This is a genomic window from Rhizobium sp. CC-YZS058, from assembly GCF_034720595.1.
Taxonomy (GTDB): domain Bacteria; phylum Pseudomonadota; class Alphaproteobacteria; order Rhizobiales; family Rhizobiaceae; genus Ferranicluibacter.
In genome coordinates this window covers 1,842,724-1,954,104 of sequence record NZ_JAYESJ010000001.1, presented here as the reverse complement: position 1 = coordinate 1,954,104, position 111,381 = coordinate 1,842,724, and the positions used below count along the sequence as shown (strand labels likewise).

The following is a 111,381-nucleotide window of genomic DNA, read 5'->3' as shown; positions in this document are numbered from 1 at the left end:
AGGCTGACGGGCTTCGTTTACATGATGAGCGACAGGCCACGCGGCGTCATCTATACCGGCGTCACGTCCGATCTTGTTCAGCGCATTATCGAACACAAGACGCACGCCAGACCGGGTTTTACATCGAGGTATCACGTGAGGAACCTCGTCTGGTTCGAGCGTCACCCGAACATCGTGCTGGCGATCCGACGGGAGAAGTCGCTGAAGCGCTACCTTCGGGAGTGGAAGATGGAGTTGATCGAAGGGTTCAACCCGACGTGGAGCGACCTCTCAGAAGAGATTTATGACTTGGACAACCCGTTTCGTCCTCCGCCTGGGTCTCCAAAATGGGACGACTATGAGTGAGAGACGACTTGTTGATCGTACCGGTCTTCGTTCGGCGGGGAGCGATGCGGGAACAAACTTTGAATAGCGGCCATGGCGCGAATGCGCATCGTCGCCTAAGGACATAGGAGCGATCCGGCCCGGCCGGTGACGCATTGAACAGGAAAACCACCATGCTTGAAATCAGAAACCTTCATGCCCGGATCGCCGAAGACGGGACCGAGATCATTCGCGGCCTGAACCTGACGGTGAAGGCGGGGGAAGTCGCGGCGATCATGGGGCCGAACGGGTCGGGCAAGTCGACGCTGTCCTATATCCTCTCGGGCCGCGAGGACTACGAGGTTACCGAAGGCGATATCCTCTACAACGGCGAAAGCATTCTCGAGCTGGACGCAGCCGAGCGGGCGGCCAAGGGCATTTTCCTCGCCTTCCAATATCCGGTCGAAATTCCGGGCGTGGCCACCATGCAGTTCCTGAAGGTGGCGATGAACGAGCAGCGCAAGTATCGCGGCGAGGAGGAGTTGAAGACGCCGGACTTCATGCGTCGCGTCAAGGAGGCCGCCGCCGAGCTCAAGATCAACCCGGACATGCTGAAGCGTCCGCTCAATGTCGGTTTCTCCGGCGGCGAGAAGAAGCGGGCCGAAATCCTGCAGATGGCGCTGCTCGAGCCGAAGCTCTGCGTGCTCGACGAGACCGATTCCGGCCTCGATATCGACGCGCTCAAGATCGTCGCCGACGGTGTCAACGCGCTGCGGTCGCCCGATCGCGCCGTGATCGTCATCACCCACTACCAGCGCCTGCTCGATTACATCGTGCCGGACACCGTGCATGTCCTCTACAAGGGTCAGGTCATCAAGACCGGCGACAAGTCGCTGGCGTTGGACCTCGAGGCCAATGGCTATGCCGACATCATCGGCACGGCGGCCTGAGCGGAGCATCTCATGACCATTCAGAACCCCATCACCATGACGGCGGCCGAAACGGCGCTGGTCGAGGCCTATGGCGCGATGATCGGCGATCTGCCGGGCGATGGCGCCGTGCTTTCGGCGCGCGATCGGCTGCTGTCCGATCTGCGCCAGGCCGGTCTGCCGACGCGGCGGCTCGAAAGCTGGCATTATACGGACCTGCGCGCCCTGCTGCGAAACGTCCCGCCGGTGGAGCTCGAGCGCCATGGAGAGCCGGTGGCGCCGCTCGTGGTCGGCGCGGCGGTGCTCACCGTCATCAACGGCCAGGCGGATGCCGCCGGCGCGCCCGAGGGCGTGCGCGTCAAGCGCTATGCGGAGAGCCTCGTTGAAGGCGACGCGGCGGGCGACCTCGCCGAACTCGGCCCCGAGGATGCGATCGGCCGCATCAACGGCACCTTCGTGCGCGACGGGTTGGAGATCGAAATCGCCGCTGAGACCGCGCTTGCCCAGCCGCTCGAACTGCAGATCCTGCAGAGCGGAGGCCAGAGCCACAGCCGCTTTCCCGTCACCTTCGGACCGCGGTCCAAGGCGGTGGTGATCGAGCGGCACCTGTCGACCGGCGAGGCGCAAAGCTTCGTGTCGAGCGTGACCGATCTGATCGTCGAGGACGGGGCCGATGTTACCTGGATCCTGCTGCAGGAACAGGGCGCCGCCGATACGCATCTCGGCCAGATCCAGTTCGAGCTCGGCGCCGAGGCGCAGCTGCGCATCTTCGTCATCAATGCCGGCGGCAAGCTGGTGCGCCAGGAAATCCACGGCGTCGTGACCGGCGAAGGCTCGGACTTCAAGCTGCGCGGCATCAATCTGATGGGCGGCGAAACCCATACGGACATGACCTTCACGCTCGGCCACGACGTGCCGAACACCACGTCCACGGAGATCATCCGCAACGTGCTGTTCGACCGGGCGCGCGGCGTCTTCCAGGGGCAGATCCGCGTGGCGCAGGATGCGCAGAAGACCGACGCGAAAATGGCCTGCAACACGCTGCTGCTCTCCGATGACGCGGATTTTGCCGCCAAGCCGGAGCTGGAAATCTTCGCCGACGACGTGCAGTGCGGCCATGGGGCAACGGTTATCGACCTTAACCCGACGCATCTCTACTACCTCAACGCCCGCGGCATTCCCGAAAGCCGTGCCCGCGCCATGCTCGTCAACGCGTTTGTCGACGAGATCGTCGAGGAGCTGGAAGACGAGGCGCTGATCGAGCCGCTGGAACTCATCATCGAGGCCTGGCTGGCGCGCCACGCCTGAAGCTTGGCCTCTGAAGCTTGGCCCCTTAAGCTTGAAATGGCATGAGACCCTGAAAAGGGAAAGGACAGGTCATGGACCAGACGGTTTCTTCGCCGGCTTATGATGTCGAACGCATTCGGCGGGATTTCCCGATCCTGTCGAAGACCGTATACGGCAAGCCGCTCGTCTATCTCGACAACGGCGCCTCGGCGCAGAAACCGCAGGCGGTGATCGACGCTGTCTCGAAGGCCTATGCCAACGACTATGCCAATGTGCATCGCGGCCTGCACTTCCTGTCCAATGCCGCCACAGACGCGTTCGAGGCGGCACGCGAAACGGTGCGTCGGTTTCTCAATGCAGGCTCGGTGGACGAGATCGTCTTCACCAAATCCTCGACCGAAGCGATCAACACGGTCGCCTATGGTTACGGCATGCCGGAACTCGAAGCCGATGACGAGATCGTCCTGTCGATCATGGAGCACCACTCCAACATCGTGCCCTGGCACTTCATCCGCGAGCGGCAGGGGGCCAAGCTTGTCTGGGCGCCGGTCGACGATGAGGGCGTCTTCCATATCGACGATTTCGTGAAATGCCTGACGCCGAAGACCAAGCTCGTGGCGATCACCCATATGTCGAACGCGCTCGGCACGGTGGTGGACGTCAAGGAGATCTGCCGGATCGCGCATGAGCGCGGCATTCCGGTTCTGGTCGATGGCAGCCAGGGTGCCGTCCACATGCCGGTGGACGTGCAGGATATCGACTGCGACTGGTATGTCATGACCGGCCACAAGCTTTATGGCCCGTCGGGCATCGGCGTGCTCTACGGCAAGAAGGAGCGGCTTGCCGCGATGCGCCCCTTCATGGGCGGCGGCGAAATGATCGTCGAGGTGACCGAGGACCTGGTGACCTATAACGAGCCGCCGCACCGCTTCGAAGCCGGCACGCCGCCGATCGTTCAGGCGATCGGGCTTGGCGCGGCGCTCGACTACATGGACGGCATCGGCCGCGCCCGCATCGCCGCGCATGAAGCGGATCTGGCAGCCTATGCCGCGGAGCGGCTGTCGGGCGTCAATTCGCTGCGGATCATCGGCAATGCGCCGGGCAAGGGCGGCATCTTCTCCTTTGAACTTCAGGGCATTCATGCCCATGATGTCTCGACGGTGATCGACCGCGCGGGCGTGGCGGTTCGGGCCGGAACGCATTGCGCGATGCCGCTCTTGAAACGGTTCGGCGTGACCTCCACCTGCCGGGCATCGTTCGGGCTCTACAACACGCGTGCGGAAGTGGATGTTCTGGTCGATGCGCTGGAACAGGCGCGCAAATTCTTTGCTTGAAGGAGTGCCAGGATGACGGCGCACACGACGACGACCACCGAGACCGCGGCCCCCGCAGCAAGCGGCGATGCGCGCGAAGGGCTCGTCCATTCGGCCATTCCGGCAGACGAACTGGCCCGGCTCTCCGACGATATCATTGCCGCGCTGAAGACGGTCTATGACCCGGAAATCCCGGCCGATATCTTCGAACTCGGGCTGATCTACAAGATCGACATCGAAGACGACCGGATGGTGAAGATCGCCATGACGCTCACGGCGCCCGGTTGCCCGGTGGCAGGCGAAATGCCGGGCTGGGTGGAGAACGCCGTCGGCGCGGTGGAAGGCGTCTCTGGCGTCGAGGTGAGCATGACTTTCGATCCGCCATGGACGCCGGACCGCATGTCGGAAGAGGCGCAGGTGGCGATCGGCTGGTATTGATCGCGCAAGGTTGCGCGCTTACATCAATCATGGAACGGCGGGATCTTGACCCCCGCGCGGGACAGGGAGACGAGCCGATGGGCTTTGCAGTCATGAGCCTCACCGAGGCAGCCGCAGACCGGGTGAAGGCGATCGTGGACAATGCCGGCGGCGACGCCAAGGGCATTCGCCTGTCGATCAAGAAGGGCGGCTGCGCCGGCATGGAATATGCCATCGACATGGTGACCGAGCCGAACGCCAAGGACGACCTGATCGAGCTCGGCGGTGCCCGCGTCTGGGTCGCGCCGGAGGCGGTGCTCTATCTGCTCGGCACGCGGATGGATTATGAAGTCACGACGCTGCGCGCCGGTTTCACCTTTACCAATCCGAACCAGACCTCGGCCTGCGGCTGCGGCGAGTCGGTGGAACTGAAGCCCGCGGATCTCGCGGCGCTGGCCGCCCGTGGCGATGCGGTTGTGAGAACAGCCGGGTGAGCTTTTCGGCACTCGCGTCCGTTTCTGACGTACGCAATCGCGAAGCTCCGAGTTCCCTTTTGTCGGTACTGCGTTAAATTAGAAGCCCTGCCCAACGCTTCATCAGGCGCTTTTCATGCCGACAGCCGACAAGCATGTTCTCCTGGCGATCTATGACAGCCTGCCCGATCCGGTGATCATCCTGGACGAGGCAGACAGCATCCTCTCCGTCAACAGCGCCGCCGTCTCGGCCTTCGGCTATGCGCGGGAGGAGATGATCGGCCGAAGCCGCGAGATCCTGCTGGCGACGGCCGCGATCGAAGCGGAGGACGGGATCACCCTGTTCCGCCGCAAGAACGACAGCCTCTTCCCCGGCCGTACGGCGAGCCGTGTGGTCGAAGCGCATGATGCGACGCCGCTCCGGCGGATCGACTTCATCCATGATATCAGCGATGTCGCCAACCTGCAGGCCGCGCAGCGCGAGGCCGGGCGAATTTTCGCGACCGCGCTCGACGCCATCCACGAAGGCATCGCAATTTTCGACGCCAAGGAGCGGCTGATCCTCTTCAACAAGACCTATCGGACGCTTTACGGCAGCAATGCCCAGCGTCTTTCGCTGGGCATGAGCATGGATGAGGTCGCCGAACTGGCGATCGGCGCGGTCGATTCCGCCCCGAGCGCCGTCGGCTCGAAGGACACGCGCGATTGGGTCGAGCGCCTGACGACGATGATCCGCGAGGCGAGCGGCGAGACCTCGATCATTCGCTATGGCCGCGGCCGCTGGATGCGGGTGCAGAACAGCCGCGCCAGCGATGGAAACATCGTTGCGCTGCGTGTCGATGTCACCGATCTGCAGGAAACGCAGCTGGCGCTGGAACGCCAGCGGCTGGACTATGCGGCGCTTGTCGAAAACATGCCGGATTTCATTACCCGTGCCTCGCCCGACCTCACCTTCACCTTCGTCAATCGCAGCTATGCCGCCTTCGTCGGACTGCCTCCGGAGGCGCTGATCGGCCAGCCGATGCTCGACTTCGTGCCGAAGGCCGATCGCGAAATCGTCGAGGAGACGCTGCGTTCGCTGACGGCCGACCATCCCGTGACGCCGCGCGAGCAGCGCCGGACCTTGAGCGACGGCACACATCGCTGGATCCTGTGGTCCAACATTGCCGTCTTTGAAAAGAACCGGCTGGTGGAATATGTCACGGTCGGCCGGGATATCACGGAGATCAAGGCGCAGCAGGCGCGCATTGCCGACCAGAGCGCCGAGCTCGAGCGCAAGAATGCCGCGCTCAGCCAGTTCACCGCCACCGTCTCGCACGACCTGAAGGCGCCGATCCGCCACATGTCGATGTTCGCCCAGATGATGGCGGAGGATGTGGCCAGCAAGGATTATTCCGAAATCGGCCTCTATGCCGAACATCTGCGTGAAAGCGCCCGGCGCATGGAGCAACTGATCAACAGCCTTCTCGATTACGCGCAGATCGCCGACCGGATCGTCACCTGGCACCGCGTCTCCGCGCGCAAGGTGGTGGACGATGTGCTCTACGATCTGGAGAGCCTGGTGGAGGAAACCGCAGCGCGCATTACCATCGGTCCACTTCCCGACGTGCGGGGCGATCCCGAACTGCTCAAGCGCCTCGTGCAGAACCTGATCGGCAATGCCATCAAATATCGCCGCAAGGACGAGGCGCCGGTCATCCGCATCTTCGGGGAAGAGCGGGACGGGAGAGTGGTTCTGACCTTCGAGGACAACGGCATCGGCGTCGATCCGCGTCATGCGGAAAAGATCTTCGACGTCTTCCAGCGCCTGCACCGCGACGAGGCCGTCTATCCTGGCACCGGCATCGGCCTTGCACTGGCGCGGCGCATCGCCACCAGCCATGAAGGCACGATTGCCCTCGACAAGACCTACGAAAACGGCGCCCGCTTCCTCGTCACCCTGCCGCCGGCGCTGTAGCGTCTCGCAGCGGTTCCCGCACTGCCCCACGCTGAGCGGGAGCACCCCGGCGCGCGAGGCGCCGGGGTCTCGGTCCGGGCCTACTCCGCCGCCTCCGCATACTCCTCAAGCGGCGGGCAGGTGCAGATGAGGTTGCGGTCGCCGTAGACATTGTCGACGCGGTTGACCGGGGACCAGTATTTGTCGACGCGGAAGGCGCCGGGGGGGAAGCAGGCCTGTTCGCGCGAATAGGGGCGGTCCCATTCGCCGACAAGATCCTCCACCGTATGCGGCGCGTTCTTGAGCGGGTTGTTGGTCCGGTCGAGACGGCCTTCCTCGATGGCGCGGGCCTCCTCGCGGATCGCCAGCATCGCATCGCAGAAGCGGTCGATCTCCGCCTTGGTCTCCGATTCCGTCGGCTCGACCATCAGCGTGCCGGCCACCGGCCAGCTCATGGTCGGCGCATGGAAGCCGCAATCGATCAGGCGCTTGGCGACGTCGTCGACGCTGACCCCGGCGCTCTCCATCAGCGGGCGCGTGTCGATGATGCATTCATGCGCCACGCGGCCGGTCTTGGAGGTGTAGAGCACGTCATAGGCGCCCTTCAGACGGGCGGCGATGTAGTTGGCGTTGAGGATCGCCACCTTGGTCGCCTGCGTCAGCCCTTCCCCGCCCATCATCAGGCAGTAGCTCCAGGAGATCGGCAGGATGGAGGCCGAGCCGAAGGGGGCGGCCGAGACCGCGCCCGTGCCTTCGCTCATCTCGTCGGCCGGGTTGCGCGGCAGATAGGGGGCGAGATGCGCCTTGACGCCGATCGGCCCCATGCCCGGCCCGCCGCCGCCATGCGGAATGCAGAAGGTCTTGTGCAGGTTGAGGTGGCTGACGTCCGAGCCGATATCGCCCGGACGCGAGAGGCCGACCATGGCGTTCATGTTGGCGCCGTCGAGATAGACCTGGCCCCCGTGCCGGTGGGTGATCTCGCAGATCTCCCGTACCGTTTCCTCGAATACGCCGTGGGTCGAGGGATAGGTGATCATGCAGCAGGAAAGATTATCGGCATGTGCTTCCGCCTTGGCGCGGAAATCGTCCATGTCGATATCGCCGTTGGGGCTGACCTTGACGACCACCACCTTCATGCCGGCCATCTGCGCGGAAGCCGGGTTCGTCCCATGGGCCGAGGTCGGAATCAGGCAGATGTCGCGATGTGCGTCGCCGTTCGCGAGGTGATAGGCGCGGATCGTCAAGAGTCCGGCATATTCCCCTTGCGCGCCGGAGTTCGGCTGCATGGAGATCGCGTCATAGCCGGTGACCGCGCAGAGCTTGTCGGAGAGATCGTCGATCATCCGCTTGTAGCCGCGCGCCTGGTCGGCCGGCACGAAGGGATGAATCTCGGCGAATTCCGGCCAGGTGATCGGCAGCATCTCGGCGGTGGCGTTCAGCTTCATCGTGCAGGAGCCGAGCGGGATCATCGCCCGGTCGAGCGCGAGGTCGCGATCCGACAGCCGGCGGATATAGCGGGTCATCTCGCTTTCCGCCCGGTTCATGTGGAAGATCGGATGGGTCAGGAAGGCCGAGCGGCGGAGCAGCGGCTTCGGCAGGCGATAGGCCGGCTCGAAATCCGCGACCTTGAAATCGCCGCCGAAGGCACGCCACACGGCTTCCAGCGTCACCGGGCGCGAGCGCTCGTCGAGGCTGATGCCGATACGGTCGGACCCGATCTTGCGCAGGTTGACGCCTTCGGCGACGGCCGCCTTCAAAATGACGGCCTGCAGGCGGCCGACATTGACAGTGATCGTGTCGAAGAACACCTCTGGCTCGACGGTATAGCCGAGCTTTTCGAGACCCATGGCAAGCCGCACGGTCTTCTGGTGAATGTTCTGCGCGATTGCCTTGATGCCTTCCGGCCCGTGGAAGACCGCATACATGGAGGCCATGACCGCCAGGAGAACCTGGGCGGTGCAGATGTTCGAGGTCGCCTTTTCACGGCGAATATGCTGCTCGCGCGTCTGCAGCGACAGGCGATAGGCGCGGTTTCCGCGGCTGTCGACCGAGACGCCGACCAGGCGGCCAGGCATGGAGCGCTTGTGGGCGTCCTTGACGGCCATATAGGCCGCATGCGGACCGCCATAGCCGACCGGCACGCCGAAGCGCTGGGTGTTGCCGATGGCGATATCGGCGCCCATTTCGCCCGGTGCCTTCAAGAGCGCCAGCGCCATCGGGTCGGCCGCCACGACGGCAATGGCGCCCGCGGCGTGGAGCGCCGAGATTGCGGCGGTCAGGTCGCGCACATGGCCATAGGTGCCGGGATACTGGAAGATCGCGCCGAAGACATTGGAAGCCTCAAGCGCGCTCTCCGGATCGCCGATGACGATCTCCCAGCCGAGCGGCTCGGCGCGGGTCTTGAGCAGCGCAATGACCTGCGGATGGCAATTCTCGTCGACGAAGAAGGCCTTCGCCTTGGACTTCGAGACGCGCTCGGCCATGGCCATGGCCTCGGCCGCCGCCGTGGCTTCGTCAAGAAGCGAGGCATTGGCGACGTCGAGGCCGGTCAGGTCGCAGACCATGGTCTGGTAGTTGAGCAGCGCTTCGAGGCGGCCTTGGCTGATCTCCGGCTGGTAGGGCGTATAGGCCGTGTACCAGGCCGGGTTTTCCAAGATGTTGCGCTGGACGACCGGCGGCGTGATCGTGCCGTAATAGCCCTGGCCGATCAGCGAGACGAGCGCCGTGTTCATGTTGGCCGTCTCGCGCAGCGTGTCGAGCGCCTCGCGCTCGGTCATCGGCGCGCCCCAGGCAAGCGGGGTCTGCTGGCGGATGGACGGCGGAACGGTGTCGTCGATCAGCGCATCGAGGCTGTCCGCCCCGATCACCTTCAGCATCGCCTCCATTTCGGACGGCGAAGGGCCGATATGGCGGCGGTTGGCGAAGTCGTAGGGCTGGTAGTCGGTAAAGGTGAAATCGGCGTCGGTCATTACGCGATCAGCTCCTTATAGGCATCCTCGTCGAGCAGGGCATTGGCGGCAGAGGGGTCGGAGAGCTTCAGCTTGAAGAACCAGCCATTGCCCTGCGGGTCGCTGTTGACGAGCGCCGGATCGGCGACGATCGCCTCGTTGACCGCGACGATCTCGCCATCGAGAGGCGTGTAGACATCGGAGGCAGCCTTGACGGATTCGACGGTTGCCGCCGTGGCGCCCTTGGTCAGCGCCGTGCCTGCATCCGGCAGTTCGACGAAGACGAGATCGCCGAGCTGGTCGGCGGCATGGCGGGTAATGCCCACGGTTGCAACGTCGCCTTCGATCTGCAGCCACTCATGTTCGTCGGTGAATTTCAGCATGGTCGTTCCTCTCGGGGATTGTGATGTGTGGGATCCGGCGCCGTCGTTTAGCGCTTGTAGGTGGGGGAGATGAAGGGCAGGGCCGCAACGGTGACCGGCAGATATTTGCCGCGCACTTCCGCGAAAAGAAGCGTGCCGGGCGCCGCGTGCTCGGTCGCCACATAGCCCATGGCGACGGGACCTTCGACGCTGGGGCCGAAGCTGCCCGAGGTGACTTCGCCAACCGGCGTGCCGCCTTGCGCATCCGCAAAGAGCGCGGCATGGGCGCGGACGGGCGCCTTGCCGTCCGGCTTCAGGCCGACGCGACGGCGGCTGGCGCCCGCCTCGAACTGGCGCAGGATGACGGCGCTGCCAGGGAAGCCGCCGACCCGCGCGCCGCCGCTGCGGCGCACCTTCTGCATCGCCCATTCGAGCGCCGCTTCGACAGGGGTGGTTTCGACATCCAGATCATTGCCGTAGAGGCAGAGGCCGGCTTCGAGCCGGAGCGAATCGCGCGCGCCGAGGCCGATCGGCAGGACATCGGGATGGTCGAGCAGGCGACGGGCGACATCGGCGGCGCGGTCGGCGGGGATGGAGATCTCGAAGCCGTCCTCGCCGCTATAGCCGGAGCGGGAGATGATGCAGGGCACGTCGTGGATCTCGGCCTCCACCACATCCATGAATCGCATCGAGGCGACATCCGCCCAGAGTTCGGCGAGCACACCCTCGGCGCGCGGCCCCTGGAGCGCCAGCAGCGCCCGATCCTCCAGCCGATCGATCTCGCACAGCGAACCGAGATGGGAGGAGAGATGGGCGAAATCCTCGTCCTTGCGCGAGGCATTGACGACGATGAAGAAGCGATCGCCGAGCCTTGCGATCATCAGATCGTCGAGCACGCCGCCCTCGTCATTGGTAAAGACCGCATAGCGCTGGCGACCATCGGCCAGGCCCAGCACATCGACCGGAACAAGCGTTTCCAGCGCGAGTGCCGCATCCTCGATCCGGCCGGTCTTCGCCTTCAGCGAGATCTGGCCCATATGCGAGACATCGAAGAGACCGGCAGCCGCGCGGGTGTGGAGATGCTCCTTCATCACGCCTGCGGCATACTGCACCGGCATGTCATAGCCGGCGAAGGGCACCATGCGTGCGCCGCGCTCCAGATGAAGGTCGTGAAGCGGCGTGCGCTTCAGGGAAGTCTGTTGATCCACGTCCGGTCTCCAGGTTGGCGCACAAGCGCCGGCTCAGAACGGCGGACGCAGTGCGACCGCCTTATGTGAGCCCCCTCTGTTCCTGTGCCTGAGATTGTTATCCCTTCGGCGAGCGGAATGCTTCTCTCCAGAGTCCTGCCGGCATCCTGCTGGTCCTTTGGCCTGAGAGTTTCCGGGGCGGTTGCTCCTTCGGCACCGGCGCGACGGCCGGATTCTCCCAACAAGATCGGGCTCAGATAAGAAGGATAGGGCGGGCTTGGCAAGGAGAAAATGTCGCGCCGGGAAAGATTTCCGTCGCTTGTCGCATCCTGCCGCTCCACCCTCGGACGTGCGACCTTTGCCAGGCGCCGCTAATCGGCTAGGGAGGTCGTCAGAGCAGGGCTGATGCGACAGCCCTGACGAGGAGAGGACGATGGCAAGACCAAATTTCGCGACGGCGGGCCTGCTGGCGCTGCTCGTTTCACTCGCAGCACCGGCTTTGGCGGCGGATGGGGGACGCGTGGCGAACGGCGCGATCACGCTGACCGACGCGACCCTCAAGGCCATGGTGCCGGGTGCCAAGGTGGGCGGCGGCGCAATCACGATCGCCAACAAGGGCAGCGAACCCGACCGGCTCCTCTCCGTTTCGAGCCCCGCCGCCGGCATGGTGGAGCTGCATGAGATGACGATGGAGGGGGAGGTGATGCGCATGCGCCGGATCGAAGGCGGCATCGCGATTCCCCCCGGCGGCAGCGTGACCCTGAATGGCGCGCAGCACCTGATGTTCATGAAGGTCGCGAAGCCGTTCGAAACCGGCGAGCGCGTGCCCGTGACGCTGACCTTCGAAAAGGCCGGTCCGATCGAGACGATGTTCACCGTCGGCAGCGCCTCCGGCCGGTAGGGCGCCTCTACAGCCGCTTCTAGCGGGCCATGGCGGCTGCCCGCGGCGCCTGCCGCGCGTCCTGCCCGTCTCGCAGCTCGGCACGCAGACGGGGCAGGGCGGCGGGATAGGCCTCGGCGACATAGGCGACGAGCTTCTCCCGCATCTCGCAGCGCAGGTCGAAGGCGCGGCCGGCATTCGACGCCGAACAGAGAACCCGGATCTCGACCGTCTCGGGCTTGAGATCCGTCACGGCGACATTGATCACCTGGCCATCCCAGAGCGGCGAGGCGCGGGCGATCTCTTCGGCCTTGGCGCGGATCCGGTCCACCGGCACGCTGTAATCGAGATAGATCATGACCGTGCCGATGAGCGATGCCGTTTCGCGCGTCCAGTTCTGGAACGGCGTTTCGATGAAATAGGAGAGCGGCAGGACCATGCGCCGCCAGTCCCACAGCTTGACCACGACATAGGTGGCGGTGATCTCTTCCACATTGCCCCACTCGCCTTCCACCAGCAGCGCATCGTCGAGCCGGATCGGCTGGGTGATGGCGAGCTGGATGCCGGCGACGAGGTTCTTGAGGATCGGCTGAAGGGCGAGACCGAGGACGATGCCCGCGACGCCGGCGGAGGCGAGCAGGCTGACGCCATATTGCTGCACGGCCGGAAAGGTCATCAGGCAGGCGGAGGCGGCGAGGAGGATGATCAGGAGACCGGCGATGCGCTCCATGATCCGCGACTGCGTGACATGCTTGCGCGCCAAAAGGTTGTCTTCCGCATCCAGCTTGAAGCGACGCAGATAGACCGTCATCCAGATATGGAGCGTCGTCTTGGCGATCCAGGCCGTGACGAGGATGAAGGCGATCAGCAGCACATGGCGGATCAGCTCCGCCTGGTCGCCGGTCAAGGGCGCGATTGTGGCACCGAAGGAGAGGGCGAGGCAAAGGATGAGCAGCCGCAGCGGGCGGCGCGAGCGCGCCACCAGCGAACGCCAGAAAAGATCCCGCTCCGCGACGATCCGCGTCGCCGCCGTGAAGACAAGGCGATGCAGGCCGAGGCCGATCAGGAACAGCATCGTCAGGATGATCAGGCTCGCCGCCCAATCCGGTAACCAGCGCAAGGCGCCGTCGATCGTCATCGCCAATTCGCTCATGCGAAAAGGGTAGAGTGCGCTGCAGCATTGGGAAGGGCCGCTCGGCGTTTTTCCGACTACGCGCCGGGCAGGTCTCCCCAGGCGGAATCCCAGCGGAGCCCTTCCGAAAGCTCGACGAAGATCGGCGCGGTCGCGCGCGCATGGGTCCGGGCCAAGGTGAAGGCGGCGTCGGGCTCCATCTCTTCGCCGGGAAAGATCACGTCATCGCCGGGCGCCTCTGCGGCGGTGCGAACATAGCCGCGGATCTGATCGCCGGAATGGTAGAGCCGGACGATGATATCGCCGGGGCGGGTACTGCTGGGGGTGAAACGGACGAAGGGTGGCATAAAACGGTCTCCAGGTTCGCCGGCAAAACTGGCTTGGGCGAGGAGGGTTCCGACCGGCGGCCCCGATCATGGCAATGGGCGCACGCTTAGCGAAAGATTAACCCTGTAGCGCGAAGGCTGGGGCGGGGCGTCCGTGCGTGCGACGACTCCTCGCCATTGGACACAACTTCGTCGCGATCCCACTGCATGGAGGCCGCATGCCATCTTCGCTTTCCCCAGCCTCCCGCCCCGGCCGCGGGATCCGCGCCATGGTCTCGCGCCTCTCCGCCGTTCTCCTTGTCGGCGCAGCCTTGAGCGCCTGCACGACGCTGGACGACCTTGCCGATGCACCGCCGACGCTCACCAACAAGATGGTGGCGCAGATGCGCGCCAAGGGCATGAAGCCGGAAAGCCCAGTGCTCGTGCGCATCTTCAAACAGGAGAGCGAGCTGGAAATCTGGAAGGTCGACCGCGGCGGCAGCTATGCGCTGCTGAAAACCTATCCGATCTGCCGCTGGTCCGGCCAGCTCGGCCCGAAGCGCAAGAGCGGCGACCGGCACGCGCCCGAAGGCTTCTACCAGGTAGGCAAGGGCGCGCTGAACCCGAAATCGCAATATTACGTCTCGTTCAATCTCGGCTATCCGAACCGGTTGGAGCGCGCGCTCGGCTATACCGGCGAAGCGCTGATGGTGCATGGCGCCTGCTCCTCCTCCGGCTGCTACGCGATGACCGACCAGGGCATCGGCGAGATCTACGCGATCGTCGCCAAGGCGCTCGAAAGCGGCCAGCCGAGCTTCCAGGTCCAGGCCTACCCCTTCCGCATGACGGCGGCGAACATGGCGGCCCATCGGGGCGAGGAGGACATGGGTTTCTGGACCGATCTGAAGACCGGCTACGATGCTTTCCAGATGACGAAGCGCGAGCCGAAGGTCTCCGCCTGCGGCGGCCGCTATGTCTTCAACCGCGATTTCGGCGGCGCCGAGCCTGCTGATCCGCTGGCTGCCTGCCCGCCCTCGACCAGCACGCTGGACGGCGCACTGACGGCGAAGCTCGAAGCCGAACAGGCCAAGACCGCAGCCCTTTCGAGCGGCGAGATCACCGGCAGCCTGCCGACCACGAGTGCGGCCAGCGCCTATCTCGACGGCGGCATGCATCCAAGCTTCCGCGCGCTCCTGCGCCAGAAGGGGCCGCAGAAACTCGCCGCCAGCATTTCCGGCACCAAATATCCGATCAGCCGTCCGGAAGCGGCGCTTGCCGATCCCTTCGCCGGCCAGTGACGGCGCTCAGGCGGGGCGGGCGAAGAACCGCTCGGTCTTGCGAACGATGTCCGGGATCTCCCGAAAGGGCGGGCAGGGCACGAAGCCTGCCGCCTCATAGAGCCGGATCGCGCCCTCCATATAGACCGTGGTCTGCACCAGCACCGTCGGCCGCGCGGTCGCGGCCGCGAAGTCGACCACGGCCCGAATCAGCGCCGTGCCGACCCCGAGGCCGCGGGCTGACGGATCGACATAGAAGGAATGCAGCTCCATCCGCGTCTCATCGAAAGGCGTGATGCCGAGGCAGCCGATCGGGCGGTCGTTTTGCCGAGCGAGGATCAACTGCGTGTCGGGCGCTCCGAACTTGCGCGCGAGGCTTTCCGCGGTGTCTCCATGGAAGAGCGAGATGACCGTATCGGGCGAGAGACCGACCGCGGCACCTTGGGCGGCATCCCACGCGGCGAAGGCGGAGAGGAGGGTTTCGGCGGCGGCGAAATCGGCGGGGGTGGTGGCGGGGCTAAGCTTAAAGGCAGGCATCGGCGCATCCTGTAGCGGGAGCGCGCGACATAGCATGGGGACAAGTGTGGCTCCAACCGTATCACTGTGGCAGCTGCGAAGTGCTAACGCACGTCGCAGCTGCGAATTTCTACGGCAAACTATTGGACAATCGATGCTGTCAACTTCTCAATCACATTCTCGGACTGAGCCTAGATTGCGGGACGGGGCTTGGGTTCGTCTAGGTCCGGCGATGCAGGGAGACCCAGTTCTACCCTCGCGGTCGCGAATTGCATGTCCAGCAATTTGAGGAGGCGCTCCCCCAAGGCCCTTGTGTCGCGATCGGCTTCAGACCATCGGTAGAGCGTTCGGTTTCTGAGCGAGAGGACTGCAAAGTCATCCGGTCTGATGTCAACCGGGTAACGGGCAGCGACGGTACTCAGCATAGCTCGCACCAGTCGGCCGTCGAGCGGGTGTTTAGTGTTCCAGAGATGAACCGCAGTTCGGCGACCGTCAATCTCGATCATGAAATCTGGCTTGAACTCTACCTTGTAAAACCCGCCAGGGCTGAGGAAGGTAATGGGCGCATTCTGCTCGAATGTACCGCGGTACTCGTCTTTCCAGGCGAAAAACTGCTGAAGAGCTTGTGCTGCAGAATTTCGTTCTGGCAAACGCTTGATGCTAAGCGTCGATTCTAGAGCCTCTTCCCTGGACATTCCATCGAACGAGACTTGTCGGACTCGATGTCGCAGGCTTCTATGAAAATCATATCCTCCGGAGCTGGGACCGCAGCGTTCCCTAACGCTGCTTCGCTGAGGGCGAGGGTTGGCGTTTATGATCTTCAGAAACGCCGAGAAACCAAACTTGGGAACAGACATACCAGGACCTTCTAATGATGAAGCGGAAGCTGCCGACCTTGCGTAGAAAACTGGCAGAGAGATAAGTCGATGCCGCAATTCCACATTTGGAGGCTGTGAGGAGGGGACGCCAATGATGGCGCCCCCCCATTCACTTGCGACGGCTTGGCTGGCCCTTGGTGTCCCCATAGCCGGACTTCGGAACTCGCTCGACGGTTGTCGAAGCAGGGCGGCGAGTTGCTTCCTTTACGGTAATGAACTGACCCGATTTTGAGTCACGTCCGACATCGAATGTTTTCCTATCACCCATTTTGCATACCCTTTCGGCATGTATAATGACTGGTCACCTCGACACCGAATTCCGAATCCTCCATAGTGCCTTTGCAAAGTGGCAGAGGATTTCGGTCCGCGTGCCCTGCGAATACCAGACTGTTGTTCGCAAGATGTCGTAGCCGAGCTCGAACTCGGCTACGACACTCTGGAGGATATTGACCTCCGGAGCCCTAGTATCTGTTTGCGACCCAAACGAATCGCAGAGATGATTCGAAAGTATTCCCCCGCTCTATTAAAGTAAAGCATGACAAATAGTCGGCTTCGTAGCTGACCGATTGGTAATTGAAGCGAGATCGGTAATCCATGGTGCCGAATTCGCCTCGCTTCAATTGTCCTTGCTCATCTTCTCCCCAGGCGGATCGTGCCTGGGGTTTTGCTGTGACGGCATGGAGGACTCTACCCTCCATCTCTCAGCTGCACCCGCTCGTCGCGCCACATGTGTCGCACTTCTCGCAGGTGCCGTTGCGCACCATGGTGAAGTTCTGGCACTCGGAGCACATGTTGCCGGTATAGCCTTGCGCGATCGAGCGGGCGCGGCGTTCGGCTTCGAGCTTCTTGGCGTCCGCCTTGGCGGCGGCGGCTTCGGCGGCGGCCTTGTCGGAGAAGAGGGCGGTCACGTCCTGCGCCTCTTCGGTCGCCACCTCCTCGATCGCTTCGATCCGCTCGGCAGCCCGTTCCTCATAGTCGCGCTTGAAGGCGACGATCTCCGAGGTGGAGATGGCAACCGTCGGCTCGAGCTTGCGGGCTGCGGCACCCGCAAACGGCGTGACGGAGCCGCCGGCCGAGGCGCGGGCCGGGGCGGCTGTGGCCGAGCCCTTGGGCTCGCCGGCCGCCCGGTCGTTGCCGGACACGAGCGTCGGCTTGTGGCCGCGGGTCCAGCCGGTCGAGATCAGGTTGGTCTTGCCTTCCTGGATGCCCTTGCCAAGCGCGGTGTTGCCGAAGTCGGAGGTGTCGACATGGGCGAGGTCGTGGCGGTTCAGGTAGGAGACGGCAAGTTCGCGGAACACATAGTCGAGGATCGACGTGGCGTTCTTGATCGCATCATTGCCCTGGACCATGCCGGCTGGCTCGAACTTGGTGAAGGTGAAGGCGTCGACATATTCCTCGAGCGGCACGCCATATTGCAGGCCGATCGAGATGGCGATGGCGAAGTTGTTCATCATCGCCCCGAAGGCGGCCCCTTCCTTGTGCATGTCGATGAAAATCTCGCCAAGCCGGCCATCGCCGAACTCGCCGGTGCGCAGATAGACCTTGTGTCCGCCGACGATCGCCTTCTGGGTGTAGCCCTGGCGCCGGTTCGGCAGCTTTTCCCGCTCGCGGGTGATGCGCTCGATGACGCGCTCGACGATCTTCTCGGTGACGGTCACGGCCTGGGCGGCCGCAGGCGCCTGGATCAGTTCCTCGACGGCATCCTCCTCGTCCTCGTCCTCGATCAGCGAGGCATTGAGCGGCTGGGAGAGCTTCGAGCCATCGCGATAAAGCGCGTTGGCCTTCAGCGCCAGCTTCCAGGACAGCATATAGGCGCTCTTGCAATCCTCGACGGTCGCTTCGTTCGGCATGTTGATCGTCTTGGAAATCGCGCCGGAGATGAAGGGCTGGGCAGCCGCCATCATGCGGATATGGCTTTCGACCGAGAGGTAGCGCTTGCCGATCTTGCCGCAGGGATTGGCGCAGTCGAATACCGGCAGGTGCTCGGCCTTGAGGAAGGGCGCGCCTTCCAGCGTCATCGCGCCGCAGACATGGATGTTGGCAGCCTCGATCTCCTTGCGGCTGAAGCCCAGATGGTCGAGCAGGTTGAAGCTGATATCGGCGAGCTGCTCGTCGGAAACCTTCAGCGTCTCCTTGAGGAAGTCGGCGCCGAGCGTCCACTGGTTGAAGACGAACTTGATGTCGAAGGCAGCCTTGGTGGCGGCGTTGACGGCTTCGATCTTCTCGTCCGTGAAGCCCTTGGCGCGCAGCGTGCCCGGGTTGATCGACGGGGCCTGGTTGATGTTGCCATGGCCGACGGCATAGGCCTCGATCTCGGCGATCTGGCTTTCCGAATAGCCGAGCGTGCGCAGCGCTTCCGGCACGGCGCGGTTGATGATCTTGAAATAGCCGCCGCCGGCAAGCTTCTTGAACTTCACCAGCGCGAAGTCGGGCTCGATGCCGGTCGTGTCGCAATCCATGACGAGGCCGATCGTGCCGGTCGGCGCGATGACAGAGACCTGGGCGTTGCGATAGCCATGCGCCTCGCCGAGCGAAAGCGCCTTGTCCCAGGCGGCGACGGCATGGGTGATCAGCGCCTGATCCGGGCATTCGCCGTGCTGCAGCGGCACGGGATCGACCGACAGGCCTTCATAGCCCTGGGTTTCGCCGCGGGCGGCGCGGGCATGGTTGCGGATGACGCGCAGCATGTTCTCCCGGTTCGGCTTGAAGCCGGGGAAGGGGCCGAGCTTGGCGGCGATTTCGGCCGAGGTCGCATAGGAGACGCCGGTCATGATCGCGGTGAGCGCGCCGGCAATGGCACGGCCTTCCTTGGAATCATAGGGAATGCCGGACGACATCAAGAGGCCGCCGATATTGGCATAGCCGAGGCCGAGCGTGCGGTATTCATAGGAGAGTTCGGCGATCTGGCGCGAGGGGAACTGCGCCATCATGACCGAAATCTCGAGCACCAGCGTCCACAGGCGCACGGCATGTTCGTAATCGGCGATGTCGATGTTCTTAGTCGCCGCATCCTTGAACTGCAGCAGGTTCAGCGAGGCAAGATTGCAGGCGGTGTCGTCGAGGAACATATATTCCGAGCACGGATTGGAGGCGCGGATCGGGCCGGCCGCCGGGCAGGTGTGCCAGTCGTTCATCGTCGTGTTGAAATGCAGGCCCGGATCGGCGGATGCCCAGGCGGCGTAGGAGATCTGTTCCCAGAGCTCGCGCGCCTTCAGCGTCTTCATCACCTTGCCGTCCTTGCGGGCGGTCAGGTTCCACGGGCCATCGGCTTCGACAGCGCGCAGGAAGTCGTCCTTCAGCGAAACGGAATTGTTGGAGTTCTGGCCGGAAACGGTCAGATAGGCTTCCGAATCCCAGTCGGTGTCATAGGTCTTGAACTCGATGTCCTTGTAGCCCTGGCGGGCGAACTGGATGACGCGGCCGATATAGTTTTCCGGAACCTGGTCCTTCTTGGCGGCCTTGATCTCGCGCTTGAGCGCCGGGTTCTCGTTCGGGTCGAAGCAGGCGCCGTCCGGGCCGTCGCAATTGACGCAGGCCTTCATGATGGCCTTGAGATGCCGGGCGACGATCTTCGAGCCGGTCACGAGGGCTGCGACCTTCTGCTCTTCCTTCACCTTCCAGTTGATGTAGTCCTCGATATCCGGATGGTCGATATCGACGACGACCATCTTGGCGGCGCGGCGGGTCGTGCCGCCCGACTTGATGGCGCCGGCGGCGCGGTCGCCGATCTTCAGGAAGCTCATCAGGCCGGAGGACTTGCCGCCGCCGGAGAGCTTCTCGCCTTCGCCGCGCAGATAGGAGAAATTGGAGCCGGTGCCGGAGCCATATTTGAACAGGCGCGCCTCGCGCACCCAGAGGTCCATGATGCCGCCTTCGTTGACGAGATCGTCGCCGACCGACTGGATGAAGCAGGCATGCGGCTGGGGATGCTCATAGGCCGACTTCGACTTCACCAGCTTGCCGGTGAAGGGGTCGACATAGAAATGGCCCTGGCCGGGGCCATCAATCCCATAGGCCCAGTGCAGGCCGGTGTTGAACCACTGCGGCGAATTGGGCGCCACGCGCTGGGTGGCGAGCATGTAGGCAAGCTCGTCACGGAAGGCCGCCGCATCCTCTTCCGATGCAAAGTAGTTGCCCTTCCAGCCCCAATAGGTCCAGGTGCCAGCCAGGCGATCGAAAACCTGGCGGGCATCGGTTTCGGAGCCGTAGCGTTCTTCGGCGGGAAGGCTGGCGAGCGCGGCCTCGTCGGCAACCGAGCGCCACAGCCAGGAGGGGACGGAATTCTCCTCGACGCGCTTCAGCCGCGCCGGCACGCCGGCCTTGCGGAAATATTTCTGGGCGAGAATATCGGCGGCAACCTGGCTGAACTGGGCGGGAACATCGATATCGGCCAGCCGGAAGACGATCGAGCCATCCGGGTTCTTGATCTCGCTCACCGCCTTGCGGAAGGCGATATCGGCATAGGCGGACTGCCCGGCTTTGGTGAAACGACGCTCGATCTTCATCTGTCCCGATCCTTGTTCTCGCATGGCAGGCTCGGCCTGGCACGCACTGTCCCTGTCCGACAGGAAACCTGCCGGCTCGCATGATGGAAGCGCAGCAATAATGCGCTCTATTTAGTTAATTTTTCAGAGCGGACCACTATATGTAGTGGCAACTGTGCCTTTGGCCAATGGTTCCATGGGCGGTGAAGTTTTTTTGTCTCTCATGCTCACCCATGCGGCGCACCGTCGCTCCGGTGCCTGGTCCATCAGTTCTCAAGGCTTGGCAAGCGGTCGCCGCGGTGGCGATCCCTGTCGCGCCCGTCGTCATGCGAGCGTGGAAAAGATTAATCGCGAGTCTGACCGGAGCGTCAAGACCTTGTTATCCATCCGTCCACCGTCGCTAGATGTTGTGGATAAAGGTCAGAATCTAGGTGACTCAAGGAAATCAAAACCTTGGCGGGGTCGCAGCCAGACCCGGCTCTTTGTTCCCCAATTTCTTGTGGAGAAGAAATTGGTAGGAGCAAGGCCCTCCACCCACAAGATGTGGGAAACGAAGACGGCCGCCCTTTGAAAGAGGCGGCCGCGGGAGGAGGGAGGGGAGGGGGACAGCCTTAGCCGCGGGAGCCCTTGGCGATCGGCTCCTGATAGGTGAATCCCATGTCCCAGGGGAAGTAGATCCAGGTATCCTGGCTGACCTCGGTGACGAAGGTATCGACCAGCGGCCGGCCCTTGGGCTTGGCATAGACGGCGGCGAAATGCGCCTTCGGCAGCATGGCGCGCACGATGGCGGCGGTCTTGCCGGTGTCGGTCAGGTCGTCGACGATCAGAATGCCTTCGCCGTCATTCTCCTTCAGCTCGTCGGTGATCCCCTTGATCACGTGCATTTCGCCCTGCGACGAATAGTCGTGATAGGAGGCGACGCAGACGGTTTCGATCATTCGGATGTTGAGTTCGCGCGAGATGATGGCCGCGGGGACAAGGCCGCCGCGGGTGATGCAGACCATGCCCTTCCAATCGGTGTTCGCATCCGCCAGCCGCCAGGCCAGCGCACGGGCATCGCGGTGGAACTGGTCCCAGGAAACGGGAAAGGCTTTATCGGGGAGGGACATCGGCATGGGCTCCGGCTGGCGTTCGACGGGCTCTGGTTCTGATCCAACTGCAAAGGAATTTCAAGCGCCCGGCGCCGGCCCCGATTCTGCCAGGCATGGGCCCGGCATGGTGCGGGCGGCGGGGATCGAACCCGCATGACATAAGCCGAGGGATTTTAAGTCCCTTGCGTCTACCAGTTTCGCCACGCCCGCAGCGCCTCTTCGCTGTAGCCCGGCCGGAAAGCGAGGGGAAGGGTGGGGCGTGCAAAAACCTGGCCCATTCCCCGGACAGCCAAGAGCGAAGTACAAACAATTCGAGCGAAATTCGAGCGAGTTGGTAACCTTAAGCAGCAAGCTTAACAGAGGGTTACACTTGAATCGCGACGAAACAACGGGCTTACTGTTTTTGCCGGCGCCGACCGCCGCGGCTTTTCATTACGTAAAAATCTACCCCCCTTGCTGTTAGGCAAGGGGGGCCCAAAATTTTCAACTTCCGTTTTCACTGACGCAGGCTGTGCAGTTTTCGCACGGCATCAGGAGGCGTGCGGCTCGTCCACGACAACTTCGGGACGGTCGCCGCCTTCTGCATGTTCATAGTGCCAGTTTCCCTTTTCATCCTGGAAACTGATCTCCTCGTCCTCGCCGCCGACCTGCTGCTCGGCCGCCGCGGTCTTTGCGGCCTTCAGCGCCAGCTCGCTCGTGGCGAACGGCTCGGAATAAACGTCGCCGAGCTTGTAGGCCCAGCCGCCGTCATGTTCGACGATGTGGTAGGTGAGCTTGACCATGGTGTTTCCCTCTCCTCAAACGATGGGTTCACGCCGGCAGGACGGGTCTTATGCCGCCAGCCTGTCGAAACGTCGCGCGCCGCTCTTTCGTTCCTTTTCGCGTCGCTGCGCTTCTCCGCATGGTCGGAAGAGGCTACCCTTCTTCCTCAGCGGGAACGGAGTGGGGAGCGAGCGGGGATGGCGAGCGTAAAGAGCGGGATTCTGGTATGCCTGGCTTTGGCGGGGCTGGCGCAGGCGGCGCGGGCGGACGAGGCCGTGACCTTCCTCTTCGCGACCGATGTGCATGCCTGCCGCATGGCGGAAGGACTGTCCCCCGACTGCGCGCAGGAGGGCAAGACGGATGAAAACCTGCTCCGCCACATTCGCGCGCTGAACAGCCTCCCGAACGTCTCCTGGCCGAACGATCTCGCCGGCGTCTCCTTCTCGCAGGCCGGGCGCCCGATCGGGGTGCCGCGTGGTCTGGTCATGGGTGGCGACCTTACCGATGATGGCGGCGGGCAGGTCGTGCTGCCGGGCGAGGGGTGGCAGCTTCGCCAGTTCAGCCAGCGCTACGTGCAGGGCACGGACGAGGCGCATGTGCACATGCCGGTCTATGTCGGCCTCGGCAATCACGATCTCGACCAGGATGGGCCACCGTCGCATCCCGACTGGTACCGCCGCGAACTGCGCGACTATGTCGAGGTCAATCATCGGCCAAGCGTCTTCTTCACACCATCGCTGCCGGCCGACAATTATGATGTGGAATCGGACAATTACTCCTGGAACTGGGGCCGGCTGCATCTCGTCCAGCTGCAGCGCTTCGGCGGCGATACCCGCAAGGGCGCGGTCAGCGGGCTCGACTGGTTGAAGCAGGATCTGGAGGCCAACGCCGCCGATGGTCGTCCGGTCATCCTCTTCCAGCATTACGGCTGGGACAGCTTCTCGATCGAACGGTGGGACGCCGGCCATACGACCTTCGACGACAGCGGCACGGGCGAGCCGCATTGGTGGAGCGAGAGCGAGCGGGAGAGCCTGCTGGCGGTCCTGAAGGACTACAATGTGATCGGTCTGTTCCACGGACACGAGCATGATACGCCCATGGCCTACCGGGTGGAGGGAGTTGACGTCTTCAAGCCCAAGGCCGCCTTCAAGGGCGGCTTCGCGCTGGTGCGGGTGTCGCAGACGCTGCTGGAAGTGGCCCTTGGCGAGGCGTCCGACGCCAACGGCCATGTCCGCTTCACCACCGGCTTTACCAAGGCCCTCCCGGTCAGGTGATATCGCCACATAAAAAAAGCCGCCCCGGCGAGGGCGGCTTCGTGTTTCCGACGGTCGCGTCGCGACAATCAGGCCATCTTGGCCGTGATCTTGGCGACGTGGCCGCCCTGGAAGCGGGCACCGGCCAGTTCGGTTTCCGACGGCATGCGCGAGCCGTCGCCGCCGGTGATCGTTGCCGCGCCATAGGGCGAGGAACCGAGGATTTCGTCGAGGCCCATCTGCGCCTGGAAGGAATAGGGCAGGCCGACGACGACCATGCCGTGATGGAGCAGGGTCGGGATGAAGGAGAGGATGGTCGATTCCTGGCCGCCATGCTGGGTCGCGGTGGAGGTGAAGACCGAGCCGACCTTGCCGATCAGCGCACCCTTGGCCCAGAGGCCGCCGGTCTGGTCGATGAAGTTGCGCATTTGCGAGGCGACCGTGCCGAAGCGCGTGCCGCAGCCGAAGATGATCGCGTCGTAGTCGGCCAGCTCGTCCGGCGTTGCAATCGGGGCGGCCTGATCCATCTTGTAGTGCGAGGCCTTGGCGACATCCTCGGGCACGAGTTCGGGCACGCGCTTGACCGTCACCTCGGCACCTTCCGCGCGGGCGCCTTCGGCCACGGCATTGGCCATGGCTTCGATATGGCCATAAGCCGAATAGTAAAGGACCAGAACTTTTGCCATCGTCTTCTCCTGTGGGCAGCACGCGTCGGCGCTGGGTTGCATATGGGTGATGTAGCAGCTCGCCATCGCCCTGTCAGAAGGGCGCGCGGCGACAGACTGTTTAGGAAAGTTTGACAATCAACGTAAGTGCGGATCGACGATTTGAGTTCGATCCGCCGAACGAGACGAGGAGTGACGCATGGACAGTGTAGAGGCGGGCGCAGAGACCCAGTCGGAGCCCGTGACGGCGGCAATGCTCGCGATCGGTGACGAACTGCTCTCCGGCCGCACGAAGGACAAGAACATCGGCCATCTCGCCGATCTGATGACGCTCTCCGGGATTGACCTCAAGGAGGTGCGGATCGTGGCGGACGAGGAGGAGGCGATCGTCGAGGCGGTGAATGCGCTGCGTGGCCGCTACACCTATGTCTTCACCTCTGGCGGCATCGGCCCGACCCATGACGACATCACCGCCGACGCGATCTCCCGTGCTTTCGGCGTGGAATGCGTGCACGACCCGGAGGCGATGACCCTGCTCGGCGACATGTATGCCCGACGCGGACTCGAATTTACCGAGGCGCGCCGCCGCATGGCCCGCATGCCGAACGGCTCCACCCATATTCCGAACGCCGTGTCCACGGCGCCGGGGTTCATCATCGGCAATGTCCATGTCATGGCTGGGGTGCCGCAGGTCTTCCAGGCGATGATGGAGGCCGTGCTGCCGTCGCTCACCAAGGGTGCCAGGATCCTTTCCGCCTCGGTTCGCTCCCCCTTCGGCGAGGGCGATATTGGCGGGCCGCTCGGCGCCGTCCAGAAGGCCCATCCGGACACCAGCATCGGCTCCTATCCGAAGTTCGACGGCCAGTCCTTCTCCACCGAACTCGTGATACGCGCCCGCAAGCAGGAGGCGCTCGACGCGGCGGAAGCCGCGGTCCGCTCCATGCTGCAGGAGGTTGCGGCCGCGAAGGGGCTAGCCGCACCCGACCTCGGCTGAGCCGGACGGCCTTCCGAGATTTGGGACTCAGCACAGATGAAAACGCCGGATGGGATCTCCATCCGGCGTTGCCTCAAGACGAGAAAGACTGAAGTCAGTGCCCGGCATCCTCGGCATTGCGCGAGGCCTCATACAGGAACCAAGTGCGCTTCTCCGACTGGTCGATCCACTCTTCCAGCATGCTGGTGGTGGTAACGTCCTTGGCGTCGCTGGTCTTTTCGTGCAGGGCGCGCATGTTGGCGGTCAGCGCCTTGTTGTCGTCGCGCAGCTCGGCCAGCATGTCGCGGGCGCCGACATAGTCGGCATCGTTGTTCTTGATGCGCGTCAGCTTGCCAACCTGGCCGACCGAGCGCAGCGTGGTGCCGCCGATCTTGCGCGCGCGCTCGCCGACATCGTCGACGATCGAGAAGATCTCGGCGGATTGCTCGTCGAACATCAGGTGGTAGTCGCGGAAGTGCGGGCCGCTGACATGCCAGTGGAAATTCTTGGTCTTTACATAAAGGGCCAGCAGGTCGGACAGGAGAACGGTGAGTTCCTGCGCGATTTCGGCCGTCGCCTTCGGGTCGAGATCGGTCGGGGTATCCAGACGATCATTGACCGAAGCGAGATTGAGCTTGCGTTCCTTCATGGCGGGTTCCTTTGGGCGTTGGCGCGCCGGTCCATAGGCAGCGCTTTTCAGAAAACGGCGCGGGCGCCGCTTCGGTTCCGTCACCAAGCGCTAAAATTATGAAAGGAGAGGCGCCTTCCGACGTCAGGGTTTGACGGCGATCGTGAAAGGGAGATCGACGCTTGCCTGACGGCTGCCGTGCAGGTCGTTGAAATGGTAGCGCAGGACATAGTCGCCGGCAGTGGCGCCGGAGAGATCGAGCGTCAGGGTCGCGAAGATCTCCTGGTTGCGGGCGAAGCCGGCGAAGGTAAAGTCTCCGAAACCCTTCTGTCCGGCCAGCACCTGCCCCTTCGGATCGAGAATGTCGAAATCCACGGTGAAGTGGGTTTCCATCTTGCCGGCACCGGCTGCCGCCGGCTTCCAGGTAAGTCCGACCGGCTCGACATAGGACACAAGCTGCTCGCCAATCGCGAAGGGCTTGGTCTCGCGCGGCTGATACATTTCGTATCCAGTCGGCTCGGCCGAGACGAAGACCGCCTTGCCGATGGCAAAGGGCAGGCTGGCGGAAAAGTCGGACAGCGCGGTGCGCATCAGCGTGCGGGCGCCGGTCGCATCGCCGCTCGCGGCCATCTGCTCGGCCTTGGTCGCCGCATCGGCGAGCGATCCGGCCACCGCGAGGGTGGGGCCTGACAGCGCCAGCAGCACCGACAGAATGAGTGGGTTCTTCACGCGCGCTCTCCTCCCGGATCGGCTCCGGCCGCTCCTCCTGCCGCCTGGCGCCGATCCCTTGTTGCGGGCTTCATCCATCGCTCCATCGTCGATTGAAGGACGTTGAAAGAATTGCCAGTTTCGGCATTTCCACCCCCCTGTCAAGCGCGCCGCCCGCACCCTTTCGCACCCTTCTGGTCAGCCCGCGATGGCCTCTCGCGTGGCCTTGTGGCATGAGGAGCGAAAGCAAAGACAAGGAGCAAGCCATGACCGCTCACCCCGCAGGCCAGTTCAGCCCCGGCCAAGCGACGGCCGCGGAGCGCGATTTCATCGCCGGCGTCGACGCGGCACAGGAGGCGCTGCGGGCGCTGTTCGCGCCGACGCCGCTGCAGCTCAACGAGCATCTCAGCGCCCGCTACGGGGCGCAGATCTTCCTCAAGCGGGAGGACCTTTCACCTGTCCGCTCCTACAAGATCCGCGGCGCCTTCAACTTCTTCCGCAAGGCGATTGCGGCTGGCGCCGAGGGGCGGGTGTTCGTCTGCGCCTCCGCCGGCAATCACGCGCAGGGCTTTGCCTTCGTCTGCCGCCATTTCGGCGTCCACGGGGTGGTCTTCATGCCGGTCACCACGCCGCAGCAGAAGATCGACAAGACCCGCATGTTCGGCGGACCCTTCATCACCATCCGCCTGGTCGGCGATATTTTCGACCAATGCTACAAGGCGGCCCGCGACCATGTGGAGGCGACGGGCGGCGTGATGGTGCCGCCCTTCGACCATGCCGACATCATCGAAGGGCAGGCGACCGTGGCTGCCGAGCTCGTCGCGCAGCTGCCGGAGGGCGTGACGCCGGATCTGGTCGTCATGCCGGTCGGCGGCGGCGGGCTTTCGGCCGGCATGACCGGTTACCTCGCGGACCGGGTGGACCCGTCCGGCTTCCTGTTCTGCGAACCGGAGGGTGCGCCCAGCCTGAAGCGAAGCCTGGAGAGCGGCCATGTGGTGACGCTCGATCAGGTAGACAATTTCGTCGACGGCGCAGCGGTGGGGCGCATCGGCGACCTCAACTTCGAACGCCTTCGCCGCTTCTCCGCCGAGCAGACCCTGCTTCTCCCGGAGAACGCCATCTGCGTGACGATCACCGAAATGCTCAATCTCGAGGGCATGGTGCTGGAGCCTGCGGGCGCGCTGTCGATTGCGGCGCTGGAGGAACTGGGCCACGACCGGCTGGCCGGCAAGACCGTGGTCGCCGTCACGTCCGGCGGCAATTTCGATTTCGAACGTCTGCCGGATGTGAAGGAGCGAGCCATGCGGCATCTGGGCTTGAAGAAATACTTCATCCTGCGCATGGCGCAGCGCCCCGGCGCGCTCAAGGACTTCCTCGCCCTGCTGGGCGAGGAGGATGACATTGCCCGCTTCGAATATCTTAAGAAATCGGCCCGCAACTTCGGCTCGATCCTGATCGGCATCGAAACCAAGCGGCCAGAAAATTTCGTGCGCCTCAAGACCGTCTTCGACGAGGCGGGGCTGCGCTACCAGGACATCACCGACAACGAAATCCTGTCCAATCTCGTCATCTGACGCGCCATGACGCCGCGCCCCGCGAAGGGGCGCGGCACGTTGCCATTCGAGGATCAGACGCCGATCTTGCCGCCGTCCTGTCTGGTGATCGCCACCACCGAGGGACGGACCGGCATGCTGTCCTTGAAGTCCGGCCAGCGGGTGGAGAGATCCTCGTAATAGGAGAGGCGGCCGAAGCCTTCCCAGTCATCGCCGCCGTCGCCCGGATGCTGCACGGCCACGAAAGCGGTTTTGAGATCGGGCAGCATCAGCGGGCCGCACATTTCGGCGCCGACGGGCACGCGGAAAAACAGCTTGGAGGTGCCGCGCGCCGCGCCTGCCGTATCGACCGCCCAGAGGCCATCGGTGCGGCCGGTCCCGGAGGGCGAGTTGCCGTCCGTCGCAACCCAGAGACGGCCGTCGGCATCCACCGAGCAGTTGTCCGGCATGCCGAACCAGCCATTCTTGGTGGTTTCAGTCGAAAAGGTTGCACCGACCTCGGCAACGGAGGGGTCGCCGCACTTGAGCAAAATCTCCCAAGTGCCCTTCGTCGCTGCGAAATCGCCATTCTCTTCTGCGATTTCGATCAGGTGGCCGAAGGCGTTCTTCGCGCGCGGATTGGCGGCGTCGATCTGGTCGTCCTTGCGCTTGGTGTTGTTGGTCAGCATGACATAGACACGGCCATTGGTGCCGTTCGGCTGGATGTCTTCCGGACGGTCCATCTTCGTGGCTTCCAGCAGGTCGCCGGCCCGGCGCGCCTCGATCAGCACGTCGGCCTGGCTCTTGAAGCCGTTCGCCTCCGTCAGGGGGCCTGTGCCGTGGGTCAGCGGCATCCAGGTCACGGACCCATCCTCGCCGAACTTCGCGACATAAAGCGTGCCGTCATCGAGCAGGTCCATATTGGCCGCCCGATCGTTCGGGTTGAACGTGCCGGCCGTCACGAATTTGTAGACATAATCGAAACGCTCGTCATCGCCGAGGTAGAAGACCACGCGGCCATCCTTGGCGACGATCGATTCCGCACCCTCATGCTTGAAGCGGCCCAGCGCGGTGCGCTTCTTCGGCGTCGAGGTCGGGTCCATGGCGTCGACCTCGACCAGCCAGCCGAAACGATTCGCCTCGTTCGGCTCCTTGGATACGTCGAAGCGCTCGTGGAACTGGCCCCAGGCATAGGTGCCCTCGGGGAGGCCGAGCCGCTTGTAGTTCTGCGCCTCGGGATGGTTCGCCGGCAGAGTGCCCATGAAGTAGCCGTGGATGTTCTCCTCGGCCATGACATAGGTGCCCCAGGGGGTGACGCCGCCGGCGCAATTGTTGATCGTGCCAAACACGCGTGTTCCCGTCGGGTCGGCCTTGGTCCGGAGGCGCGGATGACCGGCTGCAGGGCCGTGGATCGCCATCTCGGTCATCGCGGTGATGCGGCGGTTCATCTTGCCGTCGCGAACGACCTGCCACTTGCCGTCCACCTTGCGGATCTCGACGATCGTGCCGCCATGAGCGGCCATCTCGATGTCGACGCGCTTCTGATCGGCCGCAGCGATGTCGAGCGCCTTGACCATCTTGCTCGGGTCCTTGCTGTCGGCTTTCTCTACAACCTTCACGATGCCCGGGAACATCAAGTGTTCGTTCGTATATTCGTGATTGACGACGAGGAGGCCGTGCTCGGAGGAGCCGTCGAGCGGGATGAAGCCGACATAGTCGTTGTTGTAGCCGAACTGGCGCGCCTGGGCTTCTGGCGACTGGTTCGCGGGATCGAACTCCGGCGAATCGGCAAACAGCGGATCGCCCCAGCGCAGCAGCACGTCGGCATCATAGCCGTCGGCGACGTGATGGGTCTGATCGACGCCGGCCTCGACTTCCGGGAAGGTGAAGGCCGAGCCTCCGGCAGCGCGGGCCTCATCGGCCGTCAACAGCGCCAGCGGGCTGACCGTGGCCGAGATGGCGGACACCGCGAGACAGCCCTTCAGAAGGCCGCGCCGGGAGAAGCGCCGCGAAATGATCTCGCCCATCGTCGGATTGGCGGTCTCGTTGTGACCGTCGTGGTCGGCTTCTTCCAGCTGGGAGGTCGGGAACATGCTTTGGGACAGCAGATCGGCCATATCGGTTCTCCTGATCGTTGAAACGGCGGCACGACGCGCCGCGGACATGCCCGCAGGGGATCAAGGCTTGCGATGTCTGCCGTCGCGCCCCCGCTCTGGCAATGCGCAAGGCCATACGGTGCCAAGGTCACAGTTTTGCGACATGCGAGCGGCGCAAGGGGTGTGCCCTGGCTTTGACTTCCGGCGCGAGCGCCGCTAGATCAAAGGCATGGCTTCTTTCTTCTCGCGCCTTTTCAGCCGGTCCGGCACCGGCGACACGACAGACACCGCGGCGGCCGGCTCGACCGAGCGCTATGGCGACTGCCTGATCCGGGCGGCGCCGATGAAGGAGGCCAGCCAGTACCGCCTTGCCGGCGCGATCGAGAAAGAGGTGGATGGAGCGCTGCGCGTGCGCAGCTTCATTCGCGCCGATCTGTTCGCCTCGCTCGACGACGCGACCGAGGCCAGCCTGCGCAAAGGGCGGCAGATCGTCGACCAGACGGGCCCCTCGCTCTTCGCCGATCCGGAGCCCAAGCGGCAGGTCTGAGCTTCATCATCCTCTGAGCGTTCGCTCACAAGGCACTGTTATATCCCGACATTCGGCCGGTCGATCACTTCGCGCAGAGAAAAGCTGGAGTTGATCCGCACGACATGCGGCAGGGCGGAAAGCCAGTCTCGGTGGATGCGCTCGTAATCCTCCAGGTCGCGGGCGGCAACGCGCAGGATATAGTCATACTCGCCTGACATCAGGTAGCAGACCAGCACGTTCGGACAGAGCTTCACCGCCGCTTCGAACTCCGAGAGCGTGCGGGCGAACTGGCCGGACAGCGAGATATGGACGATGGCCATGATCTTGTAATCCAGCGCCTTGTGAGACAGGCGGGCGTGGTAGCCGGTGATGACCCCCGATCGCTCCAGCATGTCGAGCCGACGCGAACAGGCGGAAGCGGAGAGGCCGACACGTTCGGCGAGCTCGGCGTTGGAGATCCGGCCCTCTCGCTGCAAGGTGCGTAAGATGGCCTGATCGATGCTGTCGAGCGCACTCATGTGTGGATCCTTCGACGAATGTCCCATTTCACGCAAGAAACGATCATTTGCGCTGGTTCGCAAGCGCATCTTTGCAAGGACATGAGGCGTCGAAGCTGCTTGACTGTCGGACGAGGACACGCAGGAGGACAGGATGCGCGTTGGTTGCCCGAAGGAAATCAAGAACCATGAATATCGCGTCGGGCTGACCCCCGGCGCAGTCCGTGAATATGTGGCCCATGGCCATGAGGTGGTGATCGAAACCAAGGCCGGGGCAGGGATCGGCGCGGAAGACGATGCCTATCGCGCGGCCGGCGCCAAGATCGTTTCGTCGGCTAGGGAGATCTTCGAAAAGGCCGACATGGTCGTGAAGGTCAAGGAGCCCCAGCCGGAGGAATGGGCGCAGCTGCGGGAGGGGCAGCTCCTCTACACCTATCTGCATCTCGCGCCCGATCCGCGTCAGACGGAGGGCCTGCTCGGCTCCGGCGTCACGGCGATCGCCTATGAAACGGTCACCGACGAGCGTGGCGGCCTGCCCTTGCTGGCGCCGATGTCGGAAGTGGCCGGCCGCCTGGCGATCCAGGCCGGGGCGACGGCGCTGCAGAAGGCCCATGGCGGCCGCGGCATCCTGCTCGGCGGCGTGCCGGGCGTTCTGCCGGCCAAGGTCACCGTGCTCGGCGGCGGTGTCGTGGGCCTGCATGCGGCGCGCATGGCCGTCGGCCTCGGCGCGGACGTGACGATTCTCGACCGCTCCCTCCCGCGTCTTCGCCAGCTGGACGAACTTTTCGCCGGACGTGTCCATACCCGCTATTCGACGATCGACGCCCTGGAGGAAGAGGTCTTCTCGGCCGATCTCGTGATCGGCGCGGTGCTGATTCCGGGCGCAGCGGCACCGAAGCTCGTGACGCGCGAGATGCTGTCGGGCATGAAGCGCGGTTCGGTCATCGTCGACGTGGCGATCGACCAGGGCGGCTGCTTCGAAACCTCGAAAGCCACGACCCATTCCGACCCCACCTTTGAGGTCGACGGTGTCGTGCATTACTGCGTGGCGAACATGCCGGGCGCCGTGCCGGTAACGTCCGCGGCAGCGCTCAACAATGCGACGCTGCACTACGGACTGCAGCTCGCCGACCGCGGCCTCGCCGCGCTGACCGAAAACCGCCACCTGCGCAACGGCCTCAACGTCCATCGCGGCCGCGTCACCAACCTCGCAGTCGCCGAAGCCCTCGGCTACGAGGGCCATGCGCCGGAGACGCTGCTGAAGAGCGCGTAACGGCTCAGCCGTCCATCAAAGCCCGCGTGCGAGCGCGAGGAGTTCGGCGTCGGTCAGGGGTGCGAGCTCGGCCTGGTGGGTGGAGATGGGGTTGAAGCCGAAGCGTTGGTAGAGTTGCAGGGCGCGGGGATGGTCGAGATCGTTGGTCTCGACCGTCACCCGCTTGGGCCCATAGCTCCAGCAGGCATAGAGCGCCTGCAGCAGAAACCACTTGCCAAGGCCGAGGCCGAGCGCGCGCTCGAACAGGCCGAAATGGGTCAGCTCGACCGTGTCCTCGTCCTTGTGGAAGATCTCGAAGAAGCCGGCCGGCGCGCCGTTGACATAGAGAACGGTCACGCAGTTGCGCTTGTCGTGGAGATGCGCGGTCAGCGCCTCCTCGCTCAGCCGCAGCCGGTCCACCCACTGCCAGCGGCGGCCGACCTGCAGATAGAGGAAGCGGTAATAGGCGAGCGGAATTTCCGGCACGCGCATCAGGGCAGTCTGGATATTGGCCGGAAAGGGCAGGCTCTGCTTGGGCGGCGCCACCATTTCCAGCCTGGTGATATGGACCGCGATGGGGTCCGGCGTTGCATCAATCGCCCCATCATCACCCGCAAGGCCCAGAGCCTCGCTCGCATCTGCATTGTCCGTCACGTCAGCCCTTTCCGTGCATCGCTCCGCCGTCAGGCCTTGCCTGTGACGACCTTGGTCTCCGGCCGGCTGCCCCATTCCGACCAGGAGCCATCGTAAAGGGAATTGTTCTTGTGTCCAATCGATTGCAGCGCCAGCGAAAGCACCGCGGCGGTGATGCCGGAGCCGCAGCTTGTCACCACCGGCTTCGTCAGGTCTATCCCCGCCTCTTCGATCATGGCCTTCAGCGCGGGCAGAGGCTTCAGCCGCCCCTGGTCGGCAAAGGCGGTGGCCGGCAGGCTGCGTGCGCCCGGCATATGGCCGGACCGCATGCCGGCGCGGGGCTCGGGCTCCTCGCCGGTGAAGCGGCCGGCGCTGCGCGCATCGGCGATCTGCCGGCTCTGGTCGTCGACGATCCGGGTCATCTCCTCGAAGGAGGTGACAGCCGTTTCGTCGAAGCGGGGCGTGAAGGTCGCGATGTCGATGACGGTGCGCTCCGCCGTCACCGGCCGCCCTTCCGCCTTCCAGGCATCGAAACCCCCATCGAGAAGATAGACCGTCTCTGCCCCCATGGTGCGCAGCATCCACCAGACGCGCGGCGCGGAGAACAGGCCCGGTCCATCATAGACGACGATCGTATCCGTCTCCGACAGGCCGAGCGCGCCGACGCCGCCGGCAAATCCGACGGGCGAGAGCAACGTATGCGGCAGGCCGCTGGTGGGGTCCGACAAGCCCTCGTGGTCGAAGAACACGGCGCCCGGAATGTGGCCGGCATCATACTCCGCCTTGGCGTCGCGCTTCTGGGCCGGGAGGTACCAGGACGCATCGACGATCCGAAGGTTCGGAGCGCCCAGCCTCTGCTGGAGCCAATCGGCAGACACGACGAAGGGGCTTTTCTCGGCAGTCATGGCAGTCTCCTCCTCAAAAGACGGGGCGGGCGCGGTCAGGCGGCGGGGGTGCCGAAGCGGATGCGCAGCCGCCGGCTTTCCTTGCCCTTTTTCTCGATCTTGGAAATGTAGATCTCGCCCACTTCCTGCGTCTCCGACACATGGGTGCCGCCGCAGGGCTGGCTGTCGATCGCGGAGTCCTCGCCGATGCACACGAGGCTGATCCGGCCGAGGCCCATCGGCGGGCGGACGTTCTTGGAGCGGACGATGCCGGGATTGGCGGCCAGCTCCCCATCGGTGATCCACTTGAGAAAGACCGGATGATTCTCGCGCACCAGCTGCATCAGCCGTTGGGTGATCTCATCCTTGTCGACGAGATCGCTGAGGTCGAAATCGACCCGGCTCTCCTCCTCGCCGACAGCCGCGCCGGTAATGGGGTAGGGGAGCACGACGGAGAGCAGGTGGCAGGCGGTGTGCATGCGCATCAGCCTGTAGCGGCGGGGCCAGTCGATATGCAGCGTCAGCGCCTCGCCGACTTCCGGCCGCGCTGCCCCCTCGGCCGGCATATGCACGATGTCGTTCTTGGTCTCGCCGGTGCGCGTTGTGACGATTCCGATCATCGACCCGTCCGCGCGCTCCAGCGTGCCGCTGTCACCGGGTTGGCCGCCGGAGGTGGCGTAGAAGCAGGTGCGGTCCAGCACGATGCCGCCATCCTCCAGCACCGCCACCACCCGCGCCTCCGCGGTCGAAAGATAGAAATCGTCGCGGAAAAGGGCATCGGTGGCGGTCATGCGGCGGGTTATCCAACAGGCTCGTAAGGGACGGTGATGGTCGACGCCCGGGTGAGCCAGGACGGGACCGGCAGGCTCTTCGACCGCAGGAAGTCCGGGTTGAACAGCTTCGACTGATAGCGATTACCATAGTCGCACAGGATGGTCACGATCGTGTGGCCGGGCCCGAGATCCTTGGCGAGGCGGATGGCCCCGGCGATGTTCACGCCCGAGGACCCGCCAAGGCACAGGCCTTCCTGCTCGATGAGGTCGAAGACGAGCGGGATCGCTTCGCTGTCGGCGATGCGGTAGGCGTAATCAGGCGTAAAACCTTCTAGATTGGCCGTGATCCGGCCCTGGCCGATACCTTCGGTGATCGACGAGCCGGGGGAGGCGAATTCGCCGGTCGTGTAATAGGAATAAAGCGCAGCGCCCTCCGGATCGGCGAGGCCGATCTTCACGTCCGGCTTGACGCGGCGAAGGCCTTCCGCAACCCCGGCCAAGGTGCCGCCCGAACCGACGGCGCAAACGAAGCCGTCCACCTTGCCGTCTGTATCGCGCCAGATCTCCGGTGCGGTCGAATCGATATGCGCCTGGCGATTGGCGATATTGTCGAACTGGTTCGCCCAGATCGCGCCGTTCGGTTCGCTTTCGGCCAGTTGGGCGGCGAGACGGCCGGAGAGACGGACGTAATTGTTCGGGTTCTTGTAGGGCGCGGCCGGCACCTCGACGAGCTCGGCGCCGAGCAGGCGCAGCGCATCCTTCTTTTCCTGGCTCTGCGTCTCCGGGATGACGATGACGGTGCGATAGCCGAGCGCCTGGGCCACGAGAGCCAGCCCGATGCCGGTATTGCCGGCCGTGCCTTCGACGATGACGCCGCCCGGCTTCAGCTTGCCCTCACGCTCCGCCTGCCGGATGATCCAGAGCGCCGCACGGTCCTTCACCGATTGGCCGGGATTGAGGAACTCGGCCTTGCCGAGAATCTCGCAGCCGGTCGCCTCGGAGGCAGCCTTGAGGCGGATGAGCGGCGTGTTGCCGATGGCATCGAGGACGGTGGGCAGGGCAGACATCGGGCGGGGAACCTCACGAAAGAAGCGCGGTTAGCGCAGGGCAGGCTGGGTGTGACATAATCATGCACCTGGGTGGCGGCAAGGCCGGACGGGACGGCGCTGAAGATGAGGAGCATGGTCACGCGACCAGATGGGGATCATCAAGGGAATGACGCATTTTCGACGCGGCCGGCAAAGACTTCAAGAAATTCTGTTTCGCAGCCGTGAAGTCTCAGGGTAAAACAAACCGCGTTCTTCGGAAATGCACCGTGCGATGATCCGCTCGTCCATCCGCATCGTAGGGAAGGGAAGACCAGGAAAGGGGCCCATGACACGACAGGAGTTCGATACGGTGGATGCGTTGCTGGCGCATTATGCGGCGGGCATGCTGCCTGAGCCCGTTCGTGTGCTCATTGAGGCACATCTCGAGATCAAGCCGGACAATCGGCCGGTCGTGGCGAAGTATGAGGCTGCGGGGGGGGATATGCTGGATCGGGTCGAACCGGCTGCGCTAAGCAACCGCGACGCCCTTCTGCGCCAGATCCTCGAAGCGCCGCCGCTGACGATCGACCTGCCGCGCGCGCCCCCCTCGAAGGGTGCCGTCCTGCCGCAGGCGATTCGAGATTTCGTCGGCCGTGATCTCGACGACCTCGCCTGGAAGACCAAGCTGCCGGGTCTCAAGGAGCATGTGATCGGCAAGATGGACGGCTGCGAAGTCGGCTTCTTCTGGATCCGTCCGGGCCGCGCCGTGCCGGCGCATACGCATGAAGGCTTCGAACTGTCGCTGGTGTTGACCGGTGCCTTCAACGATGCGCGCGGACGCTTTGCGCGCGGCGATATTTCCGTTGCCGATGACGGCCTCGACCATCGTCCGGTGGCGGAAGAAGGCGAGCCGTGCATCGTCTTTTCCGTCACCGATGCACCGCTGAAACTGACCGGATCGTTCCGCCAGCGCCTGGGCGACCTGATCGGGTGAAGCCGCGTGTTCCGGCCCGCGAAGCGCAAATGTGATCGGGTCGGAGGATCGAAGCCGGGGCATTGCACGCTAGGTTTCCCCGGTAGATGGCCGAATGGGAGACGCCTGACATGACCGACTTCACCGCACGCCCGGATCATGGCCTCGCCTGGGTCACCGGCGCGAGTTCGGGGATCGGTCGAGCTCTGGCACTGAAGCTGGTGGAAAAGGGGTTCTCGGTCGTCGTCACGGCGCGCGACCACGATAAGCTCGTCGCCCTTCAGCATGCGGCCAAAGGCCCGGGACGGATCATCGTGCTCGACGGCGATGTCACAGACCCCGAGGACATGGAGCGCCTTCTCGCCGCGATCGAATATGAGCACGGGACGCTGGCGCTGACGGTGCTGAACGCCGGGGTCTATCTGCCCGTCCATGGCGAAGACCTGCACCGCGAGGATTTCGAAAAGACCTTCTCGGTCAACCTCAACGGCGTCGTCAATTGTCTGCTGCCGGCCATCCGCCACATGAAGGCGCGCGGTCAGGGGCAGATCGCCATCGTCTCATCGGTAACGGGCTATGGTGGGCTGCCGACCAGCGCGGCCTATGGCGCGACGAAGGCGGCGCTGATCAATCTGGCCGAGAGTCTGAAGTTCGATCTCGACAAGCAGGGGATCCGGATCCAGATCATCAACCCGGGCTTCGTCGACACACCGGCCACGAAGAACAACGCCTTCCCGATGCCGGCGCTGGTGACGCCGGAGGTGGCGGCAGAGCGGATCGTTGCCGGCCTCAACGCCTCCGGCTTCGAGATCACCTTTCCGAGGCGCTTCACCTATGTGCTGAAGCTGCTCCGGCTTCTCCCCTATGGTGCCTATTTCTGGGCCATCAACCGGGCAACCGGCTGGAAGACGCGCCCGCCTGTCACGAGCCGAGGCGCTCCCGACGCTCACACTCCTCCTGCCGAATCGCGAGAGGCAAGCTAGGTCACGACGGCCGTCATGGCCGCGGCGACCCTCTGCCGATGCTCTGGCGCAGGTCGCGCTGCATGCGTTCGTCCAGCGGGAAATTCCACATCAACGCAACGGCGACCAGCTTGAGAGCGACCGGCAGCCAGGCATAGATGGCCGCCAGCGTGAACAGGCTGCTTTCGCTGTTTCCCGCCCCCCGTGCCGGATCGAAACCGGCTGCAGAGAGCAGCGGGAAGACGATGCCGGCGCCGAGCGCGAGCGCGAGCTTGGTGGCAAGCCCCCAGGCCGCGAAATAGAGACCGCTGCGCTGGGCGCCGGTCGCGGCCGTATCAGCGTCGATCACATCCGCCTGAATCGAAGGCGGCAGCGCGAGATCGAAGCCCAGCAACACGCCGGTCATCAGGGTGATCGCCCCGAAGCCGTAGAGACTGCCGGGCGGCAGCAGCGGCGCGAGCGCGAAGATTGCGCAGGCGGCAGACATGGCCAGACACCAGGCGCGGTGCTTGCCCCACCGGCGCGCCGCGACCGTTGCCAGTGGCACGCCGGCGATGGCGCAGAGAAAATAGAGAAACAGCAGCGGCCCCCGCATCTCCGGAAGATCGAGACGCGCCGACACGAAGAACAGGAACAGCGTGGCCGGAATGCCATTGGCAAGCCCGTTGGCGAGGTAGGCAGCAACGAGCCTGCGGAACGGCCGGTTGGCGGCGAGGAACCGCAGGCCCGGCAGCAGCCCGAGGCGCACTTTTGTCCGATCATCGGGCTCGGGAACCCGCAGGACCGTGAGCCCTCCCAGCAGCAGCAGAGCGACACTGACGGAAAGGCCCAGAACCGCCAGTCCCGAGAAGCCCAGCGCTTCGAAGCCGATGGCGAAGGGAAGGACGATGGCGATCAGCGTGCCCACCAGCGTCGCCCCCTCGCGCAGGGCGGAGAGAGCCGTGCGTCCATGATAGTCGCTGACGAGTTCTGCGCCCCAGGCGGAGTAGGGCACCATGGCAAGAGTGAAGCCGAGCGAGGCGACCGATCCCCAGAGCAGCAGATAGCCGGCCCCGGCGCCGTCACCCGGCCAGTAGAGCATGAGCGCCGCGAGAGCCGCGATCGGCAAGGCGCAGAGAAAGAGCAGGCGGCGCCGCCCGAAGGACGGCCGGATGCCATCCGCCAGAGCCCCGACCAGCGGGTCGGACAGGGCATCGACCAGGCGGATCAACAGCACCACCCATCCGGCCGCGGCGATCGGCACGCCCAGCGTCTCGGTATAATAGGTCGGCACCAGCGTGTAGAGCGGCAGGCCGAGGGCTGCGAGCGGCGCGGCGGGGAGGCAATAGAAAAACGCCGTCCGCCGAGGCAGGGCGGCCGCCGGGGCTGGGTCGGCCGCCGTGCGACGATGGGGAGCAGGGGACGTGGTCATCGCGAAGCCGGAAGGAGGTGTGAGGATTGCCTATCGACCCTCTCCTACGCCGGACAGACGCGCGCGGATGCCTATTCGTAGACGACCTGCCGCACATCGATGTTGCGGGCGCGGAAGCCGGCCTCGCAATAGAACAGGTAGAACTCCCAGAGACGCCGGAAGCGCAGATCGAAGCCGAGCGGCTCGATCTTGTCCCACACCTTCCAGAAGCGCAGACGCCATTCGGCAAGCGTGCGGGCATAGTCGAGACCGAAGCCCAGATCGCCGACCATGGCGAGGCCTGCCTTGCGGCCGAGATCCGTCAAATGATCGCGCGTGGGCAGCATGCCGCCGGGGAAGACATATTTCTGGATGAAATCCGGATTGGCGCGGTAGTCGCGGTAGGATTCCGGCTTGATGGTGATGATCTGCAGACCGGCACGCCCGCCCGGCTTCAGGCAGCGGCGAACCTGCGAGAAATAGGTCGACCAATATTTCTCGCCGACAGCCTCGAACATTTCGATCGAGACGATCCGGTCGTAGAGGCCGGTCTCGTCCCGGTAATCCTGGAACTTGATGTCCACCTTGTCGGAGAGGCCCTTGCTCTGCATGCGGGCCCGGGCAAAGTCCAGCTGTTCGCGGCTGATCGTCAGACCCGTCACCCGGCAGCCGATCTCGCTTGCCGCATATTCGGCAAAGCCGCCCCAGCCGCAGCCGATCTCGAGCACATGATCGCCCGGACCGATCTGCGCCGCCTGCGCCAGCGCCTGATACTTGGCCCGCTGCGCGTCCTCCAGATCCTTGGCCCCGTTGGCATAAAGCGCGGAGGAATAGGTCATCGAGGGATCGAGCCACAAGGAATAGAAGGCGTTGCCGAGGTCGTAATGGGCGGAGATGTTGCGCTTCGATCCGGCCTTGGTATTGGCATTGCGCCAATGGCGGAGCTTTTCGACGAAGCGAAGGACGCCGCGGGCACCGTTCGGGAAGCGGCGGCCGAGCTCGGCATTCACCAGAAAGAGTTCCAGAAACGTGCCGACGTCCGGGCTTTCCCAGTCGCCGTCCATATAGCTTTCGGCGACGCCGATGGTGCCCCCGGTCAACGCCCGCTGCGGCAGGTTCCAGTTGTGAAGCGTCGCTTCGGCCGCAGGCCCCGGAAGGCGGCCCTTGATCAGCACGGTGCGGCGGTCGGGAAGCGTCAGCGCCAAGGTGCCCGCTTCCATGTGAACGAGGCCCTTCAAAACCATCTGCGCCTTGGCGGGCAGGCCCGCCATGTAGCGGGTCACATTGTCCTTGGAGAGCCGCTCGATCTTCGACTCACTGCTGCAAAAGGCGTCCGCTGAACTCATTCTCCACCCCCGACAATCATTGCCGCGTACCACAAAATAACCTTATTCCGCCGCCTCGCAAGCCTCGTGATCCTGGCGACGCCCCTGTCGCCAGAGGCTGCTGCGGCCGGGCGGAGCCGGTCTCGGGATATAACGGGCGCCCTTGACCCAGAGTTTCAGCGCTTCCCAGTGGATTCCGGCCAGGATCTTGATCGTCAGGTTCGGAATGCGCGCGACGGAACCGAGGATGCTCCCGCTCGTCAGCGGCAGGAGGCTGCCGGAAAAGGTCGCCGCCAGCATCGGGCCTTCCGCATCCGTCTCCAGGATTCGCCAGCGGATCTGCGACCCCGGCTCGCTGATGCGGAAGTGGTAGCGCATCGCCATCGGCATGAAGGGGGAGACGTGAAAGATCTTGTCGCAGCTCTGCCGGATGCCAGCCGCAGACTGCTCGCCTGCTTCGAGCGGGCAGACATAGGTGTGTCGCTCGCCGAAGGTGTTGCGCACCTCGTAGATCATCGCCGCCAGCCGATCGTGCTTGTCATAAACGTAGTAGAGCGCGATCGGGTTGAACACCCAGCCGAGGATGCGGGGATAGGCGACGAGCACGATGCGCCTTGCTGCGATCTCCAGCTCCAGACCTTCGAGAAGCGACTCGACATAGCGCCGCAGCGGCACGCCCGGCCGATCGCTGTGATCGGCCTGGTGGAAGGAGAGGAGATTGAAGCGATCGACCGAAAAGAGCCGGCTTTGACGGTCGGCTTCGGCGAGGCGGTCGAGATCGAGCCGCAGCGAGAAGACCGAGTAGCGGAACCGGTGCCCGAGCGGCTTCATCCGCTGATGCATGACATGCCCGCGGTAAAGCGCCGCCGCGGCGCTCGTTCTCCCCTCTTCTGCCCGATCCTGCGACGCCATAAGCGTGTCCTATTCCGCCGCTTCCGCGAAGGGAAGGGCAGGCGGGCGCCGCCAGGGGATAATTCCCCCCAACAGTTCCGCTGCCGCAAGACCGGATGCGAGACCGTCTTCATGGAAGCCGTAGCCGGTCCAGGCGCCGGCAAAGAAGGTGTTGCGATCGCCCTGGATCCCGCCAAGCCGCCGCTGCGCCTCCACAGACCGCGCATCGAACTGCGGATGATTGTAGGAAAACTCGGCAAAGACCTTGTCGGCCGCCGGCTCGCGATCCGGGTTCAGCGTGACGAACAGCGGGCACGCCGGGTCGATCGCCTGGAGACTGTTCATCCAGTAGGTGACGGCAACGCTCTGGTCCGCGCCGGGCTTGGTCGAGCGCAGATAGTTCCACGAGGCCCAGGCCTTCTCCCGCTTCGGCATCAGCGCCGGATCGCGGTGGAGAATGACGCGGTTCGGCTGGTAGGGAACGGCGGACAGCAGGTCCCGTTCCTCGCCCGTAGCATCCTGCAGCAGCGCCAGCGACTGGTCGCTGTGGCTGGCGAGGATGACCTTGTCGAACAGGCGCAGGGTGCCATCCGCCTCCGTGACCGCGACGCGTCCGCCTTCGCGACGAATACCGCGAACGGGCGCATTGAGCTTCAGCCGGTCGCCGAGCCGCGCCAACAACTTGTCGAGATAGACACGGCTGCCGCCCGCCACCGTCCGCCAGGGGTGTGGCTTGGCATAGATCAGGCGATGATTGTCGAAGAACTGCACGAAGCGCTCGGCGGGGAAATCCAGCATGCGGGCGGCCGGCGCCGACCAGATGGCGGCTGCCATGGGGATCAGGTAGTTGTTGGTAAAGCCGGGCGAGAAGCCGCGCCAGTTCAGATAATCCCCGATCGAGCGATCTCCGAGCACGCCGGCGCTCCGGTCTGCCAGGCAGGTGCGGTTGAAGCGCAGGATTTCGCGCAGCATCAACAGGAAGGAGGGGCGCAGCATATTGCGCTTCTGCGCGAAGAGGCCAGAGAAGGGTCCTCCCCGCCATTCGAGCGCGCCTTCATCGAGCGAGAGGGAAAAGCTCATGCTGCTGGGATGGGTGACGACCCCGAGCTCGGCAAAAAGCGCGGTGAGGTTGGGGTAGTTCGCCTCATTGTAGACGATGAACCCGGTGTCGACCGAAATCGGCGTTCCGTCATAGTCGATGTCCACGGTCGCCGTATGGCCGCCCGGCCGGTGGTCCTTCTCGTAAAGGGTTACGTCATGGACCGGGGCCAGCGCCCAGGCAGCCGAGGTGCCCGAGACGCCCGACCCGATCACCGCGATCGACAGTCGTCGTCCCGTGTCCGCCGAAGGGCCGTTGCTCGAAAAGGCGAGGGGCGGAGACAGTGTCATGCGGCGTCCTTGAGAGTGCGATAAGCGGCCAGCGCACGATCGCGGGCCTTGGAATGATCGACGATCGGCGAGGGATAGGTTTTACCGAGCGTGATGCCGGCTTCCTTCAGCACCGATGCCGGTGCCTCGGCAGGCCGGTGGATGTATTTGTCGGGGAGGCGGGCCAGTTCCGGCACGTGCTCGCGCACATAGCGGCCCTGCGGGTCGAACTTCTCGCCCTGCGTGGTCGGATTGAAGACCCGGAAGAAGGGGGCGGCATCGGCGCCGCAGCCCGCCACCCACTGCCAATTCATGGCATTGCTGGCCGGGTCCGCATCCACCAATGTATCGCGAAACCAGGCCTCGCCGCGCCGCCAGTCGATCAACAGGTCCTTGACGAGGAAGGAGCCGGTGATCATCCGCACGCGATTGTGCATGATCCCGTGCCGCCAGAGCTGGCGCATTCCGGCATCGACGATCGGATAGCCGGTGAGGCCCTTCGTCCAGGCGGTAAAGTCTCCGGAGTGATCCTGCCAGCCGAGCCGGTCATATTTTCGGTTGAGATTCTCCCACCGCATGTCCGGATTGTGGACCAGAAGGTGGTAGGCGAACTCGCGCCAGACCAGCTCCTTGCGGAAGGTGACGACCTCGCGCTCGGGCGCGTGCTTGAGGCCGCGGGTGGCGTGAAAGACGCGGCGAGGCGAGAGTTCGCCCAATGCCAGATGGGGCGAGAGGCGGGAGGTGCCGTCCTCCCAGGTGTTCTCGCGCGCTGCCGTGTAGCCACCGATGAGATCGTCGAGGAAATGTCTCAACCGGGCTTGAGCGGCCTTTTCGCCCGGCGTCCAGAGGTCGGAAAAGGCGTTGGCCCAGTCAAGCCGCGGCAGCAGAGCGAGAGCCTCGAGCGCATCGGACTTCGGCAGATGTTTTGGGGCGGTGATCGATCGCGGCGCCTCGATCGGCTCCTCCGGCTCGCCCGCAGCTTCGAGCGCCCGCCAGAACGGGGTGTAGACGCGGTAGGGCCCGCCCGTCTTGGTGCGGACCTTGGTAGGTTCGTGGAGAAGTGCGCCGGCAAAGCTTTCCGTTTCGATGCTCTTCTCGCGAAGCGCAGCCTCCAGCGCCGTATCAATCTCTGCGCCCGCCGGGTCGTAGCGGCGGTTCCAGTAGACGGCGGACGCACCGGTTCGTTCGACCAATCTCGGCACGATGTCGATCGCCTCGCCACGGCGCAGGATCAGCGGCGCGCCAAGGCGTTTCAGGTCGTCGCTGAGGGCGGCGAGGGAATGATGCAGCCACCAGGCCTGTGCCTCGCCCAAGGGGCCGGATTCGCCAGGCTCGAGGATGTAAAGAGGGAGGACGGCGCGCCCGGAAGCGACCGCGGCGGCGAGCGCACGATTGTCATCGGTCCGCAGGTCCTTTCGGAACCACAGGATGACCGTTCCCGTCTCCGCCCGCTGTGCCTTCGCCATTGTCCCCGCCATCCTCTATCCGCCGCTGTCTACGGCAGACGAGAAGGGGTGGATCAGGGATCACGGAAAAACAAGATGTTGCTGCGTTTATCCGAAACGACTTTTCAAGAATGATGCCGAGCTCACTGAGACGGCAGACGTCAGAGCGCCCCGCCCGTCACAGGGTTGACCACTGGTCGTTCCGCCTCGTCCGGTGTGCCGCTGGGGACTGCGAAAGGAGGTGCGACAGGCGCATCTTCTTTCTGCTCGGCCTCATCCGCTCGCTCAATCACGTCTTTCGGCGACGATTGTTCGACGTCCGTCCGCTTCTCATCCACCATCGTCCACCTCCGTCAAAGACAAGAGGAAGGCGGGACTGCACGGATAGTTCCCGGAGAGGATGGATGAAGGGATTAGGGAAGGAAAGAGCCAGTAAATGGCTCCCCGGGCCGGATTCGAACCGGCGACCTGTCGATTAACAGTCGAATGCTCTACCGCTGAGCTACCAGGGAACATCTGCGCCGCAGAAGTGATGCTGCTATTACAAACGCTTTCTCGATTTGCCAAGCGCTTTTTCAAAAAAACTTGCCGCCCTGTGGATGAATGCCCATCTTCGCTGCGCATCCCGCGCGGCCCGAGAGACGGGCTATTGCCGCGCGAGACGGCGGCGCGCCCACGCAGGCGCGGGATGCCGTGTGAAACGAAATGAAAGGAAGAGGCATGTCGGATGCCGAAAACCGGGTTCGTCCCGCGGCGCCGCCGCATCTTCAGCTGGGGTCATGGCGGATTCGCTTGCCGCGCTCCCGCTGGCTGCGGGTGCTGATCGGGGTCCTGTTCGTGCTGTTCGGCTGTCTCGGCTTCCTGCCGATCCTCGGCTTCTGGATGATCCCCGTCGGCCTGATCGTCCTGTCGCACGACTTCGCCAGCGTCAGGCGCCGACGCCGCCGCTTTGCCGTCTGGTGGGGTCGACGCCGGCAGGCGAAGGAACAGGCATCGTCATAAGTCACCGATTGAAGCGCTGAAAAGGCAATGGCCCGCACGAGGCGGGCCATGTGAGACTTCACGACCGTAGCTGCTACGGGCCGGTGTACCCGTCAACCAGAGAGCTTACGGCTGCTGCGCCGCGCCGCCGCTCCCGGTCTGCGGTGTAGGATCGCGATCGGCGGGAGCCGGCTGCATGGCTTCGCCAGCCGGCGGCGTATTATCGACCGTGCCTTGGTTCGGGGTTGTGGCGCTCGTATCGTTCGGTGTCGCTGCCGGAGCCGTCTGCCGCGTGGTCGCGGCGTCGTTGTCGACGCTTTCGCCGTAAAATTCCGCGATTCCCCACGCGAGGGCTGCGAGCACCAGTCCGCCGATCAGCACCTTCAAGACCGGCGAACCCTGTCTGCCCTGCCGGGCTTCCGTCGGGGAAAGGGTCACCTTCTTGTTCAGTTCGCTGGTGTTGCGCACGTCGCCGCGCTCGTCGACTACCTTGGCCATGATGTCTCCTCAGGCCGGCTCAGCCGGCGGTTTGATTGCTGGAAGAACGCAACCAAGCCTGTTGTGTTCCCGCAGGCCTCGGCATCGCGAGTCTCTCTCCCTTCCCATTTCGTCGCGACTCGATTCGTGATAGAGAAAGCATGTCGCTGATTTGCGGAGGAGCAAGCGGGCGACCTGTCTGCATTCGGGAGGACGACATGCAGTATTCCGTTCAATTCTTTACATGGACCCCGCGCGAGGGCGTGCACCAGGTTGGCCAGACCATTGCCGTCGAGGCGGTCAACGCCAAGCTCGCCGCTGTCACGCTGCTCGGCGTGCCCCTCGACGAGACGGGCGCCAGCAACAGGCTGGCGGCGCGGGTGTGGGGACGCGAGAATGAGGAGAGGGCGGACTGCGTCTGCTTTTTCTACCATTAGCGTCGGCCGGTGCTCGTGGGCTCGAAACGCGATCCGTTTTTCGCTGATTGAGGGCCTTGTGGAACACATAAGGAACAGCTAGTCTCGTTCTTGATTTGTTTCCAGCGATTCCGGAGCCTCGCCATGCTGACGCGCAAGCAACAGGAACTCTTGATCTTCATCCATGAGCGGCTGAAGGAATCCGGTGTTCCCCCCTCCTTCGACGAGATGAAGGACGCGCTGGCGCTCGCTTCCAAATCCGGCATTCACCGGCTGATCACCGCGCTGGAGGAGCGCGGCTTCATTCGGCGTCTGCCGAACCGGGCTCGTGCGCTGGAGGTGATACGGCTGCCGGAGGCCTATGGCGCCCCGAGCAAGGAACCGCGCCGCAGCTTTTCGCCGAGCGTCATTCAGGGAAGCTTGGGGCAGGAGCCGGCCGCGCCCGCCGCCGCACCGTCCGCGCGGGGTCGGCCCGTTGCGCCGGGCAACGACAACAACAGCGTCTCCGTTCCGGTCATGGGCCGGATTGCAGCGGGTGTGCCGATCTCGGCGATCCAGAACAACACGCATGACATCGCCGTGCCGCTCGACATGATCGGCGTCGGCGAACATTACGCGCTCGAGGTCAAAGGCGATTCGATGATCGAGGCCGGTATTCTCGACGGCGATACGGTCATCATCCGCAACGCCAACAGCGCGAGCCCCGGTGAGATCGTCGTGGCGCTGGTCGATGACGAGGAGGCGACGCTGAAGCGCTTCCGCCGAAAGGGCGCCTCCATCGCACTCGAAGCCGCCAATCCGGCGTATGAGACGCGAATCTTCGGCCCCGAGCGGGTCAAGATCCAGGGCCTTCTGGTCGGCCTGATCCGCCGCTACCACTGACGGTTCACGGGAAAAGGGCAGGCAGGCCGTGCCTGCCTCCCAGCCTGCTCGGTCCGCCTTTCAGACCGTCACCGTCGGTCGATATCGCCATCGCCGCGGATGAACAGCATGCCAACGGCGCCGAAGACGACGACGGCCTGCAGAATAAACATTGGCCATTCCTGTGCCATGCCGAACCTCCCGGGCGCGCCTGCTGCTGCCTACTGCTTACGATCGCGGCGCGCTCGCTCCTCGACCAGACCTAGCGCGCCGTCCGTCCCTTAGAAGGGTGGCGCGGGTGATGGCGATCTCCGCGACCGATGCTGGACGAGAGAGCCTGCGTTTCGCCTTCCCGGCATTGCGGGCTTTGCGACCGGTCTCCCGCATCCACTCTCGCGCCCGTCCGTCCGCGCTCATCGAAGCGAGCCATTCGCTTGTTGCACGGCAAGCTTGTGCAGGGATCGTGCCTGGCTGCGGAACCGCAAGCCCTTTGGCACGTTTGCTGCTCGAATTCGAACGGCGGACATGATGATCGCCGGATGGGGACATGACCATGCCCGGCACAAACGCCGTCCTAGAAGTGCTTGCCTTCGACCGCGCCCCGGATGGCGGCTTGGCCCTGGTCGAGCCGACGATTTCCGCGGCGAGCGAAGATGAAGCGAGGCACGTTGCCCTTCGCCTGGCTGACCAGCATGCCGGCGCTGTCGCGCTGCGCCGGGACACGAGCCCGGCCGTCGGTGAAAGCAGCGCGCCCGTCGTTCTGTTCCAAGCCGGCGAGATCGGCGATTTCGACTAGCGGGATCGTCCCGATCCACTGCTGCCGTTCGCTTCTTCAGAACACGACCACACACCATTCCAGTTTGCCTCCCGCTGCCATCCCTGGCGCGGCCTGCCGAAAGGGTATCTCCATGCGTTTCATCTTCGTTGGCATGATCGTCTCCGTCCTTTCCATCCTTGCGCTGAAATACGCCAACAACGACATCGGTCAGGCAGTGCCGCTGATGAACCCGCAGGCGGTTTCGAGCCTCTGATCCGTCGCGTCATGGGCGAGGAGACGCGGGCGGGGAAAAGTGCGGCCCGCACCGGCTTGCCTCTTGCGATTTCTCGCGGATGGCTCTAAACGCACGCCACGGCTTGTTTATGAGCCTGTGAGGCCTCGTGGCGGAGTGGTGACGCAGAGGACTGCAAATCCTTGTACCCCGGTTCAATTCCGGGCGAGGCCTCCAAAACTCTCCACATCATGATAGAAGTTTGATTGTTGCCATCGTTTGGCCGCGCCATCCGCGAAGGGGACGGCGCATCTCCCGGCTCCGCAAACGATGCCCGCCAGTCCCGTTCAATTTGCGTGTTTTTTTCGTAATTTGACGAAGATGGTGAGCGCGCAGGGATTCGAACCCTGGACCTACTGATTAAAAGTCAGTTGCTCTACCGACTGAGCTACGCGCTCTTCCAGATCCGGCACGGCCGGCGAAAGTGGGCGGAGATATGCATAGGCCGGCCCGCGGGGTCAACCCATAAAAGCCTCTTCGCTGTTTTTCCATCGGCCTCTCTCGGCAGCGACCGAGCGCGACTCCCCAGCAGCATTCCGCCGGCGGACCTTCGCGACGCCGTTCATCCTGATCGTCCAATCCCTCGTCGCGCGATCCCCGGTCGTGTTGCCGCAGGGAGGGTGAGACGGTTTCCAAGGGGCGATGGGAGCGGTAGAGGGGAGGGGCTGGCAGGGGTGCGGCCATGGTCGGTCCCGCCAGTGACTTCATGCCGGCGCGGGCTTGGCGCGGCGCGACGTCGGTTCGATTGACATGCCAGGAGTTGCCGGTGGCCATTGCCGAAATCCCGATCGTCTATGCGCTTCTCGCCGGGGCGCTCTCTTTCCTGTCACCTTGCGTGCTGCCGCTGGTCCCGCCCTATCTCTGCTATATGGCGGGCGTATCGATGGATCAGTTCCGCGAAGGCGGCGGCCCGGCGGCTGCGGGTCAGGTGCGGCGGGCGGTGTTCGTCACCGCGGTGCTGTTCACGCTCGGTTTTGCCACGGTCTTCGTCGCGCTCGGGGTCGGTGCGTCGAGCCTCGGCATGCTGCTGCGCCAGCACATGGACGTGCTGTCGCGGCTCGGCGGCTTCGTCGTCATTCTGATGGGTCTGCATTTTCTGGGCGTCCTCCGCATCCCCCTGCTTGCCCGAGAGGCCCGATTCCAGGGCGCAGGCAAGCCGGCGACGCTTTCCGGCGCCTATGTGATGGGTCTCGCCTTCGGCTTCGGCTGGACGCCGTGCATCGGTCCGGTTCTCGGCACCATTCTCGGCGTTGCCGCGGCACGCGACACTGTGGGGCAGGGTGCCGCGCTTCTCGCCGTCTATTCGCTCGGCCTCGCCGTTCCCTTCTGGATCGCGGCCGGGTTCTCCGGCGCCTTCATGGGCTTCCTCACCCGCTTTCGCCGACACCTGGGACTGGTGGAAAAGATCATGGGCGCTTTGCTGGTGCTTTCCGGCCTCGCCTTCCTGTTCGGCTTCGTCAGCAGCGTCGCGATCTGGTTCCAGGAGAGTTTTCCCATCCTGATGAAAATCGGGTGAGGCGACCGTGGCCTCGCTTCTCGCGCTCGTTCTCCCGTTCTTCGGCCTCATCCTGCTTGGCTATCTCGCCGCGCGCTTCACGCCGCTGCGCCATGCCGGGGCCGATGGTCTTGCCTGGCTGAACGCCTATGTCCTCTACCTCGCCCTGCCGGCCCTGTTCTTCACGCTCATTTCCCGTACGCCGATCGAGGAACTCGCGCGGTTCGATTTCATCGCGGTCGATCTGGCGGCCACCTACGCTGTCTTCCTTCTGGTCTTTCTTCTCTCCCGGCTGGTGCGCGGCAATGGAATCGCCGGATCGACGGTTCAGGGCCTGGCCGGCTGCTATGGAAATATCGGCTATATGGGACCGGGTATTGCGCTGCTGGCGCTTGGCGAGAAGGCGGCCGTGCCGGTTGCCCTCATCTTCTCCTTCGAGAATGTCGCCCATTTCATCGCCGCTCCGGCGATGATGGCGCTCGCCGGCGGAGAGACCGCTCGCCCGCTTCGGCTGGCCGGCCAGGTGGCGCGGCGCATCCTGCTGCATCCCTTCATCCTGGCGACCCTGATCGGCGTCGGCGCCGCCGGATTGCACCTGCAGCCGCCGGCCGCTCTCGACCGGCTGATTGCCATGCTCTCGCCAACGGCGGCACCCTGCGCGCTGTTTGCCATGGGCGTGACGCTGGGCCTGCGGCCGCTGACGCGCGTGCCGGCCGAAATCTTCTACATCGTCCCGGCCAAGCTGCTCCTCCACCCGATCCTCGTCGGTCTCGCTCTGCTGCTGGTCGGCGGCTTCGACCCGCTCTGGGTTGAGGCGGCGGTGCTGATGGCCGCCCTGCCGACGGCGGCCAGCGTCTATGTCATCGCCGAGCAATATCAGCTTTGGCAGCAGAGAGCCTCGGCGACCATCCTCATCTCGACCGGTCTCTCGGTCGTCACCGTGAGCGGGCTGATCTATCTCCTGCATGCCGGCATCTTGCCGACCGCGCTCCGCTAGGCGCGGCGCGAGAAGCGGGGAAGGGCGTCGCGCAGCGTGCGACCAATCTCCTCCAGCGCCGCGCCAGGCCGGAGCCCTTCGCGCATCAGCAGGTTGCGCAGCGGCGGGGCCGAGGCCAGCGCCTGCAACCCGCCGGCGCGCAGAAGCTGCACGGGCAGCAGGCCGGTCAGAAGCGAGCGATTGAGCAGATCGACGCTCATGGTCCGACTGACGACATCGGCGCGGCGGCGCGCATCGTAGCGGGCACCGAACTCGGCGCCGAGCTGCGATGTCTGCGCCACGAGCTCGCTCAGCGCCGTGACATCGCGGAGACTGAGGTTGAGCCCCTGCGCGCCGATCGGCGGGAAGGCATGCGCCGCTTCGCCAATAAAGACGGCGCGGCCGGCACCGAGACGTTGCGCCGTCAGCCCGGAAAGCGGGAAGCTTTGCGGCGCAGCCTCGACTGTCACCTTTCCGAGCATGGACTGCATGCGCCGCTCCACGGCAAGCGACAGCTCTGTCAGCGGCAAGGCGGCGATGCGCGCGGCATCGAGCGGCTTCATGACCCAGACGAGGCTCGACCGATCGCCCGGCAGCGGCACCTGCGTGAAGGGCCCATCGGCCGTGTGGAACTCGGTCGAGACGGTCATGTGCGGCTGCTCGTGTGCGAAATTCATGACCAAAGCCGTCTGCGGATAGGACCATTCCCGCGCCTCGACGCCCGCCGCCTTGCGCACCTTGGAACGCTTGCCGTCAGCACCCGCCACCAGGTCGGCCGAAAGAAGCTGCCCGTCGCTCAAGTGCAGAACGGCCTTTTCGTCCGTCAGGTGCAGGCAGGACAGGGCGGCGGTGATGCGGGTGACGGAAGGGGTCGCCGCAATTCGCTCTTTCAGAACGCGGTTGAAAGCTGTGTTGGGAATGTTGATCCCGAAAGCGGGCAGGCCGATCTCGCTTGCGCGGAAGGTGACGACCGGCGCGCGCAGCAGCCGGTCCGTCCCGTCGATGATGCGCATGGAGGAAAGCGGCGCGCCTGCCTCTTCCAGCGCCTCGGCCAGGCCGAGAGTGCGCAGGAGGCCGAAGGCCGGGTCCATGACCGCCGTCGTCCGCCCATCTTCCGGGCCGGCCTCCGGCGCCACGAGCGCGATGGAGCGGCCCGTTGCAGCCAGGCTGAGCGCGGTCAGCGCGCCGGCAAGACCAGCGCCGACGACGACGATGTCGAAATGATCCATGGCGGCCTCCAAGCTCAAGGTTGGGCCTCGCAGCGGCGAAGCCATGCTCTATCTAGGCGCAGGCTCGTGGAATGGGAATGGGGCGCGATGGCGCAGCTGCCATGCCCTGCGTCCACAGGCGAAACGGCACCTGACGGCGGCAAAAGCTTGCTTTCGCTTCCCTGCTGCGGGAAAGGGTGCATAGTGGCGGAATGGCGGAGGTCGCAGGGCGCGGGAGCGTCAAACGCGGATGGCTTGGCAGGGAGCGGAATGAGGTTCTTCAATTACAGGCGGGTTCCCTATGCGGAGATCCGCGCCTTTTCCGTCCATGTTCTGACCGCCTCGGGTTCGTTCCTGGCCTTTCTCGGCGTCGTGGCCGCGGCCGAGCATCGCTTCGTCGACATGTTCTGGTGGCTGGCGCTGGCGCTCGCGGTCGATGGCATCGACGGGCCGATCGCCCGCAAGGTCCGGGTCAAGGAAGTGCTGCCGAACTGGTCGGGCGACACGCTCGACAATGTGATCGACTATGTGACCTACGTTCTGTTGCCGGCCTTTGCGCTCTATCAGAGCGGCATGATCGGGGAACCCTGGTCCTTCGTCGCCGCAGGTGCGATCGTCGTCTCCAGCGCGATCTACTATGCCGATATGGGCATGAAGACCGACGAATACTTCTTCTCCGGCTTCCCCGTCGTCTGGAACATGGTCGTCTTCACGCTTTTCGTCATCCAGCCGAGCGAGATGGCGGCCTCGATCGTCGTCTTCGTCTCCGTGATCCTGACCTTCCTGCCGATCAACTTCCTGCATCCGGTGCGCGTGGTTCGCTTGCGTGCCTTGAACCTGACGGTTTTCGCGCTTTGGTCGGCGCTAAGCATCACCGCCCTGTTCATGCATTTCATCACGCCGGCCTGGGTGGTCTGGGGCGTGGTGATCACCGGGCTCTACCTCTATGTGATCGGATTCATTCTGCAGATCTTCCCCAATCTCGGAAAATGAGAGGAGTGCCGCGATGGCCGAGGCAATCGTCATCCGCCAGCTGGGCGGGCCGGAGGTTCTCAAGCTCGAAGGCGTGACCCTGCCGCCGCCGGGCCCCGGCGAGGTGCAGATCCGGCAGGAGGCGATTGGCGTCAACTTCATCGACGTCTATTTCCGCACCGGGCTGTACAAATCCGAAAGCCTGCCCTTCGTGCCCGGCAAGGAGGGCGCCGGCATCGTCACCGCGCTTGGCGACGGTGTGCGGGAGTTCGAGATCGGCGATCGCGTGGCCTATGCGACGCTCGACAGCGCCTATCAGAGCGAGCGCAACGCCGATGCGTCCCAGCTCGTCAAGGTGCCGGACGAGATCGGCCTCGATACGGCGGCGGCGATGATGCTGAAGGGCATGACCGCGCAATATCTGCTCAACCAGACCTTCCCGGTCGGCCCCGGCACCGTGCTGCTCTTCCACGCGGCCGCAGGCGGCGTGGGGCTGATCGCGGGCCAGTGGGCCAAGGCGCTCGGCGCAACCGTCATCGGCACGGCCGGTTCGCCGGACAAGATCGCGCTGGCGCTCGCCCACGGATACGACCATGTGATCGACTACAGGACGGAAGATTTCGTGGCGCGCGTGCGCGACATCACGCACGGCAAGGGCGTCGACGTCGTCTATGACTCCGTGGGCCGGGATACATTTCCAGGCTCGTTGAACTGCCTGAAACCGCGCGGGCTCTGGGTCAGCTTCGGCAATTCCTCCGGCGCGGTCGATGCCTTTCCGATCGGCCTTCTGGCGCAGAAGGGCTCGCTCTTCGCCACGCGGCCGACGCTCTTCACCCATGTCAGCACCCGGCCGGCGCTGGAGGCGTGTGCAAACTCGCTCTTTGATGTTGTGCGGAGCAACAAAGTGCGTATCAATATCAACCAGACCTATGGGCTGGCCGATGCGGCACAGGCCCATGCGGATCTGGAAGCACGAAAAACGAGTGGAACAACGCTTCTCATTCCCTGACCAAAGCCGGGCCACGGCGGCGGGAACGAGGCATCATGCGAGGAACAGGCGTGCCGAGTGAGGGACGACCCGCGGACAGCCCCCTTTTGTCCGTCAAAGATCTGACGAAGCTGTTCGGTTCGTTCGCAGCCTGCAATGCCATCGATCTCGATATCGCGCCCGGGGAAATCCATGCGCTTCTCGGCGAAAACGGCGCCGGCAAGTCGACGCTGGTGAAAATGCTGTTCGGCGTTCTGGCGCCAAGCAGCGGGCAGATCCTGTGGAAGGGCGCGCCGGTGCGCATCGCCAGCCCCTTCGAGGCGCGTCGGCTCGGCATCGGCATGGTGTTCCAGCATTTCTCGCTGTTCGAGGCGCTGACGGTGGCGGAGAACATCGCGCTGTCGCTTCCCCCCGGCATCTCGCTTGCAAAGGTGGCCGACGAAGCGGCGGCGCTTTCGCGCAGCTACGGCCTGCCGCTCGATCCCCATGCCCATGTGGCGGACCTTTCCGTCGGCGAGCGCCAGCGCATCGAGATCGTCCGCGCGCTCCTGCAGAACCCGCAACTGATCATCCTCGACGAGCCCACCTCGGTGCTGACGCCGCAGGAAGCCGACCGCCTGTTCGAGACGCTGAACACGCTGCGCGGCGAAGGGCGCTCGGTTCTCTACATCAGCCACCGGCTGGAGGAGGTGCAGCGGATCTGCGACCGCGCCACGGTGCTGCGCCATGGCAAGGTGACCGGCGCCTGCGACCCGAAACAGGAGACGCCGGCCTCCCTCGCGCGCATGATGGTCGGCGCAGAGGTCGCGCATGTTTCCGCTGCCGGCACCAGCCTGCGCGGCGACGTCCTGCTCGAGGCGCGCGCCCTCTCCGCGGACGCCCGCACGCCCTTTGCCGTCTCGTTGAAATCGGTCGATCTGAAGGTCCGGGCCGGCGAGGTGCTGGCGATCGCCGGGGTTGCCGGCAATGGACAGGGCGAGCTCTTCGATGCGCTATCCGGGGAATATCCGGTGGAGGACGATCAGACGGTGCAGATCCGCGGCCAGTCGGTCGGGCGCAAGGGCATCAATGCCCGCAGATCGCTCGGCGCCGGCTTCGTGCCTGAAGAGCGGCACGGCCATGCCGCCGTGTCCGCGCTGTCGCTGTCCGACAATCTCGTGCTTTCCCGCTACTGGTCGGATCGCAAAGCGTTCCTCAAGAGCCCGCTGGGGCTGATCCGCATGAGTGCCGTGCGCAGTGCCGCCCGGCGCATCGCGGCCGCCATGGATGTGCGCAAGAGCGGCGAGGATCCGGCCGCGGGTTCGCTGTCGGGCGGCAATCTGCAGAAATTCATCGTCGGTCGCGAGCTCGACCGCCAGCCAGCCGTGCTGATCGTCAACCAGCCGACCTGGGGTGTCGATGCCGGCGCTGCAAGCCGCATCCGCCAGGCGCTCGTCGATCTCGCCAAATCGGGGTCCGCGGTCCTGGTCATCAGCCAGGATCTCGACGAGATCTTCGAGGTGGCGACCGAGATCGCCGTGATCAGCGACGGACGGCTCTCGCAAGCCTTCCCCACCGGTGACATGACGCGCGAACGGATCGGGCTGCTGATGGGCGGCCTCAACGGGCAAACGGAGAGCGCCCATGCGCATTGAACTCGAAAAGCGCGCTGAGCCCTCCCGCCTCTTCTCGCTGCTTTCCCCCGTGATCGCGCTGGCGCTGACGCTGGTGGCCGGCGCCATCCTGTTCGCCGCACTCGGCAAGGACCCGCTGCAGGCGCTCACCGTGCTCTTCATCAGCCCGCTGACCGAGGTCTGGTCGCTGCACGAGCTCGCGGTCAAGGCTGCGCCGCTGATCCTGATCGGGGTCGGCCTCTCGGTCTGCTACCGCTGCAACAACTGGAACATCGGCGCCGAGGGGCAGCTGGTCATGGGGGCGATCGCCGGCTCCATCGTGCCGGTCTTCTTCAACGACTGGCATTCGCCGCTCGTGCTTCCCCTGATCCTCGTGATGGGCATGATCGGCGGCGCGCTCTATGCTGCCATCCCCGCCTTTCTCAAGGCGCAGACCAACACCAACGAGATCCTGACCAGCCTGATGCTGGTCTATGTGGCGGAGCTCTTTCTCGACTGGCTGGTGCGCGGGCCCTGGCGGGATCCGCAGGGCTTCAATTTTCCGGTAACGCAGCAGTTCCAGGACGAGGCGATCCTGCCGGAGCTCTTGTCCTCCGGCCGCGCCAACCTCGGCATCGTCTTCGCCATCCTCGCGGCGCTCGCGGTCTGGTTCATGATGCGCTACACGCTGAAAGGGTTCGAGATCAAGGTGATCGGCGCCTCGGAGCGGGCAGGGCGCTTCGCAGGGTTTTCGCGCAAGGGCATGATCTGGTTCTCGATGATGCTGTCCGGTGCGCTCGCCGGGCTTGCAGGGATCTGCGAGGTGTCCGGCACCATCAACAAGCTGCAGCCGGAGATTTCGCCCGGTTATGGCTTCACGGCCATCATCGTCGCCTTTCTCGGCCGCCTCAACCCGCTCGGCGTCATCGTGGCGGGCGTCGTGCTCGGCCTGACCTATCTTGGCGGCGAGGGGGCGCAGATCGAGCTCAACGTATCGGACAAGGTGGTCCGGGTTTTCCAGGGCATGCTGCTGTTCTTCGTTCTGGCCTGCGATACGCTTGCCACCTACCGTCTGCGCGTTGCGGCCGCTGCGCCGGCGAAGGAGGCCTGAGCGCCATGGGCATTTTCGAAAGCGTCCTCCTGACGATCGCGACCGCCGCCACACCGCTGCTGATCGCGGCGATCGGCGAGCTGGTTGTGGAGCGCTCGGGCGTCCTCAATCTCGGCGTCGAGGGCATGATGATCATGGGCGCCGTCTGCGGCTTCGCCGGCGCCAGCCTTTCGGGCTCCCCCTGGGTCGGCCTTCTCGCCGGTGTCGCGGCCGGTGCGCTGTTCTCCCAGCTCTTTGCGGTGTTGACGCTTTCCATCGCCACCAACCAGGTGGCAACCGGCCTGTCGCTGACCCTGCTCGGCCTCGGCCTGTCCGGCATGATCGGCGAACCCTTTGTCGGCGAGGCGGGATCGAAGCTGCCGAGCCTCTTCATTCCCGGCCTTACCGAGCTGCCGATCGTCGGCCGGCTGGTGTTCGGGCAGGACCCGATCTTCTACCTGTCGGTCATTCTCACCATCGGGGTGGCCTGGTTCCTGTTTCGCACCCGCACCGGCCTGACGCTGCGCTCGATCGGCGACAATCCAGGCTCGGCGCATGCGCTCGGCATTCCGGTCATCCGCTACCGCTATCTGGCGGTGCTGTTCGGCGGCGCCTGCGCAGGACTTGCCGGCGCGCATCTGTCGCTCGTCTATACGCCGCAGTGGGTCGAGAACATGACCGCGGGGCGCGGTTGGATCGCGCTGGCGCTCGTCGTCTTCGCCTCGTGGCGGCCAGCCCGCGTCGCCATCGGCGCCTATCTGTTCGGCGGCGTCACCATCGGCCAGCTGCATGCCCAAGCGCTCGGCTTCGGGCTGCCTTCGCAGTTGCTCTCCGCCATGCCCTATCTTGCCACCGTCGTCGTTCTCGTGCTGATGTCGCGCAACAAGCGGCTGATGATGGTCAATACACCGGCCTCGCTTGGCCGACCCTTCGTGCCGGATCGCTGACCGCGACCCAAAAAGACATCGAACAACCCTCGAGAGGAACGAAACCATGAAAAAGCTGATCTTCGGTCTTGCGGTCGCGCTGGCGGCCTCGACGGCGGCGGTCTCCGCCCAGGCCCAGGACAAGACGAAGGCCTGCTTCGTCTATATCGGCCCCAAGACGGACGGCGGCTGGACGCAGGCCCATGACGTTGGCCGGCAATATGTCGAGAAGGAGCTGGGCGACAAGGTCGAGACGGCCTTCGTCGAAAACGTTCCGGAAGGTCCCGACTCCGCCCGCGCCATCGAGCGCTTCGCACGCTCCGGCTGCTCGATCATCTTCACCACGTCCTTCGGCTATATGGATCCGACCCTGCAGGTGGCGAAGAAGTTCCCCGACGTGAAGTTCGAACACGCGACCGGCTACAAGACCGCGCCGAACGTCACCACCTACAATTCGCGCTTCTACGAAGGCCGCTACATCATCGGCCAGATCGCCGCCAAGATGTCGAAGACCGGCGTTGCCGGCTACATCGCCTCCGTGCCGATCCCGGAAGTCGTCATGGGCATCAACGCCTTCGAGCAGGGCGCCAAGTCGGTCAACCCGAATTTCAAGATGAAGGTCGTCTGGGTGAACACCTGGCATGATGCCGGCAAGGAAGCCGATGCCGCCAAGGCGCTGATCGACCAGGGCGTCGATATCCTGACCCAGCACACCGACTCCGCCGCCCCGATGCAGATCGCCGAAGAGCGCGGCATCCATGCCTTCGGCCAGGCCTTCGACCAGATCAAGGCTGGCCCGAAGGCGCAGCTGACGGCGATCATCGACACTTGGGGTCCCTACTACGTCAAGCGCATCAAGATGGTGATGGATGGCAGCTGGAAGGGCGGCGAATCGTCCTGGGACGGCCTGAAGGACGGCATCCTGACCATGGCGCCCTATACCAACATGCCGGACGACGTGAAGAAAATGGCCGAGGAAACCCAGGCGAAGATCGAATCGGGCGCTCTGCACCCCTTCACCGGCCCGATCAACAAGCAGGACGGCTCTGCCTGGCTGAAGGAGGGCGAAAAGGCCGACGACGGCACGCTGCTCGGCATGAACTTCTATGTCGAAGGCATCGACGACAAACTTCCGCAGTAAGGTCCCGGAGGACCAGGCAGCGGAACGAAAGAGACAGTGACCCGGCGGGAAACCGCCGGGTCACTGGTTTCCGGCATGGGAGAACAGGCTCGACAGCTTTTACGTAAGCGAAATAGAACGCATGTTCCGCACAAGCTGGCGCTTATAATAGAAATTCTGTATGCAATGGTTAGTCCAGGTTTACTCTAGTCATATTATATGATTTTTTAGAGGGGTCCGTGGAGGAGCCGGTGACCGCCGGCGGGACAAACGCCATCAGCCGATATCTCGGGGGAGAGACCATCATGAAGAAGGGGCCGCTGCAGACCGTGATCACCGGTGTCGACACGCGCACGAGCCATTCCCAGGTGGTGGACGCGCTGGGCCGGGCGATCATCAACGGCGAATTCCCGGTCGGCTCCATCCTTCCGGGCGACAGCGAGCTGGCGCTGCGCTTCAACGTGTCGCGCACCGTTCTGCGCGAGGCGATGAAGACACTGGCGGCGAAGGGCCTGATCGTGCCCCGCGCCCGGATCGGAACGCGCGTCACGGCCCGCAACGAGTGGAACCTCTTCGACAGCGATATCCTCACCTGGCATTTCCATGACGGCATGGACAAGATGTTCCTGCAGCACTTGAGCGAAGTACGCATGGCCTTCGAGCCGCATGCCGCAGCGCTCGCCGCCGTCCACGCCAGCGAGGCCGAGATCGCTCATATGATGCGGCTTGCCGTGGCGATGGGCGATCCGAACCATACCGCGGAAACGCTGGCGCTCGCCGATCTCAAATTCCATCTGGCCGTCGCCGAAGCTTCGGCCAACCCCTTCATGCGCACCGTCGGCAGCCTGATCGAGGCGGCGCTGGTCGGCGTCTTCAAGCTCAGTTCGCCCGCATCCGAGCGGGACCGGATCGGCGATGTGTCGCGCACCCATATCCGCATCGTCGAGCAGATCTCGCGCCGCGACGAGGCGGGCGCGCGTGCGGCGATGGAGGCGGTGATCCGGGAAGGCCATGATCGCGTGCAGCGCGCCATCGACGGGGAGCGTTGAAGGGTCCACGACAGCGGAAGGGATGTCACCGCGCGTCAAGCCTGTCGGCCAGCAAGTTTTTCGCAACTGCGAAGCACGAAACAGGGCATTTCTTGGTCCGGCCGCTTGCTGGTCCTGGCTGTTCCGCCTATTTCATAGAGATACCGCGATGCGCCCCTTGTGAACCACACTAAGGCGGGCCGCCGGTTTCTGAGGGTTCATGTCCGAACTGATCGTTATCTTCGTTCTTCTGCTGATCAATGCCTTCTTCGCCATGTCGGAAATGGCGATCGTCTCTGCCAGCCGCCCCTTGCTGCGGCAGATGGCCAAGCAGGGGAATGCCCGCGCCGAACTGGCGCTCAATCTTGCGGAAGATCCCGGCAAATTTCTTTCCACCGTTCAGGTCGGCATCACGCTGGTCGGTACGCTGGCCGGCGCCTATGGCGGTGCGACCATCGCCGACAAGCTGGCGCCCATTCTCAACGAAATCCCGTGGATCGCCCCTTACGGCAGCACCGTCGCCGTGGCGCTGGTCGTCTCCCTGATCACCTATCTCTCCGTCGTCATCGGCGAGTTGATCCCCAAGCAGTTCGCGCTGACCAATTCCGAAGCCATTGCCATGTTCGTGGCGCGGCCGATGCTGCTCCTGTCGAAGATCGTGGCGCCGGTCGTCTATCTCTTCGAAGGCTCCGCCAGCCTCGTCATGCGCATCTTCGGCGTGTCCCGCAACAAGGATGCGGTGACCGAAGAAGAGGTGCAGGCGATCATGGCCGAAGGCGTCGAAAGCGGCGCAATCGAAAAATCCGAGCACGAGATGCTGCGGCGGATCATCAGGCTCGGCGATCGCAATGTGAAGTCGATCATGACCCACCGCACCGAGGTCAGCTTCTTCGAGGTGCATGACACGCTGGAGACCGTGCAGGAAAAGGTCAAGGAAACCTCGCACTCACGCTATCCTGTCATGGACACGGCGAGCGGCGAGGTTCTGGGCGCAGTTCTGGTCAAGGAAGTGCTCAACGCCAATTCGGGCGCCTTCGACATCCGCAGTTTCGTGAAGGAACTGCATACGCTGCCGGAGACGGCGTCCTGCCTGAAGGCGCTGGAGGCGTTCAAGTCGTCACGCATCAACATGGCGATGATCGTCGACGAATATGGAAGCATCGAGGGCATCATCACCATCGCCGATATTCTCGAGGCGATCGTCGGCGTGCTGCCGTCGAACTATGACGATCTCGAACATGCGCTGATCCGCCAGCGGGAAGACGGCAGCTTCCTGGTCGACGGGCGAACCCCGATCGACGAGATCCACTTCACCATCGGGCTGGAGGAAATCGATTCCGACGGCAATTACGAGACCATCGCCGGGTTCCTGGTGCAGGAACTCCGCAAGACGCCGGAAGAGGGTGACGTGACGGAAGCCTATGGCTACCGCTTCGAGGTCATCGACATGGATGCGCGGCGAATCGACAAGATCCTGGTCTCGAAGGTCGACGCGGAGTAGGGTCGAGCCCCGGCTCCGCCCCCTCATTCTCATCATCCGGACAATAAAAAACGGCGCCTCGTGGGCGCCGTTGGTCGTTTCAACAGAGGCTGCTGCGCTTTAGCGGAAGGAGCGCGCTGCGATGTTGCGGATGTCGAACCGGGTGATGCCGATGTCGGACAGGGCCTGGTTCGACAGGCTGCCGAGTTCGGAAACGGTGCGGCGATAGTTCATCCAGTTGCGGGCGATACGGATCGGATTCATGTCGGTTGTCCTTGTTCTTGCACGGTTCGAACCGCACCCCACCGGGCCGGTTCCTTGAGCGTTGTTCTACGCCTGTTATCGGGAAAGCTGCAGTGCAAAAAATGTGCGACTGCCATGCGTTTGTGCAGGTCATTGCACAGGAACCACGCAAGCGTCGCATTTGCCCAAAATCCGACCGTTCGTCCCAAGGGCTCCTTCAGACACGCCGTCCGAGCAGAGCGGGTGCGCGAGGCCCGCACACACAAACGCCCCGCTGCAGGCGCAGCGGGGCGTTTCAAAACTCAGATCCGGCAGCGGCCGGTCGACCGCCGATCCTTAGCGAGAGGCGCGGCGGGCGACGCTGCGGATTTCCGAGCGGCCGATGCCGAGGTCGCTCAGCTCGCGGTCGCTCATGCGGCTCAGTTCGTCCACGGTCTGCCGATACTTGCGCCAGGAGGTGAGAGAGCGGGTGATGTTCATGTCCGGTTCCTTTCCGTCAGGGGTGCCGGCAATCCAAACCGGCCTTCGTCGATGGCTGGAATGTAAGCTCTTGAAGGCCTCTTCTCCAGACGGGATTCCGCACTGCACCTATGCACAGTCCGCAGATCTCTCGGTCAGCAGAATCGACGGGGAAGCGGAGCGACCGATGGACCGAAAGCGCGACGCGGCCCGCAGGTGGCAAGCGTTAAGCACGGCGACGATGTTCGAAGTAACCCCCAAAACAGACAACGCTCGCCGGGGGAGGAGGATCCGGCGAGCGTTGCTAAACTGACCGACGACCGGGAGGAGGAGGTGTCGTCGATCCCAATCGAGCGGCGTTGGGAGGAGGAGGGCGCCGTCTCGATATGTCTATAAGATAGGAGAGTGGTTTTCGTTCCGCCAGCGCTCGCTGCGAATGGCACCCATGCCGGATATGCATGGCTCGACGAGACGAACGGGCGGTCTGCCCAAGAAACAGTCGCGGGGCGCAAGCATGTGCACAGCCTGGAAATGGCGCCGGCCGACCGGGGACACAAGGGCCCAAGGCGCCCGCATGCCTGGTGCGTGCCGTTGCGGAACCCGATTCTGCTTGAATGCGGCGCTGTCGGTGCTATAGAGACGCCGCGCCTGGGACGGCCTTTTCGAAGGGCCGCAGTCCCGCGGGTATGGTGAAATTGGTAGACACGCCAGATTTAGGTTCTGGTGCCGCAAGGCGTGGGAGTTCAAGTCTCTCTACCCGCACCAGGCGAGGATCAAGGGGCGCGCCGGCCCGGCATATGGCACAGGCGAAGCGCCGTGCCAGACCTGACCGGAGGCGCCGCGCGGAAGCTGCAGACGGAGAGGAGCCGGCGCAAGTTTCTGCCCAGAACATCGGTCTTTTCGCCATTTTGCTTGCAAAACGGCGCTCGGTTTCAGTAAAGCCACTCCCGGCACATGGATCGGCCCGTCCGCGGACGGCGCCCCGGCAACGTGAAATGAAGGTTTGAACATGCAGGTTATCGAAACGCTCGCGGACGGGCTGAAGCGCGAATTGAAGGTCGTGATCCCGGCCAAGGACATGGAGGCGCGGATGAACGAGCGTCTCGCCGAAACCAAGGATCGCGTCCGCATCAACGGTTTCCGCCCGGGCAAGGTGCCGGTCGCTCACCTCAAGAAGGTCTATGGCAAGTCGATCATGGCCGAGCTCGTCAACGAGCTGGTGCGCGACAAGCCGGTCGAAATCCTGCAGGAGCGCGGCGAAAAGTCGGCGACCCAGCCGGACATCGCCATGACCGAGGATCAGGCCGAGGCCGAGAAGATCCTGAGCGCCGAAGCCGATTTCGAATTCACGCTCGCTTATGAAGTCATTCCGACCTTCGAACTGAAGGACGTCAGCGGCATCAAGGTCACCCGCGAAGTCGTCGACATCGCCGACGAGGAAGTGACCGAGCAGATCCTCAAGATCGCCGAAAGCGCCCGCACGTATAGCGACAAGGACGGGGCTGCCGAAAACGGCGACCGCGTCACGATCGACTATCTCGGCAAGCTCGACGGCGAGCCCTTCGATGGCGGCAAGGACGAGGACGCCGAACTGGTTCTCGGCTCCAACCGCTTCATCCCCGGCTTCGAAGAGCAGCTGGTCGGCGCCAAGGCGGGCGACGAGAAGGTGATCACGGTGACCTTCCCGGCCGAATACCCGGCTGCCAATCTGGCGGGCAAGGACGCGACCTTCGACATCAAGGTCAAGGCCGTCGCAACCCCGGCCGAGGTCGAGATCAACGACGAGCTCGCCACCAAGCTCGGCCTCGAATCGGCCGACAAGCTGAAGGAAGTCGTGCGCGGCCAGATCGAAAGCCAGTACGGCTCGATGACCCGCCAGAAGGTCAAGCGTCAGCTTCTCGACCAGCTCGACGAACTCTACCAGTTCGACACGCCGCAGGGCCTCGTCGATGCCGAGTTCGACAATATCTGGCGCCAGATCAACACCGACCTCGAACAGGCCGGCAAGACCTTTGCCGACGAAGACACGACGGAAGAAGAGGCGCGCGCCGAGTATCGCAAGCTCGCCGAACGCCGCGTTCGCCTCGGCCTGGTTCTCTCCGAGATCGGCGAGAAGGCTGGCGTGACGGTCAGCGACGAGGAAATGCAGCGCTCGCTGTTCCAGCAGCTGCGCCAGTTCCCCGGCCAGGAAAAGCAGATCATCGACTATTTCCAGAAGACCCCGGGTGCCGCCGCATCGCTGCGCGCGCCGTTGTTTGAAGAAAAGGTCGTCGACCACCTGCTCGGCGAAGTCTCGGTCACCGACAAGACCGTCAGCAAGGACGAGCTGATGGCCGACGACGAGGACGACAGCGCCGAGAAGCCTGCCAAGAAGGCTGCTCCGAAGAAGAAGGCCGCCAAGGCCGAGACGGCCGATGCCGCTGAAGGCGCTCAGGCCGAAGAGGCTGCCGCGCCGAAGAAGAAGGCAGCCTCCAAGAAGAAGGCAGCTGCCGAGGACAGCGCCGAGTAATCGGCGCACCCGCAGCAAGACACGAAAGAACCCCGCCGGTGCAAGCCGGCGGGGTTCTTTTTGTCTCAGCGACGGGCGAGCTTGAACAGATGCCGCCTCGGCGGGACCGAGGCAGGCGCTGCCCCGGGTTCAGGCGATCTTCGCCACCACGTCTCCCATGCGGTTGGAGGCATCGAGGCCCGCAATCTTGTAGGCTTCCGCGAGCGTCGGATAGTTGAAGGTGTTCTCGACGAAATATTCGACCGTCCCCTTAAGGTTCAGCACCGCCTGGCCGATGTGCACGAGCTCGGTCGCGCCTTCGCCGACGATATGGACGCCGAGCAGCCGGCGCGTCTTCAGCGAGAAGATCAGCTTCAGGAGGCCGGAATCGAGACCCATGATGTGGCCGCGCGAGGTTTCGCGGAAGCGCGCAATGCCGCATTCATAAGGAATGCCGCGGGTCTTTACCTCTTCCTCGGTCAGGCCGCAGGTCGAGATTTCCGGAACGGCATAGATGCCATAGGGAAAGAACTTCGGCGGCTCCTTGGCGATTGCGCCGACGGCTACGCGCGCGGCGATGCGGCCCTGCTCCATCGAGGTCGAGGCAAGGCTCGGGAAGCCGACGACGTCGCCGGCCGCGTAGATGTTCGGCACCGCGGTCTGGAAGGTTTCCGGGTTGACGCTGAGCCGCCCGCGATTGTCCGCTTCGAGCCCCGCGGCCTGCAGGTTCAGCGTGTCGGTGGCGCCCATGCGACCGGCCGCGAACAGCACCATTTCCACCGTGATCATCCTGCCGGAATCAAGCTTGATCTGCACTTTGCCATCTGGCATCCGCGTCACGGTTTCGGCTTTCTGGCCGAGATGGAGCTTCATGTTCCGGTCGCGCAGCTGGTAGGTGAAATCCTCGACGATCTCCTTGTCGATGAAGTCGAGCATGGTCGATTTCGGATCGATCAGCGTCACGGCCGTATCGAGCGCGCTGAAGATCGTCGCATATTCGATGCCGATGACCCCTGCGCCGATGACGGCCATGGAGCGGGGCAGCTCCTCGATTTCGAGAAGCTCGTCGCTGTCCAACACGGTCTTGCCGTCGAAGGGCATGTAATCGGGGCGGAAGGGCTTCGTGCCAACGGCAAGCAGGATGCTCGTCGCGCTGACCTGCAGGACCTCGCCGTCATCCTTGGCGATCTGCATGGTCTGCGCATCGAGAAAGCTCGCGCGTCCCCGCATATGGGCCACGCGATTGCGCGCAAACTGGTGTTCGAGAACCTCCACCTCGTGGTCGAGCGTGATCAGCAGGCGGCGGCGCAGGTCTTCCGCCGAAATCTCTTCCTTCACCCGGTAGGCGCGTCCGTAGAAGCCGCGTTCCCGCCAGCCGGTCAGGTTCAGCGCCGTCTCGCGCAGCGTCTTGGAGGGAATGGTGCCGGTGTGAACGGACACGCCGCCGACGCGCTTGCCCTGTTCGACCACCAGCACCTTCTTTCCGAGCTTGGCAGCCTGGATTGCGGCGCGGCGGCCGGCAGGACCGCTGCCGACGACGAGGAGATCATAGTGAGCCATGAGGAAACCACTGAATCGTTGTGCGTTGCGGGAGTGTTGCGCTCCCGCCCATAGCAGGTCAATTGCGCAACGCATGTGAACGACCCCGAAGCCGCCGAAAACGACATCGGCGCAAGGCCCGCATCAGGTCAGATCAGCTTCATGCCCTTCAGGCTCGCATGTCCGTCCTTGCCGACGATGATGTGGTCGTGCAGCACGACGCCAAGCGGCAGAATCGTCTCGGCAATCGTCCGTGTCATATCGATATCGGCCCGGGAGGGGGTCGGATCGCCGGAAGGATGGTTGTGGACGAGGATCAGCGCCGTCGCCGAGAGTTCGAGCGCGCGCCGCGCCACTTCGCGCGGGTAGACCGGCGTATGGTCGATCGTCCCGGTCTGCTGCACCTCGTCGGCGATCAGCTGGTTGCGCTTGTCGAGGAAGAGGATGCGAAACTGCTCGCGCGTCTCGTGCGCCATGGCCGCGTGGCAATAGTCGATCACCTGCGCCCAAGACGAGAGCATGGTGCGGTTGCGCAGCTCGCTCTTCAAGGTGCGGTGGCCGATCGTCGCGATCAGCTTGAGATCGAGCGCCACCGAGTCTCCGATCCCCTTCACCTCCTGCAGCAGGGCCGGCGGCGCGCCGAGCACGCCGGCCAGCGTTCCGAATCGATCGAGCAGCGCCTTGGCGATCGGCTTGGTGTCGCGGCGGGGAATGAGACGGAAGAGCAGCAGCTCCAGGAGCTCGTAATCGGCCAAGGCGGTATCGCCATTGTCACGGAACCGGCTGCGCAGGCGCTCGCGATGGCCATGGTAATGCTGGTCCTCGGTCGGCGGGCGCAAGGAGGCCGGCGTCGCACGGCGGGTCGGCTGGTCGGCTGGTCGGCGAAATAGCCGCGCTCGTCGGGCGGCGCGGCGTCGTCGTCCTCCGGGGGAGGCGGCGGATCGGGAAAGCGAGGTGGCTTGCCCGTCATCCGCGGTCACCCGGCCAGGGCAGTCGGGCGCGCCGGCAGCCCGGGGCGGTCCAGTCCGGCCGGCGAGAGGGTAAAGACCTCGCAGCCCGTAGCCGTCACGCCGATTGCATGTTCGTATTGCGCGGAGAGCGACCTGTCGCGCGTGACCGCCGTCCAGCCATCCGCCAGCACTTTCACATGCGGACGGCCGAGATTGATCATCGGCTCGATGGTGAAGATCATGCCTTCCCGCAGCTCCGGTCCGTCGGAGGCGCGGCCATAATGGAGGATGTTCGGTGCGTCGTGGAACAGGCGGCCGACGCCATGCCCGCAGAAGTCGCGCACCACCGAGCAGCGCTCGGCTTCAGCAAAGCTCTGGATGGCTTCGCCGATCGCCCCGGTTCGCACGCCCGGCTTGACCACCGCGATGCCGCGCATCAGGCATTCATGCGTCACCTCCAGAAGCCGTTCGGCCGCCCGCTTGATCTCGCCCACCGGATACATCCGGCTCGAATCGCCATGCCAGCCATCCAGCACATAGGTGACGTCGATATTGACGATATCGCCTTCGCGCAGCGGCTTGTCGTTCGGAATCCCGTGGCAGACGACATGATTGATCGAGGTGCAGGAGGATTTCGTGTAACCGCGATAATTCAGCGTCGCGGGCAGGGCGCCGTGATCCATGCCGAAGGTGAAGACGAAGCGGTCGATCTCGTCCGTGGTCACGCCCGGCTTGACGATGTCGGCGAGCGCATCGAGGCAGCGCGCCGTCAGCTGGCAGGCGCGGCGCATGCCGTCGAAATCGTCCGGCGTGTATAGCCGGATGACGCCGGTGTTGCGGCGCGGCGCAGCCGCGGCTTCGATATAGGTGACCATTCCCGGGCCCTTGTTGCGTTCTGCCCTGTCTTAGATCAGAGAGGCACGCGCCGTCCACCGAAACAGGCTGTCAGAGGACGACGGTCGGCTTCCCAATGGACGTTCTCAGCTGGCCCTTGTCCGGACATAGGATCCCGGTGCTTCCTCCAGCGTGTTCATGGAGCCGCCGGTGCGCCGCGCCGGAACGCGGGTCGCATCCTGCGCTTCGATCCACTGGTGCCAGTGCGGCCACCAGGAGCCCGGATGCTCGTCTGCCTGCGGCAGCCAGTCCTCCAGCGCTCCCTCGGCCTTCGGACCGGTCCAGAACTGGTACTTGCGCTTGTCCGGCGGATTGACGACGCCGGCGATGTGTCCCGACCCGGAGAGGACGAAGGTCACCTCTCCGCCGAACAGCCCACAGCCATGGAAGACGGACTTGGCCGGGGCAATGTGGTCTTCCCGCGTCGCGAGATTGTAGACCGGGATCGTTACGTCCTTCAAAGACACGGTCTTCCCCGCGAGCACCATCTCGCCACGGCTCAGCGTGTTGTTCAGATAGCAGTTGCGAAGATAGAAGGAGTGGTTCGCTGCCGCCATCCGGGTCGAATCGGCATTCCAGAACAAGAGATCGAAGGCCGAGGGCTCGACGCCCTTCAGGTAATTGTTGACGACATAGGGCCAGATCAGCTCGGTCGGCCGCAGCATGTTGAAGGCGAGCGCCATTTTCGAGCCGTCGAGATAGCCGGTCTCGGCCATGCGCGCCTCGATGGCGCGCACCTGCGGCTCGTCGACGAAGACCTTCAGATCGCCGGCATAGGTGAAGTCCACCTGGGTGGTGAAAAGCGTGACCGAGCGGATGCGCCGATCGTTCTCCTGCGCATGCAAGGCCAGCGTCGCGGCGAGCAGCGTTCCGCCGACGCAGTAGCCGACGGCATTGACCTCGTCCTCGCCGGTCGCCTGGGCGATCGTGTCGAGCGCAAAGTCGATGCCCTCCCGCGCATAGGATTCCCAGTCCTTGGCGGCGTGGCGCTTGTCGGGGTTGACCCAGGAAATGACGAAGACCGTGTGCCCCTGATCGACCGCCCATTTGATGAAGGACTTCTGCGGATTGAGGTCAAGCACGTAGAATTTGTTGATCCAGGGCGGGCAGATGAGGAGAGGGCGCTTGAGCACGGTCTCGGTCGAGGCGTCGTACTGGATGACCTGGCAGACCTCGCTCTGGGCGAGAACCTTGCCCGGCGTCATGGCGATGTTCTCGCCGATCGCGAACTTCGTCATGTCGCTCTGGCGCAGCTTCAACTCGCCGCCGCCCGCCGCAATGTCTTCCGCCAGCATGCGCATGCCGGCAACCAGGTTCGCGCCGCTCTGGGCAACCGTCTCGCGGTAGACCTGCGGATTGGTGGCGACGAAATTGCTGGGCGAAAGCGCGCTGAGAACCTGCCTTGTGTAGAACTGGGCCTTGTGGCGCGTGTGCGCGTCGAGACCCTCGGCCTCCTCCACCAGCCGCTCCGCCCAGTCCGAAACAATGCCATAGGCCTGGCGCAGAAAGTCGAAGAAGGGGTTGTCCACCCAGTCCCGATCGGCAAAGCGCTTGTCGGCGGGGAGCGGCTGCGGCTCCGCTTCGCTGTTGATGCGATCGACGCTGCGCGCCCAAAGCGAGACGAGACCGGCTATCAGCTGCGTCTGCGCCTCGACGGAGCGGCGCGGGTCCGACATCCAGTATTCGGAGATCTTCGAAAGAACCTTGACGAGATCGAGCAACGGCTCGGCCAGCACGTCGGTCTTTTCGCCCCGCTCGCGCGGCGCGAGCCAGGCCGAGGCCGCCTTGCCCGCCTGCTCGACGGCGCGGGCGAGGTTCATCGTCAGCGCCTGCGGATCCTTGACGATGTAAGGCTCGATGGCTTTCGGATCGATTCCATGGAAACCACCTGCCGTACCCTCGCGGGATCCAGCATTCTCGCCGCTGCCGTGCTTCACCCGGATCCTCCGAACGCCTGCTTTGATTTGGCTTTTTACATTCTGCCCTAAAACAACTACAAGGACCAGCGCATGTTGCCGCCTTGAGGGCGGGCGAAGCATGCGCAGTGATCAGAGCGGGCCGCGGCACGCCGGGCAGGGGTTTTCATGAAGAGTTTGTCCCGTTTCACCCTTCTTCTCGCGGTGAGCGCGCTCGCCGGCTGCACGAGCTATGAGGGCGAGCGTCAGCAGAGCTATACCTCCGCCATGGCCCGTCCGGTGCCGACCGATGTCTATCCGGTGATCGAGGGCCGGCGTCCGACGGCGGCTCCGCAGATGAGCAATGAGGAAGCGGCCGCGCTCCAGGCGCGCATGACGGCCCTGTCCGGCCGCCGTGCCGCGGGGCAGATCACCGAGGCCGAATACCAGCGCCGGCTGAAGGAACTGGAAGCCCTTGCGGCCAATCACGGCAGCGAAACGCTCGCCGAGATCAAGAATTAGCACTTGCCTTTCAGGCCGATTGGCCGCAAAGCCAAGGCGATCACGGCGCGGTTGTCGAACCGCGCCATGCCAGTCCGCGCGTGGCGAAGCCGGTCCGAAAGCCTGTTCCGTCGCGGCTCACGAGGTCGAGAAAGATGGAAGAGTTTCATAAAGTCCGCCGCCTGCCGCCTTACGTCTTCGAACAGGTCAATCGCCTGAAGGCCAGCGCGCGAGCGGGTGGAGCCGACATCATCGACCTCGGCATGGGCAATCCGGACCTGCCGACGCCGCAGGCCATCGTCGACAAGCTGTGCGAAGTGGTGCGCGATCCGCGCACCCACCGCTATTCCTCTTCCAAGGGCATTCCGGGCCTGCGCCGTGCCCAGGCCGCCTATTACGCCCGCCGTTTCGGCGTGAAGCTCAACCCGGAAACGCAGGTCGTGGCGACGCTCGGCTCCAAGGAAGGCTTCGCCAACATGGCGCAGGCCATCACCGCGCCGGGCGATGTCGTGCTCTGCCCGAACCCGACCTATCCGATCCATGCCTTCGGCTTCCTGATGACCGGTGGCGTCATCCGCTCGATCTCGGTCGAGCCGGACGAGACCTTCTTCCCGCCGCTCGAGCGCGCCATCCGCCATTCGATCCCGAAGCCGATCGCGCTGATCATCAACTATCCGTCCAACCCGACGGCCCATGTCGCGACGCTGGATTTCTACAAGGACGTCGTCGCCTTCGCGAAGAAGCACGACATCGTCATCCTGTCCGATCTCGCCTATTCTGAGATCTATTTCGGCGACACGCCGCCGCCCTCCGTCCTCGAGGTTCCGGGCGCGATGGACAACACCGTCGAGTTCACCTCCATGTCGAAGACCTTCTCCATGCCCGGCTGGCGCATGGGCTTTGCCGTCGGCAACGAGCGGCTGATCTCGGCGCTTACCCGGGTCAAATCCTATCTCGATTACGGCGCCTTCACGCCGATCCAGGTGGCCGCCACCCATGCACTGAATGGCGACGGGTCCGACATTGCCGAGGTCCGCGCCATCTACAAGCGCCGCCGCGACGTGCTGGTCGAAAGCTTCGGCAAGGCTGGCTTCGAGGTGCCGCCGCCGGAGGCCACCATGTTCGCCTGGGCGAAGATCCCGGAGAAGTTCCGCCATCTGGGCTCGCTTGAATTCTCCAAGCTCCTGGTGGAAAAAGCCGATATCGCGGTGGCGCCCGGCGTCGGCTTCGGCGAACTCGGCGACGATTATGTGCGCATCGCCCTTGTCGAGAACGAGCACCGCATTCGCCAGGCCGCCCGCAACCTGAAGAAGTTTCTTTCGGCTGCCGACGACACGCTGCACAACGTCATTTCGCTCAACGCTCGCCGCTAGGCCAGCCGACCCCTTCGATTTGCTTTGCCGAACTTTTCGGCGGAGCCCAAAGACACGCATAGGACAGGACATATGGCAGAGCCCCTCAGGATCGGTATTGCAGGGCTGGGTACGGTGGGCGCTTCGCTGGTACGCATTCTCAGCGAACGGCACCTGCAGCTGGCAACCACCTGCGGCCGGCCGATCGAGATCGTCGCCATCACCGCGCGCTCGCGGGAGAAGAATCGCGGCGTGCCGCTTGACCTTTATGCCTGGCACGAAGACGCCGTCTCGCTGGCGCAGACGGCCGAAATGGATGTCTTCGTCGAGTTGATGGGAGGGGCCGGCGATCCGGCCTATTCTGCGGTCAAGGCGGCGCTGTCGCGCGGCATCCATGTCGTCACGGCCAACAAGGCGCTGCTGGCCGCGCACGGCATCGAACTCGCGGGCATCGCCGAGGCCCATGGCGCGCTGCTGAACTACGAGGCCGCCGTGGCCGGCGGCATTCCCGTCATCAAGGCGCTGCGCGAATCGATGACCGGCAACACCATCGCCCGCGTCTACGGCATCATGAACGGCACCTGCAATTACATCCTGACCCGGATGGAAAAGGAGGGGCTGACCTTCGAGGCGTGCCTCAAGGAAGCGCAAAGACTCGGCTATGCCGAAGCCGATCCCGCCTTCGATATCGAGGGAAACGACACGGCGCACAAGCTCTCCATTCTCACCAGCCTTGCCTTCGGCACGGCGATCGCGGCGGATGATATCTATCTCGAAGGCATCACCAATATCTCGCCCGAGGATATCCGCGCCGCCTCCGATCTCGGCTATCGCATCAAGCTGCTGGGCGTCGCGCAGCGCACCGAAAGCGGCATCGAGCAGCGGGTGCACCCGACCATGGTGCCCTTCGATTCCGTGATCGCGCAGGTGGATGGCGTCACCAATGCGGTGGCGATCGAATCCGATATTCTGGGTGAGCTCCTGATGGTCGGCCCCGGCGCCGGCGGCAATGCGACCGCCTCCGCCGTGCTGGGCGACATCGCCGACATTGCCAAAAGCCGGCCGGGCGCCCAGCACGTTCCGGCCTTCGGCCGTCCGGTCGACAAGCTCCTGCCCTATACCCGCGCCCAGATCCAGAGCCATGAGGGCGGCTATTTCATCCGTCTGGAAGTGGTGGATCGCACCGGCGTCTTTGCGAGCATCGCCGGGCGCATGGCCGAACAGGGCATCTCGCTCGAATCGATCATGCAGCATGCCAAAACGGCGAGCGAGCCGGGCGCGCCGCAGACGATCATCCTCGTCACCCACGCCACCAGCGAGCACTCGGTGCGCGACGCTGTCCAGGCCATCAAGGGCGAGGGCTATCTGGTCGGCGAGCCGCAGGTCATCCGCATCGAGCGGCCGAAGGAATACTGACATCGGACCGTGGCACGATGCGACGGCTAAGGGCAGGGCGCGGTCTGACGGCCGCGGGCTGAGCGTGTCGGCGCCATGAACGACTTCCCCGACCCGATCGTCCGCCCGTTTCTCGGCGTCGAGCAGTCGGCCACGGGCCAGCGATGGATGGCGCGGCTGGATCCCGCGGGCCAGAACCGCGCCTTGGCGATTGCCCAGGTGCATGGCTTGCCGGATCTGATCGCCCGGGTGCTGGCCGGCCGGGGCGTCGGCCAGGACGAGGCGATGGCCTTCCTCGACCCGACGCTGCGCAGCCTCATGCCCGACCCCGACCAGTTGACCGACGCGCCGAAGGCGGCGGAACGACTGGCCGATGCGATCGCCCGGCGCGAGACGGTGGCAATCTTCGGGGACTACGATGTCGACGGCGCGGCGTCCTCCGCCATCCTCTGCCGTTTCCTCCGGCATTTTGGCCTGGATCCGGACATCTACATCCCTGACCGGATTTACGAAGGCTATGGCCCGAATCCGCCGGCAATCGACCGGCTGATCGATGGCGGCGCCACGTTGATCGTTACGGTCGATTGTGGCTCGACCAGCCATGAATCGCTCGCCCGCGCCGCCGAACGTGGCGTGGATGTTGTCGTCATCGACCATCACCAGGTAGCGGGAGAGCTGCCGCCTGCGGTCGCGCTCGTCAATCCGAATCGCGAGGACGATCTGTCTGGGCAGGGGCATCTGTGCGCCGCAGGCGTCGTGTTCCTCGTCCTCGTCGGCCTGCAACGCGAATTGCGACGGCGAGGGGACCTGCGCGGCGGCAGCTTCGATCTCCTGACCCTGCTCGATCTCGTGGCGCTCGCCACCGTGTGCGATGTCGTGCCGCTGAAGGGTCTTAACCGCGCCTATGTCGTGAAGGGGCTGATTGCTGCGCGTCATATGCAGAACCCTGGTCTCGCCGCGCTGTTTCGCAAGGCCGGTCTGAGCGGTCCCGTGACGCCCTATCACTTCGGTTTCCTCATCGGCCCGCGCATCAACGCCGGCGGTCGGATCGGCGATGCCGGTCTTGGAAGCCGCTTGTTGACGCTCGATGATCAGGCCGAAGCGGAAGCAATCGCCGAACAGCTGGACGGGCTCAACAGCGACCGGCAGGCGATCGAGAAGGCGATGCTGGAGGAAGCCGAGGCCGAAGCGCTGCTGGAGTATGGCGATGGCGGCGGCGCCTCCGTCATCCTGACGGCGCGGGACGGCTGGCATCCGGGAATTGTCGGGCTGATCGCCGCGCGGCTGAAAGAACGGTTCCGCCGGCCGGCCTTCGCCATTGCCTTCAACGCCAGCGGCCGCGGCACGGGATCGGGGCGCTCGATCAGCGGTTTCGACATCGGCCGCATGGTGCGCGCCGCCGTGGAGGAGGGCCTGCTCATCAAGGGCGGCGGCCATGCGATGGCTGCGGGGCTGACGGTGGAGCGCAGCCAGCTCGGACCGCTGCGCGCCTTTTTCGAAGCCCGCGCCGAGCGCGTGGTGCAGACACTGGTCGACTCGCAGGTGCTGAAGATCGACGGTGCGCTCTCCGCCTCCGGTGCCACGCTCGGCCTGATCGACCTGCTGGAGCGGGCCGGACCCTATGGTGCGGGCCATTCCCAGCCGGTCTTCGCCCTGCCGGCCCACCGCATCCGCGATGCCCGCCCCATCGGCACCGAGCATGTCAAGGTGACTTTGGAGGCACCGGATGGCTCCCGGCTGGACGCAATCGCCTTTCGCGCCATGCGCAGCGCACTCGGAACCCTGCTTCTCTCCGGTCGCGGCACAACCATCCATGCGGCCGGCTGCCTTTCAGCCGAGATCTGGCAGGGAACACGCCGGGTGCAGTTCCGTCTCCTCGACGCTGCGCCCGCTCTGTAAGGGAGAACCGGCCGAAAGTGGCACGCCCTAGGGGAATCGAACCCCTCTTTCCAGAATGAGAATCTGGCGTCCTGACCGATAGACGAAGGGCGCGTGCGGCCCGCATGTGGGCTCGCGCGGTCGGGTACGCAAGAGGGAGAAAGGAGAAACCGCGAAGTGGCACGCCCTAGGGGAGTCGAACCCCTCTTTTCAGAATGAAAATCTGACGTCCTAACCGATAGACGAAGGGCGCGTGCTTTCGCGGTGGGCGCCTTATAGTCGGACGCCGGAGAACCGGCAAGAGGAAATCGACGAGCGAGCGAAGAAATTTCGCGAGGCAAAGCGTGAGCAAAGACAATTGCCTAAACGGCTCTGTTCAAGCGATTTCGAGACCAGGAAGAGGAAGCAGGTGGCACGCCCTAGGGGAGTCGAACCCCTCTTTTCAGAATGAAAATCTGACGTCCTAACCGATAGACGAAGGGCGCGTGCGCTGTTTGCGTGGGGGTCTTATAGTCAGAGCACTTCTCGCCCGCAAGCCGCAAACGTCATTTTTCTGCAAAATTTCCACACGTTGATGAAGAAGGAGAATTCCAAGCGATTACAGTACGTTACGCATCGCGCGTCCGGCAAGGCCAGTTCCAGTCGCGCTGGCGACCGGTGTCGACGTGGACGGATTCGGTATGACAGTAGGTGCCGACGCCGCCGCGGCCCGGGACGCTGCGCAGGTAGCTCGCGAGCTCCCACTTCGAGACGCCGGGCACCTGGATATCTGCGGCTTCGCAGGTGAGGTGATGCGACCGTGTCGCGCCGCCGACCGCCACGTTGTGGGCGAGGCTGCGATGGCCAGAGGTGACGATCAGTTTGCGACCGAACCGCGACTCGACCCCCTTCAGAATCTGCAGCAGATCGGGTTTGAAGCAACCGGTCTCGACCGTTTCGGTCTGCACGATCAAGCCATTCGGCGCCAGGCGGGCGAGACCGGTGAGCGAGGCGAGCTTGATGCGCGGGCTGCGGTCGTCATGGTCGGCGGCTTCGTCATCGACGGTGGCGAACATCGATCGGGCGCGAATGCCGGGCAGGGCGCCGTAACTCAAGACCGCAACCTGCTGCGGCGAGAGATTGGCGGCGAGCTCCAATGCCTTCGGGTCGTTGCCTTTGCCCTTCGCCGCCGTCTTGCGGGCGCCGGCAAACAGGCCGACGAGTGAAAGGGCCGGGTCCGCCGCAGCGGCAAGCTCCGGCGCTGTCTTCTGCTTCAGCTCCGCGCCCTGCTGCGGCATCTCCACCTGCGGCGCGGCCGGCTGCTGAACGGGCAGGCTGACAGGTGCGGCCTGGGGGGTGAGCGGCAAGGGCGCAGCTTGCGCCGGCGGCATCGGCTGCGGCTGACTGCGGAACAGGCTGCCTCCGGCGGGGCCGCTGGCGCCGGGCGCAATCCCGGCTGCCGGCTGTCCGACCGAGAAGATGCTGCTGGACATGGCCTTCAGCCCGGTTCCTTCCATGACCACCGAGCTGCCGTCACCGCCCACCATGGGCGCCGCCGGGGGAGGGGCCGCCGCCTGCCCCGGCGCGGCCGCCATCTGCTGCGCCGCGCCGCCCGGGTTTGCGGATTGCGCGCTGCCTGTCTTGGTGGCCGCAGCGGCAGGATCGACCAGCGAGGCTGCCGTCGCCGGCACCTCGGCCTCGTCTCCCGCAACGCCCTCCGTCAGGGTCTCGATCGCCGGCTTGTTCGTGACGCAGCCGGCCAGAAGCAGCGTGGACACGGAGGCCGCCAGAGCGGCGAGGCGGAGCGGATGAGATAGGCCGGAATGGCGCAAGACAGTCTCCCAACGAGCGATGGCGGCAGGAGAACGCGCCATCATGGCCGGAGGCCTGCGAGAAACAGGCCGTCATGAGGGAGACGATGCCACGAGCGGCGTGCGCGGAGCTTGCGGGAAGCGCGGAGGGCGGCGCTGGAAGGGCGGAGGGCTGCGCGGGAAGGGCGGAGAGCCGCCGGTAGCGGCTCTCCTGCTGTTTCGGAGCAGCTTACCAGCTGCCGGTGTTTTCCATCGACAGCCAGGGCTCCTGCGGCGCCAGCCTGTCGCCCTTCTGCAGAATCTCGATCGAAATGCCGTCCGGCGAGCGCACGAAGGCCATGTTGCCGTCGCGCGGCGGGCGATTGATGGTGATGCCGCTGTCCATCAGCGACTGGCAGAAGCCGTAGATGTCCTCGACCTCATAGGCGAGATGGCCGAAATTGCGCCCGCCCGTATAGTCTTCCGGATCCCAGTTGTACGTCAGTTCCAGGCATGGCGCCATCTTGGCTCTCGCTTCGTCGAGATCGCCGGGCGCAGCGAGGAAGACGAGCGTGAAGCGGCCTTTCTCGTTCTCGCTGCGGCGCACTTCCTGAAGCCCGAACACAGTGCAGTAGAAGTGAAGAGAGGCGTCAAGATCCTTCACGCGGACCATGGTGTGCAGATAGCGCATCGGATACCCTTTCGATGGAATGCAATGGCGCGTCATCTAGAGCTGCGAAAGCCAGGCGCAAGGCTGGTTTTTTAGCCTTTTCTTGCTGCGGCAGAGCGACGGCAAAAAACCTTCGGGGTCTTGCCTCATCGCACCGGGACGATGTTATGGTGATCGTCAAGAATCAATTAACCGCAGCGATCGTGATGCGTGGACGAGGGGCTGAAGGGTATGGCGGACAGGATTTCGACTAAGGGCATCGATGCGAGCGAGGAGTTCGGCGGCGATGCGCTGGATCTGATCGAGATCACCGGCGTCATCAAATGGTTCGACGTGGCGAAGGGCTTCGGCTTCATCGTGCCGGACAACGGCATGAAGGATGTTCTGCTGCACGTGACCTGCCTGCGCCGCGATGGGTATCAAACCGTTCTCGAAGGCGCCCGCATCGTGGCTCTCGTTCAGAAGCGCGACCGCGGCTACCAGGCCTTCCGCATTCTCTCCATGGACCAGTCCACTGCGGTGCATCCCTCGCAGCTGCCGCCGGTCAAGACGCATGTGCAGGTGACGCCCACGAGCGGGCTTGAGCGCGTCCTCGTCAAATGGTTCAACCGGACCAAGGGTTTCGGCTTCCTGACGCGCGGCGACGGCACCGAGGACATCTTCATCCACATGGAAACCCTGCGTCGCTTCGGCCTGACCGAGCTGCGGCCGGGCCAGACCGTGCTGGTGCGCTTCGGCGATGGCGACAAGGGCCTGATGGCTGCCGAGATCCATCCGGACGTCCCCGCGCCGGCCGGCCGTTCCCATTGACCCGGCCTGCGGCCAAGCCGGCTTCGCGAGCGAAGGCTGCGAATGCGCGCCGAAAGCGGGCTTTCGGCTTAAAACTGCCTGCGCTGGTGATGGCGTCTGTTCTCTGCCTGCCCCTTGCCGCTGATTTCCTGCCCGGCCAAGCGCAGGCGCAGCAAGGCACCGGCAAGGTCACCTTCGAAACCGGCGCTCTCACCCTTCAGACCACGGATGGCAAGCGCCATTCCTTCACCATCGAACTGGCGCTCGATAGCGACCAGCGGGCTCAAGGCCTCATGTTTCGAAAGAGCATGGCGGCCGATCACGGCATGTTGTTCGACTTCGGAACGACGCGTCGGGTGATGATGTGGATGAAGAACACGATCCTGCCGCTCGACATGCTCTTCGTGTCCAAGGAGGGCAGGGTGGAAACCCTTCACGAGAACGCCGTTCCGCAATCGGAAGCGATCATCGATTCGCAGGTGCCGGTCGCCTATGTGCTGGAACTGAACGCCGGCACCATCAAGCGCCTCGCCATCACCCCCGGCGCCCGTCTGGAAACACCGCAGATCGGCCCCTCGGCAAAGCCCGTCGAAGCCGACTGACGCGCCGTGCGTGCGAAGCATGCCCGTCGACGCCTCCCTTGATCCGTCATGGAACCCTGTGCGCCCATCGCTGTTCGGTCGTCGGCAACCAGCAAGGAGACCAGATATGATCACTCGGGCCATGACCAACAAGGACCCGAAGGGCGAAAACACCAGCGGCGGCGGCCATCTCGGCGGCACCCATCTCGGCCAATCCCCCGACGCCAAGACCACCTCCACCACATCCAAGAAGGGCGACAAGGCGCGCCCGAACAACGGCAAGAACTGACCTCGACCAATTGCACCTGCGTCGGTCGCCTTAACCGGGCTACCGGTGCAGACTGGGATCGGCCTGGACGCTGACCGGCATTCCCAGCAGCGCGAGGAGAGAAGCCGCGTCAATCTGCTCTTATCTTGGTTTTGTTCGTTGGAAGCAGGCGAGGGGCGCTACAGGAAAAAGTCGCCACTCTTCAGCACGATCGGATCGTCGAACTTGACTGAAAAGTCGGCGATCTTGTCGCCGTTCGTGTCGCCTAACAAAACAGTCTGCCCTTTCACTGTTTCGAAACGCAATTCGCCGGCCTTGCCATGAAAGGCAGACTCCTTGATGAAGCTGAAAGCCTGATTTCCGGACAGCTTTGTATTCGCATCGATGTCCGACAGGTCCAGTTTGTCGCGCTGGCGAGCGTTGAAGTCGGTGATCAAGTCCTGTCGGCCACGCGATGCCGCGCTGTCGGAGACCGACGAGAATTCGAAAATGTCTGCGCCGAGCCCGCCCGTGAGCTTGTCGGCGCCGGCGCCGCCATTCAGTCTATCATTGCCACCGCCGCCGATGAGCTTGTCCGCTCCGGCCAAGCCCAGCAAATAGTCTTTCCCTAGGCCGCCCGTGAGCGTTTCGGATTTCGCGGTTCCCTTCGTGGTTTCAAGGACGTCGCCCACAGACACGGACATGGTGGCGACAGTCGCGGCCCCGTCTGCGTCCGTTGCCGTAAACTTGAACTTGAAGGACTTTGCGGTCTCATAGTCGAGGGCGCGAAGCAGTATGACCTTGTCGCCCTTCAGCTGCACCAGCCCTTTCGCATTATCCGCCAATGCAAATGTCAGCGCACCGCCGTTGTCGTCGCGTGCGGAAACGGTGCCGATGACCGAGCCAACCTTGGTCGCTTCGGATACGGAGGCTTTGCTGAAGGAAAGCTTGCTCGGGGGCTCGTTCGACGTCAGGAATTTCGTTCCGGTCGCCGTAATGTCGATGATCTTGTCGGCGAATTGCAGAACCTCGACGTTGTAGAATTTGTCGGTTCCGTCCGGGCTGCCTGGGCGATTGTCATGGACCATCACTGTCGCGCCCGAGACGGGCGAATAGGCGATTGTGTAAGTGTAGTCGCTTTCTTTCCCACTGAAGAGGACAGCATCCTTCCCGCCGAACGCGAAAACCAGCTGATCCCCGGAACCAGCGTCGAAGGGATCGTTCCCAGATGTACCATAAACATAAGTCGCCATCGAAAGTCCCTCCATCTTTCGGGCAAACCGCCCGCTCACCTTTCATAGCGGGAACCTCCAGTTCAGCAAAGACCAGATTGCGGCGCGTGGCGGCAGGAATAAGCGTGACGGTCTACGACCGCGGAACCCGATAACGAGTGTTCGAAGAGAACAATCTACCGCTTTTTTCTACCGCCTTACAGGTTGCTCTGAAGACGGCGCGGCAGAACCGTGTCAATCTACGATGCCTGACAGAAATGAAGGCGAACAGGACCAGACGGAAGACGATGGTCGGAGTGGAGAGATTCGAACTCCCGACCCTCTGGTCCCAAACCAGATGCGCTACCAGACTGCGCTACACTCCGAACGCGGCCTCAATCGTCCGCTGGAGTGCGAGATACACGCTGGCGGGACGGGCCGCAAGCGGTTTCGAGCGGGGATTGGCCTTCAATCCGGGACGAAGAAAAAAGGGCTGGGCTTGCGTTCGCCTTATTCCGTTTTGCCCGCCGCTGCGGTATGGAAAGACTGAACGCCGGAGCCGCATCCCGGCGCATTTCGACATGCTTGGAGTTTGAAACGGATGTCCGCCAAGATCTATCGCCCGGCCAAGACCGCGATGCAGTCGGGCAAGGCCAAGACCAATCTTTGGGTTCTCGAATTCGACGCGGAAACGCCGCGGACGATCGATCCGATGATGGGCTACACCAGCTCCCGCGATACGCGCCAGCAGCTGAAGCTGACCTTCGACAGCGCCGAACTCGCCGTCGCCTATGCCGAGCGCAACGGGATCGATTACCGCGTGATCGCGCCCAAGGACCCGACCCGCAAGAACGTGTCCTACAGCGACAATTTCCGCTTCAACCGTCAGCAGCCCTGGACGCATTGATCCCGAACAGCCAGTCCGCCCATCCGGCGGCTGCATTTCTCCGCGTCGGCGGAGCAGGGCCCCTTAGCTCAGCTGGATAGAGCACCTGCCTTCTAAGCAGGTTGTCGCAGGTTCGAGCCCTGCAGGGGTCGCCAATCTTTACAATGCTTCACGCCTACCATCTGCAATGCGATTAGACCCCGTTTACAGCTTCTATTCTGCGTTTACAGGAATTATTCGCGCGATGTTCTCTCCATACGGAGAATGACGGCATCGCTCGTCTGCTGGTCATCCGCCAGGTAGTGCTTTTCCAGCACCTTCCCGACCTCGGAAATCGAATGGCCCGTCACGGAAGCGATCTGCTCTACCGTCGACCCCTCGCGCCGCCGCTCGGTGATAAACGTTCCTCGCAAGTCGTGGAACGTCACCCCAGCTATGCCCAGGCAGCGCACCGTGCACACAGGGGACAGGCCCGCTTCGCTGCACTGCTTGCGCGATCTGTCTGCGGTAATGCGCGTCTTTACCTTGATCGGTAAGGTTATCTTGACCTTCTCGCACGTCAATCAAAAGGTTGTGCTAGCGAAGGGCAGGGTGAATGACCGGCGACGCGACAAGCTGAGGCCGAGACTGCAGAGAGTCTCTTGATTTCAGGTGTGGCGAAGCGCGAACCTGGCTTCAGGAGCGGCGTTGCCTTGCTTCGTAAGTCTATGCCGAAATATTAACTGAATATTTTCTCTCTTGTATTTTTCTTGAAAGACATTGCAGGCCGCATGGGGTGGAGTTTTGCTGCGGCCATTTTGGAGGGTTGCATGACGCTGTTGTTGAAGATGATAGTGCCGCTGGTTTCGCTCTGCTTGGCGGGGTCTGCTTCTGCCGAGTTTCGTATTACCGAGGATCAGGACACGCTCTCGCGGCTTCGCCAGCGCCTGACGCTCGAGGATCTGGCCATTTCCGAACGGGGGATCGTTCCTTCGCTCGCGGCCTGCAGCCGCGATGGCACCCTCTTCGTCAGCGGGCGCAACTATCTCCTGGAGACCGCGCCGACAGAAGGCCTCGTCTGGCGGGTCAAGCGACTGCAGGGCGACAAGGTAACGGTCTCCGTCACACGCGGTACTCAGAGCAGCGTGTCGATGCGCACCGCCTTGGCGCAGTCCATGCTGTCCGCCATCGTCAACGATTGTGAACAGCTTCGATTTGCGAGCGCACCGCTCTATCAGATCGAGAGCATCAACGGCGAAGCGACCTCAGCCGCACTCCTCGTCGCCACGCCGTGAATGCATGGCGTCAGTAGCGGTTCATGCTCGCGTGCATCGGGCTTTGCAGGCCCGGAAAGGCGCGGTGGGGCACGAGGGAAATGGTGAGAACGACAGCAACCAGGCAGGCGATGAAGATCATCCCGAAGGGCATCGATTGCAGTTTCATCGCGTCGTCGTCTCCATCTCGTCTGTTCTGATCATGCACCGTCAATCTGTCCATAGCCTGTCGGATTGGTTAGCGACTGCAAACCCACGCCAATCTTGGCCGACTCACGCCTCGTGAGACATTAGACATAAAAAGATCGCTTTCGGAATAGGGCCGCGAAACATCTTGTGGGACATTGCGTTTCTCCCCACATGACTGTGCCGAGTTGGAGCGAGACGATGTACCGATTCATGATGAAGGAATTGATCGTGGTGATGGTGGCCCTGACCCTGGTCTCCGGGCTGACCTTCTTCGTGCTGCAGGCCGTTGCCTAAGCGCCCCAGGCGATCGAAAACAGCACTCTCGATGCGGAATCATCTCCCCGCCACGGCTGAAAATCTTCCACGCCGCGACGAGACGTCCCTACAGGACAAGAAATCCGATGAGCGCGGCGATCGGAACGGGAACGCCGATCAGCCAGACCATCAGTTCCCTGATCATGAACCGTTCATAGTTTGTGTCCCGATGGTCGGGCAGCCGCTGCTTAAGTTGGCGCATGTCGCCCTCCGCCGAGTGCCGTGCGGGCCGGTGTATCCCCCAGCCGGCGCTTGAACGCTGCAACTGCACGTTCGTTCCACCCGCAACCGGACGCGTCGGGTTCCGCGCGGAACGCGGCAAGACCATGGTCCGCTGATCGCACGGGGAGTGCTGAGTGGGCCTGTCAATTGCAGACGGTTCGACAGCGCCCGACATGGGCTTATGGCGGAAGAGGTGGGATTCGAACCCACGGTACGGTTTCCCGCACGCCGGTTTTCAAGACCGGTTCCTTAAACCACTCGGACACTCTTCCGTCTCATGTTCCGGATTAGCGGGTCGCCGCTGGGGCGTCAATGCCGTGCAACGCGGGCTCATGAGGTTGAGGACAGGGGTGCGGTGGCCGCATCGTGTGGCTGATTGTGAAGGACGCGGAACAAAGTCCGAAAACGTGTGTTTTCTGCTCGAAACCAACCTGTTCGAGGTCGTTCAAGACAACGATCGCCACCCTCGGGAGTGCATGATGCGCGCAACCCTGACCTTCGCAGCGGCGGCCATGATGGCCTTCGCTGCGGCCCCTTCCTTCGCCGCCCTCGGAAGCCCGAGCGAGAACAAGATCGTGGGCGAAGAGCTCGCCGTCGCGGGGCTCGAGACCGGCAATCCCGGCATCGATCCGATGGTCACCGGCTCCGCCTGCGTGCCGCCGGAGGAGCAGTATATCCCCTCCTTCATTCGCGACAGCGCCGGCGAGATTGTCGGCATCCACTACACGATCATCGAATACGAGTGCTGAGCGCGAAGCGATCGTCGCGCGTCGCACGACATTAGGCTTGTGCCGGTTTGAAACACAACCGGCGTTAAGTCCTTGTAAACCATAAAAGTCAATTCCCCAGGGATCGCGAGGTGCGCGCTCCCATTTCCGCCATGTTGCTGTCATTTTTGCACCTGGTCACGGGCTCCGTGACGCCGGATCGTTGCGCGCGGGGACTGCGTGGGCGAGCCGGGAGGCGCGTTGATTGGCGATGTGAACAGTATGACGGAAACGACCTTTGCGGCCGCTTCGGCCACACCCCGCGGACGTGGAAACGGCACGGGGAATGGCCGGAAGAGCAGGCGATTGCCGGTGTTTGGTTTGGCGGCATTGCCGCTCCTCTGCCTTGCCCTCGCATCCTGCGGAACGACGCAGTCGGCGGAGAAGCCCACCAAGCGGTCGAAAGAATACTTTCCCGAGTCGGTTTATGGCGTCAAGGCGAGCCCCCGTGTTGCCACCGGCAAGAACATCCCCAAGGGTGGCGGACGCTTTCAGGTCGGCAAGCCCTATGTCGTCAAGGGCAAGGTCTATACGCCCCGCGAAGAGCCGGGCTACAGCAAGACCGGCATGTCCTCCTGGTACGGCTCGGCCTTTCATGGCCGTCTGACCGCCAATGGCGAGGTCTATGACGACCAGCACCTCTCTGCCGCACATCCGACCTTCCCGCTGCCGAGCTATGCGCGCGTCACCAATCTCGAAAACGGATCCTCCGTCATCGTGCGCGTCAACGATCGCGGTCCCTATGAGTACGGCCGTATCATCGACGTCTCTTCCAAGACAGCCGATCTCCTGGACATGAAGCGCAAGGGCAGTGCGCAGGTGCGTGTCCAATATGTCGGCCTGGCGCCGCTCCAGGGGAACGACATGCCCTATCTCATGGCCTCCTACGCCACGAAGGGCAGCCGCGTTCCGGGCATCGCGCCGGAAGGACAGATCGCCAGCGGCGTCATGGTCGCCTCCAACGAACCGGTCCGCAAACAGGTCCGCGATCTTGGTATCCTGACGGTTCCGCCGAAGGCGAAAGTACAGACGCAGGTCGCAGCCCTCGATGTCGCCGCTCCCGTCACCGCTCTGGCCGAGCCGGAGCATGTGCTCCGCGCGCCGGATGCGACAGCGAGCTTCGACAGCTTCGTCATGCTGCCGGAAATCGGCCCGATCCCTGTCGAGCGCCCGGGCAGCTTCGGCCGGGACAATGCCGTGCGCTATGCGGCCGCCTATGCGGAAGTGCGCTTCAGCACGGCGCCAAGCGCCTTCGATGCCGTGATGGTCGATCCGCAGCAGATGACCTCTGCCGACATCGCCGCGCATGCCGCGCGCACTGTCACAAAGGGGCGACACTAGGTCCGCGATCGACGGAATTGTCGCTTCGCGGCCACCAAGCCGCGTTGCGACGAAACCGGCGTCTCTGCTACTCTCGACAAAATCTGTCAGTACACACAACCTCCGACTGTAGAATGACCCTTTATCGGGACGGTCGGGGAGGGAGATGCCGCTTGACGAGGCTCGAACCGGACCGCCGACCTCCTTGCGACGACCTAAGTGCATGCCCGCGTCTTCACCAACAGAGGCGACACTCTGGGCAACCCGTCCGAAGGCTCGCGGCAAGTCTGCTGGCAGGCTTGATGCTGGTCGCGAGCCAGGTGCAGGCAGCGGAGCCGTTCGAGACGAAGGCGCGGCAGATCCTGCTGGTCGACGACAAGACGGACACGGTGCTCTTATCGAAGGACCCGGACGTGCCGGTGCCGCCGGCCTCGATGGCCAAGATGATGACCGTCGAAGTGGTCCTCGATTCGCTGAAGCGGGGTGAGATCACCCGCGAGACCAGCTATCCGGTGAGCGAGCATGCCTGGCGCACGGGCGGCGCGCCCTCCGGCACCTCGACCATGTTCGCGCCGATCAAGTCCAGCATCGCGGTGTCGGATCTTCTGCAGGGCGTCGTGGTGCAGTTTGCCAATGACGCCTGCATCGTGCTGGCCGAAGGCATGGCCGGCAGTGAAGCGGCCTTTGCGCGGTCGATGACCGAGCGAGCCCGCGCCCTGGGGCTGAACGCCTCCACCTTCGCCAATCCGACGGGGCTGCCGGACCCAGGCAATGTCACGACGCTGAGGGACCTTCTGTCGCTCGCCCGTCATCTGCGCCGAACCTATCCAGAGGTCATGCCGCTTTACAGCCAGCCGGAGTTTGAGTGGAACAAGATCCGGCAGCGCAACCGGAACCCACTTCTGTCTTTGAACATCGGTGTCGATGGCTATGTGGCAGGCTTCGCCGAAGGCTATGGCTACGGACTCGTCGCCTCGATGCAACAGAACGGCCGCCGCGTCGATCTGGCGATCAACGGGCTCGCCAACGAGAAGGAGCGGGTGTCTGAAGCGCGCCGCGTGCTCGACTGGGCCATGGCCAACTTCGCCGAGAAACGGCTGTTCGAGCCGAACGAGACGATCGCCGAAGCCAGCGTCTATGGCGGCGCGGTTGCGACCGTGCCGCTGTCGATCGCCGAGCCGGTGGATGTGCTCCTCCCGGTGGGGGTGGATGCGAAGCTTAAGGGGCAGGTGATCTACCGCTGGCCGGTGTCGGTGCCAATTGCGGCGGGGCAGCCGCTCGGCACGCTGAAGATCTGGAACGGCGACCAGTTGCTGCGCGAAGTGCCGTTGAAGGCGGCCCGCGCCGTGGAGGGCGGCACGCTGACCAGCCGCGCCGCCGATGCGCTGCAGGAGTTGTTGTTCTTCTGGCTCTAGACGGCTTTGCCTGCCGAACGCCGATGCGCAGTTTCCTCGCGCCGTGCAATCGGGTAACAGGTCCGCGAACACGGGCTCGCAGGCGTTGATGGCGCTTTGTGCAGCCCGCGAAGGAACGAGAGGAAGCGCCTTCCGCGCTTTCCAGGTGCTGGTCCCTCAGGACGAGCCGTGCAGGACAGAAGGCGGACCGCGTGGCAGCTGGCGGATTGTTCGTGACATTCGAGGGCGGGGAAGGGGCGGGCAAATCCACCCAGATCCGGCGCCTGGCGGAAGCGCTGCGGGCGCGGGGCCGGAGCGTGCTCATCACCCGCGAACCCGGCGGCTCGGCCGGGGCGGAAGCCGTTCGCCATGTGCTCCTGTCCGGCGCCGCCGAGCGGTTCGGCATCCGCATGGAGGCGCTGCTCTTTGCCGCCGCGCGCAACGACCATGTGGAAAGCGTGATCGGCCCCGCCATCACCAGCGGTCAGACGGTGCTGTGCGACCGCTTCATGGATTCCTCGCGCGTCTACCAGGGGATCACCGGCAATCTGCCGCAACCGTTGATCGATGCGCTGGAGCGCGTCGCCGTGCACGGCCTGCGCCCGGATCTGACAATCGTCCTCGATCTTCCGGCCTCGCTCGGCCTGGCGCGCGTGCGCCAGCGCCTTGGCCAGACCGCAGATGGCGAAAGCGACAAGAGCGGGCTCGATCGCTTCGAGAAGGAAGAGCTCGATACGCATGAGAAGCGGCGCGAAGCCTTCCTCGATATCGCCGCGGCAGACCCGGCGCGCTGCCGGGTCGTCGATGCGGCGCAGGACGAAGCGCGTGTGGCGGCGGATGTTCTTCTGGCCTTCGACGAGGTGGTGGCGGGCCGCGGCAGCGCGCGGGCGCGGCGCAGCGGGGAGGGCGGAGCGTGAGCGAACCCCGCGCCGACCAGCTGGATGGGGCCATCGCACCCTCGGAAAACACCGCACTGTTCGGCCATGAGGAGGCCGAGGCCTTTCTCGCTGCCGGCTATCGTTCGGGCAAGGGTCATCATGCGGTCCTGATCGAGGGGCCGCAGGGCATCGGCAAGGCGACGCTCGCCTTCCGTTTCGCCAATCACGTGCTCAGCCATCCCGAGCCGGAGACGGCGCCCTCGACCATGCAGGCGCCGGATCCGACCTCGCTGGTCAGCCGTCAGATCGCCGGCGGCGCCTCGCACAACCTTCTGCACCTGACACGGCCGGTCGACGAGAAGACGCAGAAGATCAAGAGCGCCATCACGGTGGACGAGGTGCGGCGCGCCGGCCGCTTCTTCGGCCAGACCTCCGGCACCGGCAACTGGCGGATCGTCATCGTCGATGCGGCCGACGATCTCAACCGCAATGCCGCCAATGCCATCCTGAAAATCCTGGAGGAGCCGCCGAAGCGCTCGCTCTTTCTGGTGTTGACCCATGCGCCGGGACGGCTGCTGCCGACCATTCGCTCGCGCTGCCTGCCGCTGGCGCTGAAGCCGCTCAACGACGCGGCGATGGAACAGGCACTCGGCCATCTCGGCATCCGTCCGGCGGAAGACACACTGCCTGGCGTGCTGAAAGCGGCGCGAGGCAGCGTGTCGGAGGCCATCAAGCTCATCAATTACGGCGGCGCCGATATCGTCGAGGCCTTCGAAAGCATCCTTGCCAAGGAGCCGGCGCCGGCGCGGCGCGAGGCCCACAAGCTCGCCGATGTTCTCTCCGGCCGCGACGCCGAAACGATCTACGACTTCTTCACCGAGCTCGTCTCCCGCCACGTGACCGCGCAGGCGCGCGCCTCGGCGCTCTCGGGCGATCTGGAGCGTGCGGAGCGGCTGGCGCGGCTTTCCTCCGATCTTTCCGAACGCGTGACGCTCGCGGAAGCCTATAACCTCGACCGCAAGCAGACCGTCCTGCAGATCCTCGACGACATTCGCGCAGCCTGAGCCGGGCTCCGCCGGCTTTTTGCCGGTTCCGCATTTCCACGCCCGCCGCTATGGGCTAAGAGCAGGCGCACCGCTCTTTCGCACGCGCAACATCCAGAGTCTCCCGCCGCCATGTCCGACACGTCGCCCTTCTACATCACGACCGCCATCGCCTATCCGAACGGCCGGCCGCATATCGGCCACGCCTATGAACTCATCGCCACAGACGTCGTCGCCCGCTTTCAGCGGCTTGACGGGCGCGATGTGTTCTTTCTCACCGGCACGGACGAACATGGCCAGAAGATGCAGCAGACGGCGCGCAGCCAGGGCCTGACCGCCCAGGAGCTGGCCGACCGGAACACGGCCGAATTCCAGAAGATGGCGGTGCTGCTGAATGCGTCGCACGACGACTATATCCGCACCACCGAGCCACGCCACCATGCGGCGGTGACCGAGATGTGGCTGCGGATGGAGAAGGCGGGCGACCTCTACAAGGACACCTATGCCGGCTGGTATTCGGTGCGCGACGAGGCCTACTACCAGGAAGGCGAGACCGAGCTGCGCGCCGACGGCGTGCGCTACGGGCCGCAGGGCACGCCGGTCGAATGGGTCGAGGAATCGAGCTATTTCTTCCGTCTTTCCGCCTATCAGGACCGGCTGCTGGCCCTTTACGAGGCGCAGCCGGATTTCATCGGTCCGGCCGAGCGGCGCAACGAAATCATCTCCTTCGTCAAGTCGGGCCTGAAGGACCTTTCCGTCTCCCGCACCACCTTCGACTGGGGCGTGCCGGTGCCGAATGACGACGGCCATGTCATGTATGTCTGGGTGGATGCGCTCACCAACTACGTGACCGCCACCGGCGTGCTGACCGATCCGGAGAGCCCGCGGGCGAAATACTGGCCGGCGTCGATCCACATGATCGGCAAGGACATCATCCGCTTCCACGCCGTCTACTGGCCGGCCTTCCTGATGTCGGCCGGGCTGCCCCTGCCGGAGCGGGTCTTTGCGCATGGCTTCCTGCTCAACAAGGGCGAGAAGATGTCGAAGTCGCTCGGCAATGTCGTCGACCCGATCAACCTCGTCGAGCACTTCGGTCTGGATCAAATCCGCTATTTCTTCATGCGCGAGGTCTCGTTCGGCCAGGACGGCAATTACAGCGAGGAGGGGATCGCGGTTCGCATCAACTCCGATCTCGCCAATGGCATCGGCAATCTCGCCAGCCGCTCGCTGTCGATGATCGTGAAGAACTGCGACGGCCGGATCCCGCCCTGCGGTCCGCTCACCGCAGCGGACGAGGCGATGCTTGCCTCCGTCGACGGGCTTCTGGCGATCGCGCGAAGCGACATCAACGCGCTCGCCATTCACAAGGCCGTAACGGCGATCATTGCCGTCGTCTCCGAGGCGGACCGTTATTTTGCCGGTCAGGAGCCCTGGGCGCTGAAGAAGACCGATCCGGAGCGCATGGGCACGGTGCTCTATGTCACGGCCGAAGTCGTCCGCCAGATCGCCATCCTGCTGCAGCCGATCATGCCGGCATCCTGCGAAAAACTTCTGGATCTCGTTGCCGCGCCGGCCGACAAGCGGGACTTCGCGGCGCTCGGGCCCGCCGGTCGTCTCGTCTCCGGTACGCCGCTCGAGGCGCCGAAGCCGGTCTTTCCACGCTACGTGGCGCCTGAGGTGTGAGGATGGCCGTGCCCATGCTGATCGACACCCACTGCCATCTGGACTTTCCCGACTTCGAGGCGGAGCGCGATGCCATCGTCGCGCGGGCAGGCGAGGCGGGCGTGCGGCAGATGATCACCATCTCGACCCGCGTCCACAAATTCCCTGCCATCACAGCCATCGCCGAGCAGTACGACAACGTCTTCTGCTCCGTCGGCACGCACCCGCACAATGCGGATGAGGAGCTGGACGTGACGGTGGAGGACCTCGTCCGCCTTTCGGCACACCCGAAGTGCGTGGCGATCGGCGAAGCGGGGCTCGACTATTTCTACGACAACGCTCCGCGCGAGGCGCAGGCGACGGGGCTGCGGCGCCATATCGCCGCCGCGCGGGAAACCGGCCTGCCGCTGGTGATCCACAGCCGCTCGGCCGACGACGACATGGCGGCGATCCTAACGGAGGAGACGGAGGAGGGCGCATTTCCCTTCCTCCTGCACTGCTTCTCCTCCGGGCCCGAGCTCGCCCGCGTCGGACTGGAGCTCGGCGGCACGCTGTCCTTTTCCGGCATTCTCACCTTCCCGAAATCGGAAGAGCTGCGCGCGACCGCCAGGACCGTGCCGCACGACCGGATGATCGTCGAGACTGATGCGCCCTATCTTGCGCCGAAGCCCTTCCGCGGCAAGCGCAACGAACCGGCCTATGTCGCCAAGACCGCCGAGGTGCTGGCCGAAACGCTGGGCCTGACGCTCGACGCCTTGGCCGAGGTGACGACGGAGAACGCTTTGCGCCTCTTCTCCAAGATGCCGCGCCTGTGAGGCCTGAACGATGAGCGCTCGGCTGGTTTTCACCATTCTCGGCTGCGGCTCTTCGCCGGGCGTGCCCCGCATTTCCGGCGATTGGGGCGCCTGCGACCCCAAGAACCCGAAGAATGTGCGGCTGCGGGCATCGCTGCTCATCGAACGGATCGCCGAAGATGGGGGGCGGACGACAGTGCTCGTCGATACGGGGCCGGATCTTCGCCAGCAGATGATCGCCGCCCGCGTCCGTCATCTCGATGCCGTCGTCTATACCCATTCCCACGCCGATCATTTGCACGGCATCGACGATCTTCGCGGCTATTTCATCGACGCGAAACGCCCCGTGCCCATCCATGCGGATCACGCGACGATGGAGCGTATCCGCGACGGCTTCCGCTATTGCCTGGATGGCGCACAGGCCGGCGGCTATCCGCCGATCGTTGAAGGACATTTGATCGATCAGGCGCTGTCACCGATCGATATCATGGGCGAGGGGGGCCGCCTCACCCTCGTCCCGCTTCTGCAGATGCATGGGCAGATCCACTCGCTCGGCTTCCGTGTCGGCAATTTCGCCTATTGTACGGATGTAAGCGACTTTCCGGCCGAGACTTTGATCAAGCTGACCGGGCTCGAAACGCTGGTGATCGACACGCTGCAATATCGCCCGCATCCGAGCCATCTCTCGCTCGAACAGTCGCTTGCCTGGATCGAGCGGATCGGCCCGCGCCGGGCGATCCTCACCCATATGCACACGCCGCTCGACTATGCGACCGTCATGGCCGAGACGCCCGATCACGTCGAGCCGGCCTATGACGGCATGGTAATCGAGTTCGAGCTCGATCAGGCGAAGTAGACGCGCAGGTTGTCACGCACGCGGTCGAGAACGCTCGCTCCGCTCAGGTCCGGCTCGAAGGTGCGCCCGGTGATCGCCTCGAAGGCCCGGATATAGACCCGCGCCGTCTCGGCGATCAGCTCCGCCGGGATCGGCGGAATCGGGTCGTGATAGGGATCGCAGCGCTCGCTCACCCAGGCGCGCACGAAATCCTTGTCGAAGCTCGCGGGCCGGCGGCCGCTCGCAACCGCCTCGGCATGATCGGCAGCGATCCAGTATCGGCTGCTGTCCGGCGTATGGATCTCGTCGGCCAGCACGATGCGACCCTCGGCATCGGTGCCGAACTCATATTTCGTATCGGCAAGAATGAGCCCGCGCTCGGCGGCGCGCCTCTGTCCGCGTTCGAAGAGCGCCAGCGCCGCGCGCGACACGGTATCCCATTGCTCGGACGTCAGCAGTTTCTGGGCAAGGATGTCGTCGGCGGACAAGGGTTCGTCATGGCCGCCGTCGAACGCCTTGCTGGTCGGGGTGATGATCGCCTGCGGCAGCGCCTCGTTGTCGCGCAGCCCATCGGGCAGCGTCAGCCCGTACATGGTCCGCTCGCCCTTGCGATATTTGGTCAGGATCGACGTGCTCGTCGTTCCGGCGAGATAACCGCGCACGACGATCTCGACCGGCAGGATATCGAGCCGCGTGCCGATCACCACATTGGGATCGGGATAGGCGATGACATGGTTTAAGCAGATGTCGGCGGTTTCCTCGAACCAGTAGCGCGCCGTCTGCGTCAGCACCTGGCCCTTGAACGGGATCGCGGTCAGGATCTGGTCGAAGGCGCTCAAGCGGTCCGTGGCAATGATGATCCGCCGCCCATCCGGCAAGTCATAATTCTCCCGCACCTTGCCCTTATAACGACCCGGCAGCTCGGGGATGAAGGCGTCGCTCAGGACACGGGGGTCATCGGCAGGATCGAAGCGCATCGGCGTCAGCTTTCGGAAACAGGGCAGCACTGCCTTTGGCTTAGGATGTCAAGGCAGCCAGGGTCAAGGCGGCGGGCCGATGAACGGAACCACGTCCGGGTCGCACCCCGTCGAGACGATTGTTCCATAATCTATCTTATGCAACTAGTTCTTGTAGCTGCAAAGTTGGAGTGTCCTGTTCTCCTCGAGCCCCCAGCTTCGCCCTCCTCCGAAGCGGCCACCTGCGCAAGGCTGCAAACCGCTTTATCTCCGACCCCGTGTCGCGTTTTGGAGCAGGTCTTCCCAAACCGGGCAATCGGCGTAATCTCCTTGTTGACAGCTGTCTCTTGGGAGGTGCGCATGCGGTGTCTTGGATTCATTCTTGCAGGGTTGGTTGCCGGTGCGTCGCTGGCCTCCGATCCGGCTTCTGCCGAACCGGTCGGTGATGCGCGGTCGATCATCTCGCGGCAGATCGAAGCGTTTCTGGCCGATGACAAGGCGACCGCCTATTCCTTCGCCTCGCCGCAGATCCAGACGCTCTATCCCAACCAGGATCTATTCTTCGAGATGGTCAAGCGCGGCTACGCGCCGGTCTACCGGCCCGGCAACTTCGCCTTCGGCCGCTCGAAGATCGAGGCTGGCCAGGTGCTGCAGGAGGTGCTAATCCGCGCGCCCGACGGGAAGGACTGGACCGCGCTCTACACGCTGACACGTCAGCCGGACGGCAGCTACAAGATCAATGCCGTCCGCATGCTGCAGCAGGCGCCGGGACCGGAAATCTGAGCCTCCCAAGCCCGCAGAACGTTGCCGGTCGGCATGGGTAGGGTGCGCAATCATGACGGGGAACGATTGGGCTTGCCCTGCCCGGTTCTCGTCCGACCTACGATGACGCCGTGTCAAACCGGCGCAAGATCGCCGCGCCGCCAGTTTTCCTGGGTTTCTTCCATGAAGGACTGATAGCGGCCTTCCTCGATCGCTAGGCGGATGCCGGCCATCAGGTCCTGATAGTAGGACAAGTTGTTCCAGGTCAGCAGCATGCCGCCGAGCGACTCGTTGGCGCGCACCAGATGGTGGAGATAGGCGCGGGAATAGTCGCGCGCCGCCGGGCAGGAGGATTCCTCGTCGAGCGGCCGCATGTCCTCGGCGTGGCGGGCGTTGCGCAGGTTGATGCGCCCGCGCCGGGTGAAGGCCAGACCATGGCGGCCGGAGCGGGTCGGCATGACGCAGTCGAACATGTCGATCCCCCGCGCCACCGATTTCAGAATATCGTCCGGCGTGCCGACGCCCATCAGGTAGCGCGGCTTCTCGACAGGCAGCTCCGGGCAGGTGGTGTCGAGCATGTCGAGCATGACCTCCTGCGGCTCGCCAACGGCGAGACCACCGATCGCATAGCCTTTGAGATCGAGGCTCGCGAGCCCCTGGGCGGAGCGGACACGCAGCGCCGGCTTGTCGCCGCCCTGTACGATACCGAACATCGCCTTGCCCGGCTGGTCGCCGAAAGCGAGCTTGCAGCGCTCAGCCCAGCGCAGCGAAAGATCCATGGCCCGGGCGATCTCCTTCTCCTCGGCCGGCAGCGCCAGGCATTCGTCGAGCTGCATCTGGATATCGCTGTCGAGCAGACCCTGGATCTCGATCGAGCGCTCCGGCGACATATGGTGCAGAGCGCCGTCCACATGGCTCTTGAAGGTCACGCCCTGCTCGTCGAGCTTGCGCAGGCCGGAGAGCGACATGACCTGGAAGCCGCCGCTATCGGTGAGGATCGGCTCCGGCCAGCGAATCAGCTCGTGCAGGCCGCCGAGGCGTGCGACGCGCTCGGCGCCGGGGCGCAGCATCAGGTGATAGGTGTTCCCGAGGATGATATCGGCGCCGAGCTCGCGGACCTGGTCGAGATACATGGCCTTCACCGTGCCGACCGTGCCGACCGGCATGAAGGCCGGCGTGCGCACCTGCCCGCGCGGCATGGACACGGTCCCGCGCCGCGCCTTGCCGTCCTGCGCGTGGAGGGTGAACTGGAAGGTTTCAGACATCGGGGTCTTTCCGGAAGAGAAGGCTGGAATCGCCATAGGAGTAGAAGCGGTAGCCGCTCTTGATCGCGTGGTCATAGGCGGAGCGCATCGTCTCCAGCCCGCTGAAGGCGGAGACCAGCATGAAGAGCGTCGATCTGGGCAAATGGAAGTTGGTCATCAGCACGTCGACGGCGCGGAAGCGATAACCGGGCGTGATGAAGATATCGGTGGCGCCGGACCAGGGCTCGATCATGCCATCCGGGCGCGCCGCACTTTCGAGCAGCCGCAGCGACGTGGTGCCGACGGAGACGATGCGCCCGCCCCTCGCCCTGACGGCGTTCAGCGCCGCGGCGGTCTCGGCGGTCACCTGGCCGATCTCGTGGTGCATCCTGTGATCGGCCGTGTCTTCGGCCTTGACCGGAAGAAAGGTGCCGGCGCCGACATGCAGGGTGACGAAATGCCGTTCGATCCCGGCCGCGTCGAGGCCGGCGAAGAGCCGGTCGGTGAAATGCAGGCCCGCGGTGGGCGCGGCGACGGCGCCGTCCTCGCGGGCATACATGGTCTGGTAGTCCTGCCGGTCCTGCTGGTCCTCCGGCCGCTTGGAGGCGATATAGGGCGGCAGAGGGATATGACCGACGGCCAGGATGGCCTCGTCGAGCGCCGGCCCGGCGAGATCGAAGGCAAGCTCCACCTCGCCCGCCTCGCCGCGCGCCACCACGCTCGCTTCCAGCACGCCGAGCTGGCAGACGTTGCCGCCCTCGCCGAAGCGCAGGCGGTCGCCCGCCTTCAGCCGGCGCGCGGGCCTTGCGAAGGCCATCCACCGGTCGGGCGCGATGCGCATGTGCAAGGTCAGCGAAACAGGGGTTTCGATGTCGGCGCCGCGTCGGCGGATGCCCTCGAGCTGCGCGGGGATCACGCGGGTGTCGTTGAAGACCAGCGCATCTCCCGGGTTCAGGAGGCCCGGCAGATCGAGAACGCCTTTGTCCTCGCGCCGGCCATCCGGATGAACGACCAGCATCCGCGCCGCATCGCGCGGGACGGCGGGGCGAAGGGCGATGTTGTCGTCCGGAAGATGAAAGTCGAAAAGGTCGACGCGCATGGGCTGGGCCAGTTGAGTCTGGGGAGGTTTTGGTAAAGGGGCGAGCGCTACAGAAGGCCGGCGACCCGATCGGCCAGCGGCCAATGCGTCATCTTCGGGCTTGACCCGAGGATCTGCCAAGGCCAGCCAAGACCTAGACGTCCGGTTTTCCGAAGCGCGGGCAGATCCTCGGGACAAGCCCGAGGATGACGTTCGCGTTGAGAACGAGCACCGCCATCACCGGCGGTGCCCTGCCCTTGATTGCTTACGCCGCCGAAGCGAGCTTCATCGATACGATGCTGTCGGGATCCTTGACAGGCTCGCCGCGCTTGATGGTGTCGATGATGTCCATGCCGTCGACGACCTTGCCCCAGACGGAGTACTGCTTGTTCAGCCAGGGCGCGTCGGTGAAGCAGATGAAGAACTGCGAGTTGGCGGAGTTCGGCATCTGGCTGCGGGCCATGGAGCAGGTCCCGCGGACATGGTTTTCCGAGGAAAACTCGGCCTTCAGGTCCGGCTTGTCGGAGCCGCCCATGCCGGCGCGCGCTGGGTTGAAGTCCGCGCCGCCCTGCTTGCCGAACTTGACATCGCCCGTCTGGGCCATGAAGTCCTCGATCACGCGGTGGAACACGACGCCGTCATAGGCGCCTTCCGCAACCAGTTCCTTGATGCGCGCGACATGGTTCGGTGCGAGATCCGGGCGCAGTTCGATGACCACCCTGCCCTTCGTCGTTTCCATGATGATCGTGTTTTCCGGATCCTTGATCTCGGCCATGGTCTCTCTCCTGTTTTCAGCTTAGTCCTACTTGCCGACCTTGACGCTGATCATCCGGTCGGGGTCGGAGACGGAGCCGTTATTGGCCTCGTCGCCCTTCTTGATCTTGTCGACATTCTCCATGCCCGAGACAACCTGACCGACGACCGTATACTGGCCGTTGAGGAAGGAGCCCTCGTCGAACATGATGAAGAACTGCGAATTGGCGGAATTCGGATCCTGCGAGCGTGCCATGCCGACGGTGCCGCGCTTGAAAGGAACGTCGGAAAACTCGGCCGGGAGATCCGGCTTGGACGAGCCGCCCATGCCGGCCTGCTCCGGCTGGAAGTTCTTTTCCATATTGCCGTACTGCACGTCGCCGGTCTGCGCCATGAAGCCCGGGATCACGCGGTGGAAGGCGACATTGTCATAAGCGCCTTCGGCAGCCAGTTCCTTGATCCGCTCCACATGCTTGGGCGCGTGCGTGCTGTCGAGTTCGATGACCACCGGTCCGCTCTTCAGAGTGATCGTCAGAAGGTCCTTGGCCTGGGCAAAGGCCGTGCTGGAGAGACTGGCGAGGGCGAAGGCGCCGGCAAAGGCGAGATGAAGGATTTTCATGGAAGCTCCGTTGCAAGAGAAGGATCGGCTCAGGCTCGGCCGGCCGCGGCAGGCTGCGCGCGCTTTTCGGCCAGGGCCTGTTTGACAGCCGAAGGCACGAAGGCGCCGACATCGCCGCCCATGGCCGCGATCTGGCGGACCAATGTGGCGGTAATGGGCCGCGACGCCGTGCCGGCGGGGATGAAGAGCGTCTGGATATCGGGGGCCATTTGGCGGTTCATGCCGGCCATCTGCATCTCGTAATCGAAGTCGGTTCCGTCCCGCAGGCCGCGAATGAGGAGTGTCGCGCCATGGGCGCGGGCAGCATCCACGACCAGACCTTCGAAGGCGACGACGGAGACATCCGCGCTGCGCTGCGAAAGACAGTCGGCCAGCGACTGATGGATCAGCGCGGCCCGCTCCTCGAAACCGAACAGGGGTGCCTTGCCTGGATGAATGCCGATCGCGACGATCAGCCGGTCGGCGACGTTCAGCGACTGGGTCAAAACATCCAGATGGCCGTTGGTCATGGGGTCGAAGGAGCCGGGATAAAAAGCTGTCGTCATGCGCTCAACGATCCGCCTCGCCGCCATCCACCGCCGCGACGCGTCTCGCGCCTCGGCCTTTCAATCCGCAGCCTTTTGTCACGGACGGCCCGCAACCGCAAGGGAGGCATAGCTCATTGGTTCGGCGCCGCGCACTGTTCCCTCCGATACATGCGCGACGCGCCGGCGACTATAGAACGCCGAGCAACAGCGCAGCTCGCGACCTTTCGGCAACAGGCACAGGGGGGCATTCACCTGTGGAACCTTTTGTCAAGCGTCTCGTTCTTCACACCGAAAGGATGACGACAATGGCTCTGATGCTCTTCTCGATGGTTATGTTCTTTGCGATGATCTTCGCGACGCTGAATGGTTTGCGCAGGGAGACGACGATCTCCCGCTCCCGTTCGCGTTTCTCCATGATCGCCAAGTAAGGACATTGGTCATGGCAGTTACCATGATGCTTCTGTCGGCCGTAATCAGTATCGTGTTCCTGGTCGATTTCACCAAGACGATCCGCGAACTCAAGCGCGAGCATGTTGCCGTCCGCGATCAGCGCACCCATCAGGGACCCTTCGGCGTCTGATCAGGCAGTTCCCTCCCCGCTGTCATGACCTCCAGTCGCAGCGGACTCAAAAAGCCGGACGGTTCCCTCCCGTCCGGCTTTTTCATGTCTCGACCACGCGGGGGATCGAGGTGGATCCCCTACTCCATCAGGCGCCGTCGCCGTCCGGCGTTGCAGGCCCGGCCTCGGTCGTCACGGCGGTTTCCGCCTCGACCTCCGCCACGGCGTCCTCGTCCTCCGGCTCGCTGATCCGCTCGACGGAAACGACCTTTTCGTCCTTGGCGGTCGAAAAGATCGTGACACCCTTTGTCGCGCGGCTTGCCAGCCGGATGCCGCCGACGGGCACGCGGATCAGCTGTCCGCCATCGGAAACGAGCATGATCTGGTCTCCGTCCTCGACCGGGAAAGCCGCGACGAGATCGCCGATCTCGGCCGCCTTGGCGGTATCGGTCGCCCGGATCCCCTTGCCGCCGCGACCGGAGGTGCGGAAATCATAGGTGGACGAACGCTTGCCGAACCCCTTTTCCGAAACGGTGAGCACGAATTGCTCGCGCGCCTTCAGCTCTTCGTAGCGCTCGTTGCCGAGATCGCCGACTTCGGTCACCTCTTCACCGACCAGAGCGATCTCCTCGTCCTCGCCGGTCATGCTGCGGCGCTCGGCGGCAGCACGCTTGAGATAGGCGGCGCGCTCCCACGGCTCGGCATCGACGTGGCTGACGATGGTCATCGAGATGATCCGGTCGCCTTGGCCCAGCGAAATGCCGCGAACGCCGATCGAGTTGCGGCCGGCAAAGACACGCACGTCATCGACGGGGAAGCGGATGCACTGGCCGAGCGCCGTGGTGAGCAGCACGTCGTCGCGATCGGTACAGGTCTCCACGGAGAGGATCTCGTCGCCCTCCTCGTCGAGCTTCATGGCGATCTTGCCGTTGCGGTTGACCTGGATGAAGTCGGAGAGCTTGTTGCGCCGCACCGTGCCACGCGTCGTTGAGAACATGACGTCGAGATCGGCCCAGCTCGCCTCGTCCTCGGGGAGCGGCATGATGGTGGTGATGCGTTCGCCCGCTTCGAGCGGCAGCATGTTGATCAGTGCCTTGCCGCGTGCCTGCGGCGTGCCGATCGGCAGGCGCCAGACCTTCTCCTTGTAGACAATGCCGCGCGAGGAGAAGAACAGGACCGGCGTGTGCGTATTGGCCACGAACAGGCGGGTCACGAAGTCCTCGTCGCGCGTGGTCATGGCCGAGCGGCCCTTGCCGCCACGACGCTGCGCGCGGTAGGTGGCGAGCGGCACGCGCTTAATATAGCCGAGGTGCGACACGGTGACGACCATGTCCTCGCGGGCGATGAGGTCCTCATCGTCCATGTCGGGACCGCCTTCGACGATCTCGGAGCGGCGCGGCGTGCCGAATTCGTCGCGGATCGCGGCCAGCTCGTCCTTGACGATCGTCATGATCCGCAGGCGTGAGCCGAGGATCTCGAGATAGTCGCTGATCTCCAGCCCGATCTTGCCGAGCTCGTCGCCGATTTCATCGCGTCCGAGCGCAGTCAGGCGCGCAAGGCGCAGTTCGAGGATGGCGCGGGCCTGTTCCTCGGAAAGATTGTAGGTGCCGTCCTCGTTGATCCTGTGGCGCGGATCGTCGATCAGGCGGATCAGCGACTCGACGTCCTGGGCCGGCCAGCGACGCGTCATCATCTGCTCGCGCGCTGTCTGCGGGTCCGGCGCTTCGCGGATCAGCTTGATGATCTCGTCGATATTGGCGACGGCGATCGCGAGGCCGACGAGGACATGCGCCCGTTCGCGGGCCTTGCGGAGCAGGAACTTGGTGCGGCGGGAAACGACCTCTTCGCGGAAGGCGACGAAGGCGCGCAGCATGTCGAGCAGGGTCATCTGCTCGGGCTTGCCGCCGTTCAGCGCCACCATGTTGCAGCCGAAGGAGGTCTGCAGCGGGGTGTAGCGATAGAGCTGGTTGAGGATGACCTCGGCATTGGCATCGCGCTTCAGCTCGATCACCACCCGATAGCCCTGCCGGTCGCTCTCGTCGCGCAGATCGGAGATGCCTTCGATGCGCTTCTCGCGCACCAGCTCGGCCATCTTCTCGATCATCGTCGCCTTGTTCACCTGATAGGGAACTTCGGTGATGATGATCTGCTCGCGATCGTTGCGCATCGGCTCGATATGGGCGCGGCCGCGCATGATGACGGAGCCGCGGCCGGTCTCATAAGCCGAGCGGATGCCCGAGCGGCCCATGATCAGCGCGCCGGTCGGGAAATCCGGACCGGGAATGATCTCCATCAGTTGCGGGAGCTCGATCCCCGGCTCGTCGATCAGCGCGATGCAGCCGTTGATGACCTCGGAGAGATTGTGCGGCGGAATGTTGGTCGCCATGCCGACGGCGATGCCGCCGGCGCCATTGACGAGCAGGTTCGGAAACTTCGCCGGTACCACGACCGGCTCGGAGAGCGTGCCGTCGTAGTTGTCGCGAAAATCGACGGTTTCCTTGTCGAGATCGTCGAGCAGCGCATGCGCCGCCTTTTCCAGCCGGCACTCGGTATAGCGTTCGGCCGCCGGCGGATCGCCGTCGATCGAGCCGAAATTGCCCTGCCCGTCGATCAGCGGCAGGCGCAGCGACCAGGGCTGGGCCATGCGGGCCAGCGCATCGTAGATCGCCAGGTTGCCGTGCGGATGGTACTTACCCATCACGTCACCGGTGACGCGGGCGCATTTGACGTATTTCTTGTTCCAGTCGATTCCCAGTTCGCTCATCCCGTAGAGGATGCGGCGGTGCACCGGCTTCAGACCATCTCGAACATCGGGAAGCGCGCGGCTGACGATGACGCTCATCGCGTAATCGAGGTACGAGCGCTGCATTTCCTCCATGATGGAAATGGGCTCGATGCCGAGTGGGGACTTGCCGCCGCCGGGGGGTGTTTGCTCAGTCACTATGGATCACGATCGTTATCAGACTCAAAGAACGCTGACTTATAGCGGAATGCACGAAGGCACGCCAATTCAGCGACCGGTTTTAAGCAGGCTTTCACAGACAAGGCCAGCATAAAGCAGCGTTTGGCCGGAATCGGGCCGCTTTCCACCGCGATCGGCTTGCGCGGCAGGCTTTTCGTCGCCTACCACTATCAAAGGCGGACGCGAAGGCCGCGCAAGGGGGAGCCGGAATGGACGCGATCATCAACGCCTTGACGACGCTGCTCGTCACGATCGACCCGCCGGGCCTCGCGCCGATCTTCCTCAGCCTGACCGCCGGCATGCAGCGCAGCGAGCGCCGCCAGGTGGCGATCCGCGGCACGCTGATCGCGTTTGCGATCCTTGCCACCTTCGCCGTCTTCGGCAGCGGCATCCTCCACCTGCTCGGCATCTCGATCGGCGCCTTCCGCATTGCCGGCGGGCTGCTGCTCTTCTGGATCGCCTTCGAGATGATTTTCGAGAAGCGCAACGCCCGCAAGGAAAAGACCGGCGAGACGGCGACGATGCGCGACCACATCGAGAACATCGCTGTGTTTCCGCTCGCCTTGCCGCTGATTGCCGGCCCGGGCGCCATTTCGGCGACCATCCTTCTGTCCGGCTCCTTTCCCTCGACCCTGGAACGCCTGCTGCTGCTCGCCGTCATCGCCGGCTGCCTGGCGCTGCTCTATGCCGCGCTCGCCATCGCCGACCGCATCGACCGTTTCCTCGGCCAGACCGGCCGCGCCATCCTGACCCGCCTGCTGGGCGTCATCCTGGCAGCACTCGCCGTGCAGTTCGTGGTGGACGGGGTTCGCTCGGCGTTCATTCTGTAACAGGGTCGGTTCTAAGAAGTCGGCTCACCGCCGGATCGCCTGACCCCTTCCCGGCCCTCCTGTGCGGGCCGGGTTCGGTTTCCGATGCCCGCCTCAGAACGGAATATCGTCATCCAGGTCGCGCGAGAAGCCGCCGGAGGCGCCGCCCGATGCGCCGCCCGAGCGGCCGCCGCCGGAGGACTGGGCGGGACGGTCGTAGTCGTCGCCATAATTGCCGCCGCCACCACCGCCGCCGCCGAAGTCGGAGCCGCCGCGGGCACCGCCGCCGCCGCCGTCACGCCCGTCGAGCATGGTCAGTGTCGAGTTGAAGCCCTGCAGCACGACTTCGGTCGAGTACCGGTCGTTGCCGGTCTGGTCCTGCCATTTGCGGGTCTGCAGCGCGCCCTCGATATAGAGCTTGGCGCCCTTTTTCACATATTGCTCGACGACCTTGCACAGACCTTCGTTGAAGACGACGATCGTGTGCCACTCGGTCTTTTCGCGGCGTTCGCCCGAATTGCGGTCGCGCCAGGTCTCGGAGGTGGCGAGGCGGATATTGGCGATCGGTCGGCCGTCCTGGGTGCGGCGGATTTCCGGATCCGCACCGACATTGCCAACCAGGATCACCTTGTTCACACTTCCGGCCATGTTCTCTTCCTTGTCTATTGTGCGGCGGGTCGATTTCTGCGGCGGGCCGCCACTCATGGGTGGCGCGCAGTGTAGCGAGGCGGGTCAGCAAATGCGCCTCTCTTCGCCCCTCCATCCACAGCTTCGCAGGCCCCTCGCCTTCGTTCTTTTTTTGTTCTAATAGTTGCGGCGATCGTCGTCAACCGAGTCGCGGGCGGGCGGAGCTTTCTTCGCGCAGTTCGCCTCGACATGCCGTGCAGCATGATTACATACGAGACCAGACACGCGCCGGCTCCGGCCGCGGCTGCTCCTTCGAGCCTGTCGCAGCTCCCGTCGGCCTTTCCGAGACACGCCCTTCCGAGATTGAAGCGATGAGCGACCTGAAAACCATTTCGATCCGCGGCGCGCGGGAGCACAATCTGAAGGGCGTCGATCTCGACCTGCCCCGCAATTCGCTGATCGTGATGACCGGGCTTTCCGGCTCGGGCAAATCGTCGCTCGCCTTCGACACCATCTATGCCGAAGGGCAGCGCCGCTATGTCGAGAGCCTGTCGGCCTATGCGCGCCAGTTTCTGGAGATGATGCAGAAGCCGGATGTCGACCAGATCGACGGCCTCTCGCCGGCGATCTCGATCGAGCAGAAGACCACGTCGAAGAACCCGCGCTCCACCGTCGGCACGGTGACCGAGATCTACGACTATATGCGCCTGCTGTTCGCGCGCGTCGGCATCCCCTATTCGCCGGCGACCGGTCTGCCGATCGAAAGCCAGACCGTCAGCCAGATGGTCGACCGGGTGCTCGCGCTCGAGGAGGGCACGCGCCTCTATATCCTCGCGCCGATGATCCGCGGCCGGAAGGGCGAGTACAAGAAAGAGCTTGCCGAGCTGATGAAGAAGGGCTTTCAGCGCGTCAAGGTCGACGGGCAGTTCTACGAGATCGCCGAGGTTCCGGCGCTCGACAAGAAGTACAAGCACGATATCGATGTGGTGGTCGATCGCCTGGTGGTGCGCGGAGACATTGCGGCGCGGCTGGCGGACAGCCTGGAGACCTGCCTTCGGCTGGCGGATGGGCTGGCAGTGGCGGAGTTCGCGGACAAGCCCCTGCCCGAGAGCGAGACCTCGGCCGGCGGCTCTGCCAACAAGTCGCTGAACGAGACGCATGAGCGCGTGCTGTTTTCGGAAAAATTCGCCTGCCCGGTGTCCGGTTTCACGATCTCGGAGATCGAGCCGCGGCTCTTCTCCTTCAACAATCCCTTCGGCGCCTGCCCGACCTGCGACGGTCTCGGGAGCCACCAGAAGATCGATGCGGCGCTGATCGTGCCTGAGCCGGACAAGACGCTGAAGGCCGGAGTGATCGCTCCCTGGGCCAAATCCTCCTCGCCCTATTACAACCAGACGCTGGAGGCGCTGGGGAAGGCCTATGGCTTCAAGCTGACCTCCAAATGGACGGAGCTGAGCGAGGCGGCGCAGAAAGCGATCCTGCACGGGACGGAGGAAAAAATCCTCTTCCACTATGCCGACGGCGCCCGCTCCTACGACACGACCAAGACCTTCGAAGGCATCATCCCCAATCTGGAACGCCGGTGGAAGGAAACCGAGTCGGCCTGGGCGCGCGAGGAGATCGAGCGCTACATGTCGGCCGCCCCCTGCCCGGCGTGCAAAGGTTACCGGCTGAAGCCGGAGGCGCTGGCGGTGAAGATCGACAGGCTGCAGATCGGCCAGGTGAGCGAGATGTCGATCCGCGTGGCGCGCGACTGGTTCGAAGCGCTGCCCGCCAAGCTGACCGACAAGCAGAACGAGATCGCTGTCCGCATCCTGAAGGAAATCCGCGACCGGCTGCGCTTCCTCAACGATGTCGGGCTCGATTATCTCAGCCTCTCGCGCAATTCCGGCACGCTGTCGGGCGGAGAGAGCCAGCGGATCCGGCTGGCCTCGCAGATCGGCTCGGGCCTCACCGGCGTGCTCTACGTGCTCGACGAACCATCGATCGGCCTGCACCAGCGCGACAATGCCCGCCTGCTCGACACGCTGCGTCATCTTCGCGATATCGGCAACACGGTCATCGTCGTGGAACACGACGAGGATGCGATCCTGACGGCCGATTACGTGGTCGATATCGGCCCGGCGGCCGGCGTCCATGGCGGCCGCGTCGTCGCCTCCGGCGCGCCGCAGGAGATCATCGCGCACCCGACCTCGCTCACCGGCAAATATCTCTCTGGCGAGCTTTCCGTTGCCGTGCCGTCCGAACGGCGCAAGCCGAAGAAGAAAAAGGAGCTGACGGTCGTCGGCGCGCGGGCGAACAATCTGAAGAATGTGACGGCGTCGATCCCGCTCGGCGTCTTAACCGCCGTCACCGGTGTTTCCGGCGGAGGCAAGTCGACCTTCCTGATCGAGACGCTCTACCGCGCGGCTGCGCGGCGGATCATGGGCGCGCGCGAAATCCCGGCCGAGCACGACCGGATCGACGGGTTCGAGCACATCGACAAGGTGATCGACATCGACCAGTCGCCGATCGGCCGCACACCGCGCTCGAACCCGGCCACCTATACCGGCGCCTTCACGCCGATCCGCGACTGGTTCGCCGGCCTGCCGGAAGCCAAGGCGCGCGGCTATCAGCCCGGCCGCTTTTCCTTCAACGTCAAGGGCGGGCGCTGCGAGGCCTGCCAGGGCGACGGCGTCATCAAGATCGAGATGCACTTCCTGCCGGATGTCTACGTGACCTGCGATGTCTGCCACGGCAAGCGCTACAATCGCGAAACGTTGGACGTGACCTTCAAGGGCAAGTCGATCGCAGACGTGCTTGACATGACGGTGGAGGAAGGCGTCGAGTTCTTCGCCGCAGTTCCCGCCGTGCGTGACAAGCTGGCAACGCTGAACGAAGTCGGCCTCGGCTATATCAAGGTCGGACAGCAGGCGAACACGCTTTCGGGCGGCGAGGCGCAGCGCGTGAAACTGGCGAAGGAGCTTTCCAAGCGCTCCACCGGGCGCACGCTCTACATTCTCGACGAGCCCACCACCGGTCTACATTTCCACGATGTCGCCAAGCTGCTCGAGCTGCTGCACGAACTCGTGAACCAGGGCAATACGGTTGTGGTGATCGAGCACAACCTGGAAGTCATCAAGACAGCCGACTGGATCCTCGACTTCGGCCCCGAGGGCGGCGATGGCGGCGGTCAGGTCGTGGCCGAGGGCACGCCGGAGCAGATCGTCAAGATCGAGGCGTCCCACACGGGCCATTTCCTGAAGGAACTGCTGGAGCGCCGCCCGATGCGAAAGCAGGAGGCGGCGGAGTAGAGGTTACCAGAGGATCTCGATCGGGAACTCGGCGAAGGCTGGATCGATGGTTATGAGGGTTAGATCTTCGGCATGGGCTTGCGCAGCGAGAATGCGATCAAACGGATCGCGGTGGGTCATTCGGAACTGCCCCGCTCGAATGGCGTGGTGCATGGTGAAAGGCAACGGAGTAAAGCGCTCTGCCGCCAGCAGATCGTCGAAATGCTCCACCAGCTGATCGACCTCAGGCCACTTGCCGAGCCGGTTCTTCCTTGCAATCTCGAAGGCCGAAACAGCGCTGACAAAGATCTCGTTGCTCCGCTCCGCGATAGTTGTGTGTGCTCTCCTGCCCAGCTCGTTGACATCCATTAGCCACCAAACGAGGGCGTGTGTGTCCAGAAGATATCTCACTGGCCATTGTCGTAGGGAAATGAATATTTACCCTCCCACGCCTCGATCTCTTCTTCGGACATGGGTTCAAGGAACAAGTCGCGAGGGAATCGGTCGCGAAGATGGGCGAGGGAACCGGCGCGGCGGGGGCCTTGCTTGGCGGCATCGCCGTCGATCTCACCTTCCACTTTCTGTTCGAGACGGAGATGCCCCAAACTACCAGAGGCACGCCGAGCACTGCCTAGGCTCTGCACCGGCTCCGCGACGGGGACGATGCGGAACGCGGTGTTGGTCTCACGAGTAATAAGAATCACTTCGCCGGCCTGCGCTCGGTCGAGGAGACTCTCCAAGTCAGCCTTTGCCTGGCGAAGCGATATTATGGTCATCGGCACATCCGGACATTGGGATAAGCCAGTCAAAGACGACCAGAGCTGCAACAAAGAGAGGACAGCCCTATGACGAAATCTGGCACCATACGCGTCGGCATTGGCGGCTGGACCTTCGAGCCTTGGGACGGCACCTTCTATCCGGATGGCCTGGCGAAGAAGCGGCAGCTGGAACACGCATCCCGAGCGCTGCGCGTCATCGAGGTCAACGGGACCTATTACAGCACGCAGAAGCCGGAAACCTTCGCCAAATGGGCGTCCGAGATCCCCGACGACTTCCTCTTCACCCTGAAGGCCAGCCGCTATGCCACCAACAAGAAGGTGCTGGGTGATGCGCTGTCCTCGATCGAGCGGTTCGTGGACCAGGGTATAGCCGAGCTCGGGGGCGGACTGGGGCCGATCCTCTGGCAGTTCATGCCGACGAAGAAGTTCGACAGGACGGACTTTGCCGCCTTCCTCGCCCTGCTGCCGCGCGCTGTGGATGGTCTTACGCTGCGCCACGCCGTGGAAGTCCGGCATGAGAGCTTCATGGTCCCGGACTTCATCGCTCTCTTGCGCGACCACAATGTCGCGCTCGTCTGTGCCGACCACGCAGAGTATCCGATGATCGCCGATGTCACCGCCGATTTTGCCTATGTCCGCCTGCAGACGGGGCGGGACGACGTTGCGACCTGCTATGAAGAGGAGCGTCTCCACCTCTGGGCCGAACGGCTGCGCAGCGTGGCGGCCGGCGGCGTGGCGGGTGATCTGCCGCTGCTGGCCGATCCTTTAAAGACCGCGCCGCGGGATGTGTTCGCCTTCTTCATCACCGAAGGCAAGGTCAACGCGCCTCAGGGGGCGCAGGCGTTGCAGGCGCGGATCGACAAGTCGTAGAGCAACCCCCGCCCGTCACTCGTCGAGGCGCGGCAAAGGGGCGATCGCGCGCAAGAGATCCTCGGCGGTCATGCCCTCGCCTGCCCGCACCGCCGCCTCTCCATGGCGCCAGACGGCGCTGGCCGCGGCATCGAAGGGTGGCATGGACTGCGCCAGGTGGGCCCCGACAAGGCCGGCCAGCACATCGCCCGTGCCGGCCGTTGCCAGCCAGGGCGGCGCATTGCTGTTGATCGCCACCCGTCCGTCCGGTGCCGCGATCACCGTGTCGGCCCCCTTCAGGACGATGACGGCATTTGCGCGGCGGGCGGCCTGAAAAGCGCGGTCGATCTTGGACAGCGACTCGTCGCCGGCAAGATCCGGGAAGAGGCGGGAGAACTCGCCGTCATGCGGAGTAAGGACAAGGCGAAGTTCGCCGCTGAAGGCGTTGAAAAGGATCTCCGGCGCCTCCTTGAAGGCCGACAGCCCGTCGGCGTCGAGAACAAGCCGCCGCCCCTCCCTTGCCACGAGAGCGGTGAAGGCGCGTGCCCTGTCGGCATTGCCCAGCCCGGGACCGATCACCAGCGCATTGTAGCGCGCATCGGACAGCAGCGCGGCAAACGCCTCCTCCCCGTCGGCCGGCTTCAGCATGACCGCCGTCAGATGGGTGGCGAGCACCAGCAGCGCGTTGCGCGGCGCGGCCATCGACACCAGCCCTGCCCCGCCCGCCAGCCCCGCCGTCGCCGACATGCGGGCCGCGCCGCTCGACACCGGTCCGCCCGAGCAGACGAGGAGATGGCCGCGACGGTATTTGTGCGCCGAAGGATCGAGCGCCTTGACGGCGTCCCGCCAGAGCAAAGGGCCATTCGCGAAGATGGGGCTCGCATGCGCAGCCACGATCCGCCGCGGGATGCCGATCTCGGCGACCTCCAGCGCGCCGCACAGGGTGCGACCCGGAAGGAGAAGATGGCCCGGCTTGCGGCTGACGAAGGTGACCGTGCGGTCCGCCTCGAAGGCCGCCCCCAAGACGGCGCCGCTGCGCCCGTCGACGCCGGAGGGAAGGTCGATCGCCAGAACCGGCAGTCTGGCATGCTGGACCGCCTCGATCACGCGTTGCACCGCCTCCGGCACGGAGCGGGTCAGCCCGGCGCCGAACAGCGCGTCGATCACGACATCGCCCGGCTGCGGCTGATACTCGGCAAGCGCTGCAGCATCCATGGCCGCATCCTCTGCCGCGGTCTTCGCATCCCCCTTCAACCCCTCGACAGGGTAAAGCGCATACACCGCGACAGCGGCGCCCGCCTGCGCAAGAACACGCGCGGCCACCCATCCATCGCCGCCATTGTTGCCGGGTCCCGCCAGCACGACGAAGCGCAGCGCCTGCGGAAAATGGGCGAGCGCAGTGGCCGCGACCGCATGCCCGGCCGCGCGCATCAGGCCATAGGAAGAAAGGCCGGAGCGCGCCGCGGCGCGATCGATCTCGGCCATGGCAGCGGGTGTAATCAAGGCTTCGGGAAGACGATGGGGCATGGTCTCAGAGGATGGCATCGCGGTGGCCGATATCAAGGGCGGCGGGAGAAGTTCTGTTGACTGTTTCTAATGCATTTGCATATATTTGGCGCTCAAATATCATGCTGATGACTGACGATTCCGTATCGCGTTCCATAAATCGCCGTAAACCGTGCCGTTTTCACAAGAAATAGGCACAGTCCACCGGTGGTGGCTCCGAAACCCGACGCGGCATTCCGGTCGCCGGCCCCGCGCAGTTTGTGCTGTGACTGGCGAAACATGGCATGCTACATGCATATGGTGGGCAGCGGGGATCAGCCCGCCACAACGGGAGAAGCGGAGAGTCATTTTCTCATGAAAAAGATCGAAGCGATCATCAAGCCTTTCAAGCTGGACGAGGTCAAGGAAGCCCTGCAGGATGTGGGCCTTCAGGGCATCACCGTCACGGAAGCGAAGGGCTTCGGACGTCAAAAGGGGCATACCGAACTCTATCGCGGCGCCGAATATGTCGTCGACTTCCTGCCGAAGGTGAAGGTGGAGGTCGTGCTGGCCGACGAGAATGCCGAAGCGGTCATCGAAGCCATCCGCAACGCCGCGCAGACCGGCCGGATCGGCGACGGCAAGATTTTCGTTTCCAACGTCGAAGAAGTGATCCGGATTCGCACGGGCGAAACCGGGGTCGACGCCATCTGAATTCCCTCGCCACTCTGCGTGGCGAATTAACGCGTCACAAAGAAGGACATGTCCGACATGACGACTGCCAACGACATTCTCAAGCAGATCAAGGACGACGACGTAAAGTTCGTCGACCTGCGCTTCACCGATCCGAAGGGCAAGCTGCAGCATGTGACGATGGACGTCACGGCGGTCGACGAGGACATGTTCACCGACGGCGTCATGTTCGACGGCTCCTCGATCGGCGGCTGGAAGGCCATCAACGAGTCCGACATGGTGCTGATGCCCGATCCGGAGTCGGTGCATATGGACCCGTTCTTCGCCCAGTCGACCATGGTCGTCGTCTGCGACATTCTCGATCCGGTCTCCGGCGAGGCCTACAACCGCGATCCGCGCGGCACGGCCAAGAAGGCCGAGGCCTATCTCAAGTCCTCCGGTATCGGCGATACGGTCTATGTCGGCCCGGAGCCGGAATTCTTCGTGTTCGACGACGTCAAGTACAAGGCCGATCCCTACAACACCGGCTTCAAGCTCGACTCGAACGAACTGCCGTCCAACGACGACACCGACTATGAGACCGGCAATATGGGCCATCGTCCGCGCGTCAAGGGCGGCTATTTCCCGGTTCCGCCGATCGACAGCTGCCAGGACATGCGCTCGGAAATGCTGACCGTGCTCAAGGAAATGGGCGTGACGGTCGAGAAGCAGCACCATGAGGTGGCGGCCGCCCAGCACGAGCTCGGCGTGAAGTTCGACACGCTGGTGCGCAGCGCCGACCAGATCCAGATCTACAAATATGTCGTGCACCAGGTTGCCAATGCCTATGGCAAGACCGCGACCTTCATGCCGAAGCCGATCTTCGGCGACAACGGCTCGGGCATGCATGTGCACCAGTCGATCTGGCGCGACGGAAAGCCGACCTTTGCCGGCGACGAATATGCCGGTCTGTCGGAAAACTGCCTGTACTACATCGGCGGCATCATTCGCCACGCCAAGGCGATCAACGCCTTCACCAACCCGACGACCAATTCCTACAAGCGCCTGGTGCCGGGCTATGAAGCGCCGGTGCTGCTCGCCTATTCGGCGCGCAACCGCTCGGCCTCCTGCCGTATTCCCTTCGGCTCGGGCCCGAAGTCGAAGCGCGTCGAGGTCCGCTTCCCCGATCCGCTCGCCAACCCTTATCTCGGCTTCGCCTCGATGCTGATGGCCGGTCTCGATGGCATCAAGAACAAGATCCATCCCGGCAAGGCCATGGACAAGGATCTCTACGATCTGCCCGCCAAGGAGCTGAAGAAGATCCCGACCGTGTGCGGCAGCTTGCGTGAAGCGCTCGACAATCTCGATCGCGACCGCAAGTTCCTGACCGCCGGCGGCGTCTTCGACGACGACCAGATCGATGCCTATATCGAGCTGAAGATGGCGGAAGTCATGCGCTTCGAAATGACCCCGCATCCGGTCGAGTTCGACATGTACTATTCGGCCTGATCGGCTGTTCATCCTTCGACTTGGAAAGCCGGCGCCAGCGCCGGCTTTTTTGTTGCCCGGCGAAATCTCGGCCTTGTCATGAAAGTGACGGATTGACGCGCGGGTGATGGAACCAGACGGCGTCGCAAGTCTTGATCTGTCGATGGAAATTCCCACATATCCGGGGAAAGGACGACAGCCATGATGAAACAGAGAGACGCAAAGTTTTCAATCGGTCAGGTGGTTCGCCACAAGGTGTTTCCATTCCGCGGGGTCGTGTTCGACGTGGACGCGGAATATGCCAACACCGAGGAATGGTGGAACTCGATCCCTGCTGAAGTTCGCCCGAGCCGCGACCAGCCCTTTTATCATCTGCTGGCCGAAAACGACGAAACCGAATATGTCGCCTATGTCTCGGAGCAGAATCTGATCCCGGACGCGACCGGCACGCCGCTCCGCCATAGCCAGGTCGAGACCTTCTTCGATCCGGAAACCGTGGGACAGTACAAGCCGAAGGCCGTGGTCACCCACTGACGGCGCCCTGCGCGGTGAGCGGATATGAAAAAGCCCGGGACGG

105 protein-coding genes, 11 tRNA genes, 1 pseudogene and 2 riboswitches are annotated in these 111,381 nt (G+C 64.1%); of the genes and pseudogenes, 59 read left to right on the top strand and 58 right to left on the bottom strand.

The genetic code is table 11. The features are described 5' to 3' along the window. Positions 1–21 precede the first annotated feature (21 nt). The 7 genes from U8330_RS09285 (at position 22) to U8330_RS09255 (ending at position 6,679) form a co-directional block, all read left to right on the top strand. A complete protein-coding gene (locus U8330_RS09285) occupies positions 22–345 on the top strand; it encodes a GIY-YIG nuclease family protein (protein WP_323104942.1) in 324 nt (107 codons plus the stop codon). 152 nt (positions 346–497) lie between these two features. After that, complete coding sequence (sufC, locus tag U8330_RS09280; RefSeq protein ID WP_323104940.1) at positions 498–1,253, top strand: Fe-S cluster assembly ATPase SufC; 756 nt, start codon at positions 498–500, stop codon at positions 1,251–1,253. 12 nt (positions 1,254–1,265) lie between these two features. Beyond that, positions 1,266–2,540, top strand: coding sequence for a Fe-S cluster assembly protein SufD (sufD, locus tag U8330_RS09275; protein WP_323104939.1), 1,275 nt, complete (start codon positions 1,266–1,268; stop codon positions 2,538–2,540). 71 nt (positions 2,541–2,611) lie between these two features. Then, entirely contained in the window at positions 2,612–3,853 is a 1,242-nt protein-coding gene (locus U8330_RS09270; RefSeq protein WP_323104938.1) for a cysteine desulfurase, read from the top strand. A 12-nt stretch (positions 3,854–3,865) separates the two neighbouring features. Continuing rightward, positions 3,866–4,270 carry an SUF system Fe-S cluster assembly protein gene (locus tag U8330_RS09265; RefSeq protein WP_323104937.1) on the top strand — a complete coding sequence of 135 codons (405 nt, stop codon included), beginning with the start codon at positions 3,866–3,868 and terminating at the stop codon, positions 4,268–4,270. 77 nt (positions 4,271–4,347) lie between these two features. Beyond that, entirely contained in the window at positions 4,348–4,743 is a 396-nt protein-coding gene (sufA, locus tag U8330_RS09260) for a Fe-S cluster assembly scaffold SufA (protein ID WP_323104936.1), read from the top strand. 115 nt (positions 4,744–4,858) lie between these two features. Next, complete coding sequence (locus U8330_RS09255; protein WP_323104934.1) at positions 4,859–6,679, top strand: PAS domain S-box protein; 1,821 nt, start codon at positions 4,859–4,861, stop codon at positions 6,677–6,679. Between the two features lie 80 nt (positions 6,680–6,759). On the opposite strand, the gene gcvP is transcribed toward U8330_RS09255, so the two are convergent. From gcvP to gcvT, 3 genes are read right to left on the bottom strand one after another with little or no spacing between them, the layout of a single operon-like run. After that, entirely contained in the window at positions 6,760–9,627 is a 2,868-nt protein-coding gene (gene gcvP / locus U8330_RS09250; RefSeq protein ID WP_323104933.1) for an aminomethyl-transferring glycine dehydrogenase, read from the bottom strand. Further along, a complete protein-coding gene (gcvH, locus tag U8330_RS09245) occupies positions 9,627–9,989 on the bottom strand; it encodes a glycine cleavage system protein GcvH (protein WP_323104931.1) in 363 nt (120 codons plus the stop codon). The genes gcvP and gcvH overlap by 1 nt, the downstream gene beginning before the upstream one ends. Positions 9,990–10,036: 47 nt before the next feature. Beyond that, the gene (gcvT, locus tag U8330_RS09240) at positions 10,037–11,176 is read right to left on the bottom strand and encodes a glycine cleavage system aminomethyltransferase GcvT (RefSeq protein WP_323104930.1); all 1,140 of its coding nucleotides are present in this window, start codon (positions 11,174–11,176) and stop codon (positions 10,037–10,039) included. Positions 11,177–11,242: 66 nt separating this feature from the next. After that, positions 11,243–11,317, bottom strand: a riboswitch (glycine riboswitch). A 3-nt stretch (positions 11,318–11,320) separates the two neighbouring features. Beyond that, positions 11,321–11,406, bottom strand: a riboswitch (glycine riboswitch). 182 nt (positions 11,407–11,588) lie between these two features. Between gcvT and U8330_RS09235 the strand changes: the two genes are divergently transcribed. Then, positions 11,589–12,056 (top strand): copper chaperone PCu(A)C, encoded by a 468-nt coding sequence (locus tag U8330_RS09235; RefSeq protein WP_416236836.1) that lies wholly within the window; start codon positions 11,589–11,591, stop codon positions 12,054–12,056. A gap of 19 nt (positions 12,057–12,075) precedes the next feature. Here the strand turns inward: U8330_RS09235 and U8330_RS09230 are convergent, their stop codons facing one another. Beyond that, positions 12,076–13,173: a mechanosensitive ion channel family protein gene (locus tag U8330_RS09230; RefSeq protein ID WP_323104929.1), complete on the bottom strand. Its 1,098-nt coding sequence runs from the start codon at positions 13,171–13,173 to the stop codon at positions 12,076–12,078. A gap of 71 nt (positions 13,174–13,244) precedes the next feature. Further along, positions 13,245–13,514: a hypothetical protein gene (locus U8330_RS09225; protein WP_323104927.1), complete on the bottom strand. Its 270-nt coding sequence runs from the start codon at positions 13,512–13,514 to the stop codon at positions 13,245–13,247. Positions 13,515–13,711: 197 nt separating this feature from the next. Between U8330_RS09225 and U8330_RS09220 the strand changes: the two genes are divergently transcribed. Then, positions 13,712–14,770 carry a murein L,D-transpeptidase family protein gene (locus tag U8330_RS09220; protein ID WP_323104926.1) on the top strand — a complete coding sequence of 353 codons (1,059 nt, stop codon included), beginning with the start codon at positions 13,712–13,714 and terminating at the stop codon, positions 14,768–14,770. Between the two features lie 6 nt (positions 14,771–14,776). Here U8330_RS09220 and U8330_RS09215 read toward each other — a convergent pair whose 3' ends face one another. The 5 genes from U8330_RS09215 to U8330_RS09195 all read right to left on the bottom strand — a co-directional run bounded on the left by U8330_RS09215 (position 14,777) and on the right by U8330_RS09195 (position 22,500). Beyond that, entirely contained in the window at positions 14,777–15,286 is a 510-nt protein-coding gene (locus tag U8330_RS09215; RefSeq protein ID WP_323104925.1) for a GNAT family N-acetyltransferase, read from the bottom strand. A 1,558-nt stretch (positions 15,287–16,844) separates the two neighbouring features. Next, positions 16,845–20,648, bottom strand: a complete 3,804-nt coding sequence (locus tag U8330_RS09210; protein ID WP_323104924.1) for a vitamin B12-dependent ribonucleotide reductase — start codon at positions 20,646–20,648, stop codon at positions 16,845–16,847. Between the two features lie 590 nt (positions 20,649–21,238). Continuing rightward, positions 21,239–21,736 carry a xanthine phosphoribosyltransferase gene (gene gpt, locus U8330_RS09205; RefSeq protein ID WP_323104922.1) on the bottom strand — a complete coding sequence of 166 codons (498 nt, stop codon included), beginning with the start codon at positions 21,734–21,736 and terminating at the stop codon, positions 21,239–21,241. A gap of 107 nt (positions 21,737–21,843) precedes the next feature. After that, a tRNA-Leu gene (locus U8330_RS09200) sits at positions 21,844–21,928 on the bottom strand. Between the two features lie 320 nt (positions 21,929–22,248). Beyond that, positions 22,249–22,500, bottom strand: a complete 252-nt coding sequence (locus tag U8330_RS09195; protein ID WP_323104921.1) for a DUF2188 domain-containing protein — start codon at positions 22,498–22,500, stop codon at positions 22,249–22,251. A gap of 177 nt (positions 22,501–22,677) precedes the next feature. On the opposite strand from U8330_RS09195, the gene U8330_RS09190 reads away from it, so the two are divergent. Further along, positions 22,678–23,754 (top strand): metallophosphoesterase, encoded by a 1,077-nt coding sequence (locus tag U8330_RS09190; RefSeq protein WP_323104920.1) that lies wholly within the window; start codon positions 22,678–22,680, stop codon positions 23,752–23,754. A 68-nt stretch (positions 23,755–23,822) separates the two neighbouring features. On the opposite strand, the gene wrbA is transcribed toward U8330_RS09190, so the two are convergent. Continuing rightward, positions 23,823–24,419, bottom strand: coding sequence for an NAD(P)H:quinone oxidoreductase (gene wrbA, locus U8330_RS09185; protein WP_323104918.1), 597 nt, complete (start codon positions 24,417–24,419; stop codon positions 23,823–23,825). Positions 24,420–24,597: 178 nt separating this feature from the next. Between wrbA and U8330_RS09180 the strand changes: the two genes are divergently transcribed. Then, the gene (locus tag U8330_RS09180; protein WP_323104916.1) at positions 24,598–25,392 is read left to right on the top strand and encodes a competence/damage-inducible protein A; all 795 of its coding nucleotides are present in this window, start codon (positions 24,598–24,600) and stop codon (positions 25,390–25,392) included. A gap of 94 nt (positions 25,393–25,486) precedes the next feature. Here the strand turns inward: U8330_RS09180 and U8330_RS09175 are convergent, their stop codons facing one another. Continuing rightward, a complete protein-coding gene (locus tag U8330_RS09175) occupies positions 25,487–26,020 on the bottom strand; it encodes a DNA starvation/stationary phase protection protein (protein ID WP_323104915.1) in 534 nt (177 codons plus the stop codon). A gap of 123 nt (positions 26,021–26,143) precedes the next feature. Then, a complete protein-coding gene (locus U8330_RS09170; protein ID WP_323104914.1) occupies positions 26,144–26,728 on the bottom strand; it encodes a hypothetical protein in 585 nt (194 codons plus the stop codon). A gap of 245 nt (positions 26,729–26,973) precedes the next feature. On the opposite strand from U8330_RS09170, the gene ilvA reads away from it, so the two are divergent. After that, positions 26,974–28,281, top strand: a complete 1,308-nt coding sequence (ilvA, locus tag U8330_RS09165; protein ID WP_323104913.1) for a threonine ammonia-lyase — start codon at positions 26,974–26,976, stop codon at positions 28,279–28,281. A 53-nt stretch (positions 28,282–28,334) separates the two neighbouring features. Here ilvA and U8330_RS09160 read toward each other — a convergent pair whose 3' ends face one another. After that, positions 28,335–30,356 carry a PhoX family phosphatase gene (locus U8330_RS09160; RefSeq protein ID WP_323104912.1) on the bottom strand — a complete coding sequence of 674 codons (2,022 nt, stop codon included), beginning with the start codon at positions 30,354–30,356 and terminating at the stop codon, positions 28,335–28,337. 208 nt (positions 30,357–30,564) lie between these two features. Here U8330_RS09160 and U8330_RS09155 point away from each other — a divergent pair, with 208 nt between their 5' ends. Beyond that, positions 30,565–30,882: an HlyU family transcriptional regulator gene (locus U8330_RS09155; RefSeq protein WP_323104911.1), complete on the top strand. Its 318-nt coding sequence runs from the start codon at positions 30,565–30,567 to the stop codon at positions 30,880–30,882. Between the two features lie 38 nt (positions 30,883–30,920). Here U8330_RS09155 and U8330_RS09150 read toward each other — a convergent pair whose 3' ends face one another. After that, complete coding sequence (locus tag U8330_RS09150; RefSeq protein WP_323104910.1) at positions 30,921–31,382, bottom strand: Lrp/AsnC family transcriptional regulator; 462 nt, start codon at positions 31,380–31,382, stop codon at positions 30,921–30,923. A 133-nt stretch (positions 31,383–31,515) separates the two neighbouring features. Between U8330_RS09150 and ald the strand changes: the two genes are divergently transcribed. Next, positions 31,516–32,634, top strand: coding sequence for an alanine dehydrogenase (gene ald, locus U8330_RS09145; RefSeq protein ID WP_323104909.1), 1,119 nt, complete (start codon positions 31,516–31,518; stop codon positions 32,632–32,634). A 15-nt stretch (positions 32,635–32,649) separates the two neighbouring features. Here the strand turns inward: ald and U8330_RS09140 are convergent, their stop codons facing one another. The 4 genes from U8330_RS09140 to U8330_RS09125 form a co-directional block, all read right to left on the bottom strand. Then, positions 32,650–33,162, bottom strand: a complete 513-nt coding sequence (locus tag U8330_RS09140; RefSeq protein WP_323107239.1) for a GNAT family N-acetyltransferase — start codon at positions 33,160–33,162, stop codon at positions 32,650–32,652. 134 nt (positions 33,163–33,296) lie between these two features. Further along, complete coding sequence (gene sseA, locus U8330_RS09135; protein ID WP_323104908.1) at positions 33,297–34,151, bottom strand: 3-mercaptopyruvate sulfurtransferase; 855 nt, start codon at positions 34,149–34,151, stop codon at positions 33,297–33,299. A 35-nt stretch (positions 34,152–34,186) separates the two neighbouring features. Continuing rightward, positions 34,187–34,921, bottom strand: a complete 735-nt coding sequence (locus U8330_RS09130) for an alanyl-tRNA editing protein (RefSeq protein WP_323104907.1) — start codon at positions 34,919–34,921, stop codon at positions 34,187–34,189. 8 nt (positions 34,922–34,929) lie between these two features. Further along, complete coding sequence (locus U8330_RS09125) at positions 34,930–35,970, bottom strand: cysteine synthase A (RefSeq protein ID WP_323104906.1); 1,041 nt, start codon at positions 35,968–35,970, stop codon at positions 34,930–34,932. Between the two features lie 307 nt (positions 35,971–36,277). On the opposite strand from U8330_RS09125, the gene U8330_RS09120 reads away from it, so the two are divergent. Together U8330_RS09120 and U8330_RS09115 are read left to right on the top strand one after the other, a co-directional pair. Continuing rightward, positions 36,278–36,925: a ChrR family anti-sigma-E factor gene (locus tag U8330_RS09120; protein WP_323104905.1), complete on the top strand. Its 648-nt coding sequence runs from the start codon at positions 36,278–36,280 to the stop codon at positions 36,923–36,925. A 110-nt stretch (positions 36,926–37,035) separates the two neighbouring features. Beyond that, positions 37,036–37,887, top strand: a complete 852-nt coding sequence (locus U8330_RS09115) for an SDR family NAD(P)-dependent oxidoreductase (protein ID WP_323104904.1) — start codon at positions 37,036–37,038, stop codon at positions 37,885–37,887. 13 nt (positions 37,888–37,900) lie between these two features. Here the strand turns inward: U8330_RS09115 and U8330_RS09110 are convergent, their stop codons facing one another. The 7 genes from U8330_RS09110 to U8330_RS09080 all read right to left on the bottom strand — a co-directional run bounded on the left by U8330_RS09110 (position 37,901) and on the right by U8330_RS09080 (position 44,797). Further along, on the bottom strand, positions 37,901–39,277 hold the full coding sequence (locus U8330_RS09110; RefSeq protein WP_323104903.1) for an MFS transporter: 1,377 nt from the start codon (positions 39,275–39,277) through the stop codon (positions 37,901–37,903). A 71-nt stretch (positions 39,278–39,348) separates the two neighbouring features. Beyond that, positions 39,349–40,602: a cyclopropane-fatty-acyl-phospholipid synthase family protein gene (locus tag U8330_RS09105; protein ID WP_323104901.1), complete on the bottom strand. Its 1,254-nt coding sequence runs from the start codon at positions 40,600–40,602 to the stop codon at positions 39,349–39,351. 42 nt (positions 40,603–40,644) lie between these two features. After that, positions 40,645–41,493: a DUF1365 domain-containing protein gene (locus tag U8330_RS09100; RefSeq protein WP_323104899.1), complete on the bottom strand. Its 849-nt coding sequence runs from the start codon at positions 41,491–41,493 to the stop codon at positions 40,645–40,647. Between the two features lie 9 nt (positions 41,494–41,502). Beyond that, entirely contained in the window at positions 41,503–42,861 is a 1,359-nt protein-coding gene (locus U8330_RS09095) for an NAD(P)/FAD-dependent oxidoreductase (RefSeq protein WP_323104898.1), read from the bottom strand. Continuing rightward, positions 42,858–44,306 carry a deoxyribodipyrimidine photo-lyase gene (locus U8330_RS09090; RefSeq protein ID WP_323104897.1) on the bottom strand — a complete coding sequence of 483 codons (1,449 nt, stop codon included), beginning with the start codon at positions 44,304–44,306 and terminating at the stop codon, positions 42,858–42,860. The genes U8330_RS09095 and U8330_RS09090 overlap by 4 nt, the downstream gene beginning before the upstream one ends. Positions 44,307–44,446: 140 nt before the next feature. Beyond that, positions 44,447–44,626: a hypothetical protein gene (locus tag U8330_RS09085; protein ID WP_323104896.1), complete on the bottom strand. Its 180-nt coding sequence runs from the start codon at positions 44,624–44,626 to the stop codon at positions 44,447–44,449. Positions 44,627–44,722: 96 nt separating this feature from the next. Next, positions 44,723–44,797, bottom strand: a tRNA-Asn gene (locus U8330_RS09080). Positions 44,798–45,005: 208 nt separating this feature from the next. On the opposite strand from U8330_RS09080, the gene U8330_RS09075 reads away from it, so the two are divergent. Beyond that, positions 45,006–45,287, top strand: coding sequence for a hypothetical protein (locus U8330_RS09075; protein ID WP_323104894.1), 282 nt, complete (start codon positions 45,006–45,008; stop codon positions 45,285–45,287). 105 nt (positions 45,288–45,392) lie between these two features. Here the strand turns inward: U8330_RS09075 and U8330_RS09070 are convergent, their stop codons facing one another. Continuing rightward, positions 45,393–45,764 (bottom strand): hypothetical protein, encoded by a 372-nt coding sequence (locus tag U8330_RS09070; RefSeq protein WP_323104893.1) that lies wholly within the window; start codon positions 45,762–45,764, stop codon positions 45,393–45,395. Positions 45,765–45,961: 197 nt separating this feature from the next. Here U8330_RS09070 and U8330_RS09065 point away from each other — a divergent pair, with 197 nt between their 5' ends. From U8330_RS09065 to U8330_RS09045, 5 genes are all read left to right on the top strand, one after another. Continuing rightward, positions 45,962–46,180 carry a hypothetical protein gene (locus U8330_RS09065; protein ID WP_323104892.1) on the top strand — a complete coding sequence of 73 codons (219 nt, stop codon included), beginning with the start codon at positions 45,962–45,964 and terminating at the stop codon, positions 46,178–46,180. A 123-nt stretch (positions 46,181–46,303) separates the two neighbouring features. Next, positions 46,304–47,041: a transcriptional repressor LexA gene (gene lexA / locus U8330_RS09060; protein WP_323104891.1), complete on the top strand. Its 738-nt coding sequence runs from the start codon at positions 46,304–46,306 to the stop codon at positions 47,039–47,041. 532 nt (positions 47,042–47,573) lie between these two features. Then, complete coding sequence (locus U8330_RS09055) at positions 47,574–47,816, top strand: hypothetical protein (RefSeq protein WP_323104890.1); 243 nt, start codon at positions 47,574–47,576, stop codon at positions 47,814–47,816. A gap of 112 nt (positions 47,817–47,928) precedes the next feature. Then, the gene (locus U8330_RS09050) at positions 47,929–48,051 is read left to right on the top strand and encodes a hypothetical protein (RefSeq protein WP_323104888.1); all 123 of its coding nucleotides are present in this window, start codon (positions 47,929–47,931) and stop codon (positions 48,049–48,051) included. 121 nt (positions 48,052–48,172) lie between these two features. Then, positions 48,173–48,246, top strand: a tRNA-Cys gene (locus U8330_RS09045). 145 nt (positions 48,247–48,391) lie between these two features. Here the strand turns inward: U8330_RS09045 and U8330_RS09040 are convergent. Beyond that, positions 48,392–48,467: transfer RNA gene (locus U8330_RS09040), tRNA-Lys, on the bottom strand. Between the two features lie 368 nt (positions 48,468–48,835). Between U8330_RS09040 and U8330_RS09035 the strand changes: the two genes are divergently transcribed. Together U8330_RS09035 and U8330_RS09030 are read left to right on the top strand one after the other, a co-directional pair. Beyond that, a complete protein-coding gene (locus U8330_RS09035; RefSeq protein WP_323104887.1) occupies positions 48,836–49,585 on the top strand; it encodes a cytochrome c biogenesis CcdA family protein in 750 nt (249 codons plus the stop codon). Between the two features lie 7 nt (positions 49,586–49,592). Then, positions 49,593–50,561 (top strand): AEC family transporter, encoded by a 969-nt coding sequence (locus tag U8330_RS09030; protein ID WP_323104886.1) that lies wholly within the window; start codon positions 49,593–49,595, stop codon positions 50,559–50,561. Here U8330_RS09030 and U8330_RS09025 read toward each other — a convergent pair. Beyond that, the gene (locus tag U8330_RS09025; RefSeq protein WP_323104885.1) at positions 50,558–51,769 is read right to left on the bottom strand and encodes a UbiH/UbiF family hydroxylase; all 1,212 of its coding nucleotides are present in this window, start codon (positions 51,767–51,769) and stop codon (positions 50,558–50,560) included. The genes U8330_RS09030 and U8330_RS09025 overlap by 4 nt on opposite strands. 249 nt (positions 51,770–52,018) lie before the next feature. Between U8330_RS09025 and pcsA the strand changes: the two genes are divergently transcribed. From pcsA to U8330_RS08985, 8 genes are all read left to right on the top strand, one after another. Beyond that, complete coding sequence (pcsA, locus tag U8330_RS09020; protein WP_323104884.1) at positions 52,019–52,741, top strand: phosphatidylcholine synthase; 723 nt, start codon at positions 52,019–52,021, stop codon at positions 52,739–52,741. Positions 52,742–52,754: 13 nt separating this feature from the next. After that, positions 52,755–53,729 carry a quinone oxidoreductase gene (locus U8330_RS09015; RefSeq protein WP_323104883.1) on the top strand — a complete coding sequence of 325 codons (975 nt, stop codon included), beginning with the start codon at positions 52,755–52,757 and terminating at the stop codon, positions 53,727–53,729. A 35-nt stretch (positions 53,730–53,764) separates the two neighbouring features. Continuing rightward, the gene (locus U8330_RS09010; RefSeq protein WP_323104881.1) at positions 53,765–55,342 is read left to right on the top strand and encodes an ABC transporter ATP-binding protein; all 1,578 of its coding nucleotides are present in this window, start codon (positions 53,765–53,767) and stop codon (positions 55,340–55,342) included. After that, positions 55,332–56,411 carry an ABC transporter permease gene (locus U8330_RS09005; RefSeq protein WP_323104880.1) on the top strand — a complete coding sequence of 360 codons (1,080 nt, stop codon included), beginning with the start codon at positions 55,332–55,334 and terminating at the stop codon, positions 56,409–56,411. The genes U8330_RS09010 and U8330_RS09005 overlap by 11 nt, the downstream gene beginning before the upstream one ends. Positions 56,412–56,416: 5 nt before the next feature. Further along, complete coding sequence (locus U8330_RS09000) at positions 56,417–57,337, top strand: ABC transporter permease (RefSeq protein ID WP_323104879.1); 921 nt, start codon at positions 56,417–56,419, stop codon at positions 57,335–57,337. Between the two features lie 46 nt (positions 57,338–57,383). Then, complete coding sequence (locus tag U8330_RS08995; RefSeq protein ID WP_323104878.1) at positions 57,384–58,457, top strand: BMP family ABC transporter substrate-binding protein; 1,074 nt, start codon at positions 57,384–57,386, stop codon at positions 58,455–58,457. 284 nt (positions 58,458–58,741) lie between these two features. Further along, positions 58,742–59,485 carry a FadR/GntR family transcriptional regulator gene (locus U8330_RS08990; protein ID WP_323104876.1) on the top strand — a complete coding sequence of 248 codons (744 nt, stop codon included), beginning with the start codon at positions 58,742–58,744 and terminating at the stop codon, positions 59,483–59,485. Between the two features lie 199 nt (positions 59,486–59,684). Continuing rightward, positions 59,685–60,965 (top strand): hemolysin family protein, encoded by a 1,281-nt coding sequence (locus U8330_RS08985; RefSeq protein WP_323104875.1) that lies wholly within the window; start codon positions 59,685–59,687, stop codon positions 60,963–60,965. 99 nt (positions 60,966–61,064) lie between these two features. On the opposite strand, the gene U8330_RS08980 is transcribed toward U8330_RS08985, so the two are convergent. Then, positions 61,065–61,208, bottom strand: a complete 144-nt coding sequence (locus U8330_RS08980) for a DUF1127 domain-containing protein (protein WP_323104874.1) — start codon at positions 61,206–61,208, stop codon at positions 61,065–61,067. Positions 61,209–61,523: 315 nt separating this feature from the next. Next, positions 61,524–61,667: a DUF1127 domain-containing protein gene (locus U8330_RS08975; protein ID WP_323104873.1), complete on the bottom strand. Its 144-nt coding sequence runs from the start codon at positions 61,665–61,667 to the stop codon at positions 61,524–61,526. Between the two features lie 659 nt (positions 61,668–62,326). Here U8330_RS08975 and U8330_RS08970 point away from each other — a divergent pair. Further along, positions 62,327–62,411 (top strand) — tRNA-Leu (locus U8330_RS08970). Between the two features lie 244 nt (positions 62,412–62,655). Next, the gene (gene tig / locus U8330_RS08965) at positions 62,656–64,155 is read left to right on the top strand and encodes a trigger factor (RefSeq protein ID WP_323104871.1); all 1,500 of its coding nucleotides are present in this window, start codon (positions 62,656–62,658) and stop codon (positions 64,153–64,155) included. A gap of 129 nt (positions 64,156–64,284) precedes the next feature. Here the strand turns inward: tig and sthA are convergent, their stop codons facing one another. From sthA to U8330_RS08945, 4 genes and pseudogenes are all read right to left on the bottom strand, one after another. Further along, positions 64,285–65,694: a Si-specific NAD(P)(+) transhydrogenase gene (gene sthA / locus U8330_RS08960; protein WP_323104870.1), complete on the bottom strand. Its 1,410-nt coding sequence runs from the start codon at positions 65,692–65,694 to the stop codon at positions 64,285–64,287. A gap of 128 nt (positions 65,695–65,822) precedes the next feature. After that, a pseudogene (gene radC, locus U8330_RS08955) lies at positions 65,823–66,643 on the bottom strand (RadC family protein). 6 nt (positions 66,644–66,649) lie between these two features. Further along, positions 66,650–67,498: a type I methionyl aminopeptidase gene (map, locus tag U8330_RS08950; RefSeq protein WP_323104869.1), complete on the bottom strand. Its 849-nt coding sequence runs from the start codon at positions 67,496–67,498 to the stop codon at positions 66,650–66,652. 105 nt (positions 67,499–67,603) lie between these two features. Further along, positions 67,604–69,454: a class I poly(R)-hydroxyalkanoic acid synthase gene (locus tag U8330_RS08945; RefSeq protein WP_323104867.1), complete on the bottom strand. Its 1,851-nt coding sequence runs from the start codon at positions 69,452–69,454 to the stop codon at positions 67,604–67,606. A 147-nt stretch (positions 69,455–69,601) separates the two neighbouring features. Between U8330_RS08945 and U8330_RS08940 the strand changes: the two genes are divergently transcribed. From U8330_RS08940 to recJ, 4 genes are all read left to right on the top strand, one after another. Further along, on the top strand, positions 69,602–69,934 hold the full coding sequence (locus U8330_RS08940) for an SHOCT domain-containing protein (RefSeq protein ID WP_323104866.1): 333 nt from the start codon (positions 69,602–69,604) through the stop codon (positions 69,932–69,934). Positions 69,935–70,068: 134 nt separating this feature from the next. Then, positions 70,069–71,286, top strand: a complete 1,218-nt coding sequence (locus U8330_RS08935) for an LL-diaminopimelate aminotransferase (protein WP_323104865.1) — start codon at positions 70,069–70,071, stop codon at positions 71,284–71,286. Positions 71,287–71,358: 72 nt separating this feature from the next. After that, positions 71,359–72,681 (top strand): homoserine dehydrogenase, encoded by a 1,323-nt coding sequence (locus U8330_RS08930; protein ID WP_323104864.1) that lies wholly within the window; start codon positions 71,359–71,361, stop codon positions 72,679–72,681. Positions 72,682–72,756: 75 nt separating this feature from the next. Then, on the top strand, positions 72,757–74,559 hold the full coding sequence (gene recJ / locus U8330_RS08925; RefSeq protein ID WP_323104862.1) for a single-stranded-DNA-specific exonuclease RecJ: 1,803 nt from the start codon (positions 72,757–72,759) through the stop codon (positions 74,557–74,559). A gap of 18 nt (positions 74,560–74,577) precedes the next feature. Here recJ and U8330_RS08920 read toward each other — a convergent pair. The 5 genes from U8330_RS08920 to U8330_RS08900 form a co-directional block, all read right to left on the bottom strand. After that, positions 74,578–74,652: transfer RNA gene (locus U8330_RS08920), tRNA-Glu, on the bottom strand. Positions 74,653–74,716: 64 nt separating this feature from the next. Further along, positions 74,717–74,791: transfer RNA gene (locus tag U8330_RS08915), tRNA-Glu, on the bottom strand. A 157-nt stretch (positions 74,792–74,948) separates the two neighbouring features. After that, positions 74,949–75,023 (bottom strand) — tRNA-Glu (locus tag U8330_RS08910). Between the two features lie 123 nt (positions 75,024–75,146). After that, positions 75,147–76,394 (bottom strand): YcbK family protein, encoded by a 1,248-nt coding sequence (locus U8330_RS08905; protein WP_323104861.1) that lies wholly within the window; start codon positions 76,392–76,394, stop codon positions 75,147–75,149. Between the two features lie 163 nt (positions 76,395–76,557). Then, positions 76,558–76,998, bottom strand: a complete 441-nt coding sequence (locus U8330_RS08900) for a VOC family protein (RefSeq protein ID WP_323104860.1) — start codon at positions 76,996–76,998, stop codon at positions 76,558–76,560. Positions 76,999–77,208: 210 nt separating this feature from the next. Between U8330_RS08900 and U8330_RS08895 the strand changes: the two genes are divergently transcribed. From U8330_RS08895 to U8330_RS08885, 3 genes are all read left to right on the top strand, one after another. Beyond that, positions 77,209–77,787 carry a cold-shock protein gene (locus U8330_RS08895; RefSeq protein WP_323104859.1) on the top strand — a complete coding sequence of 193 codons (579 nt, stop codon included), beginning with the start codon at positions 77,209–77,211 and terminating at the stop codon, positions 77,785–77,787. 89 nt (positions 77,788–77,876) lie between these two features. Next, on the top strand, positions 77,877–78,368 hold the full coding sequence (locus U8330_RS08890) for a DUF192 domain-containing protein (RefSeq protein WP_323104858.1): 492 nt from the start codon (positions 77,877–77,879) through the stop codon (positions 78,366–78,368). Between the two features lie 106 nt (positions 78,369–78,474). Beyond that, positions 78,475–78,636, top strand: coding sequence for a hypothetical protein (locus U8330_RS08885; RefSeq protein ID WP_323104857.1), 162 nt, complete (start codon positions 78,475–78,477; stop codon positions 78,634–78,636). Positions 78,637–78,794: 158 nt separating this feature from the next. Here the strand turns inward: U8330_RS08885 and U8330_RS08880 are convergent, their stop codons facing one another. Further along, entirely contained in the window at positions 78,795–79,847 is a 1,053-nt protein-coding gene (locus tag U8330_RS08880) for a M10 family metallopeptidase C-terminal domain-containing protein (RefSeq protein WP_323104856.1), read from the bottom strand. A 267-nt stretch (positions 79,848–80,114) separates the two neighbouring features. Beyond that, positions 80,115–80,191 (bottom strand) — tRNA-Pro (locus U8330_RS08875). 215 nt (positions 80,192–80,406) lie between these two features. Between U8330_RS08875 and U8330_RS08870 the strand changes: the two genes are divergently transcribed. Further along, positions 80,407–80,712 carry an ETC complex I subunit gene (locus tag U8330_RS08870; RefSeq protein ID WP_323104855.1) on the top strand — a complete coding sequence of 102 codons (306 nt, stop codon included), beginning with the start codon at positions 80,407–80,409 and terminating at the stop codon, positions 80,710–80,712. A gap of 57 nt (positions 80,713–80,769) precedes the next feature. Next, positions 80,770–80,846 (top strand) — tRNA-Arg (locus U8330_RS08865). A 78-nt stretch (positions 80,847–80,924) separates the two neighbouring features. On the opposite strand, the gene U8330_RS08860 is transcribed toward U8330_RS08865, so the two are convergent. After that, positions 80,925–81,254, bottom strand: a complete 330-nt coding sequence (locus tag U8330_RS08860) for a hypothetical protein (RefSeq protein ID WP_323104853.1) — start codon at positions 81,252–81,254, stop codon at positions 80,925–80,927. A 246-nt stretch (positions 81,255–81,500) separates the two neighbouring features. On the opposite strand from U8330_RS08860, the gene U8330_RS08855 reads away from it, so the two are divergent. After that, positions 81,501–81,965, top strand: a complete 465-nt coding sequence (locus tag U8330_RS08855) for a hypothetical protein (protein ID WP_323104852.1) — start codon at positions 81,501–81,503, stop codon at positions 81,963–81,965. 10 nt (positions 81,966–81,975) lie between these two features. Here U8330_RS08855 and U8330_RS08850 read toward each other — a convergent pair whose 3' ends face one another. The 3 genes from U8330_RS08850 to U8330_RS08840 all read right to left on the bottom strand — a co-directional run bounded on the left by U8330_RS08850 (position 81,976) and on the right by U8330_RS08840 (position 82,942). Further along, on the bottom strand, positions 81,976–82,113 hold the full coding sequence (locus tag U8330_RS08850) for a hypothetical protein (RefSeq protein WP_323104851.1): 138 nt from the start codon (positions 82,111–82,113) through the stop codon (positions 81,976–81,978). 402 nt (positions 82,114–82,515) lie between these two features. Beyond that, complete coding sequence (locus U8330_RS08845; RefSeq protein ID WP_323104850.1) at positions 82,516–82,650, bottom strand: hypothetical protein; 135 nt, start codon at positions 82,648–82,650, stop codon at positions 82,516–82,518. Between the two features lie 202 nt (positions 82,651–82,852). Further along, a tRNA-Ser gene (locus tag U8330_RS08840) sits at positions 82,853–82,942 on the bottom strand. Between the two features lie 204 nt (positions 82,943–83,146). Between U8330_RS08840 and U8330_RS08835 the strand changes: the two genes are divergently transcribed. From U8330_RS08835 to U8330_RS08800, 8 genes are all read left to right on the top strand, one after another. Beyond that, positions 83,147–83,419, top strand: coding sequence for a hypothetical protein (locus U8330_RS08835; protein WP_323104849.1), 273 nt, complete (start codon positions 83,147–83,149; stop codon positions 83,417–83,419). Positions 83,420–83,743: 324 nt separating this feature from the next. Continuing rightward, positions 83,744–84,778: a septal ring lytic transglycosylase RlpA family protein gene (locus U8330_RS08830; protein ID WP_323104848.1), complete on the top strand. Its 1,035-nt coding sequence runs from the start codon at positions 83,744–83,746 to the stop codon at positions 84,776–84,778. Between the two features lie 281 nt (positions 84,779–85,059). Further along, positions 85,060–86,172 (top strand): D-alanyl-D-alanine carboxypeptidase family protein, encoded by a 1,113-nt coding sequence (locus U8330_RS08825; RefSeq protein WP_323104847.1) that lies wholly within the window; start codon positions 85,060–85,062, stop codon positions 86,170–86,172. Positions 86,173–86,363: 191 nt separating this feature from the next. After that, positions 86,364–87,068 (top strand): dTMP kinase, encoded by a 705-nt coding sequence (gene tmk / locus U8330_RS08820; protein ID WP_323104846.1) that lies wholly within the window; start codon positions 86,364–86,366, stop codon positions 87,066–87,068. Further along, on the top strand, positions 87,065–88,093 hold the full coding sequence (locus tag U8330_RS08815) for a DNA polymerase III subunit delta' (RefSeq protein WP_323104845.1): 1,029 nt from the start codon (positions 87,065–87,067) through the stop codon (positions 88,091–88,093). The genes tmk and U8330_RS08815 overlap by 4 nt, the downstream gene beginning before the upstream one ends. Positions 88,094–88,204: 111 nt before the next feature. Then, the gene (gene metG, locus U8330_RS08810; protein WP_323104844.1) at positions 88,205–89,755 is read left to right on the top strand and encodes a methionine--tRNA ligase; all 1,551 of its coding nucleotides are present in this window, start codon (positions 88,205–88,207) and stop codon (positions 89,753–89,755) included. Between the two features lie 14 nt (positions 89,756–89,769). Further along, positions 89,770–90,549: a TatD family hydrolase gene (locus U8330_RS08805; RefSeq protein WP_323104843.1), complete on the top strand. Its 780-nt coding sequence runs from the start codon at positions 89,770–89,772 to the stop codon at positions 90,547–90,549. Between the two features lie 10 nt (positions 90,550–90,559). Beyond that, entirely contained in the window at positions 90,560–91,384 is an 825-nt protein-coding gene (locus tag U8330_RS08800) for an MBL fold metallo-hydrolase (protein WP_323104842.1), read from the top strand. Here U8330_RS08800 and U8330_RS08795 read toward each other — a convergent pair. Continuing rightward, the gene (locus U8330_RS08795) at positions 91,372–92,340 is read right to left on the bottom strand and encodes a phosphoribosylaminoimidazolesuccinocarboxamide synthase (protein ID WP_323104841.1); all 969 of its coding nucleotides are present in this window, start codon (positions 92,338–92,340) and stop codon (positions 91,372–91,374) included. The genes U8330_RS08800 and U8330_RS08795 overlap by 13 nt on opposite strands. A gap of 339 nt (positions 92,341–92,679) precedes the next feature. Here U8330_RS08795 and U8330_RS08790 point away from each other — a divergent pair, with 339 nt between their 5' ends. After that, on the top strand, positions 92,680–93,102 hold the full coding sequence (locus U8330_RS08790; protein ID WP_323104840.1) for a DUF4864 domain-containing protein: 423 nt from the start codon (positions 92,680–92,682) through the stop codon (positions 93,100–93,102). 113 nt (positions 93,103–93,215) lie between these two features. Here U8330_RS08790 and tgt read toward each other — a convergent pair whose 3' ends face one another. From tgt to gyrA, 7 genes are all read right to left on the bottom strand, one after another. Beyond that, a complete protein-coding gene (gene tgt, locus U8330_RS08785; protein WP_323104838.1) occupies positions 93,216–94,346 on the bottom strand; it encodes a tRNA guanosine(34) transglycosylase Tgt in 1,131 nt (376 codons plus the stop codon). Continuing rightward, the gene (queA, locus tag U8330_RS08780) at positions 94,339–95,424 is read right to left on the bottom strand and encodes a tRNA preQ1(34) S-adenosylmethionine ribosyltransferase-isomerase QueA (RefSeq protein WP_323104837.1); all 1,086 of its coding nucleotides are present in this window, start codon (positions 95,422–95,424) and stop codon (positions 94,339–94,341) included. The genes tgt and queA overlap by 8 nt, the downstream gene beginning before the upstream one ends. 244 nt (positions 95,425–95,668) lie before the next feature. Then, positions 95,669–96,178 carry a peptidylprolyl isomerase gene (locus tag U8330_RS08775; protein WP_323104836.1) on the bottom strand — a complete coding sequence of 170 codons (510 nt, stop codon included), beginning with the start codon at positions 96,176–96,178 and terminating at the stop codon, positions 95,669–95,671. Between the two features lie 27 nt (positions 96,179–96,205). After that, positions 96,206–96,775, bottom strand: coding sequence for a peptidylprolyl isomerase (locus U8330_RS08770; protein ID WP_323104835.1), 570 nt, complete (start codon positions 96,773–96,775; stop codon positions 96,206–96,208). Between the two features lie 29 nt (positions 96,776–96,804). Beyond that, positions 96,805–97,320: a pantetheine-phosphate adenylyltransferase gene (gene coaD / locus U8330_RS08765; RefSeq protein WP_323104834.1), complete on the bottom strand. Its 516-nt coding sequence runs from the start codon at positions 97,318–97,320 to the stop codon at positions 96,805–96,807. A gap of 265 nt (positions 97,321–97,585) precedes the next feature. Beyond that, positions 97,586–97,861, bottom strand: a complete 276-nt coding sequence (locus U8330_RS08760; protein WP_323104833.1) for a hypothetical protein — start codon at positions 97,859–97,861, stop codon at positions 97,586–97,588. 148 nt (positions 97,862–98,009) lie between these two features. After that, the gene (gyrA, locus tag U8330_RS08755) at positions 98,010–100,802 is read right to left on the bottom strand and encodes a DNA gyrase subunit A (RefSeq protein ID WP_323104832.1); all 2,793 of its coding nucleotides are present in this window, start codon (positions 100,800–100,802) and stop codon (positions 98,010–98,012) included. 230 nt (positions 100,803–101,032) lie between these two features. Between gyrA and U8330_RS08750 the strand changes: the two genes are divergently transcribed. Then, positions 101,033–101,653: a MarC family protein gene (locus U8330_RS08750; protein WP_323104831.1), complete on the top strand. Its 621-nt coding sequence runs from the start codon at positions 101,033–101,035 to the stop codon at positions 101,651–101,653. 93 nt (positions 101,654–101,746) lie between these two features. Here the strand turns inward: U8330_RS08750 and U8330_RS08745 are convergent, their stop codons facing one another. Then, on the bottom strand, positions 101,747–102,280 hold the full coding sequence (locus tag U8330_RS08745; protein WP_323104829.1) for a single-stranded DNA-binding protein: 534 nt from the start codon (positions 102,278–102,280) through the stop codon (positions 101,747–101,749). Between the two features lie 350 nt (positions 102,281–102,630). On the opposite strand from U8330_RS08745, the gene uvrA reads away from it, so the two are divergent. Beyond that, positions 102,631–105,552, top strand: a complete 2,922-nt coding sequence (gene uvrA, locus U8330_RS08740; RefSeq protein ID WP_323104828.1) for an excinuclease ABC subunit UvrA — start codon at positions 102,631–102,633, stop codon at positions 105,550–105,552. Between the two features lie 3 nt (positions 105,553–105,555). On the opposite strand, the gene U8330_RS08735 is transcribed toward uvrA, so the two are convergent. Together U8330_RS08735 and U8330_RS08730 are read right to left on the bottom strand one after the other, a co-directional pair. Then, the gene (locus U8330_RS08735; RefSeq protein WP_323104827.1) at positions 105,556–105,942 is read right to left on the bottom strand and encodes a type II toxin-antitoxin system VapC family toxin; all 387 of its coding nucleotides are present in this window, start codon (positions 105,940–105,942) and stop codon (positions 105,556–105,558) included. Further along, the gene (locus tag U8330_RS08730) at positions 105,939–106,307 is read right to left on the bottom strand and encodes a type II toxin-antitoxin system prevent-host-death family antitoxin (RefSeq protein WP_323104826.1); all 369 of its coding nucleotides are present in this window, start codon (positions 106,305–106,307) and stop codon (positions 105,939–105,941) included. The genes U8330_RS08735 and U8330_RS08730 overlap by 4 nt, the downstream gene beginning before the upstream one ends. A 69-nt stretch (positions 106,308–106,376) precedes the next feature. On the opposite strand from U8330_RS08730, the gene U8330_RS08725 reads away from it, so the two are divergent. After that, positions 106,377–107,180: a DUF72 domain-containing protein gene (locus U8330_RS08725; protein WP_323104825.1), complete on the top strand. Its 804-nt coding sequence runs from the start codon at positions 106,377–106,379 to the stop codon at positions 107,178–107,180. A 15-nt stretch (positions 107,181–107,195) separates the two neighbouring features. Here U8330_RS08725 and U8330_RS08720 read toward each other — a convergent pair whose 3' ends face one another. After that, positions 107,196–108,686 carry an NAD(P)H-hydrate dehydratase gene (locus tag U8330_RS08720; RefSeq protein ID WP_323104824.1) on the bottom strand — a complete coding sequence of 497 codons (1,491 nt, stop codon included), beginning with the start codon at positions 108,684–108,686 and terminating at the stop codon, positions 107,196–107,198. 333 nt (positions 108,687–109,019) lie between these two features. Between U8330_RS08720 and U8330_RS08715 the strand changes: the two genes are divergently transcribed. The 3 genes from U8330_RS08715 to hspQ all read left to right on the top strand — a co-directional run bounded on the left by U8330_RS08715 (position 109,020) and on the right by hspQ (position 111,338). Then, complete coding sequence (locus tag U8330_RS08715; protein WP_323104823.1) at positions 109,020–109,358, top strand: P-II family nitrogen regulator; 339 nt, start codon at positions 109,020–109,022, stop codon at positions 109,356–109,358. Positions 109,359–109,415: 57 nt separating this feature from the next. Further along, positions 109,416–110,825: a type I glutamate--ammonia ligase gene (gene glnA / locus U8330_RS08710; protein ID WP_323104822.1), complete on the top strand. Its 1,410-nt coding sequence runs from the start codon at positions 109,416–109,418 to the stop codon at positions 110,823–110,825. Positions 110,826–111,008: 183 nt separating this feature from the next. Beyond that, positions 111,009–111,338 carry a heat shock protein HspQ gene (gene hspQ, locus U8330_RS08705; RefSeq protein WP_323107238.1) on the top strand — a complete coding sequence of 110 codons (330 nt, stop codon included), beginning with the start codon at positions 111,009–111,011 and terminating at the stop codon, positions 111,336–111,338. Positions 111,339–111,381: the final 43 nt, after the last annotated feature.

What these genes read in the sequence shown, in the direction of transcription:
- U8330_RS09285 (WP_323104942.1), top strand. Translation starts at nt 22, where the DNA reads ATGATGAGCGACAGGCCACGCGGCGTCATCTATACCGGCGTCACGTCC.
- sufC (WP_323104940.1), top strand. Translation starts at nt 498, where the DNA reads ATGCTTGAAATCAGAAACCTTCATGCCCGGATCGCCGAAGACGGGACC.
- sufD (WP_323104939.1), top strand. Translation starts at nt 1,266, where the DNA reads ATGACCATTCAGAACCCCATCACCATGACGGCGGCCGAAACGGCGCTG.
- U8330_RS09270 (WP_323104938.1), top strand. Translation starts at nt 2,612, where the DNA reads ATGGACCAGACGGTTTCTTCGCCGGCTTATGATGTCGAACGCATTCGG.
- U8330_RS09265 (WP_323104937.1), top strand. Translation starts at nt 3,866, where the DNA reads ATGACGGCGCACACGACGACGACCACCGAGACCGCGGCCCCCGCAGCA.
- sufA (WP_323104936.1), top strand. Translation starts at nt 4,348, where the DNA reads ATGGGCTTTGCAGTCATGAGCCTCACCGAGGCAGCCGCAGACCGGGTG.
- U8330_RS09255 (WP_323104934.1), top strand. Translation starts at nt 4,859, where the DNA reads ATGCCGACAGCCGACAAGCATGTTCTCCTGGCGATCTATGACAGCCTG.
- gcvP (WP_323104933.1), bottom strand. Translation starts at nt 9,627, where the DNA reads ATGACCGACGCCGATTTCACCTTTACCGACTACCAGCCCTACGACTTC.
- gcvH (WP_323104931.1), bottom strand. Translation starts at nt 9,989, where the DNA reads ATGCTGAAATTCACCGACGAACATGAGTGGCTGCAGATCGAAGGCGAC.
- U8330_RS09235 (WP_416236836.1), top strand. Translation starts at nt 11,589, where the DNA reads ATGGCAAGACCAAATTTCGCGACGGCGGGCCTGCTGGCGCTGCTCGTT.
- U8330_RS09230 (WP_323104929.1), bottom strand. Translation starts at nt 13,173, where the DNA reads ATGACGATCGACGGCGCCTTGCGCTGGTTACCGGATTGGGCGGCGAGC.
- U8330_RS09225 (WP_323104927.1), bottom strand. Translation starts at nt 13,514, where the DNA reads ATGCCACCCTTCGTCCGTTTCACCCCCAGCAGTACCCGCCCCGGCGAT.
- U8330_RS09220 (WP_323104926.1), top strand. Translation starts at nt 13,712, where the DNA reads ATGCCATCTTCGCTTTCCCCAGCCTCCCGCCCCGGCCGCGGGATCCGC.
- U8330_RS09215 (WP_323104925.1), bottom strand. Translation starts at nt 15,286, where the DNA reads ATGCCTGCCTTTAAGCTTAGCCCCGCCACCACCCCCGCCGATTTCGCC.
- U8330_RS09210 (WP_323104924.1), bottom strand. Translation starts at nt 20,648, where the DNA reads ATGAAGATCGAGCGTCGTTTCACCAAAGCCGGGCAGTCCGCCTATGCC.
- gpt (WP_323104922.1), bottom strand. Translation starts at nt 21,736, where the DNA reads ATGTCCCTCCCCGATAAAGCCTTTCCCGTTTCCTGGGACCAGTTCCAC.
- U8330_RS09195 (WP_323104921.1), bottom strand. Translation starts at nt 22,500, where the DNA reads ATGGTCAAGCTCACCTACCACATCGTCGAACATGACGGCGGCTGGGCC.
- U8330_RS09190 (WP_323104920.1), top strand. Translation starts at nt 22,678, where the DNA reads ATGGCGAGCGTAAAGAGCGGGATTCTGGTATGCCTGGCTTTGGCGGGG.
- wrbA (WP_323104918.1), bottom strand. Translation starts at nt 24,419, where the DNA reads ATGGCAAAAGTTCTGGTCCTTTACTATTCGGCTTATGGCCATATCGAA.
- U8330_RS09180 (WP_323104916.1), top strand. Translation starts at nt 24,598, where the DNA reads ATGGACAGTGTAGAGGCGGGCGCAGAGACCCAGTCGGAGCCCGTGACG.
- U8330_RS09175 (WP_323104915.1), bottom strand. Translation starts at nt 26,020, where the DNA reads ATGAAGGAACGCAAGCTCAATCTCGCTTCGGTCAATGATCGTCTGGAT.
- ilvA (WP_323104913.1), top strand. Translation starts at nt 26,974, where the DNA reads ATGACCGCTCACCCCGCAGGCCAGTTCAGCCCCGGCCAAGCGACGGCC.
- U8330_RS09160 (WP_323104912.1), bottom strand. Translation starts at nt 30,356, where the DNA reads ATGGCCGATCTGCTGTCCCAAAGCATGTTCCCGACCTCCCAGCTGGAA.
- U8330_RS09155 (WP_323104911.1), top strand. Translation starts at nt 30,565, where the DNA reads ATGGCTTCTTTCTTCTCGCGCCTTTTCAGCCGGTCCGGCACCGGCGAC.
- U8330_RS09150 (WP_323104910.1), bottom strand. Translation starts at nt 31,382, where the DNA reads ATGAGTGCGCTCGACAGCATCGATCAGGCCATCTTACGCACCTTGCAG.
- ald (WP_323104909.1), top strand. Translation starts at nt 31,516, where the DNA reads ATGCGCGTTGGTTGCCCGAAGGAAATCAAGAACCATGAATATCGCGTC.
- U8330_RS09140 (WP_323107239.1), bottom strand. Translation starts at nt 33,162, where the DNA reads ATGGTGGCGCCGCCCAAGCAGAGCCTGCCCTTTCCGGCCAATATCCAG.
- sseA (WP_323104908.1), bottom strand. Translation starts at nt 34,151, where the DNA reads ATGACTGCCGAGAAAAGCCCCTTCGTCGTGTCTGCCGATTGGCTCCAG.
- U8330_RS09130 (WP_323104907.1), bottom strand. Translation starts at nt 34,921, where the DNA reads ATGACCGCCACCGATGCCCTTTTCCGCGACGATTTCTATCTTTCGACC.
- U8330_RS09125 (WP_323104906.1), bottom strand. Translation starts at nt 35,970, where the DNA reads ATGTCTGCCCTGCCCACCGTCCTCGATGCCATCGGCAACACGCCGCTC.
- U8330_RS09120 (WP_323104905.1), top strand. Translation starts at nt 36,278, where the DNA reads ATGACACGACAGGAGTTCGATACGGTGGATGCGTTGCTGGCGCATTAT.
- U8330_RS09115 (WP_323104904.1), top strand. Translation starts at nt 37,036, where the DNA reads ATGACCGACTTCACCGCACGCCCGGATCATGGCCTCGCCTGGGTCACC.
- U8330_RS09110 (WP_323104903.1), bottom strand. Translation starts at nt 39,277, where the DNA reads ATGACCACGTCCCCTGCTCCCCATCGTCGCACGGCGGCCGACCCAGCC.
- U8330_RS09105 (WP_323104901.1), bottom strand. Translation starts at nt 40,602, where the DNA reads ATGAGTTCAGCGGACGCCTTTTGCAGCAGTGAGTCGAAGATCGAGCGG.
- U8330_RS09100 (WP_323104899.1), bottom strand. Translation starts at nt 41,493, where the DNA reads ATGGCGTCGCAGGATCGGGCAGAAGAGGGGAGAACGAGCGCCGCGGCG.
- U8330_RS09095 (WP_323104898.1), bottom strand. Translation starts at nt 42,861, where the DNA reads ATGACACTGTCTCCGCCCCTCGCCTTTTCGAGCAACGGCCCTTCGGCG.
- U8330_RS09090 (WP_323104897.1), bottom strand. Translation starts at nt 44,306, where the DNA reads ATGGCGAAGGCACAGCGGGCGGAGACGGGAACGGTCATCCTGTGGTTC.
- U8330_RS09085 (WP_323104896.1), bottom strand. Translation starts at nt 44,626, where the DNA reads ATGGTGGATGAGAAGCGGACGGACGTCGAACAATCGTCGCCGAAAGAC.
- U8330_RS09075 (WP_323104894.1), top strand. Translation starts at nt 45,006, where the DNA reads ATGTCGGATGCCGAAAACCGGGTTCGTCCCGCGGCGCCGCCGCATCTT.
- U8330_RS09070 (WP_323104893.1), bottom strand. Translation starts at nt 45,764, where the DNA reads ATGGCCAAGGTAGTCGACGAGCGCGGCGACGTGCGCAACACCAGCGAA.
- U8330_RS09065 (WP_323104892.1), top strand. Translation starts at nt 45,962, where the DNA reads ATGCAGTATTCCGTTCAATTCTTTACATGGACCCCGCGCGAGGGCGTG.
- lexA (WP_323104891.1), top strand. Translation starts at nt 46,304, where the DNA reads ATGCTGACGCGCAAGCAACAGGAACTCTTGATCTTCATCCATGAGCGG.
- U8330_RS09055 (WP_323104890.1), top strand. Translation starts at nt 47,574, where the DNA reads ATGCCCGGCACAAACGCCGTCCTAGAAGTGCTTGCCTTCGACCGCGCC.
- U8330_RS09050 (WP_323104888.1), top strand. Translation starts at nt 47,929, where the DNA reads ATGCGTTTCATCTTCGTTGGCATGATCGTCTCCGTCCTTTCCATCCTT.
- U8330_RS09025 (WP_323104885.1), bottom strand. Translation starts at nt 51,769, where the DNA reads ATGGATCATTTCGACATCGTCGTCGTCGGCGCTGGTCTTGCCGGCGCG.
- pcsA (WP_323104884.1), top strand. Translation starts at nt 52,019, where the DNA reads ATGAGGTTCTTCAATTACAGGCGGGTTCCCTATGCGGAGATCCGCGCC.
- U8330_RS09015 (WP_323104883.1), top strand. Translation starts at nt 52,755, where the DNA reads ATGGCCGAGGCAATCGTCATCCGCCAGCTGGGCGGGCCGGAGGTTCTC.
- U8330_RS09010 (WP_323104881.1), top strand. Translation starts at nt 53,765, where the DNA reads ATGCGAGGAACAGGCGTGCCGAGTGAGGGACGACCCGCGGACAGCCCC.
- U8330_RS09005 (WP_323104880.1), top strand. Translation starts at nt 55,332, where the DNA reads ATGCGCATTGAACTCGAAAAGCGCGCTGAGCCCTCCCGCCTCTTCTCG.
- U8330_RS09000 (WP_323104879.1), top strand. Translation starts at nt 56,417, where the DNA reads ATGGGCATTTTCGAAAGCGTCCTCCTGACGATCGCGACCGCCGCCACA.
- U8330_RS08995 (WP_323104878.1), top strand. Translation starts at nt 57,384, where the DNA reads ATGAAAAAGCTGATCTTCGGTCTTGCGGTCGCGCTGGCGGCCTCGACG.
- U8330_RS08990 (WP_323104876.1), top strand. Translation starts at nt 58,742, where the DNA reads ATGAAGAAGGGGCCGCTGCAGACCGTGATCACCGGTGTCGACACGCGC.
- U8330_RS08985 (WP_323104875.1), top strand. Translation starts at nt 59,685, where the DNA reads ATGTCCGAACTGATCGTTATCTTCGTTCTTCTGCTGATCAATGCCTTC.
- U8330_RS08980 (WP_323104874.1), bottom strand. Translation starts at nt 61,208, where the DNA reads ATGAATCCGATCCGTATCGCCCGCAACTGGATGAACTATCGCCGCACC.
- U8330_RS08975 (WP_323104873.1), bottom strand. Translation starts at nt 61,667, where the DNA reads ATGAACATCACCCGCTCTCTCACCTCCTGGCGCAAGTATCGGCAGACC.
- tig (WP_323104871.1), top strand. Translation starts at nt 62,656, where the DNA reads ATGCAGGTTATCGAAACGCTCGCGGACGGGCTGAAGCGCGAATTGAAG.
- sthA (WP_323104870.1), bottom strand. Translation starts at nt 65,694, where the DNA reads ATGGCTCACTATGATCTCCTCGTCGTCGGCAGCGGTCCTGCCGGCCGC.
- map (WP_323104869.1), bottom strand. Translation starts at nt 67,498, where the DNA reads ATGGTCACCTATATCGAAGCCGCGGCTGCGCCGCGCCGCAACACCGGC.
- U8330_RS08940 (WP_323104866.1), top strand. Translation starts at nt 69,602, where the DNA reads ATGAAGAGTTTGTCCCGTTTCACCCTTCTTCTCGCGGTGAGCGCGCTC.
- U8330_RS08935 (WP_323104865.1), top strand. Translation starts at nt 70,069, where the DNA reads ATGGAAGAGTTTCATAAAGTCCGCCGCCTGCCGCCTTACGTCTTCGAA.
- U8330_RS08930 (WP_323104864.1), top strand. Translation starts at nt 71,359, where the DNA reads ATGGCAGAGCCCCTCAGGATCGGTATTGCAGGGCTGGGTACGGTGGGC.
- recJ (WP_323104862.1), top strand. Translation starts at nt 72,757, where the DNA reads ATGAACGACTTCCCCGACCCGATCGTCCGCCCGTTTCTCGGCGTCGAG.
- U8330_RS08905 (WP_323104861.1), bottom strand. Translation starts at nt 76,394, where the DNA reads ATGATGGCGCGTTCTCCTGCCGCCATCGCTCGTTGGGAGACTGTCTTG.
- U8330_RS08900 (WP_323104860.1), bottom strand. Translation starts at nt 76,998, where the DNA reads ATGCGCTATCTGCACACCATGGTCCGCGTGAAGGATCTTGACGCCTCT.
- U8330_RS08895 (WP_323104859.1), top strand. Translation starts at nt 77,209, where the DNA reads ATGGCGGACAGGATTTCGACTAAGGGCATCGATGCGAGCGAGGAGTTC.
- U8330_RS08890 (WP_323104858.1), top strand. Translation starts at nt 77,877, where the DNA reads ATGGCGTCTGTTCTCTGCCTGCCCCTTGCCGCTGATTTCCTGCCCGGC.
- U8330_RS08885 (WP_323104857.1), top strand. Translation starts at nt 78,475, where the DNA reads ATGATCACTCGGGCCATGACCAACAAGGACCCGAAGGGCGAAAACACC.
- U8330_RS08880 (WP_323104856.1), bottom strand. Translation starts at nt 79,847, where the DNA reads ATGGCGACTTATGTTTATGGTACATCTGGGAACGATCCCTTCGACGCT.
- U8330_RS08870 (WP_323104855.1), top strand. Translation starts at nt 80,407, where the DNA reads ATGTCCGCCAAGATCTATCGCCCGGCCAAGACCGCGATGCAGTCGGGC.
- U8330_RS08855 (WP_323104852.1), top strand. Translation starts at nt 81,501, where the DNA reads ATGACGCTGTTGTTGAAGATGATAGTGCCGCTGGTTTCGCTCTGCTTG.
- U8330_RS08850 (WP_323104851.1), bottom strand. Translation starts at nt 82,113, where the DNA reads ATGAAACTGCAATCGATGCCCTTCGGGATGATCTTCATCGCCTGCCTG.
- U8330_RS08845 (WP_323104850.1), bottom strand. Translation starts at nt 82,650, where the DNA reads ATGCGCCAACTTAAGCAGCGGCTGCCCGACCATCGGGACACAAACTAT.
- U8330_RS08835 (WP_323104849.1), top strand. Translation starts at nt 83,147, where the DNA reads ATGATGCGCGCAACCCTGACCTTCGCAGCGGCGGCCATGATGGCCTTC.
- U8330_RS08825 (WP_323104847.1), top strand. Translation starts at nt 85,060, where the DNA reads ATGCTGGTCGCGAGCCAGGTGCAGGCAGCGGAGCCGTTCGAGACGAAG.
- metG (WP_323104844.1), top strand. Translation starts at nt 88,205, where the DNA reads ATGTCCGACACGTCGCCCTTCTACATCACGACCGCCATCGCCTATCCG.
- U8330_RS08805 (WP_323104843.1), top strand. Translation starts at nt 89,770, where the DNA reads ATGCTGATCGACACCCACTGCCATCTGGACTTTCCCGACTTCGAGGCG.
- U8330_RS08800 (WP_323104842.1), top strand. Translation starts at nt 90,560, where the DNA reads ATGAGCGCTCGGCTGGTTTTCACCATTCTCGGCTGCGGCTCTTCGCCG.
- U8330_RS08795 (WP_323104841.1), bottom strand. Translation starts at nt 92,340, where the DNA reads ATGCGCTTCGATCCTGCCGATGACCCCCGTGTCCTGAGCGACGCCTTC.
- U8330_RS08790 (WP_323104840.1), top strand. Translation starts at nt 92,680, where the DNA reads ATGCGGTGTCTTGGATTCATTCTTGCAGGGTTGGTTGCCGGTGCGTCG.
- tgt (WP_323104838.1), bottom strand. Translation starts at nt 94,346, where the DNA reads ATGTCTGAAACCTTCCAGTTCACCCTCCACGCGCAGGACGGCAAGGCG.
- queA (WP_323104837.1), bottom strand. Translation starts at nt 95,424, where the DNA reads ATGCGCGTCGACCTTTTCGACTTTCATCTTCCGGACGACAACATCGCC.
- U8330_RS08775 (WP_323104836.1), bottom strand. Translation starts at nt 96,178, where the DNA reads ATGGCCGAGATCAAGGATCCGGAAAACACGATCATCATGGAAACGACG.
- U8330_RS08770 (WP_323104835.1), bottom strand. Translation starts at nt 96,775, where the DNA reads ATGAAAATCCTTCATCTCGCCTTTGCCGGCGCCTTCGCCCTCGCCAGT.
- coaD (WP_323104834.1), bottom strand. Translation starts at nt 97,320, where the DNA reads ATGACGACAGCTTTTTATCCCGGCTCCTTCGACCCCATGACCAACGGC.
- U8330_RS08760 (WP_323104833.1), bottom strand. Translation starts at nt 97,861, where the DNA reads ATGGGTGCGCTGATCGCGGACGGCAACATGCTCGCGCTTGAGTTCGCG.
- U8330_RS08750 (WP_323104831.1), top strand. Translation starts at nt 101,033, where the DNA reads ATGGACGCGATCATCAACGCCTTGACGACGCTGCTCGTCACGATCGAC.
- U8330_RS08745 (WP_323104829.1), bottom strand. Translation starts at nt 102,280, where the DNA reads ATGGCCGGAAGTGTGAACAAGGTGATCCTGGTTGGCAATGTCGGTGCG.
- uvrA (WP_323104828.1), top strand. Translation starts at nt 102,631, where the DNA reads ATGAGCGACCTGAAAACCATTTCGATCCGCGGCGCGCGGGAGCACAAT.
- U8330_RS08730 (WP_323104826.1), bottom strand. Translation starts at nt 106,307, where the DNA reads ATGACCATAATATCGCTTCGCCAGGCAAAGGCTGACTTGGAGAGTCTC.
- U8330_RS08725 (WP_323104825.1), top strand. Translation starts at nt 106,377, where the DNA reads ATGACGAAATCTGGCACCATACGCGTCGGCATTGGCGGCTGGACCTTC.
- U8330_RS08720 (WP_323104824.1), bottom strand. Translation starts at nt 108,686, where the DNA reads ATGCCCCATCGTCTTCCCGAAGCCTTGATTACACCCGCTGCCATGGCC.
- U8330_RS08715 (WP_323104823.1), top strand. Translation starts at nt 109,020, where the DNA reads ATGAAAAAGATCGAAGCGATCATCAAGCCTTTCAAGCTGGACGAGGTC.
- glnA (WP_323104822.1), top strand. Translation starts at nt 109,416, where the DNA reads ATGACGACTGCCAACGACATTCTCAAGCAGATCAAGGACGACGACGTA.
- hspQ (WP_323107238.1), top strand. Translation starts at nt 111,009, where the DNA reads ATGAAACAGAGAGACGCAAAGTTTTCAATCGGTCAGGTGGTTCGCCAC.